The 110,905-nt window shown below is 68.2% G+C and carries 110 protein-coding genes, 3 tRNA genes and 2 pseudogenes (2 of these 115 cut by a window edge); 45 read left to right on the top strand and 70 right to left on the bottom strand.

Going from position 1 to position 110,905, the window contains the following annotated elements; all coding sequences use genetic code 11:
- On the bottom strand, positions 1-20 hold the beginning of the coding sequence (locus AC07M8_RS05590) for a PAS domain-containing protein (RefSeq protein ID WP_495173390.1). The gene continues 2,614 nt to the left of window position 1, outside the view; 20 of the gene's 2,634 nt are visible here — the first part of the coding sequence; it begins with the start codon at positions 18-20; its stop codon lies beyond the left edge, outside the window.
- A gap of 191 nt (positions 21-211) precedes the next feature.
- Here AC07M8_RS05590 and AC07M8_RS05585 point away from each other — a divergent pair, with 191 nt between their 5' ends.
- Positions 212-715 carry a DUF1440 domain-containing protein gene (locus AC07M8_RS05585; RefSeq protein WP_495173389.1) on the top strand — a complete coding sequence of 168 codons (504 nt, stop codon included), beginning with the start codon at positions 212-214 and terminating at the stop codon, positions 713-715.
- Positions 716-899: 184 nt separating this feature from the next.
- On the opposite strand, the gene AC07M8_RS05580 is transcribed toward AC07M8_RS05585, so the two are convergent.
- The 4 genes from AC07M8_RS05580 to AC07M8_RS05565 all read right to left on the bottom strand — a co-directional run bounded on the left by AC07M8_RS05580 (position 900) and on the right by AC07M8_RS05565 (position 3,769).
- Positions 900-1,481, bottom strand: coding sequence for a DUF308 domain-containing protein (locus AC07M8_RS05580; RefSeq protein ID WP_495173388.1), 582 nt, complete (start codon positions 1,479-1,481; stop codon positions 900-902).
- A gap of 119 nt (positions 1,482-1,600) precedes the next feature.
- On the bottom strand, positions 1,601-2,242 hold the full coding sequence (locus AC07M8_RS05575; protein WP_495173387.1) for an NrsF family protein: 642 nt from the start codon (positions 2,240-2,242) through the stop codon (positions 1,601-1,603).
- A complete protein-coding gene (locus AC07M8_RS05570) occupies positions 2,232-2,843 on the bottom strand; it encodes a sigma-70 family RNA polymerase sigma factor (RefSeq protein ID WP_495173386.1) in 612 nt (203 codons plus the stop codon). The genes AC07M8_RS05575 and AC07M8_RS05570 overlap by 11 nt, the downstream gene beginning before the upstream one ends.
- A gap of 389 nt (positions 2,844-3,232) precedes the next feature.
- Positions 3,233-3,769 (bottom strand): J domain-containing protein, encoded by a 537-nt coding sequence (locus AC07M8_RS05565; RefSeq protein WP_495173385.1) that lies wholly within the window; start codon positions 3,767-3,769, stop codon positions 3,233-3,235.
- An 892-nt stretch (positions 3,770-4,661) separates the two neighbouring features.
- Between AC07M8_RS05565 and AC07M8_RS05560 the strand changes: the two genes are divergently transcribed.
- Genes AC07M8_RS05560 through AC07M8_RS05550 form a run of 3 tightly spaced genes read left to right on the top strand, consistent with a single transcriptional unit; the run spans position 4,662 to position 8,586 of the window.
- On the top strand, positions 4,662-7,166 hold the full coding sequence (locus AC07M8_RS05560) for a TonB-dependent receptor (protein ID WP_495173384.1): 2,505 nt from the start codon (positions 4,662-4,664) through the stop codon (positions 7,164-7,166).
- On the top strand, positions 7,166-7,897 hold the full coding sequence (locus AC07M8_RS05555) for a tetratricopeptide repeat protein (protein WP_495173383.1): 732 nt from the start codon (positions 7,166-7,168) through the stop codon (positions 7,895-7,897). The genes AC07M8_RS05560 and AC07M8_RS05555 overlap by 1 nt, the downstream gene beginning before the upstream one ends.
- A gap of 5 nt (positions 7,898-7,902) precedes the next feature.
- Positions 7,903-8,586, top strand: a complete 684-nt coding sequence (locus tag AC07M8_RS05550; protein WP_495173772.1) for a Fe2+-dependent dioxygenase — start codon at positions 7,903-7,905, stop codon at positions 8,584-8,586.
- Between the two features lie 320 nt (positions 8,587-8,906).
- On the opposite strand, the gene AC07M8_RS05545 is transcribed toward AC07M8_RS05550, so the two are convergent.
- The 3 genes from AC07M8_RS05545 to AC07M8_RS05535 all read right to left on the bottom strand — a co-directional run bounded on the left by AC07M8_RS05545 (position 8,907) and on the right by AC07M8_RS05535 (position 10,200).
- A complete protein-coding gene (locus AC07M8_RS05545; protein ID WP_495173382.1) occupies positions 8,907-9,368 on the bottom strand; it encodes a hypothetical protein in 462 nt (153 codons plus the stop codon).
- Entirely contained in the window at positions 9,365-9,664 is a 300-nt protein-coding gene (locus tag AC07M8_RS05540; protein ID WP_495173381.1) for a hypothetical protein, read from the bottom strand. Before AC07M8_RS05540 ends, AC07M8_RS05545 begins: the two co-directional genes overlap by 4 nt.
- A gap of 443 nt (positions 9,665-10,107) precedes the next feature.
- Positions 10,108-10,200 (bottom strand) — tRNA-Ser (locus AC07M8_RS05535).
- A gap of 134 nt (positions 10,201-10,334) precedes the next feature.
- Here AC07M8_RS05535 and AC07M8_RS05530 point away from each other — a divergent pair.
- Positions 10,335-11,126, top strand: coding sequence for a DUF1134 domain-containing protein (locus AC07M8_RS05530; RefSeq protein WP_495173380.1), 792 nt, complete (start codon positions 10,335-10,337; stop codon positions 11,124-11,126).
- 7 nt (positions 11,127-11,133) lie between these two features.
- On the opposite strand, the gene pyrC is transcribed toward AC07M8_RS05530, so the two are convergent.
- On the bottom strand, positions 11,134-12,171 hold the full coding sequence (gene pyrC, locus AC07M8_RS05525; protein ID WP_495173379.1) for a dihydroorotase: 1,038 nt from the start codon (positions 12,169-12,171) through the stop codon (positions 11,134-11,136).
- Positions 12,172-12,251: 80 nt separating this feature from the next.
- Between pyrC and ygfZ the strand changes: the two genes are divergently transcribed.
- On the top strand, positions 12,252-12,980 hold the full coding sequence (gene ygfZ, locus AC07M8_RS05520; protein ID WP_495173378.1) for a CAF17-like 4Fe-4S cluster assembly/insertion protein YgfZ: 729 nt from the start codon (positions 12,252-12,254) through the stop codon (positions 12,978-12,980).
- Between the two features lie 36 nt (positions 12,981-13,016).
- Here the strand turns inward: ygfZ and AC07M8_RS05515 are convergent, their stop codons facing one another.
- The 22 genes from AC07M8_RS05515 to dapF all read right to left on the bottom strand — a co-directional run bounded on the left by AC07M8_RS05515 (position 13,017) and on the right by dapF (position 32,330).
- Entirely contained in the window at positions 13,017-14,318 is a 1,302-nt protein-coding gene (locus tag AC07M8_RS05515) for a UDP-glucose dehydrogenase family protein (RefSeq protein WP_495173377.1), read from the bottom strand.
- A 175-nt stretch (positions 14,319-14,493) separates the two neighbouring features.
- The gene (locus AC07M8_RS05510) at positions 14,494-15,603 is read right to left on the bottom strand and encodes an OmpA family protein (RefSeq protein WP_495173376.1); all 1,110 of its coding nucleotides are present in this window, start codon (positions 15,601-15,603) and stop codon (positions 14,494-14,496) included.
- A 111-nt stretch (positions 15,604-15,714) separates the two neighbouring features.
- Entirely contained in the window at positions 15,715-16,218 is a 504-nt protein-coding gene (locus tag AC07M8_RS05505; protein ID WP_495173375.1) for a DUF2793 domain-containing protein, read from the bottom strand.
- Positions 16,215-18,395 (bottom strand): GTA baseplate fiber-binding domain-containing protein, encoded by a 2,181-nt coding sequence (locus AC07M8_RS05500; RefSeq protein ID WP_495173374.1) that lies wholly within the window; start codon positions 18,393-18,395, stop codon positions 16,215-16,217. The genes AC07M8_RS05505 and AC07M8_RS05500 overlap by 4 nt, the downstream gene beginning before the upstream one ends.
- A 392-nt stretch (positions 18,396-18,787) precedes the next feature.
- Entirely contained in the window at positions 18,788-19,606 is an 819-nt protein-coding gene (locus AC07M8_RS05495) for a phage/gene transfer agent baseplate hub protein (RefSeq protein ID WP_495173373.1), read from the bottom strand.
- Positions 19,603-21,885 carry a DUF2460 domain-containing protein gene (locus tag AC07M8_RS05490; RefSeq protein ID WP_495173372.1) on the bottom strand — a complete coding sequence of 761 codons (2,283 nt, stop codon included), beginning with the start codon at positions 21,883-21,885 and terminating at the stop codon, positions 19,603-19,605. The genes AC07M8_RS05495 and AC07M8_RS05490 overlap by 4 nt, the downstream gene beginning before the upstream one ends.
- 34 nt (positions 21,886-21,919) lie before the next feature.
- Positions 21,920-22,468 carry a tail tape measure protein gene (locus AC07M8_RS05485; RefSeq protein ID WP_495173371.1) on the bottom strand — a complete coding sequence of 183 codons (549 nt, stop codon included), beginning with the start codon at positions 22,466-22,468 and terminating at the stop codon, positions 21,920-21,922.
- Positions 22,461-22,664 carry a phage tail assembly chaperone gene (locus AC07M8_RS05480; protein ID WP_495173370.1) on the bottom strand — a complete coding sequence of 68 codons (204 nt, stop codon included), beginning with the start codon at positions 22,662-22,664 and terminating at the stop codon, positions 22,461-22,463. The genes AC07M8_RS05485 and AC07M8_RS05480 overlap by 8 nt, the downstream gene beginning before the upstream one ends.
- Positions 22,661-22,972 (bottom strand): gene transfer agent family protein, encoded by a 312-nt coding sequence (locus AC07M8_RS05475; protein WP_495173369.1) that lies wholly within the window; start codon positions 22,970-22,972, stop codon positions 22,661-22,663. Before AC07M8_RS05475 ends, AC07M8_RS05480 begins: the two co-directional genes overlap by 4 nt.
- Positions 22,969-23,376 carry a phage major tail protein, TP901-1 family gene (locus AC07M8_RS05470; protein ID WP_495173368.1) on the bottom strand — a complete coding sequence of 136 codons (408 nt, stop codon included), beginning with the start codon at positions 23,374-23,376 and terminating at the stop codon, positions 22,969-22,971. Before AC07M8_RS05470 ends, AC07M8_RS05475 begins: the two co-directional genes overlap by 4 nt.
- Before the next feature lie 13 nt (positions 23,377-23,389).
- Complete coding sequence (locus AC07M8_RS05465) at positions 23,390-23,782, bottom strand: gp17 family tail completion protein (protein WP_495173367.1); 393 nt, start codon at positions 23,780-23,782, stop codon at positions 23,390-23,392.
- Positions 23,779-24,342, bottom strand: coding sequence for a head-tail connector protein (locus AC07M8_RS05460; RefSeq protein WP_495173366.1), 564 nt, complete (start codon positions 24,340-24,342; stop codon positions 23,779-23,781). The genes AC07M8_RS05465 and AC07M8_RS05460 overlap by 4 nt, the downstream gene beginning before the upstream one ends.
- Before the next feature lie 79 nt (positions 24,343-24,421).
- On the bottom strand, positions 24,422-25,435 hold the full coding sequence (locus AC07M8_RS05455) for a phage major capsid protein (RefSeq protein WP_495173365.1): 1,014 nt from the start codon (positions 25,433-25,435) through the stop codon (positions 24,422-24,424).
- A gap of 48 nt (positions 25,436-25,483) precedes the next feature.
- On the bottom strand, positions 25,484-25,846 hold the full coding sequence (locus AC07M8_RS05450; RefSeq protein WP_495173771.1) for an HK97 family phage prohead protease: 363 nt from the start codon (positions 25,844-25,846) through the stop codon (positions 25,484-25,486).
- Positions 25,843-26,160, bottom strand: a complete 318-nt coding sequence (locus AC07M8_RS05445) for a DUF6127 family protein (RefSeq protein WP_495173364.1) — start codon at positions 26,158-26,160, stop codon at positions 25,843-25,845. Before AC07M8_RS05445 ends, AC07M8_RS05450 begins: the two co-directional genes overlap by 4 nt.
- On the bottom strand, positions 26,157-27,290 hold the full coding sequence (locus AC07M8_RS05440) for a phage portal protein (protein WP_495173363.1): 1,134 nt from the start codon (positions 27,288-27,290) through the stop codon (positions 26,157-26,159). The genes AC07M8_RS05445 and AC07M8_RS05440 overlap by 4 nt, the downstream gene beginning before the upstream one ends.
- 130 nt (positions 27,291-27,420) lie before the next feature.
- Positions 27,421-28,755, bottom strand: a complete 1,335-nt coding sequence (locus tag AC07M8_RS05435) for a DNA-packaging protein (RefSeq protein ID WP_495173362.1) — start codon at positions 28,753-28,755, stop codon at positions 27,421-27,423.
- Between the two features lie 76 nt (positions 28,756-28,831).
- Positions 28,832-29,413: a hypothetical protein gene (locus AC07M8_RS05430; RefSeq protein ID WP_495173361.1), complete on the bottom strand. Its 582-nt coding sequence runs from the start codon at positions 29,411-29,413 to the stop codon at positions 28,832-28,834.
- Between the two features lie 369 nt (positions 29,414-29,782).
- The gene (locus AC07M8_RS05425; RefSeq protein WP_495173360.1) at positions 29,783-30,481 is read right to left on the bottom strand and encodes a PAS domain-containing protein; all 699 of its coding nucleotides are present in this window, start codon (positions 30,479-30,481) and stop codon (positions 29,783-29,785) included.
- 84 nt (positions 30,482-30,565) lie between these two features.
- Positions 30,566-30,841: a hypothetical protein gene (locus AC07M8_RS05420; protein WP_495173359.1), complete on the bottom strand. Its 276-nt coding sequence runs from the start codon at positions 30,839-30,841 to the stop codon at positions 30,566-30,568.
- 105 nt (positions 30,842-30,946) lie between these two features.
- Positions 30,947-31,141, bottom strand: a complete 195-nt coding sequence (locus tag AC07M8_RS05415; RefSeq protein WP_495173358.1) for a hypothetical protein — start codon at positions 31,139-31,141, stop codon at positions 30,947-30,949.
- Between the two features lie 229 nt (positions 31,142-31,370).
- Positions 31,371-32,330, bottom strand: coding sequence for a diaminopimelate epimerase (gene dapF, locus AC07M8_RS05410; RefSeq protein ID WP_495173357.1), 960 nt, complete (start codon positions 32,328-32,330; stop codon positions 31,371-31,373).
- A gap of 146 nt (positions 32,331-32,476) precedes the next feature.
- On the opposite strand from dapF, the pseudogene AC07M8_RS05405 reads away from it, so the two are divergent.
- Together AC07M8_RS05405 and AC07M8_RS05400 are read left to right on the top strand one after the other, a co-directional pair.
- Positions 32,477-34,132, top strand: a pseudogene (locus AC07M8_RS05405) (M28 family peptidase).
- Between the two features lie 357 nt (positions 34,133-34,489).
- Positions 34,490-35,497, top strand: a complete 1,008-nt coding sequence (locus tag AC07M8_RS05400) for a hypothetical protein (RefSeq protein WP_495173356.1) — start codon at positions 34,490-34,492, stop codon at positions 35,495-35,497.
- Between the two features lie 15 nt (positions 35,498-35,512).
- On the opposite strand, the gene AC07M8_RS05395 is transcribed toward AC07M8_RS05400, so the two are convergent.
- On the bottom strand, positions 35,513-35,947 hold the full coding sequence (locus AC07M8_RS05395; RefSeq protein WP_495173355.1) for a DUF6456 domain-containing protein: 435 nt from the start codon (positions 35,945-35,947) through the stop codon (positions 35,513-35,515).
- Positions 35,948-36,060: 113 nt separating this feature from the next.
- On the opposite strand from AC07M8_RS05395, the gene AC07M8_RS05390 reads away from it, so the two are divergent.
- The 3 genes from AC07M8_RS05390 (at position 36,061) to AC07M8_RS05380 (ending at position 39,093) form a co-directional block, all read left to right on the top strand.
- Positions 36,061-36,642 (top strand): helix-turn-helix domain-containing protein, encoded by a 582-nt coding sequence (locus tag AC07M8_RS05390; RefSeq protein WP_495173354.1) that lies wholly within the window; start codon positions 36,061-36,063, stop codon positions 36,640-36,642.
- Between the two features lie 45 nt (positions 36,643-36,687).
- Positions 36,688-38,556, top strand: coding sequence for an ABC-F family ATP-binding cassette domain-containing protein (locus AC07M8_RS05385; protein ID WP_495173353.1), 1,869 nt, complete (start codon positions 36,688-36,690; stop codon positions 38,554-38,556).
- 201 nt (positions 38,557-38,757) lie between these two features.
- A complete protein-coding gene (locus tag AC07M8_RS05380; RefSeq protein WP_495173352.1) occupies positions 38,758-39,093 on the top strand; it encodes an ArsR/SmtB family transcription factor in 336 nt (111 codons plus the stop codon).
- 33 nt (positions 39,094-39,126) lie between these two features.
- On the opposite strand, the gene AC07M8_RS05375 is transcribed toward AC07M8_RS05380, so the two are convergent.
- Both AC07M8_RS05375 and AC07M8_RS05370 read right to left on the bottom strand, forming a co-directional pair.
- Complete coding sequence (locus AC07M8_RS05375) at positions 39,127-39,411, bottom strand: DUF3297 family protein (protein ID WP_495173351.1); 285 nt, start codon at positions 39,409-39,411, stop codon at positions 39,127-39,129.
- 162 nt (positions 39,412-39,573) lie between these two features.
- Positions 39,574-41,859, bottom strand: a complete 2,286-nt coding sequence (locus tag AC07M8_RS05370; RefSeq protein ID WP_495173350.1) for a CDC48 family AAA ATPase — start codon at positions 41,857-41,859, stop codon at positions 39,574-39,576.
- 255 nt (positions 41,860-42,114) lie between these two features.
- Here AC07M8_RS05370 and AC07M8_RS05365 point away from each other — a divergent pair, with 255 nt between their 5' ends.
- Positions 42,115-42,999, top strand: a complete 885-nt coding sequence (locus tag AC07M8_RS05365; RefSeq protein WP_495173349.1) for a LysR substrate-binding domain-containing protein — start codon at positions 42,115-42,117, stop codon at positions 42,997-42,999.
- Positions 43,000-43,115: 116 nt separating this feature from the next.
- Here AC07M8_RS05365 and AC07M8_RS05360 read toward each other — a convergent pair whose 3' ends face one another.
- Complete coding sequence (locus AC07M8_RS05360) at positions 43,116-43,577, bottom strand: peptidylprolyl isomerase (protein ID WP_267396998.1); 462 nt, start codon at positions 43,575-43,577, stop codon at positions 43,116-43,118.
- Between the two features lie 160 nt (positions 43,578-43,737).
- On the opposite strand from AC07M8_RS05360, the gene mgtE reads away from it, so the two are divergent.
- A complete protein-coding gene (mgtE, locus tag AC07M8_RS05355; RefSeq protein WP_495173348.1) occupies positions 43,738-45,153 on the top strand; it encodes a magnesium transporter in 1,416 nt (471 codons plus the stop codon).
- Between the two features lie 17 nt (positions 45,154-45,170).
- Positions 45,171-45,614: a DUF1489 family protein gene (locus tag AC07M8_RS05350; protein ID WP_495173347.1), complete on the top strand. Its 444-nt coding sequence runs from the start codon at positions 45,171-45,173 to the stop codon at positions 45,612-45,614.
- A 3-nt stretch (positions 45,615-45,617) separates the two neighbouring features.
- On the opposite strand, the gene AC07M8_RS05345 is transcribed toward AC07M8_RS05350, so the two are convergent.
- From AC07M8_RS05345 to AC07M8_RS05320, 6 genes are all read right to left on the bottom strand, one after another.
- Positions 45,618-46,319 carry a GIN domain-containing protein gene (locus tag AC07M8_RS05345; RefSeq protein WP_495173346.1) on the bottom strand — a complete coding sequence of 234 codons (702 nt, stop codon included), beginning with the start codon at positions 46,317-46,319 and terminating at the stop codon, positions 45,618-45,620.
- Positions 46,320-46,385: 66 nt separating this feature from the next.
- Positions 46,386-47,090, bottom strand: a complete 705-nt coding sequence (locus tag AC07M8_RS05340) for a GIN domain-containing protein (RefSeq protein ID WP_495173345.1) — start codon at positions 47,088-47,090, stop codon at positions 46,386-46,388.
- A 159-nt stretch (positions 47,091-47,249) separates the two neighbouring features.
- Positions 47,250-47,783 (bottom strand): CarD family transcriptional regulator, encoded by a 534-nt coding sequence (locus tag AC07M8_RS05335; protein ID WP_267396993.1) that lies wholly within the window; start codon positions 47,781-47,783, stop codon positions 47,250-47,252.
- Between the two features lie 218 nt (positions 47,784-48,001).
- Entirely contained in the window at positions 48,002-48,343 is a 342-nt protein-coding gene (fdxA, locus tag AC07M8_RS05330) for a ferredoxin FdxA (RefSeq protein ID WP_267396992.1), read from the bottom strand.
- A gap of 106 nt (positions 48,344-48,449) precedes the next feature.
- Positions 48,450-48,743 (bottom strand): RNA-binding S4 domain-containing protein, encoded by a 294-nt coding sequence (locus tag AC07M8_RS05325; RefSeq protein ID WP_495173344.1) that lies wholly within the window; start codon positions 48,741-48,743, stop codon positions 48,450-48,452.
- A 5-nt stretch (positions 48,744-48,748) separates the two neighbouring features.
- A complete protein-coding gene (locus AC07M8_RS05320; RefSeq protein ID WP_495173343.1) occupies positions 48,749-51,244 on the bottom strand; it encodes a helicase-related protein in 2,496 nt (831 codons plus the stop codon).
- 226 nt (positions 51,245-51,470) lie between these two features.
- Here AC07M8_RS05320 and AC07M8_RS05315 point away from each other — a divergent pair, with 226 nt between their 5' ends.
- Positions 51,471-52,958, top strand: coding sequence for a M23 family metallopeptidase (locus AC07M8_RS05315; protein WP_495173342.1), 1,488 nt, complete (start codon positions 51,471-51,473; stop codon positions 52,956-52,958).
- Between the two features lie 257 nt (positions 52,959-53,215).
- Here AC07M8_RS05315 and AC07M8_RS05310 read toward each other — a convergent pair whose 3' ends face one another.
- The 7 genes from AC07M8_RS05310 to AC07M8_RS05280 form a co-directional block, all read right to left on the bottom strand.
- Positions 53,216-54,892, bottom strand: a complete 1,677-nt coding sequence (locus AC07M8_RS05310; RefSeq protein ID WP_495173341.1) for an ATP-binding protein — start codon at positions 54,890-54,892, stop codon at positions 53,216-53,218.
- Positions 54,893-54,994: 102 nt separating this feature from the next.
- A complete protein-coding gene (locus AC07M8_RS05305) occupies positions 54,995-55,729 on the bottom strand; it encodes a TIGR02186 family protein (protein WP_495173770.1) in 735 nt (244 codons plus the stop codon).
- A gap of 32 nt (positions 55,730-55,761) precedes the next feature.
- Positions 55,762-56,676: a sulfite exporter TauE/SafE family protein gene (locus AC07M8_RS05300; RefSeq protein ID WP_495173340.1), complete on the bottom strand. Its 915-nt coding sequence runs from the start codon at positions 56,674-56,676 to the stop codon at positions 55,762-55,764.
- Between the two features lie 78 nt (positions 56,677-56,754).
- Positions 56,755-56,831 (bottom strand) — tRNA-Arg (locus AC07M8_RS05295).
- A gap of 61 nt (positions 56,832-56,892) precedes the next feature.
- Positions 56,893-57,651 (bottom strand): hypothetical protein, encoded by a 759-nt coding sequence (locus tag AC07M8_RS05290; protein ID WP_495173339.1) that lies wholly within the window; start codon positions 57,649-57,651, stop codon positions 56,893-56,895.
- 242 nt (positions 57,652-57,893) lie between these two features.
- The gene (locus tag AC07M8_RS05285; RefSeq protein WP_495173338.1) at positions 57,894-59,267 is read right to left on the bottom strand and encodes a glycosyl transferase family protein; all 1,374 of its coding nucleotides are present in this window, start codon (positions 59,265-59,267) and stop codon (positions 57,894-57,896) included.
- A 449-nt stretch (positions 59,268-59,716) separates the two neighbouring features.
- On the bottom strand, positions 59,717-60,211 hold the full coding sequence (locus AC07M8_RS05280) for an outer membrane protein assembly factor BamE (protein ID WP_495173337.1): 495 nt from the start codon (positions 60,209-60,211) through the stop codon (positions 59,717-59,719).
- Between the two features lie 68 nt (positions 60,212-60,279).
- Here AC07M8_RS05280 and AC07M8_RS05275 point away from each other — a divergent pair, with 68 nt between their 5' ends.
- Positions 60,280-60,825 carry a ubiquinol-cytochrome C chaperone family protein gene (locus tag AC07M8_RS05275; RefSeq protein WP_495173336.1) on the top strand — a complete coding sequence of 182 codons (546 nt, stop codon included), beginning with the start codon at positions 60,280-60,282 and terminating at the stop codon, positions 60,823-60,825.
- Positions 60,822-61,340 (top strand): YceD family protein, encoded by a 519-nt coding sequence (locus tag AC07M8_RS05270; RefSeq protein ID WP_495173335.1) that lies wholly within the window; start codon positions 60,822-60,824, stop codon positions 61,338-61,340. Before AC07M8_RS05275 ends, AC07M8_RS05270 begins: the two co-directional genes overlap by 4 nt.
- Positions 61,341-61,343: 3 nt before the next feature.
- On the opposite strand, the gene AC07M8_RS05265 is transcribed toward AC07M8_RS05270, so the two are convergent.
- Complete coding sequence (locus AC07M8_RS05265; protein ID WP_495173334.1) at positions 61,344-61,883, bottom strand: SixA phosphatase family protein; 540 nt, start codon at positions 61,881-61,883, stop codon at positions 61,344-61,346.
- 13 nt (positions 61,884-61,896) lie between these two features.
- Complete coding sequence (locus AC07M8_RS05260; RefSeq protein WP_495173333.1) at positions 61,897-64,647, bottom strand: ATP-dependent DNA helicase; 2,751 nt, start codon at positions 64,645-64,647, stop codon at positions 61,897-61,899.
- A gap of 131 nt (positions 64,648-64,778) precedes the next feature.
- Here AC07M8_RS05260 and AC07M8_RS05255 point away from each other — a divergent pair, with 131 nt between their 5' ends.
- The 4 genes from AC07M8_RS05255 (at position 64,779) to AC07M8_RS05240 (ending at position 70,103) form a co-directional block, all read left to right on the top strand.
- Positions 64,779-66,365 carry a lysine--tRNA ligase gene (locus tag AC07M8_RS05255; RefSeq protein ID WP_495173332.1) on the top strand — a complete coding sequence of 529 codons (1,587 nt, stop codon included), beginning with the start codon at positions 64,779-64,781 and terminating at the stop codon, positions 66,363-66,365.
- A gap of 96 nt (positions 66,366-66,461) precedes the next feature.
- Entirely contained in the window at positions 66,462-67,664 is a 1,203-nt protein-coding gene (locus AC07M8_RS05250) for an MFS transporter (protein ID WP_495173331.1), read from the top strand.
- A gap of 1 nt (position 67,665) precedes the next feature.
- Positions 67,666-68,868: a Na+/H+ antiporter NhaA gene (gene nhaA, locus AC07M8_RS05245; protein WP_495173330.1), complete on the top strand. Its 1,203-nt coding sequence runs from the start codon at positions 67,666-67,668 to the stop codon at positions 68,866-68,868.
- Complete coding sequence (locus AC07M8_RS05240) at positions 68,865-70,103, top strand: MFS transporter (RefSeq protein ID WP_495173329.1); 1,239 nt, start codon at positions 68,865-68,867, stop codon at positions 70,101-70,103. Before nhaA ends, AC07M8_RS05240 begins: the two co-directional genes overlap by 4 nt.
- Before the next feature lie 67 nt (positions 70,104-70,170).
- Here AC07M8_RS05240 and AC07M8_RS05235 read toward each other — a convergent pair whose 3' ends face one another.
- The 3 genes from AC07M8_RS05235 to sucC all read right to left on the bottom strand — a co-directional run bounded on the left by AC07M8_RS05235 (position 70,171) and on the right by sucC (position 73,268).
- Positions 70,171-71,100, bottom strand: a complete 930-nt coding sequence (locus AC07M8_RS05235) for an electron transfer flavoprotein subunit alpha/FixB family protein (RefSeq protein ID WP_495173328.1) — start codon at positions 71,098-71,100, stop codon at positions 70,171-70,173.
- Entirely contained in the window at positions 71,097-71,843 is a 747-nt protein-coding gene (locus AC07M8_RS05230) for an electron transfer flavoprotein subunit beta/FixA family protein (RefSeq protein WP_495173327.1), read from the bottom strand. The genes AC07M8_RS05235 and AC07M8_RS05230 overlap by 4 nt, the downstream gene beginning before the upstream one ends.
- 225 nt (positions 71,844-72,068) lie before the next feature.
- Positions 72,069-73,268: an ADP-forming succinate--CoA ligase subunit beta gene (gene sucC, locus AC07M8_RS05225; protein WP_267396942.1), complete on the bottom strand. Its 1,200-nt coding sequence runs from the start codon at positions 73,266-73,268 to the stop codon at positions 72,069-72,071.
- Positions 73,269-73,397: 129 nt separating this feature from the next.
- On the opposite strand from sucC, the gene AC07M8_RS05220 reads away from it, so the two are divergent.
- From AC07M8_RS05220 to AC07M8_RS05210, 3 genes are all read left to right on the top strand, one after another.
- Positions 73,398-73,904, top strand: coding sequence for a sterol desaturase family protein (locus tag AC07M8_RS05220; protein ID WP_495173326.1), 507 nt, complete (start codon positions 73,398-73,400; stop codon positions 73,902-73,904).
- Positions 73,905-73,929: 25 nt separating this feature from the next.
- Positions 73,930-74,265, top strand: coding sequence for a PilZ domain-containing protein (locus tag AC07M8_RS05215; RefSeq protein WP_495173325.1), 336 nt, complete (start codon positions 73,930-73,932; stop codon positions 74,263-74,265).
- 105 nt (positions 74,266-74,370) lie between these two features.
- Positions 74,371-74,757, top strand: a complete 387-nt coding sequence (locus AC07M8_RS05210) for a PRC-barrel domain-containing protein (RefSeq protein ID WP_267396939.1) — start codon at positions 74,371-74,373, stop codon at positions 74,755-74,757.
- A 21-nt stretch (positions 74,758-74,778) separates the two neighbouring features.
- On the opposite strand, the gene AC07M8_RS05205 is transcribed toward AC07M8_RS05210, so the two are convergent.
- Entirely contained in the window at positions 74,779-75,714 is a 936-nt protein-coding gene (locus AC07M8_RS05205) for a ribose-phosphate pyrophosphokinase (RefSeq protein WP_495173324.1), read from the bottom strand.
- A 93-nt stretch (positions 75,715-75,807) separates the two neighbouring features.
- On the opposite strand from AC07M8_RS05205, the gene gltX reads away from it, so the two are divergent.
- Positions 75,808-77,136: a glutamate--tRNA ligase gene (gltX, locus tag AC07M8_RS05200; RefSeq protein ID WP_495173323.1), complete on the top strand. Its 1,329-nt coding sequence runs from the start codon at positions 75,808-75,810 to the stop codon at positions 77,134-77,136.
- Between the two features lie 149 nt (positions 77,137-77,285).
- On the opposite strand, the gene AC07M8_RS05195 is transcribed toward gltX, so the two are convergent.
- Positions 77,286-77,681, bottom strand: a complete 396-nt coding sequence (locus tag AC07M8_RS05195) for a hypothetical protein (RefSeq protein ID WP_495173322.1) — start codon at positions 77,679-77,681, stop codon at positions 77,286-77,288.
- A gap of 29 nt (positions 77,682-77,710) precedes the next feature.
- Here AC07M8_RS05195 and AC07M8_RS05190 point away from each other — a divergent pair.
- The 8 genes and pseudogenes from AC07M8_RS05190 to AC07M8_RS05155 form a co-directional block, all read left to right on the top strand.
- Positions 77,711-77,870 (top strand): annotated as a pseudogene (locus AC07M8_RS05190) (glutamate--tRNA ligase); the annotation flags it as partial.
- A gap of 288 nt (positions 77,871-78,158) precedes the next feature.
- Positions 78,159-78,827, top strand: coding sequence for an energy transducer TonB (locus tag AC07M8_RS05185; protein WP_495173321.1), 669 nt, complete (start codon positions 78,159-78,161; stop codon positions 78,825-78,827).
- A 69-nt stretch (positions 78,828-78,896) separates the two neighbouring features.
- Positions 78,897-79,244, top strand: a complete 348-nt coding sequence (locus AC07M8_RS05180; protein ID WP_267396934.1) for a hypothetical protein — start codon at positions 78,897-78,899, stop codon at positions 79,242-79,244.
- 38 nt (positions 79,245-79,282) lie between these two features.
- Positions 79,283-80,383: a bifunctional diaminohydroxyphosphoribosylaminopyrimidine deaminase/5-amino-6-(5-phosphoribosylamino)uracil reductase RibD gene (gene ribD / locus AC07M8_RS05175; protein ID WP_495173769.1), complete on the top strand. Its 1,101-nt coding sequence runs from the start codon at positions 79,283-79,285 to the stop codon at positions 80,381-80,383.
- Positions 80,368-80,994 carry a riboflavin synthase gene (locus AC07M8_RS05170; protein ID WP_495173320.1) on the top strand — a complete coding sequence of 209 codons (627 nt, stop codon included), beginning with the start codon at positions 80,368-80,370 and terminating at the stop codon, positions 80,992-80,994. The genes ribD and AC07M8_RS05170 overlap by 16 nt, the downstream gene beginning before the upstream one ends.
- Entirely contained in the window at positions 80,975-82,123 is a 1,149-nt protein-coding gene (gene ribB / locus AC07M8_RS05165) for a 3,4-dihydroxy-2-butanone-4-phosphate synthase (RefSeq protein WP_495173319.1), read from the top strand. The genes AC07M8_RS05170 and ribB overlap by 20 nt, the downstream gene beginning before the upstream one ends.
- Positions 82,123-82,542, top strand: coding sequence for a 6,7-dimethyl-8-ribityllumazine synthase (gene ribH / locus AC07M8_RS05160; RefSeq protein ID WP_495173318.1), 420 nt, complete (start codon positions 82,123-82,125; stop codon positions 82,540-82,542). The genes ribB and ribH overlap by 1 nt, the downstream gene beginning before the upstream one ends.
- A 4-nt stretch (positions 82,543-82,546) precedes the next feature.
- Positions 82,547-82,984: a hypothetical protein gene (locus AC07M8_RS05155; RefSeq protein WP_495173317.1), complete on the top strand. Its 438-nt coding sequence runs from the start codon at positions 82,547-82,549 to the stop codon at positions 82,982-82,984.
- 48 nt (positions 82,985-83,032) lie between these two features.
- Here AC07M8_RS05155 and AC07M8_RS05150 read toward each other — a convergent pair whose 3' ends face one another.
- Positions 83,033-84,106 (bottom strand): alkene reductase, encoded by a 1,074-nt coding sequence (locus tag AC07M8_RS05150; RefSeq protein ID WP_495173316.1) that lies wholly within the window; start codon positions 84,104-84,106, stop codon positions 83,033-83,035.
- A 57-nt stretch (positions 84,107-84,163) separates the two neighbouring features.
- Here AC07M8_RS05150 and AC07M8_RS05145 point away from each other — a divergent pair, with 57 nt between their 5' ends.
- From AC07M8_RS05145 to AC07M8_RS05120, 6 genes are all read left to right on the top strand, one after another.
- Entirely contained in the window at positions 84,164-85,126 is a 963-nt protein-coding gene (locus AC07M8_RS05145; protein ID WP_495173315.1) for a DMT family transporter, read from the top strand.
- Positions 85,126-85,779: a COQ9 family protein gene (locus tag AC07M8_RS05140; RefSeq protein WP_495173314.1), complete on the top strand. Its 654-nt coding sequence runs from the start codon at positions 85,126-85,128 to the stop codon at positions 85,777-85,779. The genes AC07M8_RS05145 and AC07M8_RS05140 overlap by 1 nt, the downstream gene beginning before the upstream one ends.
- A 63-nt stretch (positions 85,780-85,842) precedes the next feature.
- The gene (locus AC07M8_RS05135) at positions 85,843-86,139 is read left to right on the top strand and encodes a FeoA family protein (RefSeq protein WP_495173313.1); all 297 of its coding nucleotides are present in this window, start codon (positions 85,843-85,845) and stop codon (positions 86,137-86,139) included.
- Position 86,140: 1 nt separating this feature from the next.
- Complete coding sequence (feoB, locus tag AC07M8_RS05130; protein ID WP_495173312.1) at positions 86,141-88,003, top strand: ferrous iron transporter B; 1,863 nt, start codon at positions 86,141-86,143, stop codon at positions 88,001-88,003.
- Positions 88,004-88,016: 13 nt separating this feature from the next.
- Positions 88,017-88,604, top strand: coding sequence for a single-stranded DNA-binding protein (gene ssb / locus AC07M8_RS05125; RefSeq protein WP_495173311.1), 588 nt, complete (start codon positions 88,017-88,019; stop codon positions 88,602-88,604).
- Between the two features lie 8 nt (positions 88,605-88,612).
- Positions 88,613-90,163, top strand: a complete 1,551-nt coding sequence (locus AC07M8_RS05120; RefSeq protein WP_495173310.1) for a sensor histidine kinase — start codon at positions 88,613-88,615, stop codon at positions 90,161-90,163.
- A gap of 52 nt (positions 90,164-90,215) precedes the next feature.
- On the opposite strand, the gene AC07M8_RS05115 is transcribed toward AC07M8_RS05120, so the two are convergent.
- From AC07M8_RS05115 to metX, 3 genes are read right to left on the bottom strand one after another with little or no spacing between them, the layout of a single operon-like run.
- The gene (locus AC07M8_RS05115; RefSeq protein WP_267394894.1) at positions 90,216-90,626 is read right to left on the bottom strand and encodes a response regulator; all 411 of its coding nucleotides are present in this window, start codon (positions 90,624-90,626) and stop codon (positions 90,216-90,218) included.
- A 50-nt stretch (positions 90,627-90,676) separates the two neighbouring features.
- Positions 90,677-91,324 carry a methionine biosynthesis protein MetW gene (metW, locus tag AC07M8_RS05110; RefSeq protein ID WP_495173309.1) on the bottom strand — a complete coding sequence of 216 codons (648 nt, stop codon included), beginning with the start codon at positions 91,322-91,324 and terminating at the stop codon, positions 90,677-90,679.
- Positions 91,321-92,451 carry a homoserine O-acetyltransferase MetX gene (gene metX, locus AC07M8_RS05105; protein ID WP_495173308.1) on the bottom strand — a complete coding sequence of 377 codons (1,131 nt, stop codon included), beginning with the start codon at positions 92,449-92,451 and terminating at the stop codon, positions 91,321-91,323. Before metX ends, metW begins: the two co-directional genes overlap by 4 nt.
- A gap of 59 nt (positions 92,452-92,510) precedes the next feature.
- Between metX and hisC the strand changes: the two genes are divergently transcribed.
- A complete protein-coding gene (gene hisC / locus AC07M8_RS05100; RefSeq protein WP_495173307.1) occupies positions 92,511-93,635 on the top strand; it encodes a histidinol-phosphate transaminase in 1,125 nt (374 codons plus the stop codon).
- Positions 93,635-94,543, top strand: coding sequence for a prephenate/arogenate dehydrogenase family protein (locus AC07M8_RS05095; RefSeq protein WP_495173306.1), 909 nt, complete (start codon positions 93,635-93,637; stop codon positions 94,541-94,543). The genes hisC and AC07M8_RS05095 overlap by 1 nt, the downstream gene beginning before the upstream one ends.
- Positions 94,544-94,567: 24 nt before the next feature.
- On the opposite strand, the gene AC07M8_RS05090 is transcribed toward AC07M8_RS05095, so the two are convergent.
- Genes AC07M8_RS05090 through ftsE form a run of 4 tightly spaced genes read right to left on the bottom strand, consistent with a single transcriptional unit; the run spans position 94,568 to position 97,375 of the window.
- The gene (locus AC07M8_RS05090) at positions 94,568-95,251 is read right to left on the bottom strand and encodes a lysophospholipid acyltransferase family protein (protein ID WP_495173305.1); all 684 of its coding nucleotides are present in this window, start codon (positions 95,249-95,251) and stop codon (positions 94,568-94,570) included.
- Positions 95,248-95,784 (bottom strand): YdcF family protein, encoded by a 537-nt coding sequence (locus AC07M8_RS05085; protein ID WP_495173304.1) that lies wholly within the window; start codon positions 95,782-95,784, stop codon positions 95,248-95,250. Before AC07M8_RS05085 ends, AC07M8_RS05090 begins: the two co-directional genes overlap by 4 nt.
- Positions 95,781-96,668 (bottom strand): cell division protein FtsX, encoded by an 888-nt coding sequence (locus AC07M8_RS05080; RefSeq protein WP_495173303.1) that lies wholly within the window; start codon positions 96,666-96,668, stop codon positions 95,781-95,783. Before AC07M8_RS05080 ends, AC07M8_RS05085 begins: the two co-directional genes overlap by 4 nt.
- Positions 96,665-97,375 carry a cell division ATP-binding protein FtsE gene (ftsE, locus tag AC07M8_RS05075; RefSeq protein ID WP_267394885.1) on the bottom strand — a complete coding sequence of 237 codons (711 nt, stop codon included), beginning with the start codon at positions 97,373-97,375 and terminating at the stop codon, positions 96,665-96,667. The genes AC07M8_RS05080 and ftsE overlap by 4 nt, the downstream gene beginning before the upstream one ends.
- A 171-nt stretch (positions 97,376-97,546) precedes the next feature.
- Between ftsE and AC07M8_RS05070 the strand changes: the two genes are divergently transcribed.
- The gene (locus tag AC07M8_RS05070; protein WP_495173302.1) at positions 97,547-98,308 is read left to right on the top strand and encodes an MJ0042-type zinc finger domain-containing protein; all 762 of its coding nucleotides are present in this window, start codon (positions 97,547-97,549) and stop codon (positions 98,306-98,308) included.
- 298 nt (positions 98,309-98,606) lie between these two features.
- Positions 98,607-98,693 (top strand) — tRNA-Leu (locus AC07M8_RS05065).
- A 110-nt stretch (positions 98,694-98,803) separates the two neighbouring features.
- Here AC07M8_RS05065 and AC07M8_RS05060 read toward each other — a convergent pair.
- The 7 genes from AC07M8_RS05060 to AC07M8_RS05030 form a co-directional block, all read right to left on the bottom strand.
- The gene (locus tag AC07M8_RS05060; RefSeq protein ID WP_495173301.1) at positions 98,804-99,412 is read right to left on the bottom strand and encodes a PilZ domain-containing protein; all 609 of its coding nucleotides are present in this window, start codon (positions 99,410-99,412) and stop codon (positions 98,804-98,806) included.
- An 8-nt stretch (positions 99,413-99,420) separates the two neighbouring features.
- Positions 99,421-99,657: a hypothetical protein gene (locus AC07M8_RS05055; RefSeq protein WP_495173300.1), complete on the bottom strand. Its 237-nt coding sequence runs from the start codon at positions 99,655-99,657 to the stop codon at positions 99,421-99,423.
- Positions 99,658-99,663: 6 nt separating this feature from the next.
- Complete coding sequence (locus AC07M8_RS05050; RefSeq protein WP_495173299.1) at positions 99,664-104,652, bottom strand: hypothetical protein; 4,989 nt, start codon at positions 104,650-104,652, stop codon at positions 99,664-99,666.
- 67 nt (positions 104,653-104,719) lie between these two features.
- Positions 104,720-105,868, bottom strand: coding sequence for a hypothetical protein (locus tag AC07M8_RS05045; RefSeq protein ID WP_495173298.1), 1,149 nt, complete (start codon positions 105,866-105,868; stop codon positions 104,720-104,722).
- Positions 105,869-105,924: 56 nt separating this feature from the next.
- On the bottom strand, positions 105,925-106,395 hold the full coding sequence (locus tag AC07M8_RS05040; protein ID WP_495173297.1) for a hypothetical protein: 471 nt from the start codon (positions 106,393-106,395) through the stop codon (positions 105,925-105,927).
- Between the two features lie 11 nt (positions 106,396-106,406).
- A complete protein-coding gene (locus AC07M8_RS05035; RefSeq protein WP_495173296.1) occupies positions 106,407-107,384 on the bottom strand; it encodes a hypothetical protein in 978 nt (325 codons plus the stop codon).
- Positions 107,385-107,669: 285 nt separating this feature from the next.
- On the bottom strand, positions 107,670-108,155 hold the full coding sequence (locus AC07M8_RS05030) for a winged helix DNA-binding protein (RefSeq protein WP_267394876.1): 486 nt from the start codon (positions 108,153-108,155) through the stop codon (positions 107,670-107,672).
- A gap of 268 nt (positions 108,156-108,423) precedes the next feature.
- On the opposite strand from AC07M8_RS05030, the gene msrB reads away from it, so the two are divergent.
- Positions 108,424-108,825 carry a peptide-methionine (R)-S-oxide reductase MsrB gene (msrB, locus tag AC07M8_RS05025; protein WP_495173295.1) on the top strand — a complete coding sequence of 134 codons (402 nt, stop codon included), beginning with the start codon at positions 108,424-108,426 and terminating at the stop codon, positions 108,823-108,825.
- 57 nt (positions 108,826-108,882) lie between these two features.
- Positions 108,883-110,905, top strand: partial view of a transglycosylase domain-containing protein gene (locus AC07M8_RS05020; protein WP_495173294.1) — the 5' portion only. 155 nt of this gene lie beyond the right edge of the window; the window shows 2,023 of its 2,178 coding nt (coding positions 1-2,023); it begins with the start codon at positions 108,883-108,885; its stop codon lies off the right edge, out of view.

Here is a 110,905-nt window from a genome sequence, read left to right as displayed (position 1 = left end):
GGAATGAGCTCAGTCGCCATCACGGCAGAGCTACTCGAAACCGGCATCTGCTCAAACCCTTGTTCGACAGCTGTTCAGGTCTGACCCGTCCGGGTCATGCAAGACGGGTCCGCGAAACGACTCCGCGCTCTGATGGTTTCAGCCTGAAGGGCCGGTCGCGACATCACTCGCTGCTGCCACAGTCACGGCGAACCGTTTGTAGAGGGAATGCATGAGCAAGCAGGACAACACTATCGTTGCGCGGGTCGCGCGCGGCGTGGTCGCGGGCGTAATTGCTGGCGCCATTGCCTCATTTGCGATGGATCGCTTTCAGGCGGCCGTGTCGCCGTTGCTGCCGTCGAGCGGCGACGATGAGGAGCCGGCAACGCAGAAGGCCGCCGACGCACTGGCACGCGGGGCCACGGGTCACGACGTGGCTACGCCGGACAAGCCGCTGGCCGGCCAGGCGATCCACTACGCGCTCGGGATCGGTCTCGGAATCGCCTACGGCGTTGTCGCCGAGTTCAGGCCGGCGATTGCCGCCGGGTACGGAACCGCGTTCAGCATCGGCACGGCGACCTTGTTGGACGAAGGTGCTGTGCCGGCAGTCGGATTGGGATCACCCCCGTGGCAGGCCGACCTGCCGACAACGCTCTACTCCTATGCGTCTCACCTCGTCTTCGGCGCCACAACCGAGGTCGTCCGACGGCAGGTGACAGCCACCCTGTCGGCATAGGGCTGGGCAGGCACCCGCGGCACGATGCTCGCGACTTTCTAGAATCCGGGACAGGGTTCGTAAGCTGAGACTGCACGGGCGCGAAGACCCATAGAGTGATATCCAGGCGGTCCTATCAGCTTTTCGAAAACCGCCGCTCATTCAAGTTCCGAAATCAGCTCGGAGTCGCGGGTGATAAGTGCGCTCAGGCATCGACGGCCTTCGAGCGGCGACGCGCGTCGCTGATGGTCAGCGAGACGGCCGAGATGAGAAAGTAGAAGGCGCCGAAGGCAGCATAAGGCGCGATGTCAGCGATGCTGACGGACGTGTCTCCGGCGGCCTTATGGAGCATGTGGGCAGCGGCAAGGCCGGACTGGGCGCCGCTAAGGATCATCGCCCACTGTGCACCGTACGACTTCCAGCGTCGAACACTTGTAACGAGCTGGAACAGTCCGGCCAATGCGGCCCACACGCCGAAGATCTGGAGGACCGCGTGCATGCCGTGCGAAAGGGTCGAGGCGACGGCGACCGCGGTCAGTATACTGACGACGAAGTTCAGCATCTGGCTCTTGTTCTGAGCCAAGCCGCCGCTGCGGCTGGCATCCAAATAGTTCGCGATGGCGTCCCACGCCGGGTAGGCGACGAGCATGACTGCCGCCAGCGGTGGCACGTCCTTGCCGAGCGCGAAGGCGATTGCAACCCACGCCGTGGAGAACGCAAAGCGTCGATAGTAATAGGTCTTGAGCCAGTCGGGGTTCGGGCCCTGGGTTTCGGTGGCGGTCGTCACGGTGATTTCCTTTGCTGGTAATGAAGGCGCACGTCTCCGATCCGGGAACCAGAGGCGGCAGCGGTTGGTGAAGTTCGGCAGTGGTGCGGCTGGCTAGGACGGCCGCGGAACGGATACCGCTACAGGAGGAAGCGTCTCGGCAGGCGCCAGCGGGCCGCGCCCGCTACGGCGGCGCAACCGATGGAATACCAGACCACGACGTAAAGCGGGTCGTTGAACGGGCAGCAGAAGGCGAAGACGAGGGCACCGACAGTGCCCGCCGCGATGCCCGATGCGATCGCGCTGAGCTTGGGCTGCGTGGGCGCCGCACGCCGCATCAACACGCCCAGCATCGCCACCACAGGCAGCGACAGGACGAAGATCGAGCCCGCGCATACAAGGCCGCGGCCCGGATCGAGGCGCTCGAGCACAGTGTGGCCGCTCATACCGGTCGGCGCGACGAACATGCCGCCGATGATGGCAATGACCGCCAGGGCACAAGCGAGCATCAATCCCGTGCGAGGTCGCGCCGTGGGTGAGAAGGATCGGATCGCGACGGTGCAGGCAATCCCGGCCAGCACCGTGAGGCTCCCCAGCCTCCACGTCAGATATGGCGACGCGGCCATATGGCCCATGTCCGGGCGCATCATTCCCGATCCCAGGAAGAGCGCAAGCTCGGTCGCGCCAAGCGCAAGGACGAGCCCGGCCTCACGCAGCATGCGCCGACGCCGGACCGGCGCAAGATTGGCCGACAGATCCAGGATCAGGGAGTCACTCGACATCGGAAGTCTTTTCTATGAATGCCGTCAGGCGTTTGAGCCCGCGGTGGATGTTCATCTTGATGGCGGATGGCGACAGGCCCGTCTCTCCCGATGCATCCTCGATGCTGTAGCCTTGCACCTTGACCAGCAGGATCGACTGCGCCTCCGCCGGACGGAGCCCCTCGAGCAAGCTGGCGAGAACCGAAGCGCTGATGACCGAGATCTCGTGATCGCCGACCGAAAGGTTTTCGGACAATTGCTCGCTCGGACGACGCTCCAGGCTGCGTAGCTGATCGATCCATTTGCGCTTGGCGATCGCCGCCAGCCATGCACCCAAAGGATATTGCGGATCGTAGGTGTGACGTCGTCGGTGGATGGCAAGCAACGTCTCCTGAACAGCGTCCTCGACATCGCCAGGCGGCAGGCGGCGTCGGAAGTACCGTGCCAGCCAGACCGAGACTTCGCCGAGCAGACGACGGTAGGCACCGCCGTGTCCCTTTTGCGCGGCCACCATGAGGCCGCCCCAGTCATCTGCTGCCGTCAGCGCTGGCCGCTCGCGTGCGACCCGCGCCGCGCCGGACGATGGTTTTGAGTTCAATCTCGAGAGGAAGCCCGAACGCATGGTCTGTTATTCGCGCGACAAGGTAGACTGGTCACTCGTCAGTGGAATAATTTTCGCTCCCATCAATCTGTTCGATGACTGGCTGAGGCGGCTTCCGACACGATGCGCTGCAAGGCGGCCACTCAGAAACGTTCCCATTCACGCGCGTCGCGTGGAGGCTTACGGCAGCTTTCAGGAATGACGATTTTCTGTTGAAGGTCACGAAGTCGCGCGTGGCCGCCGACCGGCCCGATTCATGGAAACGACGCTCCGCGTCGGCTGGCTTGACCCACAAGTGGACGTTCAGCCCGCCCTTCACGCTTCCCAACTTCGGCCGCTCATTCATCTCCGCGTTATGACCGCTTTCGGCGCCTGACCTGCGACCTCGAATGTCGCGACTGGGCAATAGTTTAGGAAGCAGGCTGCCCAAGCCTGAATTTTGTGCCCGATGAGCTGCGGCCGGCTTTTGCGGGGGGCTTAGTGACGGGATGAGCGGCGACGCTACCTCGAACCGTAGATGCCGATCCGGATTCCTCATGAAACAGAACCAGGATTGTAGCGATCGGTGCGGCGGTGAGGATCAGCAGGAAAAGCCCCATCAGCCATTCGTTGGTCTCTAGTGGCTGCGAGAAGCTACCGCTGGACTGCATTGACGGACTAGGTCGCATCGGGCGCCTGCCGGCTTTCCTGGGGTGAAACGGGCGGTCCGCGGTCGCTCGGTGGGCAGACGGCCTGATCTGCGAGCGATCATAGGCAGCGCGTGCTTCCTTTTTTCCCAAAACGGCATACGCCTCGTTGATCTCTTTCGCCCGAGCAGAAACATCCACACCATGGTTAGCATCGGGGTGATATTGACGGAGCAGCGCCTTCCACGCGGCGTGGATGGCGTCGCGACTTGCCGTCGAGGGCACCCCTAGAACAGAATAATAGTCAGGTGAGAGAGCCATCTAGCCGTTACTTGCGGCTAAATTGCGGAAAAGGAAAGTCCGCCTGGCGCGTGGTTTTAACCTGGCTTTCTCGGTGATCCAAAGGGTGGGCTTTAGGCGCCGACAAGCAGATACCTACCATTCCCATCAAGCGTTGAAAGTGAGACCAGCGAGGGAAGGCGTTAACACGCTGCGTGCTCGCCTCGTTGAATACCTTCGCTGCAGAGGAACAGCCAGCATGCGCGATCTTACCGATCAAGGCGCATCGCGGCAGTACGTCATGACGCTGTGTAGACGGAGCGCGATAAAGGGAAAGCAATACTGATGGTATACCTTGTTTCCAATTAATGAGCGTAAGGGCGGCATGATGCTCAATACGCTGTCTGACAACGATTCCCACTGGCTCCACCTCGCTTCTAACACGGCAACGGCCTTAAATCTGCTGGTAGACTAAAGGTGTCGGTGGACCAGATAACCTTTATCCTATGATGAATACTTCTAAAGCTCATGCTCCCCAATCTCTCGACATAACAGATTCAGAGCGACGCCGATGGCTTTAGCAACGTTTCGATAATATCAGCGTAGGCAGAGCATCACAAGTTAGCGCACAACGCTGTTTGAGCAATCTTGTCACATAGCATGTGGCGTTGCAGTCATCGCCGCGAGGACGATCACGGGTGATTGAACTCCAACGTTAGCGGACCCTGCCTTAGCTAAGCGGCGCTGTTCCGCATCTATAGCGGCGCCCTTCTGGCCATTTGCGAACGCGTGGCGCTGTCCGTGAGCCATGGCGCCATGGCGTGAACGGCTCATCGCTACAGGAATGACATAGCGTGTCCGACCAGCGGAACCAAATTGGCATTGACTCTGCGAACGCGTCGCAATAGCGGCAGCCGCATAAGGGGGGACCATCATGGCCAACAACACCGTTTCATTCCTCGCGCTATCGTGCGTCGGCGCCTTTGGCGCATCGCCGGTCTACGCCGCGGAGCCGACTACGCCTGCCGCGCCAGTCGCTGCCGATGACCAGCGCACGCCTCGTGACGACGACATCCTCGTGTCGACCGATCGCCTGCGCCAGCAAGAGGATCCCAAGGCGGTCGCGCCGCTGATCGATACGCCACGATCGATCGTGCTGCTGTCGAGCGAAGTGATCGAGCAGACGGGCTCGACAAGCCTGCAGGACGCTTTGCGCACCGTGCCCGGCATCACCTTCGGCGCAGCCGAAGGCGGCAATCCGATCGGCGATCGCCCGTTCATCCGCGGCTTCGACAGCCAAGGCAGCATCTATGTCGATGGCGTCCGCGATCTCGCCTCGCAAAGCCGCGAAGTGTTCGCCACCGAGACCATCCAGATCGTCCGTGGTTCGGATTCGACGCTCGGCGGACGCGGGTCTGCGGGCGGCACGATCAACATCATCTCGAAGCTGCCCAAGCTCGACGATTTCGGCTCGGTCAGCGGCAGCTACGGCAACGCTGATTTCAAGCGCATTACTGGCGACCTCAATCTCAAGCTGTCGGACACGGCGGCGTTTCGCGTTCAGGGCCTGTGGCACGACCAGGACGTGGCCGGGCGCGACGCGATCTGGTCCAAGCGCTGGGGCTTCGCACCGTCGGTGACCATCGGGCTCGGCACGCCGACCCGTCTGACCGCGAGCTATTACTATCTGGAAAGCCACGAGCTCCCCGACAGCGGCCTGCCGTATCTCTACACGCTCGCCAACGCTCCCGGCACCGGCAAGATCATCAGCCAACCGGTGCTCGGTGACGTTACTCTGGCCAACGGGCAGACCGGCACTGTCGATCGGTCGACCTTCTACGGCCTGGCTGACCGCGACTTCCGCGATGCCACCACCAACCAGGCGATGATCCGCGCCGAGCATGATTTCGGCGGCGTGACGCTGCGCAATACTGCGCGCTACAACCACACCGACCAGGCGTACATCTACACTCAGCCGGACGATAGCCAGGGCAATGTCTATGGCACCACCGCGGCCAATCCGACGACCGGCGCCGGTGCCACGCGTGGCGATCAGACCTCGGGCGGCTATGTCTGGCGGCGCGGCAACACTCGCTACGGCTATACCGAGAGCATCATCGATCAGACCGACCTCTACGGCAAGTTTAACACCGGCAGCATCGAACACAGCTTCTCTATTGGCAGCGAGTTTGCCTGGGAAAAGACGCGGCGCGGCACCTTCGTACTGGCTAACGGATCGACGATAACGCCGCGCTGCAACGCCTCAACCATCTCGCGCTATTATTGCACCAGCCTGTTCAACCCCAATCCGAACGACCCATGGGTGAACTACACGTCGGACACCTCGACGGTTCAGGCGCCGATCGTCAAGGGCGCGCCGTCCACGGAAACGCAGAATAATGGCACCACCCAGGCCGTTTACGGCTTCGACTCGATCACGCTGCTGCCGCAGCTGATCCTCAACGTCGGCGCCCGCTTCGATCGCTTCAAGTCGACGACGATCCTGCCAGGGGCGACCCAGTTTCGGATCTCGCGCACCGACGAACTGTTCAACTGGCAGGCGGGCTTGGTCGCCAAGCCGACGCCGGATACCAGCATCTACGCCAGCTATGCGACCTCGGCGACGCCGCCCAACAGCCTGCTCGGTGAAGGTCGTGAGGACAATGCACTGCCGACCACCGCAGCCACCGCGTCGGTTACCGATCTGCTCAAGCCGCAGAAGACCCGCTCCTACGAGGTCGGCGCCAAGGCGGCGCTGTTCGCGCAGCGCCTGCAGCTCAGCGCCGCGGCGTTCCAGACCGAGATAAAGAACGCCCGCGTGCTCGACGACAACAACACCGCCTCGTTCATCGGCGAATCGCGTATCCGCGGCATCGAGCTGAGCGCGAGTGGCACCATCCTGCCCGGCTGGACGGTGTTCGGCGGCTATACGTATCTTGATCCCAAGATCATTGATGGCGGTTCGACCATCCTCACCGCCGCGGCAGTGACCAGGACAGTCGGTGGTGTCACTACCGTGCTGCAGCCGGCGCGTACGGTCGCGGTTGATTCGATCAACAACGGCAAGCAGATGCCGCAGACCGCCAAGAACAGCTTCACCGCGACCACCAACGTGACCTTGTTCAAGCGCCTCCAGATCGGCGGCAGCGCGATCTACATGGACAAGCAATATGGCGGCTATCAGGATAATCGCAGCGCCACCCAAGATGCTGCCGGCACGGTGACGCTCAACGCCGCGACCAAGACGATTTACCGCGAGATCCCGAGCTATTGGCGCTTCGATGCCCGGGCAAGCCTCGACCTCACTCATAATGTGGTGCTCAGCGTCAACGCGCAGAACCTCACCGACAAGGCGTACTTCAACCAGGCCTTTGCTACCCATTATGCCTCGATCGCGGCAGGGCGCACGGTGTTCGGCACGGTCGGCGTCCGCTTCTGATGGACGCAGCGGCGCTCGACAAGCTCAGCCGCGACGACATCGCCGCGCGCCTCGCCGGGTCACCGGCAGAACGCGCGGCGTTCCTGCGCCAGGCGGCCGAGGGCGGTATTGCCGAGGCGCAGGCGATCTATGCGCAGATGCTGCTCGATGGCCATGGCGTCGAAGCCGATCAGGCAGCGGCGCTCGGCTGGTTCACCAAGGCGGCAGCGCAGCACCATCTGATGGCGCTCAACATGGTCGGCCGCTGCTATGATCTCGGCTGGGGCACCCGCATAGACAAAGCTCGCGCTGCGCAATGTTATCGGATCGCGGCCGAGCGCGGGCTCGACTGGGCGATGTACAATCATGCGACGCTGCTCGCGCTCGGTGAAGGCGTCGACGAAGACAAAGCGGCGGCGCTGGCGTGGCTCGAGGAGGCTGCGGCGCTGGGCAACGCCAAGGCGATCAACTTCGTCGGCAGCTTTGCCGAGGATGGCTGGGTCAATCCTCGCGACATGACCAAGGCGGCGGCCTGCTATGCGCGCGCCGCGGCGGGCGACGATTTTCGTGGCTGCTTCAACCACGCGCGGATGCTGGGCGCGGCTGGACGGGTTGACGAGGCGCTGCACTGGCTGCGCCGTGCGCGCGAGCTTGGTCATGCCCGCTTCGTTGGCCAGATGCGGCTGTGGCTGGCGACCTGCGACATTCCGGCGTTACGGAGCCGCGGGCCGGCGGTGCTGGACGGAGAATAATGACCATGCTGATCGCGATTCCCGATGTGCTCGATGCTACCGGCGTCAAGCAGCTGCGCGCCATCATCGACGCCGCCGAGTGGGTCGACGGCAACGTTACTTCCGGCCACCAATCAGCGCTCGCCAAGCGCAACGAGCAACTGCCCGAAGACAGCGTCGCGGCACGTGACGGCGGCGCGATGGTGCTCGATGCGCTCAGTGGTTCGGCGCTGTTCATCGCCGCGGCGCTGCCGCTCAAGGTCTTCCCGCCCCTGTTCAACCGTTATGGCATCGGCGAGACCTTCGGCACCCATGTCGACAATGCGATCCGCATCCGCCGCGGCAGCGATTTCCGAATCCGGAGCGATTTGTCGGCGACGCTCTTCCTTGAAGACCCCGCTTCGTATGATGGCGGCGAGTTGATCATCGAAGGCCAGTTCGGCGAGCAGGCGATCAAGCTGCCGGCCGGGCATCTGGTTCTCTACCCCTCGTCGAGCCTCCACCGCGTCGCACCGGTGACCCGCGGCAGACGGGTGGCCTCGTTCATGTGGATGCAGTCGATGGTCCGTGACGAGGGCGAGCGGCGGACGCTGTTCGAGCTCGATCAGTCGGTGCAGAATGTCGCGGCCGAGCGCGGCCAAGGCGATCCCACCGTAGTTCAATTGACCGGCGTCTACCACAATTTGCTGCGCCGCTGGGCCGACGCCTGAACGTCGCAGAGCATGCACCAGCCGTATACGGCAGATGTCTCCTTACTGGACTTGGTCGACATCGCCTGCGCGCTCATTGCGCTATTGTCCGCGCCGGCACTGCTCCTGATCCCGCAAGTGCGGCATCACCGCCCAGTGTGCTCGCACGCATTGACGTCAACAGACGGCCTGCTTTCGAAGAGCCGAACGTGGAGTTCGACCCGCAACAAGGATCATGGTTGATGATAAACCGAGCGGCAGTAGGCGGGTGGCCGCCGTCAGAAGGCTGCAACGAAGGCCGGCGTACACGTCGATGCTTTAGGCTCATGCAAACTATATTGCTAGTTTAGCATCAGCAGGAGCGGCAGCACTGTTCCCGCGAAAAGCGCCAGGAAAGACGCGCGCCGCGTCGTCTTGTTGTTCAGCGCAATCGCGACACCAAGCGATGAGGAGATAATCAGCCCGATCGACAGCAAGACCACAAATACCCGCATCGGCAACCTGGAAGGGCTTTTATGCGTGGGTGGCGGATTGGAGCTGGCATCAGCCTTCTTGACTACGCTCGTAGCCGGGCGCCTATCCTTGTGCTCCGTTCCTCGATCCCTTGGCATCGACGAGTCCTTGTGCACACTCGCCATCCACACGATCCACGCCGGAGGGGTGCCCCCGTAACCCTTCTCTTCCTGCAACCGGAACGTCTGCAACGCTCCACTAAGCGCGAATAACAGGATCGCGGGGGTGAAGAAGACGCCGATGTAGAGGTGAATGCGACGCATCTGTTTCATCGTCTGCGCTTTGATCATGAATAAGCCATTCTGCTGGTGATTTGGAAAAGGCCAAGCTGATCGTATATCCTGCAAATGCGAATGGAAGGCCGCGGCTGTAGCACGATTGTCGAGCTCCCTGCGGCCAGCATGCTCGTCGTCACCTGCAAATCACCGCCGCAGTCACCTTTCAATGGAGGAACGCCAAGTGTCACTCCGTCCAGCAGATCGCGCCCTACGCTGCTCGCTTTGACCCAGCCACGGTGACCGGCGGCGGGGAAAAGCACGGCCAAAACCATACCCAACGATGAGCACGACGTTTGATAACCCTTCATGACGCCTGTCCGTCCCCGCGCAAATTTCTGACGGCCACAAAGCAGTCGAGCGGGGCATTGATGATAGCGAGATGCTAGGGGCGACCCTGCCGCCAAACACGAGGGTGGCAAATGCCCACGGCACCTCCACAATCGCGCCGCTCGCGGTTCCCAGTAGTGCGATACCTCAAGCGGCTTGAGCTCGGTGTACAGCACCGGAAGCAAGTGATCGCGCGCCCTGCCTCACCGCTTGGCAAAGGCGTGGCGCCCTGATGCAGGCTTGGGCCGATCACCCCTTCAGCCTGCTCTGAGCAGTGGGGTCGTTCCGCAGCGACCCTACTTCCAACCCCACTCAGGCTGCCGAAGCGCATCGAACTGACGCGAACGCCGACGGATGAGCGCAACGCTACGCCCTTGAACCCACGGTGTCTTTTGAATTGCAGCGCATGACCCTGGACGGGAAATGGCGGAGACGGAGGGATTCGAACCCTCGGTAGGAGTAATCCCCCTACGGCGGTTTAGCAAACCGCTGGTTTCAGCCACTCACCCACGTCTCCGGCTGCGGCAGGATCGCGGCTATAGCGAGGGTATTGCGATCGATCAACTGAATGGATGCAGGCGATTGGCCGCAAATTTTCATGCCCTCGGCGCGTCGTTCATTGCCGGGCAAGCCGCTTCCTGATTAACCAGGATGATCGGGGTGTGCCGATGGGGGATTGCCATGCGTGTCGTAGGATTGGGATTGGCAGCCGCCGCGGCGTTGGCGGGGAGTGCCCCGGCTCAGGTGGCGACTATCGATCCCAATCGCGCTATCGACGGCGACCTCGCCACGAATGCGCCCGCGCAACCCGCTCGGCGTGCGACCACCTCGCCGGGCTTTCAGGAGCAGGCGCCGGCCAGCGAGCCGGAGCAGGTCGATCGCGAGGACGAAGCACCGGTGGCGCGTACGGCCACCAACGGCAGCCAACAGGCGCGTGCCGACGCCACCACCCACGCCGCCGACACCTATGAGCGCGACGATCTGCTCGCGGCGGGCGAGGGCGTGTTCGGCAAGGGCGCCGCGGGTCTTGCCGGCATCCTCGAGAAGATCCTCAAGGACCAGGGACGCCCCAACGCCTATATCGCCGGGCGCGAGGCCGCCGGCGCGTTCGTGGTCGGCCTTCGCTACGGTTCCGGGATCATGACCCACAAGGTCGAGGGGCAGCAGCCGGTCTATTGGACCGGCCCGTCGGTCGGCTTCGATGTCGGTGGCGACGCCAACAAGGTGTTCGTGCTGGTCTACAACCTCTACGACACCGAGGATCTCTACCACCGCTTCCCTGCCGCCGAGGGCCGGCTGTATTTCGTCGGCGGCTTTGCGGCGACCTATTTGCGGCGCGGCAATGTCGTGCTGATCCCGATCAGGCTCGGCGTCGGCTATCGCGCCGGGGTGAACGTCGGCTACATGAAGATCACCCACAAGGCGAAGTGGCTGCCTTTCTAGCGTCCGCTTAGATTTCCAGTCGCCAGCCGATGGTCTGGCCGGCCAGGAAGGGCACCACCGCCGTATCGTCCTCGCCGATTAGATCGGAGACGGTTACCTGGTCGCGTACCAGCGTTACCGTCCCGTCGTTGAGCGGGAGCCCGTAGAAACGTGCGCCATGTTCGGCGGCAAAGCCTTCGAAGCGATCGAGCGCGTCCTCCTCGTCGAAGACCTGCACGTAGGCCTCAAGCGCATAGGGTGCGTTGTAGATACCCGCGCAACCGCAGCCCGATTCCTTGGCGCCCACCACATGCGGGGCACTGTCGGTGCCGAGGAAGAAGCGCGATGATCCAGATACCGCGGCGCGACGCACGGCCAGGCGATGCGCCTCGCGCTTGGCGACCGGCAGGCAATAGGCATGGGGGCGCAGGCCACCGTCGAAGATCGCGTTGCGGTTGATGATCAGATGCTGGGGCGTGATCGTCGCGGCGATCGGATGGTCAACCTCGGTGACGAACGCTGCCGCTTCCGCGGTGGTGATATGCTCGAGCACGATCTTGAGCGCGGGATAAGCGCGCAGCAGCGGCGTCAGCACGCGCTCAATGAACACCGCTTCGCGATCGAAGATGTCGATGGCCCGATCCGTCACCTCGCCGTGGATCAGCAGCGGCATGCCCGCGCGCTGCATCGCCTCGAGCACCGCGCCAAGCTGCATGATATCGGTGACGCCGTGCGCCGAGTTGGTGGTCGCATGCGCAGGATAAAGCTTGCAGGCGGCAAACACACCGGCCTCATAGCCACGCACGATCTCGGCCGCGTCTGCCTGATCGGTCAGATAGCAGGTCATCAGCGGGGTGAAGTTGGCGCTCTCGCCCAATGCGGCCAGAATGCGCTGCCGATAAGCCTCTGCCGCCGCAACGCTGGTGATCGGTGGCGTCAGATTGGGCATGATGATCGCGCGGGCGAACTGTCGCGCCGTCGCCGGAGCGACCGCCTGCAGCATTGCGCTATCGCGCAGGTGGACATGCCAGTCATCGGGGCGGCGGATCGTCAGGCGGTCGGTCATGCCGATCCTCTAGCCCTGCCGGCGCCGCGCCGCCAGCACGCGGCCCTTGGAAATCGCTGTCCGGTGCCTAGGTGGGACGGATGGACTCCACCACCCTCACCGATCGATCCGTGCTGCGCCTCGCCGGCGCCGACGTCCGCGGCTTTCTGCAAGGGCTGGTGACAGGCGACGTCGCCTTGCTGACCCCGCAAGCGCCATTATGGACGGCCCTACTCAGCCCGCAGGGCAAGGCATTGTTCGATTTCCTGCTATGGGCCGAAAGCGACGACGTGCTGATCGATGTCGAAGCCATGCAGGCGGATGCGCTGGCACGACGGCTGGCCATGTATCGCCTGCGCCGGGCGATCACCATCGAGCGCACCAATCTGGCGGTGCATTGGTCGCCGCACGGCGATCGTGGCGTGACCGACCCGCGCCTGCCGGCCCTCGGCCGACGCTGGCTCGGCGCAGCGACCGCGCCCGCGACCGGCTGGCTGGCCCACCGGCTGTCGCTGGGCGTGACGGAGGGCATCGGCGAACTCGGCAGTGGCGAGACGCTTTGGCTCGAGTGCAACGCCGGCGAGCTCGGCGGCGTCAGCTTCTCCAAGGGCTGCTATGTCGGCCAGGAGAATACCGCACGCATGCACTATCGCGCCAAGGTCAACCGCCGGCTCGTCGTCGCCCCGCTGACGGAGCCGGGGCCGAGGACACGCGCCACCTATCCCGAGCTCGGGCTTATGGTCGAGCACCGCCGGGTCGAGGCGCTCGGCGACGCGTTGCGGCCATCGTGGCTTGATGCAGCACTCGCAGAAGACGAGCCGGCCTCCTGAATCCTGACGCGACCCGATCCCGTCGCCCCATGGTCGTCAGCGACCAACCGCGGTATAGCTGAACCCTGCCGCTTCGACGTCGCCGCGACGATAGACGTTGCGCAGGTCGACCATCACCGGCGCCGCCATCAGACCCTTGAGCTTGCCGAGATCGAGCGCGCGGAACGCATCCCATTCGGTCACGATCACCACCGCATCGGCGCCCTGCGCCGCCTCATAGGCGTCCTTGCAGAAAGCAAGCTCCGGCATCATCGCCTTGGCCGCGCTCATCCCCTCGGGATCGTAGCTGCGTACAATCACCCCAGCATCGCCGAGTGCCTGCGCAATCGCGATCGACGGCGCGTCGCGCATGTCATCGGTGTTGGGCTTGAACGTCAGCCCGAGCAGCGCCACCGTCTTGCCGCGCGGCTCGACGCCAAGGGCGTGGAGCACCTTGCGCCCCATCGCGCGCTTGCGGCTGTCGTTCACCTTCACCACCGCCTCGACGATGTGCACCGGGCTGTCGTGATCCTCGGCGGTCTTGAGCAGCGCCAGCGTGTCCTTCGGGAAGCATGAGCCGCCATAGCCGGGTCCGGCGTGGAGGAACTTCTTGCCGATGCGATTGTCGAGGCCGATCCCGCGGCTGACGTCCTGAACATCTGCGCCGACGGCTTCGCACAGGTCGGCGATCTCGTTGATAAAGGTGATCTTGGTCGCGAGGAAGGCATTCGCCGCATATTTGATGAGCTCGGACGTCCGGCGGCTGGTGAACAGGATCGGCGACTCGTTCAGATAGAGCGGCCGGTAAACCTCGCGCATCACCTTTCGCGCGCGCTCGTCGTCGGTGCCGATCACGATCCGGTCGGGTCGCTTGAAATCACCGATTGCCGCTCCTTCGCGCAGGAACTCGGGGTTGGAGACGACCTGGACGTCCACGTCGCCACGCCGCTCGCGCAGGATCCGCTCGACCTCGTCGCCAGTGCCGACAGGCACCGTCGACTTGGTCACCACCACCGTCGGGCCGGTCACCGCGCCGGCGATCTCCTCGGTTGCTGCGAATACATAGGACAAATCGGCGTGGCCGTCGCCGCGGCGGGTCGGCGTGCCCACCGCAATAAAGATCGCGTCGGCGCCGGCGACCGACGCGGCAAGGTCGGTCGAGAAGGTCAGCCGCCCCGCGGCGACGTTGGCGGCAACAAGGGCATCGAGCCCCGGCTCGTAAATCGGCATCCGCCCGGCTTCAAGCGCCTCGATCTTGCCCGCGTCCTTGTCGACGCAGATCACGTCATGACCGAAGTCGGAAAAGCATGCGCCCGATACCAAGCCGACATAACCCGAACCGATCATCGTGATGCGCATCTACCGTCCACTTTGTTCTGGAGCCGCGAAGGCTCAACTGATCTGCCGCCTTTAACGCAGTGGCGGTCTATTAGCAGCAATCGCGCAGGGCTGAACGCCGATTAGCTGCCACGAAACAAAAAGGGAGGCCGGCATCGCCGACCTCCCCAATTGCATTCCGACGATAGGAAGGGTCTTACTGACCCGAACCCGGACCGTAGGTGACTTCCACGCGACGGTTCTGGACCTCGCGGACGCCGTCGGCAGTCTCGACGCGCGGGCGGCTCTCGCCGAACGCTTCGGTCGAGATCGAGCCATCGGGGATGGCGTGCGACGTGAGATACGCCTTCACGCTGTCCGCGCGACGCTGCGACAGACCGACGTTGTACGACGCCGAACCCGACTTGTCGGCGTGACCCGCCAGCATGACCTGCGCGTTGCCGCAGCTCTGATACTGGGTGACGGCGTTGTCGAGGATCGACGAAGCCTCGGGCGTGATGTCCGACTTGTCCCACTCGAAGAACACGATGAACGGTCCTGGCGAGCACACCGGAGCCTGCGCAACCGGCTCGGGAGCGGGCGGCGGCGGCGGCGGCGGCGGGGGAGGCGGCGGGGGCGGCGGTGCAGCCGGCTCGCCGAAGTTGTAGGTCAGACCACCGAGAATCGAGTGCGACTTGTAGTTGCCCACAAACGTGCTGTTGTTAGCATCTACTAGCGCGCTCGCAGAGGCACGGAAGTAGCGATACTTCAGCGTCGCATCGACATGGTCGGTCAGCGGCGCGCGGATACCGGCAAGGCCTTGGTAGGCGAAAACGGTATCAGAATCGTCGAGGAACGCACCGGCGTTGGTAAGCTTGTAGTTCGCTTTTACGCGCGCAACGCCGACACCGCCGCCGATAAAGCCCTGGATGCCGTCATCGTCACCGAAGTCGAGCAGGCCGTTCAGCATGAAGCTGAGGGCCGACGTCGAACCGCCGGCGCCGTTGTAGCTGCCAGCCGGTGCATTTGCACCACCGATGACTGGAGTGGTGACGGTCGAGCTGTAACCGTCCACGGTCGCGCGCTTGTAGCCAACTTCGGTCTCAACCCGGAACGGGCCAAAATCGTAACCAACGACGCCATCGACGTCATAGCCATAGTCGTGATCGACCGTGGCAGCGTTGTTGAGTGTACCGATGTCGTAATCGATGTCCTCAACGATCATGCCGCCGCCCTCGATGCCGACGTACCACGACTTGTCGCGGGCGAGGGCAGGAGTGGCGAGGGCGGTGGAGGCTAGTGCCAGAACGACGGCAAGCTTCCGCATAGAATTCCCCTTTCTTGAGTGTCACTACGGACACCGCAAACTACCTATCGGGCGGATGGTTTCCACGCAAGCGCGCAAAAGTTCCTACTGTTGCGCTATTGCCACAGTGGTTCAGCCGACAATCAGCCCGTGGTGCCGCAGCGCCGCGAGGATATCGGCCAGGGCGGCGCGGGCCTCGACGTCGATCATAGCGCCGCCTACCGGATCGGCAATCGCTGCTGCAGGGGTGCTGATCATGGGGGTGCCTCCTACCAGCAGGCGGTCCGCCCGGACCTCGCCGACACGCCACGATCCGCCTGCGTAAAGCACTGGTTTTCCGTCAGAAACACTCCAGACTTGGGTGCCTTCGACGGGGTCTGCAAAGCGCCAGCCGCCCTGTGTCCATCCGGCAATCGCCTGTGTCTTCCCGGCCCAGGCCCCCGTCGCGGCGGGGCCGACGATCCAGGCGTCGCCATCACCGGGTGCCGCCGGCGGCGTGGTGGTGCCCACCGCCACGACACTCGGCTGCACGATCAGGTCGAGCCGCGCCAGCGCTTCATTATGGGTGAGTTCTTTTTCCGCCTGCCCCGCCGCCAGCAGCGGCAGCGCCCAGCGCGGGCTCGCCGACTCGCTCATCCTTGCTCTCCCTGGTTGATTTGGCGGATCGCCGGCGGCGACAGGCCGGCGGTGCCGCGCTGGCGCACCGCGATCGTCACGGTGCCAGGATCCCACGACCCCGCAGCCAGTGCCAGTCGCGGCACCTCGGTATCGATCACGCGCAGGCTGCCGTCGGCGGACGCTAGCGTCACTTGGTAGCGTTCCTGCTCCTCGCCCAGCGGCACGTCGACGCCATCGCGCCACTGCCAGCCGATGCGGCTGCGCCGGATCCAGCCGATCGCTAGTCCGCCATCATCATTCGTCACCGCGGTGAGGTGCACCGGCGCCGGCGGCACGACGGAGATACCCGTGATCACCGCTGCGGCCGTCGCCGGCACCGCCGTGTCGCCGACCCCCGTCGCCATCACCTGCACGGTCCGCCCGATCGCGCTCACCGGCAGCGACAGCAGCTGCGCCGTGTCGGCGGTGATCAGGGCAAAGCGGTCCCCCGCACAATGACGACCGATCGCCGCCTCGGTGCCACGCCGCCCACGCCGCAGCCCGCTCAGCGCCCAACGCCCATCACCCAGCGGTTCCGCCTCGGCGAATTGAAGCAATTCATCACCAACCAGCGCAAGGTTCACCCCCCTGTCGAGCGCCGCCTCATCGGCGTCGTGCAGCTGGAGGTCGGCTCGCGCCAGCATCACCACCAGCCGATGCCGGCGATCGACCAGCGTCGCCGGTGCCCAGCCCAGCGCCTCGGCAGTGCCGATCACTGCCGGCGCCGCGGTTGCGGGCACCGGCGTCCAGCTCGCCTCATCGTCGAGGCTGTAGAGCAACGCCGCCCGCCGCCACGCCGCGCCCTCACCGCAGGCAAGGATCGTCAGGCGCGGCGCGGTCAGCGGCGCGTCGTCAAGCGCCGGCACCTCGGCGACGCACAACATCGTCCGCCCAACCTGTTGATCAGGCGCCGCCAGCACGCGGCCGCTGCTCGCAGTCACCGGCACCGCGATGTCGCTCACCGGCACCAGCTCCAGGATCGTCACCATCGCGGTCACGCTCGCCTTGGCGATCCGCCAGACCCCGATCTCGCCGATCAGGCCGACGCATGCGCCAGGCGCCAGCCCGATCGCGGCCGGCCCTGCCGACACGGATCGCCGCAGGCGCGCTGACTCGCCGCGTGCGATCAGCCCCGCCGCGACCGTCTTGGCCGCCGCCGCATCGAGTGCCGCAGGCAGTTCCACCCGCTCCTCGCGATGGCCCGCACCCGGCCGCGCGACGCGCTGCACCCCCGCCTGATAGTCGCGCGCCGGATCGTAATGCGACACCACCACCGCCCGGGGCGCGCTGTCGGGCGCGGCCATCGCCCACACCCCGGTTCCCCCCGGCGTGCCTTGCCCCTCCCCGGCGTCGACGCCGGCATCCGCCAGCCACGTCACGTCGTCAGCCCGGTCGCGCATTGCCAGCCGGCTCCCAGCGGCACCGACGCCCCACCAGCAGCCGCTGATCGTCGCCAGCGCATCGAGCACGCCACCAACGGTCTCGCCGGCAGCGGCAAAGCCGGCGACGCTGGTGGTGACCGCCGCCTCCACCTCGGGCGCGAGCGCCGCGGCAACGATGCCGCAATTCACTGCCCCTGGATCAGCCACCACCTCGAAGGTCAGCGAGGGGATGCGGTTACCGTAATCCGCCAGCGCCAGCCCTTCGAACACCGCATAGGCGCAGCCGCGATGCGCCGGCGCCGCGCCCTCGGCCGACGCGATCAGCGGATCGACCGCCTGATCCTCGTCACCCAGGTGCAACCGGAACCCCGTGCTCGCCTTCCAATCCCCCGCCGCGCCGCGCAACAGCTTGCCCTCGGCCCAAATCCGTCCGATCCGCTGGATCGGCCGCGCCGACAGCAGCACCGCGAACGACGCCGAATAGCTGTACGAGATCGTGCTCGGCTGCCCCTTGCCGCTGCTGCTGGTGTCGCGATGCTCCACCAGATCGGTCGCCCAGATCACCGTCCCCGCCACCCGGATCGTCCCGAACAGTTGCGGGATCTGCGTGCCGTAGCTCGAGGTCTGCACCGCCAGCTCGGTCAGCCGCGGGCCTTGCCGCGCCGCCGGCCGGAACAGCCGGTTGTCGACACCCTGGCCGATCAGCGCGCCGATCGCGCCCCCCACCGGGCCGCCGATCGCCGTCCCCACTGCGGTCAGCACCAGCGTCGCCATCGCGCATCTCCCCCAATCCCACCGTCCAGGCGCCGAGCAACGGCCATGGCGCCGCACCGGGGCGCGCCACCACCCGGCGCAGCGCCGCATCGGCATGCACCAGCCCACCTGCCGTCCTGATCGCCATGTGCAATTGCCCCGGCCCGGGGGCGAGCAGCATCAGATCGCCGACCCCGGCCGCCGGCACCCGCCGCAGCACCCCGTCGAGCCACGCCATCACTCGTGCGGGATCGCCCCCGCGCAGCGCGTAGCCGCGCGGTACGGCCCCTTCATAGCCGTCCGCGCGTAGCGCCAGCGCCGCGGTGCCGACACAATCGAGCCCGGTCATTGCCTCGCGCCCGTGCAGCCGGAAGCGCGCGCCCACCGCCGCCAGCGCCGCCGCCGCGCCCGCCTCACCCACCGGGATAACGGGTAAGCAGGTCGATTCCCGGCAGGAACGGCTCGCCCCGGAAGTTGGCGGCATTGCCGAACCGGCTGGTGCAGGTCGCCAGGCTCTTGTCGCAACCCTCGATCAGCTCGATCAACGTTCCAGCCGTCACCGCGAACCGCGGCGGCCCCCGCAAGGTGATCGCTTGCCCATGCGATACCGCCACCGCGCTCTCGAGCCCGCCATTGGCGCCGCTGAACCAGCGCACAAGCCCGCCGCCATAGGCGTCCGCCACCGGCTCGGCGGTGTCGATCGTCAGCACCATGTTGCTGGCTGCCGTCACCCGGGCGAAGCGCCGCCGGCCGCCGAGCGCCACGCGGCAGCGCCGGTCACCGAGCGAGGCGCGACATTCGGCGGAGGTCTCCTCCACCACCGGTCGTGCCAGCGCGGCGGTGATCCCGGCAAGCTCGGCGGTGAACCCGCCATCGCGTAACTCCACCGCGCCGATCCTGCCCTCGCCGAGATCGGCGACGCGGGCGCCGCTCGTCCAGTCGATCGCGCTTAGAAGCACCCGCGCGCCGTCCCAGCGCCCGGCGAGCAGGTCCGCCTCGTCGATCGCGGCACTGTCCAGCGCGCCGCTGACGTCCATCGTGTCCGGTTCCAGCCCGTCGCTGCGCACCACCGCCGATGGCGTGATCCCCGGTGCCGCCCGGTACAGCAGCCCGTCGAGCTCGAGCTCCCGGTCATGCGAGGTCAGCCCGATCGTCACCCCGTCGCGCCGCTCCACCCGCCAGCAGAAGACGATCGTCGACAAGGTCGGCCCCATCAAAGCGGCCGCGCTCATTCCCGCACCTCGATCAACGGCACGGCCGCGGCAGCGCTGGCGAGGAAGGTCGCCCGCGTCACGCTCAGCCGATCTTCAGCGAAGCGCACCGGCACGTCGAAGGTGAAGCTCGCAGTCACCGCCGCGCCGATCGCCGGCGCCTCGTCGAGCACCACCAGCCCCCCTGCCTCCACCGCGAAACCCTGCGTCGCAAGTCCTTCCACCGCCACGGCGACACTCGCCGCCACCGGCCGCGTGATCCGCCGCACCGCCGCACCATAATGTTTGACCAGCGAGAACCGGCGCTCGATCCCGTCGCCGGTCCCGATCAGCTGCCCCGCGCCCTCGTGATCAAAGGGATCGCGCAGTCGAAACCCACGCGCCGGCCCCAGCCGTGCCCGGAAGAACTCGAGCAGCGCAGCGATGTCCGCCTCGCTGCGTATCCCAGGCCCGACGTCATAGCTCGTCCGCGCCTCGGCCCAGGCGGCGTTGCGCTGCTCGCCGCCACCCGCCGCGGTCAGGATCGCGGTAGAGAAGCGGGGCGCCACCTCCGTCTCGCGCCCCAGCGCCAGCGGGAACAGCACGTCGTCGAACGGATCCACCTCATCCTCCCCCTCGTCGCTTGGCCGGCCGCCGCTGTGGACGAAGCCGTCGCGCATCACCTGCGGCAGCGCCCACAGGAACGTCCTCGCCACGCCCCGTGCCCGCGCCGCGAGCGCCGCCGCCTCGATCACGCGCCACTGCCGCGCTTGGTCGGGACGCAGCACGAAGCCGGACAGATAATTTTGTCGGTCCGGCGGATAGCCGAGCCGCGCCTCGGCGGCGGCGACCCCGCGTGCGGTGCCGACCACGTCGCCCGCGGTTACCCAGTCGTAATCCTCAAGCTGGAGCACGTCGAACGCGGGCGATGCCCAGCCGAGCGGCATGTTGGCGCGCTTTAGCTCGGGCGCGGCGCGATCGAGCACCGTCGGCAGATAGGTCAACAGATACGTCTCGCACCCCGGCGCGACCGCCTTGGCCGCCCCGGCGAGCGCGATGGTCGATGCCGCCAGGCACGCCCCTGCCCGATCGAGCGTGGCGATCTGCGCCGCGTCCAGCGGCCCGCGCACGCTGGGGATCGCCGCCGGCGCCAGTGCCGTCACGGCCGCCGCATCGTACAAACACGGCCGCCCATCGGCCATCGTCCACCACCACGGCTCGCCGACCTGGAACTTCGCCGCGAGCCCCGCCGCCATCGCGATGCCCATGAATGCCTGGGCGACGCTGCGCAGATAGGCCATCGCGCCGTCATGCGCGGGTGACAGCAGGGTCGAAGGCGGTGTCCAGCCGGTCAGCGCCGGCGATCCGTCGGCGGCGCGCTGCTTCCAGTCGTTCCAGCAATGCGCATCGAACAGTTCGTAGCTGAGCGACCAGATCAGCTCATAGCCGAGCAGCCTCGCGCGGGCGGCAAGGTCCCGATGCCAGGCGGCGCACGCGGTGTTGAGCACGCCACCGGCCAGACTGACGTAATAATCGCCGCCCAGCGCCTCGAGCCGGAAATAATGGCTCATCCCGACATAATGGGTGATCGCGCCACGATAGCCGAGGTGGAGCGCGTTGCGCAGCAGCCGCGCCGGCGTCAGATTGTAGCTGTCGTCATAGCCGCTGGCGATGCTGAGGCCGTGCTCGGGGAGGATCGCCTCGCCGATCGCCAGCACCGCACCCGGCCCCTCGCATTCGAGCGCGGTCACCTCCACCCAGGCTTCCTGCGCCGCCGCCAGCGGCGCATCCACCCCGTCATAGCCCGCCGGCACCAGCGACACGAACAATCGGTCGATGTCGCCAGCCCACACCGGATCGGCCTCGCCGGGCAGCATGAAGCCGCCATCGAGCGCGGCGAAGTCGATCGACACCATCGCATCGCTCGGCGTGCCCACCGCATAATTCCACAGCCGCACATACCAGGATCGCGGCTGCCCCGCGGCGTCCCGCCCCTCGATCGTCAACGTCGGGCCGTTGATTGCGTCGAGCGGGATCACCCCCGCCGATCGCCAGCGGAACCGCAGCCGGCAGCCGCGGAAATCGCGCGCCGTCTCGTAGCACAGCAGCGGATGATCGATCAGATCCTCCGCCGCCCAGATTAGCCCGGCGAGATCGTCGCGCTTGTAGAACACCGCATCGACGCGCAGCGCATCGGCGGCGGTGGAGACCACGCTTGCCATCATCGGCCGCGGGAAATTGACCGTCCAGAAGCGCGGATCGAACCGCGTGATCACGCCTTCGGCCTGCACGGTGCGTTCGGTGCACAACCAATAGGCCATGGTTCGCCCTCCTCGTTGCGCGACAGGTTGCCGCTCAGCCCTCCAGCGCCGCCTTCACCGCCCGCGCCACCTGGCGGGTCGACTGTTGCAGCGCGGCGGGTGCCGTTCCCGCGGCGGCATTCACCGTGATCGCCAGCCGCACGTCGCGAGTCGTGGCGGCAGGCGGCGACTCGACCCGGCCGGCGGCGGTGGGCACGAACAGTTCGGGTCCGCGCTCCCCCACCACATAGGCGCGGCCCGGCGCCACCGGCCCACCGGTCGCCCGCCCCGGCAGCCCGAGCAGCGCACCGAGCAGCCCGCTTAACCCCTGACCCGATCCGCCGCCGGTTACCGACTGCAACCCCGCCGACAGCGCCGAACGCGCGATCTCGGCCATGGCGGCAAGCGCCACCGCCTTCAGATCCTCGAACCCGAGCTTTCCGGTGCGCACCGCGCGCAGCAGCGATGCCTCGATCATCCGCCCGGCTCGATCGGCGCCGGCGCCGAGCGCACCTTCGAGCTCGCCGCGCATCGCCGCCACCTGCTGCGCGAAGCCAGCCGTGTCGGCGCGCACGCCAACCGTCACCTCGCCATCCTCATCCATCGGGAAACGCCTCCTTCAGCCGCGCCAGCATGGCTGCATCGAGCGGCGCCCCGCCGCCCGCCTCGCCCGCGAGCGCCGTTACCACCGCCGCCAGCTCGGCCGGCGTCGCCCGCCAGAACACGTCGGGCATCCACCCCAGCGTCGCGCCCGCCATCCCGGCGAGCCGCAGCGCCGCCGGGCCGAACGCGTCGCTCATCGTCCGGCGAGGATCTGCCGCAGCAGCATCCTCAGCACCGGCATCGCCTGGCTCAGTCCCAGCGCCGTCACCGCCTCGCCGAGCGTTTCGCGCGTCACCGCTTCCGGCGGCGCCTCCAGGCAGTGCCAGAACAACCCGACCATCTCGGCGAGCGACAATTTGCCCTCCGCCGCACGCTCGACCAGCGCGAACAGCGGGCCGAGATCTGCCTCGGCCGCCGCCAACGCGCCGAACGAGGGCCGCAGTACCAGCTCGACACCGTTGACGCGCAGCGCCGCCTCGCCGCGCAGCGGGTTCGCCGCGGTCACGACGCCACCACCGGCCCGGAACTCTCCAGCGTCAGCGTGTAGGAACGCTCGCCGTTGAAATCGCCGGCATAGTCGAGCCGCGTCACCAGAAACCGCCCAGTCATCGCATCGCCGCTCTCGAAGCTCAGCCGGTAATCGTCGAGCATGCCCGAGAGCGCGCTCGCCTTGATCCGCGCCTCGGCTGCCGAACCGGTGAACACGCCCGCGCCCGAGACGCTGACGCTCCTCACCCCCGCGCCCGACAGCAACTGCCGCCACCCGCCCGAATCCTTGTTGGTCACCACCACCGCCTCGCCGTTCACCGACAATTGCGTGGTCCGCAGCCCCGCCACCGTCGCGAACGCCGGCACCGCGGCGCCATCGCCCACCTTGAGCAGAAAGGCGCTTCCCCGTTCCACTGCCATCACCCTCTCCCCGTCAGCTGTCGGCGCGATAGACCCGCACCGCGAACTCGCTCATCGCCCACCATTCGTTGTTCTTGGCGCGCGCGATCCGGCTCCGCGTCAGCCGCAGCCCGCCGAGCCGCCATCCGCCCGTGCCGAGATCCGCCGGCAGCGCCTCCACCACATCCTCGACCAGGCCGGCGAGCAGCCGCAGCCGCACCGGCCGCTCGCCGGCGTCCCGCCCCTGCACGCTCACCGTGCCGAATCGGCCGAGCAATCCCGCCGCATCGTTCGCCGCCAGCACCGGCTCGTCGACCAGCAGATAGGGCAAGCCGCCGCGCACCGGCGGCGCGTCATAGACCGCGGCCGGCGTTGCCGCCTTGAGGTGCGCGACCAGCGCCGCCTGCAGCGCCGCGCGCGCGCTCATGCGGGCAGGCTCCGGCCCATGCTCCAGTCAAGCCGCAGCCGCCGGTATGGCCGCCACAGCGCCGCGACCGCGGTCGGCGGCGCGGCGTCACCCTCGCGATGCTCGAACAGATGCGCGATCAGCAGCACCAGCCCCTGCGCCACCGCCGCGGGCAGCGTCGCCCAGTCCACCGCCGCGCCCGCGGTGTAGCTCACCGCCACACCGGTCGCATCGCCCGCCGCGATCACCCGCACCCAGCCGGCGCCATCGGCGTCGATGTCGAGCGCATAATCCGTTGCCGCCATCACGAACGGTGCGCCGGCCGCGCACAAGCCCGTCACCCCCGCGATCCGCGCCACCGGCGCTTGGCGCAGCCGCTGCCAGCCCGGCGCCACCGCCAGCACATCCTCGAACCCGCGCGCGATCAGCGCCTGGCCGCAAAAGCTTTCGGCAAGGTCGAGCGCGGCGCGCGCCAGCGTCTCGAGCAGCGCCGCCTCCTGCCCCGTCTCCAGCCGAAGATAGCCTTGCGCCGCCGCGACCGCGCCCGCGATCGCCTCGGCCGGCACCGCCGATCCGCTCATCATCCTGTCCCCCTATCGATCCGCAAGGTGGCGACGCCCGGGGTACCCCATCCCCGGACGTCGCCGTCGCGCAGGCCCGTCAGGCCGCAGCGAACTTCATCAGCTTGATCGCTTCCGCATTGGTGACGCAGCCGCCGATCCGCTTGGTCGCGTAGAAATTGACGAACGGCTTGTTCGAATAGGGATCGCGCAGGATCGCGGTCTCGCTGCGCTCGGCGATCAGATAGCCGGCGCGGAAATTGCCGAACGCGATCGCGAGCGCATTGGCGGCGACGTCCGGCATGTCCTCGGCCTCCACCACCGGATAGCCGAGCAGCGTCGCGGGCTGGCCGGCGCTGAGGCTCGGCTGCCAGACGAACGCGCCATCGCTGGTCTTGAACTTGCGGATCCGCGACAGCGTCGCCGCATTCATCACGAAGCACGCCCCCTGGCGATATGGCGCGCGCAGCGCCTGGACGAGGTCGATCAGCCGCTCCTGCGGGTTGGCGCCGAAATCCCCCGCCGCGCCGCTGGCGAGATATTGCAGCGTGCCGAACGCCCGGGTCGCATCGCCCGCGGTGCCGGTCGGCGCCTGGAGGAAGCCCCTCGGCCGGTTGACCCCCGAGCCGTTGACGAACGCCGCCCCTTCGGCGCGCGCGAACTCCGCCGCGATCTCGCCCGCCAGCCATGCCTCGACATCGAACGCCGCATCATCGAGCATCGCCTGGCTCGCGCTCGGATTGGCGTAGAGCTCGCCCATCGGCGGCGCGATCTCGGCGAACACCGGCGTCGCCGTCTCCGGCCGCGCCGCCGTCTCCGCCGCCCAGCCCGACGGCGTGCCGCCGCTGGTGACGAGCTTGCGATAGCCCGCCGACCCGATCTTGACGACATTGGCGATTCCCCGGATCGGCGACGCCGCGATCAGCAGCCGATCGATCGTCGCGTCGATCTCGCGCGGCACCGCAAAGCCGCCGGCATCGCCGGTCACCCCGGTGAACGCCTTCATCTCCACCGTCGCCCCGCTGCGCAGGAAGCCGTCGAACGCGGCGCCCCCGGCGTCATGCTCGATTACCCGCGCGCCATCCAGCGCCGGCCGCTCGACCGTCGTGTCCATCGTCACCTCCGTTGTTGAAACCCGTCTTCGTCCATCGGTGCGCGCGCGTCAGCCGACCCGGTCGACCCGCGCCAGCGGCTGCATCGGCACCGCGACCAGGCTCACCTCGACCAGCTCCAGCGCCACCAGCTCGCGCCGCACGCCCTGGCGCACCATGCGGGGGCGATAGCCCACCGACAGCCCGGCCACCGCGCCGCCGCGCACCAGCGCCGCCAGCCGCGGCTCGGCGATCGTGCCGCTCACCCGCAGCCCGCGCGCGTCCTCGCCCAATGCCTCGATCGTGCCGACCGGGCGCCCGCGATGCTGCCACAGCAACGGCACCGGGCGAGCCCCGGCGAACGCGCCCGCGCGCACCACGTCGCCCGCCCGGTCGACCCGGTCGAACACCGCGGCATAGCCGGCGAACCTCACTTCAGCCACGCGCCAAACCCCAGCTTCACCGCCAGCCCGGCGAGCAGCACCGCCCCCACCACCCGCGTCACCCAGCCGAGCGCCGCCTTCCATGCCGAGCGCTTGGCGTCGCGCCATGCGGCAAGCAGCTCGCGCAATTCGGCGACGTCGCGCTCGGCGCGCTCGTCGTCGAGCCCCAGCCGGGTCAGCGCCCGGCTCGCGCCGAGCTGCCCTGCCTCCTCCACCAGCGCGCGCAGCGTCACCAGATCGGGATTGCCGCGCGTCCCCTCGTGCAGCAATTGCGCCATCAGCTGCGCCAGCACCTCGCCGCTCATGACGTCACCGCTCCTTCAAGCCTGTTGCCATCGATCCCCAGCATCGCGCGCTTCTCGGCCGGGGTGAGGAAATCCGCCGCGCTCACCGAACTCCACAGCCGCTCGCGGTCCTCCGCCAGCGCCGGCACCGCATCGAGCGCCACCGCGAGGCGCGCGTCGGCGAACCAGCCCGACAGGCCCTGGGCGATGCCGGCGAGGATCGTGCCGGCGAGCGGCAGCACCGTCAGCCGCCACAATGCGCGATTGGCCTCGCGATAATTGGCGTAGGTCGCATCGCCCGGCAGCCCGAGCAGCATCGGCGGCACCCCGAAGGCGAGCGCGATCTCGCGCGCCGCCGCCGCCTTGAGCCCGACGAAATCCATCTCGGCGGGGCTCAGCGACAGTGGTTGCCAGCGCAGGCCGCCCTCGAGCAGCATCGGCCGCCCGGCATTGCCGGCGCCGGCGAACCCCGCCTCCATTTCCGCCTTCAGCCGGTCGAACTGTTCCGCGCCCAGCGCCGAGCCGTCGCCCGGCTCATAGACCAGCGCCCCCGACGGCCGCGCCGCATTGTCGAGCAGCGCCTTGTTCCAGCGGGTCGCGGCATTGTGGATCGCCACCGCTCCTGCCGCCGCGCCCAGGCAGCCCAGCCCGTAATGATCGTCGACCGGGTTGAAGCTGCGCAGGTGGATGAGCGACGGCCGCACCGGATCGGCGGGTAGCCGCGTCACCCGCTCGCCCACCGCATAGCGATAGGCCGCCGGCCAGCCGATCGCGTCCGCCTCCACGCTCACCCGCTCGGGCCGCAGCGCGTACAGCTCCACCGCCGCGCCCTCGGCATCGCGCAGCACCTGGACATAGGCATTGCCGTGCAGCAGCAGCTGCGCCGCCACCGTCTCCAGCAGCGGTTGCCCGCCGCTGCGTGCAACGACGATTGCCGCGAGTGCCGGATCGCTCGCGGTCAGCGGCGCATCCGCGACGCTTTCCGCGACCAGCTTGACCGCTCGCTGCGCGACGACGTTGCCGACAAAGCCCTCGCGCACCTGTGCCTCATAGGAACGCGGCCATTCCCCGCCCCACGCCGCGCTGCCGCCCGCGCGCGACAATGCCGGCCGCGCGCCCTCGCGCGCCGCCTTCCCGCCGAACCATTTCATCCCCGAAGCTCCCGAAAAAGGTTCCTGCGCCCGTGTCGTCATCGCAGCCAGACCCGTCATCCCGGCGAAAACCGGGATCTCAAGCGATGGAGCGACCGGCCGCCAGACGCCCGCCGTCAAGCGCCCGCCGCTACAGGTTGTGCACGGCCACCTTGGCCTGCCGCCGCAGCAGCAATTCCGTCACCGCCCACACCAGCGCGTCGGCCCGATCGGGCGATCGCCCCGGACCCTCGTAGCCGCCACCCGCCATCAGCCCGCACAGCTCGTCCTCGAGCTGCGGGAAGCGATCGGCATGGCTGACCAGCCCGCGCTCGTACAAGGCCGCCACCGGCTCCGCCCGCGCCACCTTGCCGTGCGTCGCCCGCACCAGCTTCACCGGCAAGGTGACGTCCGCCGCGAGCAGCACGGTCTTGACCATGTCGCCGCCCTGGTTCGCTTCCGCCACCACGCGATCGGCGCCATGCCGCGCCGCGCAGGTCGCCACCGCCCTGGCCCAGCCGTCAGGCGACAGGCCGGCGACGCTGGCATCCTCCACCACCCGCGCCCGGCCATCGGCGGTCAGCACCACCGCGACGATCCCGCAGTCATCGCCGCCGCGCCCATCAGCGGTGCCTGCCGGCGGATCGACGCCGACCACCACCCGCTTGACCGCCGCCGCCGATGCCGGCGCCGCCAGCGCCTGTGCGATCATCGTCCGCGTCCACAAGGCACCCTCCACATCCTCGATCAGCTCGCCGTCCAGCTCCTGCCGCCCGAGCGGGGTGCCGCCATAGCTCTGCTCGACATGGTCGATGAACGCCGCTGCCAGATAGAGATTGTCGCGCGTCCGCCCGCGCGTCTCGACCAGCCCATGGGCGGCCATTACCCGCTTCATCAGCGCGGTCGGTCGCGGTGTCGTGGTCACGATCACCCGGGGATCGCTGCCGCGCCGCATTCCCATCATCAGATTGTCCCAGGTCGCCTCGCCGCGCCGCCATTTGGCGAGCTCGTCGCACCAGGCGGCGTCATGCTCGGGCCCGCGCAGCTTGTCGGGCGTCTCTGCCGCATAGACGAAGGCGCGCGCGCCGCTCGGCCAGGTTACCTCGCCAGTCGAGGCGACGAACCGCGGCACATGGCCGATCGGGGCCACCGCCACCACGCCACTCGGCCCTTCGATCATCACCTGCTGGACGTCGCGCGCGGTAGCGCCGACCAGCGCGATCTGCGCGTCGCCCCGGCGCGCGATCTGGTTGACCCATTCGGCGCCCGCCCGGGTCTTGCCGAAGCCGCGCCCGGCGCGGATCAGCCAGATCCGCCAAGCGCCCTCGGGCGGGGTCTGCCCCGGTTGTGCCCAGCCGCCCACCCAGCGATCGAGCAGCTCGCGCTTGTGCGCCGGGCTCAGCTGGCCGATCAGCCAGCGTCGCTCGTCCTCGCCCTCTGCCGCCATCAGCGCGATCACGCCGGCCGCGGTCGTCTTGCTGTTCATGCCCGGCACCCCTCGCGTCTCCCGCCATCGATCCGGCGCGGCGTGTCGCGCGCGCCCGGCGTTGGTGCTCGGCCCGTCAGGCCGCCGCGTCATCCGGCGCGGCGGCGCGTGCGGCGCGCCTCGTCGCCAGCACCGCGAGCTTGGCGAGGATCACGCGATCGGTGTCCTCGGGGCTCGCGATCCGCGGCACCGGTCGTTTGTGTCGCCCGGCCAAGGCGCCGCGGTGATAGGTCATCAGCTTAAGCGCGAGCTGCTGGTCGATCGGACCGACCCCCGCGCAGTCGCCATTCCGGCCCCCCTCGCCCCCGCCGCTCAGCGCATGGCCGACGAGCTGCAGCTCGAGCAGTTCATAACCGCTCGCCAGCGCTACCGCCCAGCCTGCCGCGAAGGCCGCGTTGCGCCGCCGCTCGTTATACGCCGCGTCGGCGGTGACATCGATCGCGGCGGCGGCGGCGCGGACGTTGCAGGTGGCCGCGAGCCGATCGAGGAAGGTGGTGCGCATGGTCTTGGTCCAGCGCACCGGGCTCCGCGCCGCGCGGGGCCTGCCGCCCCGGCCGCCACCCTGGCGATGCCCCGTTACCGCCGCCACGGTGGATGTGCTGGCGCCAGTCGCCACGCCGTCGACGCCCGGATCGGAGGTCGCATCCACCGTCATCATCGTCTCCCGCCGATGGTTGGTTCGCCGTGCCGCCAGGTCCGTATGGCCCGACTCGCAAATCTTCAGCGTTCCTGTTTTGTGCCATAACAGCGTCGCGCTGTCAAGCTTCTTTCTCCTATTTGGTTATAATGATGATTGCAGCGGATATGGCTTGGCGGTACGCTTTTGAGAACATAGGAAGAACTACTTGATAGCCGACGGGCGGACCTCATGATCGATCAACCACCGCCAGCGGATCAGGCCTCACGCGCCATGGCTGTGAAGTTGCTGCAGGCCTATCGCGACGAACGCGCGGCCGGCGAGGCGCACGCGCTGCGCGGCAAGCAATGCCCGATCCAGCGCCCGGGGCTCAAGCGCTAGCAAGCTGCCTCAGTCGTCGCGATCCGCGTCGGCAGCGCTCGCCAACCCTGTCATGATACGCTCGATCGCCGGCAGCGCACGCGGGGTCAGCCGTAACCCCGTCGGGCCGTTGCCCACCTTGGATAATTCCGTCTCGACCAATCCGGCATGGACCATCGCATCCACCCAGCGGCCGGCGAGCGGCGGCGCCAGCGTCATGTGCGCCGCCGCCGATTCCATCGTCTCGCAGCGGCCTTCCATCTCGGCCGCGTAGAGCAGCAGCAGCATCTCCGCCGGCGGGCTGGTGATCAGGCTGCCGCCGAACTCCGCCTTGCCGGCGAGAAATGCCTGGATCAGCAGCTTGGCGACGCGCCAGTGGCGCTCAACGCTGGACTGTCCCGCCGGCCGATCGAGCGGCCGGCAGGTGACAATCAGGCGGTTGATCCCGCCCTCGCTCAGCCGCGAGATATGATTGTTGACCCATTGGATCGATCCGTCGCGCCGCACATAGCGCTTGGTGATCGAGAATGGCGTGCCGTCGTGGCAGACCCGGTCGAGCAATGCGGCGTTGACGCTGCGATCGTCGGGATGGGTGAATTCCAGCGGATGGCGACCGATCAACGCGGCCGGTGCATCCCTCAGCAGGTCGGCATAATGCTGATCGACCGAAAGAAAGCGTTGGTCTGCGTCGCTGATGCACTGCGCAATCGGCCGGGAAAAGGAGGTCATCGCGCCTTCGAGAAGGTAACAGTTGGGAAAGGCGCGGTTTTTAGTTGATCGTCCGCCAAGGTCAACCGTTGTGTACCAGCTGGATCAATCAGCCCTGATGGCGGGCGGCACCGGTCGCGCACGCCATGACCGGACCCAGTCAAACAGGCCGCGGCGGGGCGGTGGGGGGGCCGCGACGGCTGACGCGGGCGGCGTCGGCACATCGGTCGGCACCCGCGCCAGATCGAGCATCAGCCCGGTGACGTCCCGCCCCAGCGAGTCGTGGTTCTCGGCATCATAGGTCGAGCGCAGCGCGCGACCCACGGTGTACAGCGTCCCGCCTTGGCGATGTTCGAGCTCAGCCTCTACCTTCTCTTCCATCACCAGCCTCCCGTCCGTGCGATCACCTATCTTGGAATACAGTGGGTCAACGTACGGGCCGGGGCGAGGTTCACTGCCGCCGATCGACGGCGGCCGGCCGGCGGCTCAGCCCGGTTCCGCCGCGGCTACCGGCGCCTGGTCGTGGTCGTCTTCCTCCGCGCCGGTGCTGCCATAGCATCGATCCAGATAGTGATTGGCGATGATGTAATGCGCCCGTACCGCCGAAGGGTGGGTCGCGCGCTGGGCCAGCTCCAGTTCCGTCTCGGCCCGCTCGTAATAATAGATGTCGTCGGTACGCATGGTACGCTCGTCATGCCTCTAAAATCTGCGACCGACTCTGGCCGCAGACGCCTCTGCCCTGTGGATGTGCACGGTAGATGACAGTGCCTGCCGATGCCTTGCCCCGCATCAATACGCACGGATCTCCCCACCCGAATCGCTGAAACGCACTATTCGCCGCGCGGTTCACACCGGATCACGCGGCTCGTCGCAAGCGGATGGCTGATCGCCGCAGCCGCCGCGGCAATGCTCAGCCGGCCGCGGCGGCCTCGGCCACGGCAGACCAGGCGGCGATCTCGGCATCATGGTGGCGCGCGATGGCGAGATCGCCCGCGCGGCCGCTGGCGAGGTCCACCTCGACGCTGCCCTCCCACTCCCAGGTGGCGTTGCCCGACAGGCTGACCATCGCCGCCTCGCTCACGCTCGCGCGCACCAGCCCGCCCTTGTTGAACACGGTGATCGGCGTGTCATAGGCCAGCCGCCCGGCGAGGCAGGCGGCATAGCTCGACGCCGCCATCGCGCTGCCGCAGCTGTCGGTCAGCCCCACCCCGCGCTCGAAGGTGCGCACGAACAGGTCGCCGCCGCGCGGCACCGCGAACGAGACGTTGGCGCGGTTGGGCAGCCACGCCGGCGCCGCCTCGCAGGCTTCGCCGACGCGGCTGAGCTCGGCCTCGTCCACCGCGTCGACGAAGCTCACCAGATGCGGGTTGGGCATCGCCACCGCGGTGAAGGTCCGGCTCGTCGGCAGCGGCGGGATCACCGCCTCGATCAGCCGCGCCGCGCCGCCGCTCCCCGCCGCGCCAATCGGCCAGGCGGCGACGTCCAGCCCCGCCGGCCCCGCGATCTCGCGCACCGTATAGACCCCCGGCGCGACATCGCCGTCGCGTCCCACCCACGCGCTCGACGTCTTCAGCCGGACGGTCGCCTCGTCGAGGCCGAGCGCCTCGAACCCCATCCGCGCGACGCAGCGCAGCCCGTTGAGGCAGGTCTCCGCCTCCGAGCCGTCCGAGTTGAGCATCGTCATCGCAAAGCTATGGCCCGCGTCGCCGTCGCGCAGCAGCAGCAGGCCATCGCCCCCCACCGGTCCGCGCCGATCGGCAAGCGCGCGCGCCACCGTCGCCCATTGGTGCTCGTCCAGCGTCATCCCCCGGGCATCGATCAGCGGGAAATCATTGCCCGACCCATGGCATTTCACGAACGCGAACCGCACGACCCATCCTTTTCTCGTCTGCACACCGGTCTACACCGCGCCGCGCCGCCATGCACCCCCGCCGATCGCCCGGCGGTCGCCCCAGCCCCTCGCCTTGCCGGCGCGTGCCCGATAAGGATCGGCTTTCCCCGGGAGAGCCTTCGCCGATGCACCGTTCCGCCGCCGCCTTGCTCGCCCCGTTGCTCGCGCTCGCCGCCCTGCCGCTCGCCGCCGCCGCCGCGCCCGCCGATCCGGTGTCGCCCGCGGCGCTGTCCGCCGATGTGAAGGTGCTCGCCGCCGACGCGTTCGGCGGCCGCGCGCCCGGCACCCCGGGCGAGGCGAAGACGGTCGAGTGGCTGATCGCGCAGTTCAAGGCGGCGGGGCTCCAGCCCGGCGGCGCGAACGGCAGCTGGACGCAGGCCGTGCCGCTGGTCCGCACCCAGCTCGGCGCCGGCACCGTCTCGGCCAACGGCACCGCCTGGACGATGGGCCGCGAGGTCTATCTCTCCACCGTCCGCCCGATCGCCCGCGCCACCATCGCCCATGCGCCGCTGGTGTTCGTCGGCTATGGCGTCACCGCCCCCGAGCGCCAGTGGGACGATGTCAAGGGCGTCGACCTCAAGGGCAAGGTCGCGGTGTTCCTGGTCAACGATCCCGATTTCGAGGCCGTGCCAGGCGACGACGCCAGCGGCCGGTTCGGCGGCCGGCGCATGACCTATTACGGCCGCTGGACCTACAAGTTCGAGGAAGCGGCCCGCCGCGGCGCGGTCGGCGCGCTGATCGTTCACGACACCGCCGGCGCCGGCTATGGCTGGCCGACCGTCACCGCCCCCGGCGGCGAAAATTACGACGTCGCCACCCCGCCGGCGTCGCGGCTGATGCTGCAGGGCTGGATCGAGGGCGACGCCGCCACCCGCCTGTTCGCCGCGTCCGGGCTCGATCTCGCGCAACTGCGCCGCGCCGCGCGCCGCGCCGATTTCCACCCGGTCGCCCTGAAGGGCCCCGGCCTCGATGCCGACTTCCCGGTCGCGGTGACCCGCGCCGAGAGCCGCAACGTCCTTGCCAAGCTCGTCGGCCGCACCCGCCCCGACGAGGTGGTGATGTACGGCGCCCATTGGGATGCCTATGGCGAGGGCAAGCCCGATGCCGACGGCCGCCGCATCCGTCCCGGCGCCAATGACGATGCGCTCGGCACCGCCGGGGTGCTCGCCATCGCCCGCGCCGCCGCCAAGGCTCCCCGCCCGGCCCGCACCCAGGTGTTCGCGCTGTGGACGGGCGAGGAACGCGGCCTGCTCGGCTCCGAAACCTACGCCACCCACCCGGTCTACCCCGTCGCCACCACCGTCGCCAACCTCACCCTCGACATCCTCCAGACCGCCGGCCCCGCGCGCGACGTGCTGCTGGTCGGCGCCGGCCAGAACGCGCTGGAGGACCGGCTGGCGACCGCGGCGCGCGCGCAGGGCCGCACCGTCACCCCCGAGGCCCTGCCCGAGCGCGGGCTGTTCTACCGCGCCGATCATTTCTCGCTCGCCCGCCGCGGCGTGCCGACGCTGCTGCTGATGGGGATCAGCGGCGCGCCCGATCTCGTCGCCGGCGGCCGCACCGCCGGCTAGGCCTGGCTCGAGGCCTATATGCGCTGCTACCACCAGACCTGCGACGCCTGGTCGCCCGACTGGGATCTGCGCGGCGCCGCCGCCGACGTCGATCTCCTCCGCCGCATCGGCACCGAGCTCGCCGCGGGCAAGGACTGGCCGGCCTGGAACCAGGGCTCCGAATTTAAGGCGACGCGCGAAGCGACCGCATCGCTGCGCGCCGCGCGCTAGCGTCAGGCCACCCAGCGGCCGTCACCTCGCACAAGCCATCTCCCGCAAGCCCGGCCCACGGGTTGTCCCCACGCAACTACTTCACAAGCCGTCCCTCCCCCCACACGCCGTCACCCCACCACACGCCGTCACCCCACCACACGCCGTCACCCCAGCGGAAGCTGGGGTCTCTGGCGGCTCCAGTCCCGCCGCCGCACAAGATCCCAGCTTTCGCTGGGATGACGTAACCGGGCGGCCGCTGCGATCTCCCCATCAACTCAGTTAATAGCAGGACGGTTGAGCAGCCGACCGCCCCGCTGCTATCATTTCGTCCACAGCCACAAGGCCCGCCAAGGCAAGCCCACAGGGAGTGTCAGCATGAACGCCCAAGCGAACCACCGCAGCATCGCCCGCCCTGCCGCCACCACGCTCGCGCCGCTGGCCCTCATCGCCCTCGCCGCGATCGCGATCCGCACCCCGCTGGCAAGCGCTCATCCCCGCGCCGCGCTGCTGCTGTTCCTGTGGATCGTCTCCGACACGCTCATGCTGTCGCTGCTCGCGCGAACCCGGCGGCCACCGCCGCAGGCGATCGTCAGCGTGCTCGCCGGCGCCTGTGTCATCGTCGGGATCGGCGCACCGGCCCCGCTCCGTACAGCCACGGCGGCGGCGCCGGCGCTCGTCAGCGGCATGGTCGCGATCGTCTTGGTCCATCTCGGCTGGGCCACGCTCCGAGCAAAGCAGATGGTCGCCGCTGCCGCCATGACGCCCGATCGCTGGATCGCAGCCGCCGGCCAGTTCCTCCCGCCGCTGCTGGTACGTCTCGCTGCCGCCGAACTGCGGGTGATCCACCTCGCGCTGTTCCGCTGGGGCGGTCCCGCCGATGTCCCCGCCGACGCCCGCGCCTTTGCCTACTACCGCCATCTGGCACCGATCTGCACCGCGCTGCTGATCCTGTCGGGAATCGAGATCGCGGTCTATCACCTGCTGGTCGTCCACTGGAACCGCACGGCGGCGCTTGTCCTGTTCGTGCTCAGCGATCTCGGCTTCGTCTATCTGGTCGGGCTGATCAAATCCTTCCGCCTGCGGCCGATCCTGATCACCCCCGAGGACGTCCGCGTCCGTGGCGGCCTGCTGATCGACCAGCCGATCGATCTCGCGAGCATCGCCGCGGTCGCCACCGAAATCGTCGGCGACGAGGTTCGCGCGCCCGCGACGCTCAACGCCGCGCTGCTCGCTTGGCCCAATGTGCTCCTCAGGCTCGATCCACCGCTCGTCCGCCGCACCGGGCTGCGCCAGCGCCGCTACAGCGCCATCGCCTTCCGGCTCGACGATCCTGCCCCCTTCGTCCGCCTGTTGCGCTGGCGCCTCGGCCATCCGGCCGCCTGATCGACCCCCACCGGATCACTGCAGCCGATAGTGATCCGCCACCCGGTCGAGCGCCAGCGTCAGCACCAGCCGCCCGGCGCGCGCCGGCCAGCCCAGCCCCTTCTCCGCCGCCGGCAGCCCCTCGCCCGCGCACACCACCCGCCACAGGATGTCCGCCAGCCCCGCCCCCGCCGCGCCGATCGCGGCATCGAACCGGCGCTTGGCCGCGATCTGCGCAGTCGACGGATCGAGCCCGCCGCCGCCGCCCTCGCCATCCACCCGCGGTGCCCAGCGCATCGTCACGCGCGGCCCCAGCGACGCCGTCTCATAATCGCCGCGCAGCCGCTCCCCGGCCTCGAACTGGCGTGCGCTCACCAGCCCGCGCGCCTTCAGCCAGCCGAGTGGCGATTCGGCGGCGTTGACCGTTACGCTCCGTCCGCTCCCGATCGATCGTTCCTCCAACTGCCGCATCGCATCGCTCCTGTCCCCGAGTTGATCCTGCCCTGAGTCGATCTTCCTTGCCACAGCGTCACGCTTGTAGGACAGAGCGTGAACCGATTTGGTTTAGATCAAGGAGCTTCGGCATGATCACCGCCATCCGCGACGTGCGCCGCGCCAAGGGGTTGACGCTCGAGGACGTCGCCCGCCGCTGCGTGCCGCCGACCACCGCGCAAACCATCGGCCGGCTCGAGACCGGCACCCGCACCGTCTCGGTCGGCTGGCTCAACCGCATCGCCGCCGCGCTCGGCGTCGAGGCGGCCGATCTCGTCACCCTGCCCGATCGCGCGACGCTGCCGGTCGCCGCGCTGCTCGATGCCGGCGGCGCTTATGCCCCCACCCAGCCGCAGGTCGCGCTGCCGCCCGCGCCGACGCCCGGCGCGGTGGCGGTCGCCGTCACCGGCAGCGTCGGCGATTATCGCGCCGGCGACGTGATCTGGTGCGACATGGTCGATCCCACGGGCTTCGCCGGTGCGCTCAACCGCGACGTGCTGGTGCCGCGCCCGGCCGGCCGCTTCCTGTTCGCGCGGCTGATCGGCCGCGATGCGGGCGCGGCAGGGGCGGCGGGCAAGCTCCATCTGCTCCCGCTCGGCCCCGGCCAGCGCCAGCAGGTGCTCGCCGATCCGCCCTGGCTCGCCCGCGCCACGCGCCTGATCCGCGACCTGTAAGCCACACCCTCGCGCGACGGTGCTGCATCTGCTAACGGCGCGCGCATGCTCAATCTCAACGGCATCACCGTGCGCCTTGGCGGCCGCACGATCCTGGACGGCGCCAGCGCCGCGCTTCCCCCCGGCAGCCGGGTCGGGCTGATCGGCCGCAACGGCGCCGGCAAGTCGACGCTGGTGCGCGTCATCGCCGGCCTGCTCGAGCCGGACGACGGCAGCGCCGACATGCCGCGCGGTGCCCGGCTCGGCTATATCGCCCAGGAAGCGCCGTCGGGTGACGTCACGCCATTCGATACCGTGCTTGCCGCCGACGTCGAGCGCGCCGCGCTGATGATCGAGAGCGAGACCTGCGAGGATCCCGATCGCCTCGGCGACGTCTATGAGCGGCTGATCGCGATCGACGCCTATACCGCGCCGGCGCGCGCCGCGCAGATCCTGCTCGGGCTCGGCTTCGACGAGGACATGCAGCAGCGACCGCTCGACAGCTTCTCGGGCGGCTGGAAGATGCGCGTCGCGCTCGCCGCCCTGCTGTTCTCGCAGCCCGACCTGCTGCTGCTCGACGAGCCTTCGAACCACCTCGATCTCGAGGCGGTGATGTGGCTCGAGGATTTCCTCAAGGGTTACAAGGCGACGATCGTCGTCGTCAGCCACGAGCGCGATTTCCTCAACAACGTCGTCGATCACATCCTGCATCTGCAGGGCGGCAAGATCACGCTCTATCCCGGCGGCTATGACGCGTTCGAGCGCCAGCGTGCCGAGCGGCTCGCCCAATTGGAGGCCGCGCGCACCAACCAGGCGACCCAGCGCGCCAAGCTCCAGGAATATATCGCCAAGAATTCGGCGCGCGCCTCGACCGCCAAACAGGCCCAGTCGCGCCAGAAGATGCTCGCCAAGATGCAGCCGATAGCCGACGCCTATAACGATCCGTCGCTGAGCTTCGACTTTCCCGATCCGAGCGAGCTCCGCCCGCCGCTGATCACCCTGGACATGGCCTCGGTGGGCTATGCCGAGACGCCGATCCTCAAGCGCCTCAACCTCCGGCTCGATCCAGACGATCGCCTGGCGCTGCTCGGCCGCAACGGCAACGGCAAGACCACGCTCGCCCGGCTGCTCGCCGCGCAGCTCGCGCCGATGGAAGGCGACATGGCCTCGTCGGGCAAGATGAAGGTCGGCTATTTCACCCAGTATCAGGTGGAGGAGCTCGATACCGACGATACCCCGCTCGAGCACATGACCCGGATCATGAAGGGCGCCAGCCCCGCCGCGGTCCGCGGCCAGCTCGGCCGGTTCGGCTTCTCGGGCGACAAGGCGACTACCAAGGTCGGCAAATTGTCGGGCGGCGAGCGCGCGCGGCTCGCGCTGGCGCTGATCACCCGCGAGGCGCCGCACCTGCTGATCCTCGACGAGCCGACCAACCATCTTGACGTCGACGCGCGCGAAGCGCTGGTTCAGGCGCTCAATGCCTATACCGGCGCCGTCGTGCTGGTCAGCCACGATCGCCACATGCTCGAGATGACCGCCGATCGGCTGGTGCTGGTCGACCAGGGCACCGCTAAGGAATTCGACGGCGCGCTTGACGATTATATCGCGATGATCCTCGCCGGCGACGGCGCGAGCAACCGTCCCAAGGAGAGCAAGGCGGACCGCAAGGCCGGCAAGAAGGCGGCGGCCGAGGCGCGCGAGAAGGAAACCGCGCTGCGCAAGACGGTGCGCGACCTCGAGGCCGATACCGCGCGCTTCACCAAGGAACGCAACGCGCTCGACCATGCGATGTTCGATCCCACCGGCGCCGAGCCGCGCTTCAAGGCGATGTCGATGAGCGATCTCTCGCGCCGCCGCGCCGAGGTCCAGGCCAAGCTCGAGGCGGTCGAGGCCAAATGGCTCGAGGCATGCGAGGCACTGGAAAGCGCGGGCTGACGACCAGACGGCAAACCACCCCGTTCGTGCTGAGCCTGTCGAAGCACGGTGAGACCCATGCCCCCACGACACCGTCTACGGCGTCGCTCAGGACGGGCTTTGCCAAACGCAGCGCGAACGGGCGGGAGTTGGCTGAACCTGACGTCATGGCGCCCTCGCCAACCATTGCCCGCGCCACCCGCCGCGGATAGCGTCGCGCCGATGCCGCCAGCCCCCACCAAGCCCCAGGACGCCGCCCGTATCTTCGCGGCGCTCGGCGATCCCACCCGCCTGTCGCTGCTGGTGGCGCTGCGCAGCGGCGGCACCCGCTCGATCGCGCGTCTATCGGCCAACAGCGGCATGACCCGCCAGGCGGTCGCCAAGCATCTGCGCGTGCTCGAAGACGCCGGGCTGGTGATCGCCGAGCGGACCGGCCGCGAGACCCATTACATCTATCAGCCCCAGGCACTCGCCGAGGCGCGCAGCTATCTCGATGCCGTCTCGGGCGACTGGCAGGAGGCGCTCGCCCGCCTGCGCCGCGCCGGCGAGGACGGCTGACGGATCAGTCGGCCGCTCCGCTCAGGCCGATGCTCAGGCTTCGTCGGTCGTCCCGGCGTCGTCGGCCTCGGCGCCCGCCGCCGGCCGTTCGAACCAGGCTTCCACCTCGCCGTTGAGCTTCAGCGTCAGCGGCCTTCCGTGGCGGTCCATCTTCTTGCCGAGCGCGACCCGGATCCAGCCTTCCGACCGGCAATATTCCTCGACGTCGCGCCGCTCGGAGCCCTTGAACCGGATCCCGATCCCGCGCTCGAGCAGCGGCTGGTCGAAATACGGGCTGTCGGGGTTGGTGGACAGGCGATCGGGAGGGGTATCGGTCATCGCTGCCGCTTAGCCGCTGGAGCCGGGACAAGGCCACAAAAAATCACCAGTCGGAGAAGCAGTGGGCACCATCGCGCCCCTCCGTTCGTGCTGAGCCTGTCGAAGCACCTGAGACTCAGGCCTTCGACAAGCGCAGCAGCGCGAACGGCATGGGCCCGCCGCCTACCCCCGCGGCGTCAGCTGCCCCGGGCTGATGAACCCGATCGGCTGGATCGAGGTCGCATCCTGCTTCAGCCGCGCCGCCATCTGCTCATAGTCGCGCTCGGTCTCGGGGGTCACGCTCGCGCGCGATTCGCCGAGCGCCGCGATGAAGTCGGCCATCGTCACCGCGGTCGACTGCAGCGAGCGGCGCAGCGCCACCAGCCCGGCGCGGCGCACCACATCCTCGAGATCGGCGCCGGTGAACCGCTCGGTCCGCCGCACCACCTCGTCGAGGTCGACATCGCCGTCGAGCGGCATCTTCTCGGTCTGGATCGCGAGGATCCGCCGCCGCCCTTCGGGGTTGGGCACGCCGACATAGATCAGCTCGTCGAACCGCCCCGGCCGCAGCAGCGCCGGGTCGATCAGATTGGGCCGGTTGGTCGCGCCGATCACCACCACCGATTGCAGCTCTTCCAGCCCGTCCATCTCGGCGAGGATGGTGTTGACCACCCGCTCGGTCACCTGCGGCTCGCCGGCGCCGCTGCCGCGCGCGGGCACCAGGCTGTCGAGCTCGTCGATGAAGATCACGCACGGCGCCACCTGCCGCGCGCGGCTGAACAATTTGGCGATCTGCTGCTCGCTCTCGCCATACCATTTCGACAACAGGTCGCTCGACTTGGTGGCGATGAAGTTCGCCTCCGCCTCGCGCGCCACCGCCTTGGCGAGCAGCGTCTTGCCGGTGCCCGGCGGTCCGTAAAGCAGGAAGCCCTTGGCGGGGCGGATGCCCAGTCGCCGGAAGGCGTCGGGATCCTTGAGCGGCAGCTCGACGCCTTCCTTCAGCCGCATCTGCGCGGCATCCAGTCCGCCGACATCCTCCCACCGCACCCGCGGCGCCTCCACCATCACCTCCCGCATCGCGCTCGGCTGGACGCGCTTCAGCGCGCCGAGGAAGTCCTCGCGGGTAACGGACAGCGTATCGAGCACCTCGGGCGGGATCGTCCGCTCCTCGAGGTTCAAGCGCGGCATGATCCGCCGCACCGCCTCGATCGCCGCCTCGCGGGTCAGCGCGGCGAGATCGGCGCCGACGAAGCCATAGGTGGTCCGCGCCAGCTCGCCGAGATCGACCTTGTCGCCCAGCGGCATGCCACGGGTGTGGATGCCGAGGATCTCGCGGCGCCCGCGCTCGTCGGGCACGCCGACCACGATCTCGCGATCGAACCGGCCCGGCCGGCGCAGCGCCTCGTCGATCGCCTCTGGCCGGTTGGTCGCCGCGATCACCACCAGATTGGCGCGCGCTTCCAGCCCGTCCATCAGCGTCAGCAGCTGCGCGACGACGCGCTTCTCCGCCTCGCCCTGGACGTTGCCGCGCTTGGGCGCGATCGAGTCGATCTCGTCGATGAACACGATCGACGGCGCATTCTTGGCCGCCTCCTCGAAGATTTCGCGCAGCCGCCCTTCCGATTCGCCATAGGCCGAGCCCATGATCTCGGGCCCGTTGATCAGGAAGAATTGCGCATCCGATTCATTGGCGACCGCACGCGCCAGTCGCGTCTTGCCGGTACCGGGCGGCCCGTGGAGCAGCACGCCCTTGGGCGGTTCGACGCCCAGGCGCTGGAACAACTCGGGATAGCGCAGCGGCAGCTCGACCATCTCGCGCAGCTGGTCGATCGTCTCCGCCATGCCGCCGATATCGTCATAGGTGACGTCGGCGCGGCGCTGGGTCGGCTCCTCATATTCGGGGCGCAGCTCGATCTCGGTATTCTCGTCGATGTGGACGATGCCCTTGGGCGTCGCCGCAATCACCGCGAGGCGTATCTCCTGCAGCGCATAGGCCGGCGCATTCATGTACTGCTGCACACCCGGCGGCATGTTGCCGACCCGCTGGTGGCCGGCGGTGGCGACCACGTCTCCCTGGCACAACGGCCGCCCGAAGAACGTCCGCTTGAGCGCGTTGGTCGATCCCTGCAGCCTGAGATTCTGCTGCGCCGGCGCGAACACCACGCGGGTAGCAGGCTTCGATTCGACCTTGCGGACCTCGACGAAATCACCGGCGCCGACGCCGGCGTTGGCGCGCTGCAGGCCGTCGATGCGCAGCACCTCGATGCCTTCGTCCTCGGGATAAGGCCCCACCGCACGCGCCGGGGTCGACTGTTTGCCGACGATCTCGATCACGTCGCCCTCGCCGACGCCGATCGCCGCCATCAACGTACGCGGCAGATGGGCAAGGCCGCGGCCCGAATCCTCGGGGCGGCTGTTCGCCACCTGGATCTTGCGGGTGCCCGTGTCGGTGATCTCGCTGTCGGCCATGGTTTCCCTTTCGCGGGCTTCGAAGCGCCTCAGATAGGATGCCGGTTCCGCGTTTCGAGCCGCGATCGATTCACGCGAGACAAAAAAAGGGCCGATCCCTGAAGGACCAGCCCATGAAAGTTTTAGGAGAGGATGCCTGAAAGGCCCGATCCTTGTGACCGCTGCGGGCCTATGGTGCAATTGCGAATAGCGCTATCACGATTGCATAAACTGCATGTGCAAGCTACAAGCGTGACGAGAATAGGAGAGGGGATCATGCGCAGGCTGCCGCCGCTGGGCGCGATCGAGGCGTTCATTCAGGTGGCGCGGCTTGGCTCGGTCAAGGCCGCGGCGACCGAACTTGCCCTGTCGGCGCCGGCGCTCAGCCGCCGCGTCCAGGCGCTGGAGCGCTTCATCGATCGCCCTTTGTTCGAGCGGCGCCACCAGGCGATCGTGCTCAACGCCGATGGCGAGCGCCTGCTCGCGCAGATCGCGCCGGTGCTCGATTCGCTGTCCGACGCGGTCGAGGCGATGACCAGCACCACCGAGGTGCTGCGCCTGCGGCTCGGCATCCTGCCGCTCTACGCCTCGCAGCAGCTGTTTCCCCGCCTCGGCGAGTTGCGCGCCGCGCATCCCGAGCTTCACCTCGACATCGACACCGGCGGTCATGGCGTGGCGCGGCTCGGCGAAGGCCTCGATGCAGTGATCGCGCTCGCCCGCGAGGTCGATCCGCAGCTCTACGCCCGCCGGCTCGCCCGCGACAAAGTCTATGTGATCGCCGCACGGCGCTTCCTTGAAGGCCCCGACCCGATCACTGAGCCGCACCAGATCCGCCAGCTCACCGCACTGATCCACCGCGAGATGCCGGAGAACTTCACCGCCTGGCGGGTGGCGGCGGGTGTTGAAGATATCGAGCCGGCGGCGATCGACTATTTCGATTCGGGGGCACTGCTGCTCGAGGCGGCGGCGCAAGGGCTCGGCGTCGCCTTCATGCACGAAAGCCAGTTCCAGCAGGCCCGCGACCCGCGGCTGGTCCACCTCTTCGACATCAACGTCGAGAGTCCGTACAGCTACTATTTCCTGTGCCGCCCCCGCGCGCTGCATCAGCGCGCGGTGCGGATCTTCCATGATTGGCTGATCAAGACCCTCGGCGAGGGCTGATCGGTCGCCGCCACCCCGCGCCACCGGTCGCCTCAATCAATCGCCCGCCCCACCCGTCACCCCAGCTTTCGCTGGGAGTGACGGATGGCGAAGGTTGGGCGACTGCCGACGCGTGATTACGATGCGCGCATCGACACGATCTTGCCCGGCTCGCGCGGCGGCTCGCCCTTGGGCAGCGCGTCGATCAGTTCCATGCCGTCGGTCACCTGGCCCCACACGGTGTACTGCTTGTCGAGGAAGCGGGCATCGTCGAACACGATGAAGAACTGAGAATTCGCGGTGTCGGGCTGGTTGGTGCGGGCCATCGAGCACACGCCGCGGACGTGCGGCTCGGCCGAGAACTCCGCCTTCAGGTTGGGCTTGTCCGAGCCGTGCATGCCGGTGCCGGTGGGATCGCCGCCCTGCGCCATGAAGCCCGGGATCACGCGGTGGAAGACGACGCCGTCGTAGAAGCCGTCATTGGCGAGCTCGGCGATCCGCTTGACGTGCTCGGGCGCGAGATCGGGGCGCAGCTTGATCGTCACATCGCCATCGGCGAGGGTCATGGTCAGGGTCTCGAAGGTCGTATCGTCGGCCATGGTGCTATCCTTGTTCCTGCCTGTCGGCACAGATCCCAATTAGGAACCCGTCCGCTCAAGTTGAAGCGGCCCGTAAAGATGCGCGCCGCGGCTGGCAAATCATGGGGTTGCACGATAGGGCACCGCCAGGCGCAATCCACATGACCCCCGGGAGGCGGCGATGAGCAACCCCGAGCTTCCCGACGACGTGATCGAGCATGAGGCCGAGGCCGAGAATCAGCTCGACCGCGACGATCGGCTGCGCCCCGACTTCGTCGATGCGGTGCTCGACGCGGTGCGCGACGGCCATCCCGAACAGGCGCGCGCGCTGGTCGAGCCGCTCCACCCGGCTGACATCGCCGATCTGTTCGAGCTGACCCCGCACGAGGAACGCGGTCACCTCGCCAAGGCGATCACCGACCTGCTCGACGCCGACGTGTTCGCCGAGATGAACGATTATGTCCGCGAGGACCTGATCGATGCGCTCGAGCCGCACGAAGTCGCCGACATCGCTTCCGAGCTCGATACCGACGACGCGGTCGCGATTATCGAGGACATGGACGAGGACGAGCAGCGCGCGGTGCTACGCGCGCTCGACCCCGACGATCGCGCCGCGATCGAGGAAGCCTTGTCCTTCCCCGAGGAATCCGCCGGCCGCCTGATGCAGCGCGAGCTGATCGCGGTGCCCGAGCATTGGACGGTCGGCGACGCGATCGATTTTCTCCGCGGCCACGAGGAACTCACCACCGATTTCTGGGAAATCTTCGTGGTCGATGGCCGCCACCACCCGGTCGGCACCTGCCAATTGTCGTGGATCCTGCGCACCCCGCGCAGCATCGCGATCAGCGATGTGATGAAGCGCGAGCAGACGCTGATCCCGGTCGACATGGACCAGGAAGAGGTCGCGCTGCGCTTCCAGAAATATGCGCTGATCTCGGCGGCGGTGGTCGACGGCAGCGGGCGCCTGGTCGGCATGATCACCGTCGACGACGTCGTCCACATCATCCAGCAGGAAGCAGGCGAAGACGTGCTGCGGCTATCGGGCGCGGGCGAAGGCGACATCAACGAGCCGCTCCGCCTTACCGTCCGTACCCGGCTGTCCTGGCTGGTGGTCAACCTCGGCACCGCGATCCTCGCCGCTTCGGTGGTCGGGCTGTTCCAGGGCACCATTGCCAAGTTCGCGCTGCTTGCGGTGCTGATGCCGATTGTCTCGGGGATGGGCGGCAACGCCGGCACCCAGACGCTCGCCGTGGTGGTGCGCGCGCTCGCCACCAACCAGCTCACCAGCTCCAACACCTGGCGGATGATCGTGCGCGAATTCCGCATCGCGCTCGCCAACGGCCTGTCGCTCGGCGTGCTGATCGGGCTCGGCACCTTCATCGTCTACCACAATACCGATCTGTCGCTGGTGATCGGCCTCGCCATGATCACCAACAATCTCGTCGCCGGGCTCGGCGGCGTGCTGGTGCCGCTGACGCTCGACCGGTTCAACGTCGATCCCGCCGTCTCTTCCGCCGTGTTCGTCACCACCATGACCGATGTGATGGGCTTCTTCAGCTTCCTCGGCCTCGCCACCTTGTGGGGGCTGGGCGGCTGACCCACATCGGCGAGCCCATGCCAGACCCTGACGACACCGACCGGCCCCGCCTCCATCTCACCAAGGTCGCGTTCGGCGCCACCAGCGTCGATCATCTTGCCGAGCGGCTGCTGCTGCGCGCGGCCGACGGGCCGGTGTTCCTCACCACCCGCTATCTGCCCAAGCGCCACGAGGAGATCGCGGGCGAGAAAGCGGGTGGTGGCTCGCTGTTCTGGATTCTCAAGCACCAGCTGATCGCGCGCTCGCCGATCCTCGGCTTCGGCGAGGCCGAGGGCGGCCGCGTCGCCATCCACATCGATCCCGCGCTGGTGCTGGTCCACGCCCGCCCCAAGCGCGCCCACCAGGGCTGGCGCTACCTCGAAGCCACCGATGCGCCGCTCGATCTCGGCGGCGACGCGAGCGGGCTGGAGGCGATGCCGCCGGCGCTGATCGGCGCGCTCGCCGAGCTCGGCCTGATCTGATCGTTACGACCCGGTGCCACAGCTCACCGGCCCGCCCGCGGTCGCCCGCACCGTGCATTTGGGCCGGCCCGCGACCGTCACCGTGCCGAGCCCGCTGTTGCTGATCTGCGCCGCATAGCGCGCCCGCGCGGTGATCGCGCCCAGGCCGTCGAGCACCGCGAGCAATTCGCCCGTATCCACCGCGCTGGTGTCGATCGCGCCGGCGCCATTGGCGGTGAGCCGCGCCGTCGTCACCTTGCCGCCGCCGACCGTGACCGTGCCCGGGCCGATCAGCTGGGTGGCGAGCGAATCGCCCTGCACGCCATCCACCACGATCGCACCGGGGCCGCTCAGCGCCAGGCTCATCCGCGCGCCGGTTAATCGGGTGACGCGCAGCCGCCCCGCCCCGGTCACGCTCGCACCCGTCAGCGCCGGGGTGGTCAGCGTCACCACCACCGGCCGGGTCGCCAGCGCCGCGCCCTGCTCGCTCCACTGGTTGCTGCTGTTGCGCCGCACCACCAGCGTGTCGCCGTTGCTCTGCAGCTCGACCGCCTCGGCCACCGCGCGGTCGCCGCTAACGGTCGCGCCGGGCGAGGCGCCGGTTGTTACCCTCACCTCCAGCGGTCCTTCGACGCGCAACCGGCTGAAGCTGCCGATGCCGATGTGGCGATCGTCGGCCATGGCGGCGCCGGGGATCAGCAGCAGGGCGAGGAGAAGGTGCTTCATGCCGCGCATCGTGGCACCGATCGCGCCCATCCGGCAAGCCGCCTCGCCGTCTTCAGTGGCCGGCCGTCAGCCCCCGCAGCGCACCGAGCCCGAGCCGAGCTTCGACGTCTTGCACCGTGCGGTCGCGCCGAGATCGATGTCGCCCGAGCCGAGCACGCTCACCTTTGCTTCGCCGTTCACCGCCGCGCGCACGTCGCCCGAGCCGGCGACCGACACCGCCGCGCCCGCCGCGCGCAGCCCGGCGGCATCGAGGCTGCCCGAGCCGGCGACGCTCACCGTCAGATGCTTGACCGCACCCGCGACATGCGCGTTGCCCGATCCCGCGATCGACAGGTCCGCGTCGTCCACCGCCAGCGCCGCGATGTTGAGGTCGCCCGATCCTGCAACGCTGCCCGAGAAGGCCGCGCCGCCGATTCGATCGACCTTTATCGTGCCCGATCCGGCCACTGCCGCCGATGCGAGTCGCGGCAGCGTCACGAACACGGTGACCTTCTCGCCATGGCTCCACCCCATGGTCTTGCGGCGGCCGATATTGAGCATGTCGCCGTTGCGGGTGAGCTGCAACCGATCCAGATCCTCGCTGCGGCCTTCGGCCCGCACGGCAAAGGCCGGGCCTACCCGCACGTCCACGTCATCGGCGCCCTTCAGCCCGACACCGGTGAAGCCGCTGGTCGCGAAGCTGCGCGAGGTGCCAGAGCCGGTCGCCGCGATGCTTGGCTCGTCCTTAGCGTCGCTTCCCACCGAACAGGCCGCCAGGGAGGCAACCAGCATCGTAACTGCAACCGCGCGCATAAGAGACCCTTTCATCGTGTATTGTCTCTATAACACACGTGATTGGCACCGGCAAGATCACGGCCACCGGTCGCCGCGCACGAAAAAGGGCGGCCCCGGAAGGGACCGCCCTGTTTCACTCGAAGCAGGCGCTGCGGGTTACGCGGGCACCTTGTCCTTGTTGTAGATCGCCGCGGCGGCGCGGAGGATCTCGAGGATCTTCTCCTGGGCCTTGGGCTCGTCCACCTCTTCCATCGCCGCGAGCTCGCGGGCGAGGCGGCTGCAGGCGGCCTCGAAGATCTGGCGCTCCGAATAGCTCTGCTCGGGCTGGTCGTCGGCGCGGAACAGGTCGCGGACCACCTCGGCGATCGAGGCGAGATCGCCGGAGTTGATCTTCGCCTCATATTCCTGCGCGCGGCGCGACCACATGGTGCGCTTGACCTTGGGCTTGCCCTTCAGCGTCTCCATCGCCTCGCGCATCGTCTTGTCCGACGACAGCTTGCGCATCCCCACCGATTCAGCCTTGTTGGTCGGCACCCGGAGCGTCATCCGCTCCTTCTCGAAGCGCAGCACATACAGCTCGAGCGACGTGCCCGCGATTTCCTGCTTCTGTAATTCGATCACCCGGCCCACGCCGTGCTTGGGGTAAACAACGTAATCACCGACATCGAAGGACAATGCCTTGGCAGCCATGTACGGGCCTTTCTGGGTCGCATCCTGCGCTACGGACGATCCTTGAAGCGGCATGGCGCCGATCCGGACCTGCGAGGACGATTGGTACGAGTATCTCCCGGCGGGCACGCGTCTCATCGCGCCCGTCGCGGACCCATTTAACACAGTCGCAACAAAATTACCAGCCCGATCAGTCAGTCAACCTGCCTGAACTCTCGCTGATCGAGATCAGTCGGGGCTCAGTCGCCCGGACCGGGCTCGGGCGAGAAGTACTTGTCGAACTTGCCGGTTTCGCCCTTGTGCTCGTCGGCGTCCGCGGGCGTCTGGTCTTCCTTGCGGGTGACGTTGGGCCATTGCGCCGAGAAGGTGTTGTTGAGCTCGAGCCACTGTTCCAACCCGCTCTCGGTATCGGGCAGGATCGCCTCGGCGGGGCATTCGGGCTCGCACACGCCGCAGTCGATGCACTCGCTGGGGTTGATGACGAGCATGTTGTCGCCCTCGTAGAAGCAATCCACCGGACAGACCTCGACGCAGTCCATGTACTTGCAGCGGATGCAGGCATCGGTGACGACGTAGGTCATTCAAGGTCCCCAGGGGCAATTCGACGCCGGCAAGTCCGGCAACAGGCAGCAACGGCCGGCGGTCCGGCAGTGAACGCGACGCTGCTATGCCGCGTTCCCTGGCACGTCAATCGATCCGGTCATCCTGCGAGACGTTTGCAAGCCCCAGTTCCTGATAGCAGGCCTGCGCCTCAGGCGCCGGCCCGCGCCGCGGCGGCAGCGCCTCTACCCTCACCACCCGCACCCGGCCGTGGTGGGCGAAGGTGAGGATGTTGCCGATCCGCACCGGCGCATGTGCCTTGTCGATCACCCGGCCGTCGATCCGCATCCGGCCGTCGGCGGCGAGCGCCTGCGCCGTCACCCGGGTCTTGGCGAATCGCACGAACCACAGGAAGCGGTCGAGCCGCATCGAATCAGCCATGCGCGTCAGCCATGGCCGACCAGCGCCGCCAGCCCCGCAAAGGCGCCGGTGGCCGAGCTCGCTGGCGCCGGCCGCGCCGCGGGCGGCCGCCGGCCATGCCACACCCAATGCGGTCCCGCGTCGCCGCTCCCCGCGCGAAACCCCAATTCGGTCATCAGCCGATCGAGGCTCGCCGCCTCCAGCCCGATCGAGGTGGCGAGCGCCGGATCGGGCACGAACGGCGTGCGCCCCTGGCGCGCATCATGCGCAGCGCGCGCGATCCGCTCGACGAGGTCGAGCCGCACCGCCTGATGCGCGAGCGGGCGAAAGCCCATCGCCAGCGTCGCCCCCGCTGCCCCGCGGGGCAGCACGGTGGCGCCGTCGCGCGGCAGTGCCAGCTGCGGCTCGCGCGTGCCGCCCCGCACCCGCAGCAGCGCCTGCCGCCAGCGCGCCGCCGCAGGCTTGATCAACCGCGGGTCGAACAGGTCGAGCGCGCCGATGGTGATGCCGATGCCGCGCAGCCGCTTGCGCTCCTCAGGCGCCAGCGCCTCGAGCGACGCGCGCAGCGGCAGCCGTGGCAGCAACCCGCCCGCGGCTTCGAGCTCGCTGGCAACCACCCGCAGCGCCGCGCTCGCGGCCGGATCGCGCGCCGCCTCGGCGAGCCTCACCAGCGCCGGCACCTGCCGCGCCATGCTCGCCGCCACCCATCTCGTCAGCCGCTGCTGCGCCGCCTCGCGCTGCGCCTTGGTCAGGCAGTCGAGCGAGCGATCGAGCGCCACCGTCGGCCGCGCCACCGTCGCGCCCGGCGCCAGCCGTGCCACCTCATGCCCGTTCCACACGATCGCCGGCGCCGCCGCCACGTCCAGCGTGATCGCCGCATCCTCGGCCGCGGCCAGCGCCGCGCCGCGCCGCGTCCGCTCGCCCGCCAGCCGCTTTTCCGCCGCCGCGAGCAGCAACCGCCGGTCGCTCGCCCGCGCCGCCGGGTCGACGGTGAAGCGGAAGCCGTCGAGCCGGCCGATCGGATGGTCCTCCACCAGTACCTCGCCCTCGGGACCGATCACCACCGGCAGCAGGCTCGAATCGGCGCCGATCTGGCGGATCAGCGCGGTGGTGCGCTTGTCGACGAAGCGCTGGGTCAGGCTGGCGTGAAGCCCGTCGGACAGCCGCTCCTCGATGAGCCGGGTGCGCTCGGCGCCTTGCGCGGGATCGGCCAGCCAGTCAACACGCTGCGCGATATAGGCCCAGGTGCGGATCGCCGCGATCCGCCCGGCAAGCGTCTCGACGTCGCCGTTGATCGATTCCAGCCGCGCCACCTCGTCGGCGAACCACTGGTTGGGGATCACCCCCTTGCCCTCGCTGAGATAGCCGAACACGCGCGACACGAAGCGCGCATGCGGATCGAGCCCGAGCTTGCGGAAATCGGGGATGCCGCACGCCGCCCACAATCGCTTGACCATCGACGGCTGCCGCGTGCGATCGCGCACCCATTGTTCGTCAGCCAGCCGCTTGAGCACGGCAAGATCCATCGATTGCGGCGCCGCCAGCAGCACGCCGGGCGCCGGGCGCTGCTCGAGGCTCGCGATCAGCGCGTCGACGCTCGAGAAATCGGGCTCGCCGTTGCGCCAGTAGAGCTGCTCGATGCGCGGAAAACGATGCTCCTCGATGTTGAGCACCTCCTCGGGCAGAAAGGCGCCCGGCCCCTCCTCGACGATGCCGCCGAACGTGCCGTCACGCTGGTGGCGACCGGCGCGGCCGGCGATCTGCGCCATCTCCGCCACCGTCAGCCGGCGGTTGCGCCGCCCGTCGAACTTGTGCAGCCCGGCGAAGGCGACATGCGCGACATCCATGTTGAGCCCCATGCCTATCGCGTCGGTGGCGACGAGATAATCGACCTCGCCGGCTTGGAACATCGCGACCTGCGCGTTGCGGGTACGCGGCGAGAGCGCCCCCATCACCACCGCGGCGCCGCCGCGCAGCCGCCGCAGCATCTCGGCGACGGCATAGACCTCCTCGGCGGAGAAGGCGACGATCGCCGAGCGCTTGGGCAGCCGGCTGATCTTCTTGGCACCCGCATAGGTGAGCCGCGAGAAGCGCGGCCGGCCGATGATATCGGCATCGGGCACCAGCGCGCTGATCATCGGCCGCAGCGCCTCGGACCCGAGGATCATCGTCTCCTCGCGCCCGCGCCGGCGCAACAGCCGGTCGGTAAACACATGGCCGCGCTCGGCGTCGGTGCCGAGCTGTGCCTCGTCTAGCCCGACGAAGGCGGCGTCATGCTCGGGCATGCTCTCGGCGGTGCACAGGAACCAGCGTGCGTTGGGCGGCGTGATCTTCTCCTCGCCGGTGACCAGCGCGACCTGGTCGGCGCCCTTCATCCGCACCACGCGGTCATACACCTCGCGCGCGAGCAGCCGCAGCGGAAAGCCCATGATGCCGCTCGAATGGCCGCACATGCGCTCCACCGCGAGATGGGTCTTGCCGGTGTTGGTGGGCCCGAGGACCGCAGTGACGGCGGCTTTCATCGTGCCAACATCGGATGTCGGGCCCGCCGGCGCAATGCCGATCGGCAGCGGCGTCGATCGATTGGCCGCGATCCTCGCGCGGCAAACCGCTGAGCGCATCGGCAAACCGTCTCGCCGCAGCCCCGGCCGGCGGGCTCGGCGGTTAATTTGACATTAGGGCGGATGCTTCACAACGCTACCTTTCTCGCCGGGGGGTATGCGGCGGCACGACACGAGGCGTCTTCGCTTGTTCTTGCGCAACGATCATGAATTCGAGTTCGCGGGCGGCACCGCCGCACGGCCGTTCGCGCGCGCCCTCGCGGCCGCGCCGGCCGCCGTGCCGCTCGACGGCCTGCGCCAGCGCCTCGGCGACATGGAATGGGTGCCCGATCTCGGCGCGAACATCGGCAGCCGCGGCTGGTGGCGCGGCGTGGCCACCTTCGCCGGCCTGTGCGGCGTTGCCTGGATGCTGGCGCCGGGTCTTCACCCGATCGTCGGCGCGGCGCCGGCGGCGCTCGCCGGCAGCGCTCGCGACGAGACCCGCGCCCAGTCGATCGCGCCGCTCGCTTGGGGCGCCGACACCGGCCGGCGGATGGCCGCCAACGATCTGGTCGCGCCGCTTGCTGAAGCGCCCGAACGCCCGGCGATCGAACTGTCCGCCACCTTGGGCGAAGGCGACCGGCTCGGCGCCGTGCTTGAGCGCGCCGGCGTCGGCCGCAGCGATGCCGAGGCCGCGCAGCGCCTGGTCGGCAGCGCCGCCCCGATCGACGAGATTAAACCCGGCACCCGGATCACCCTCACCCTCGGCCGCCGCGCGGTGAAGACGGTGCCACGTCCGCTCGAGCAGCTGGCGCTGCGCGCGCGGTTCGATCTCGCGGTGACGCTCAACCGCGCCGGCAGCGGGCTGGTGATGACCCGCCAGCCGATCGCGATCGACGCCACGCCGCTGCGCATCCAGGGGCTGGTCGGCTCGAGCCTCTATCGCTCCGCGCGGGCCGCGGGCGCGCCCGCCAGGGCGGTGGAAAGCTACATCAAGGCGCTCGCCACCCGCCTCGCGATCGGCCGCGACATCGGCGCCGCCGACAGCTTCGATCTGATCGTCGAGCGTGAGCGCGCCGCGACCGGCGAGGTCAAGCTCGGGCAATTGCTGTTCGCGGGGATCGACCAGGGCGCCAAGAAGGTGGAGCTCGTCCGCTGGGACGGTGGCGATCAGGCCGATTCCGATAACGGCGGCTGGTTCGATGCCAAGGGGCAGACCGAACGCCGCGGCTTCATGGGCATGCCCGTCGCCGGCCACATCACCTCGAGCTTCGGCATGCGCATGCATCCCCTGCTCGGCTTCATGCGCATGCACAAAGGCCTGGATATCGGCGCGCGTTACGGGTCTCCGATCTATGCGGTGCTCGACGGCGTCGTGCAGATGGCGGGGCGGTCGGGCGGCTATGGCAATTTCGTCAAGCTCGGTCACGGCGGCGGCCTCGCCAGCGGCTATGGCCACATGAGCCGGATCGCGGTGTCACCCGGCGAGCGCGTCCACCAGGGCGAGGTGATCGGCTATGTCGGCTCCACCGGCATGTCGACCGGTCCGCATCTGCACTGGGAAGTGTGGCGCAACGGCCAGACGGTCGATCCGCGCTCGATCACCTTCGCCAGCGTCGCCACCCTGTCCGGCGAGAAGCTCCGCCAGTTCAAGGCGCGGGTGGCGAGCCTGCTCGCGGTGAAGCCGGGCGCCTGATCGTTCCAGCGCTGTCATCCTGAACTCGTTTCAGGATCCATGGCCCTCGATAGCGGCGGGCCTGCGGGTCCTTGAGGCCATGGATGCTGAAACGAGTTCAGCATAACAATGAAGGTTGGGGGCGACGGCTATGGAACCGATTCAACTAATTCCGTCATCCCGGCGAAAGCCGGGATCTCCCGGTTGCTAGGGCATACCCCTCCCCGAAAGCCCCGGCTTTCGCCGGGATGACGGCGGTACAATGGCGCCGGATGCGTTTACTTCCCCTGGGCGCGCCAGCGCTGGATCGTGCGCTGGATGATCCCCTCCTCGCCGCCGGCATCGCGCCACAGCTGCGAAAACAACGGATCGCCCGAGGCCGGCCGCTTGCTTTCCTCGAGCGCGTCAAAGCTCACCCGGATCGGCACCGCCACGCCCTCGCCGCACACCACGCATTCGCGGTTGCGCAGCGCGGGGATCGCATCGAGGAAACCGCGCGCGCCTTCCGGCATCGCGGCACGGACAAAGGCCTGGTCGCGCTCGTTGTTGAGCCGCATTGCGATGATGGTGCCGCACTGCGAGAGCACGCCCTCTTCGAGGTCGGACGGTCGCTGCGTGATCAGCCCCAGCGACACGCCATATTTGCGGCCTTCCTTGGCGATCCGGCTGAGGATCTTGCCCACCGACGAGCTGTCGCCCGTCCGGCCGCTTGGAATGTAGCGATGCGCCTCCTCGCAGACGAGCAGGATCGGCCGCTGCGGCTCGTTGCGGCTCCAGATCGCGAAGTCGAAGGTCATTCGGCTCAGCACCGCGACCACCACCGAGGTGATTTCCGATGGCACGCCCGAGACATCGACGATCGAGATCGGCTTGCCGTCGCCCGGCATGCGGAACACGCGGGCGAGGAAGCTGGCCATCGTATCCGCCACCAGCATGCCTGAGAACATAAAGCCGTAGCGCGGATCGGCCTTGATCTCATCAATCTTGGTCTTGAGCCGTAGATAGGGTGCGGTGTCGCCGGCGCGATCCATCTTGCCCATCTCGAGCTGGATCAGGCTGGTGAGGTCGCTGAGCAGATAGGGCGTCGGCGCATCGACGGTGAGCTTGGCGATCTCCTGCCCCAGCCGGTTCTTGGCGCGGGCCATCAGCAGGCATTTGGCGAGGATGTCGGCATCCACCTGGCGCTCGCTGCCGCTGGTGGTGAGGAACACCTCGCAATGTTCCTCGAAGTTCATCAGCCAATAGGGCATCTGCAGGTTGGTGACATCGTAGATCGCGCCATTGCCGCGGAACGCGGCGGCATATTCGCCATGCGGGTCGATCATCACGACATGGCCCTGCGGCGCGAGCTCGCAGATGCGGTGGAGGATCAGCGCGGCGCTGGTCGACTTGCCGGTGCCGGTCGACCCCACCAGCGCGAAATGCTTGCCGAGCATCGCATCCACATACAGCGCGGCGCGCACGTCCTTGGTCGGATAGACGGTGCCGATCTGGATATGCGGCTGGTCGGCCGCCGAATAGATCTGGCGCAGATCCGCGGTGGCGATCGGGAACACCTCGCAGCCGGGGATCGGATAGCGCGTCACGCCGCGGCGGAATTTGTAGAGCTTGCCGGTCAGCCGCTCCTCGTCGCCCTCGCCGAGGAAATCGATCTCGGCGGCGACCCAATCGTTGCCGACATCCTCCAGCATCAGGCTGCGGATGTTGGCGATCAGCCACGATCCACCGACGCGCATCTTGAGCTGCCCGCCGACCTGCCCGGCCGAGGCGACCACGGGGTCGGCATTCTGGCCGACCAGTTCGAGTGCGGCGCGATCAAGCAGCACCCGGCTGCCGGCGCCGCCGATCGACAGCACGCAACCGATCGGCAGCAGCCCGGCCGCATTGCCTATGATCGGCGCCGCCGCCAGCGGCGTCGCCCCTGCGAAAGCGTGCGCGCCCGGCATGTCGTTCATGAAGCTCGGTCCCTGGCCATTTGAACCGGGGCTATGCGGAAGAGGGGGTTAACATCGGGTGTGATGGTGATGCGTGCGCTGCCACACCCTGCCACGGCAATGCTACAGCCGGCGGGCGATCTGCCCCGCCGCCCAGCCGAGCATCACCGAGAGCGCGACCGCGGCAAGGCCATACCAGATCGCCGACCGGTCCGCCGCGCGCGCCACAAAGCGCTCGAACCCCGATTTGCGGATCTCGATGTCGCGCACCGCCGCCGCCAGCACCCGGCCGTCGCGGATCAGGAAGGTCTCGGCGGTGAACCGTCCGACCGGCACGCGCGCCGGGATGGTGACGCGGGCGCGGTAGAGCACGCCATCGGTGATCTCCACCGCGCGCGGTGCCTCGAAATAGAGCCCGCTGCGCCGCTTGAGATCGACCAGTCCCCGCTGGAACCGGTCCTGGACCTCGGCGGGGGCGTTCGAGCCGGGCGACAGCTGCAGCGAATCGAGGCCGAGTTCGTAGATGGCGCGGGTCCGGGCATCGACGATCCGCCCGATCGGTCGCGACGACGCCACCGCGTAGAAGGACGGCGCCGAGCTGTAGCGCAGCCGCGCCGCGTTCACCCAGATGCCGCCGATCTTCTCCTTCTCGCGAACCAGGATCGGCTGGGTCGGGCCCTTCACCACCACGACGATGTCGGTCCGCGCCTCGCCGCGCGGCAGGCGCCCACCGGGGTAGAGAATCGCACCGAACAGCAGCAGCTCGGCGCCGGTGAAGCTGTATGCGATCTCGATATTGCGCTGGGAAACATCCGGAACGAGCACCGGCTTGCTCGTGTCCGGCATCGCCTGCCCCATCAGCAACGGCGCAACAATCAAGCTCCAGCGCTTCACAGGAGTTCCACCGAGAAGATCTCCTCGGGCCGCCACACCAGCCCGAGCAGGATCCGCACACCGACCAGCAGCACCATGATCGCCAGCGCCAGCCGCAAATATTCGGGGCGCACCTTGGTGGCAAACCGCGCGCCGACCTGCGCGCCCACGACCGAGCCGAGCAGCAACAGCCCTGCCAGCACGATATCCACCGCCTTGGTGGTCGTGGCATGGACCATGGTCGCCACAGCGGTGACGAACAGCGTCTGGAACAAGGAGGTGCCCACCACCACGCTGGTCGCCATGCCGAGCAGGTAGATCATCGCCGGCACCAGGATGAAGCCGCCGCCAATGCCCAGCAGGATCGTCAGGATACCGGTAAAGAAACCGAGGAACAGCGGCGCCAGCGGCGAGATATACAGGCCGGACGCATAGAAGCGCGTGCGCAGCGGCAGCGCTGCGACCAGCGGGTGGTGGCGGCGCTTGCGTGGCGGTGGCGGCCGCCCGCTACGCGACAGGCCGATCGTGACCAGCGATTCGCGCGCCATCAGCAAACCGATCGAGCCGAGCATCAGCACGTAGACAATGCCGATCACCGTATCGATCTGGCCGCTCTCTTGGAGCAGCCGGAAGATCCACGCGCCGGCGAAACTGCCGACGATCCCTCCTGCGACCAGCACGCCGCCCATCTTCACGTCCACGCCTTTGCGATGAAAATGTGCGAAGACACCGGAGACGCTGGCGCCGGTTACCTGACTGGCGGAGGAGGCGGCGGCGACAGTAGGGGGAATGCCGTAAATAATCAGCAGTGGCGTGGTGAGAAAGCCGCCGCCGACGCCGAACATGCCCGATAACAAGCCAACGCCGCCACCCAGCAGGATGATGACCAGCGCGTTGACCGACAGATTGGCGATGGGAAGGTAGAGATCCACGGCCCGGGGTTATAGCCATGGTGACGGCCGCGGCTAGCGCGTGCGACGCCGATCATGCTCGAAGTCGTGAAAGGAAAGTGGTGCGCCCGGAACGATTCGAACGTCCGACCCTCAGATTCGTAGTCTGATGCTCTATCCAGCTGAGCTACGGGCGCTTGGGAGGTGGGCCCCTAGCCGCTGTGCTAGCCGGGTGCAACCCGCAGAGGCCGACGCGCGCTAGAAATCGCTGCCGATCGACAAGGCTGGCCCCGACCCCGGGCTGGCGGCGCCAGCGACCCGCTCGCGCCAGTCGAGCGTCAGCCTGATTGCCTTGCCGGCGACCGGCACGCTTACCGCCAGCGACGGGCCGACGTCGAGCCGCGCGACGCCTGGCTGCGCGCCACCCCAGGCGCCGAGGCCAAGATCGATCCGCAGGCGGCCGCGCGTGAGCGGGTGGAACACGCGCACCGCCCCATCGGCGAATGCCTGGACGCCGTCGCGCGCGATCGCGCCCGCCTGGCCATAGCCTTCGCCGCGGAAGCCGAGGGCCAGATCGGTAGGCCCAAAGCCGCCGATCACCTCCACCGTCGGGCCGCCGCGCCCGCCATCGAGCGATAGCCGTTGCTCGGCGACCAAATGGATCGGTGCGCGGGTCGGCTGCCAGTCGATCCCGACCGCGGTTTCCGCCCCGCGCCCACGCAAGGGCGTGGCGACCCGCACCGCCGCGGCGATCCGTCGCCCACGGTCCAGCAAATAGGTGACACGCGCGCCCGCTTGCGACGCCCCCAACTGGCCGCCAAGCAGTGTTTGCCGCGGGCCGCCGCGTGCGATCAGCCAGGCGCTGGCCGCCCAGCGATCGGCCGGGGTGTCCTGCCCGGCAGTGGCCTGCCGGCGCTGCAGGAGGGGCGTGGGCACGATAATGGTTTGCGGCGTCTGCTCGGTCGACGATGCTACCGACAGCGGAGTGGCGACGGCAAGGCGAGGCGGCACAATCATCGGTGGTGGCTTGGGCATCAGTGATGGACCGGCCAGGGGCGCCAGCTCGCGGCGGAACGGCATTGCCCCGCCCATGGCTACGACATCGTGGATCGAACAAGGCAGGGTGGCTGCCGCGGCGGGCAGGCCCGCTATTTTGCCGAGCGCAGCGACGGAATCTGGTGATGGCCAGAGCAGGACGATCCGCGCCGCCGTCCAGCTCCCGAGCAACATGAACAGGAAGCGAAGCGGTCTGCCGCCGGTCAACGTCCCTGCTCGAGCACGGGAAAGTCGTGCCGCGTCTTGTCCCACACCAGGGCTTCGCCCCGCAGCATGGCAAGGTACCGTGCCAGCGCGCGCGGCGCGGCGATCAGCGCGATGAGGTTGCCGACGAAGAAACGCGGCACCGACCACATCGCCTCGCGCACGCCATAGCAGCGCCAGGTGCAGATCATCCGCATCGCCAATCGCCAGCCGAGCAGCAGGGTCGTTGCCGGCACCACCCAGAGTGCAAGGCCATCAGGTGGCGGCAGTGCCCCGTGCATCAGGTGCAAGCCCAGCCGCAGCCCCCACAGGATCACCGCGGCATAAGCGACCGCCAGCACCAGCACCGCCAGCGGCGCACGCCGGTCGCGCATCCGCATCCAGTGATCGGTAAAGGCGAGATGCTGCCCCCAGCCGGTGCGATCCCACCCCGCCAGCGCAATCCCCGTCATCCAGCGCGCCTTCTGCCGGGTCGCGGCCGGCACGCTGTCTGGAAAATAGGCGCGAACCGCGACCACCCCGCCGTCGCTGCCATCGCCGACCCGCGCGAACAGGCTGCGGCCGCCGAGTTCGGCGATGCGCAGGCCGAGCTCGTAATCCTCGGTTAGGCTGGTCGCGTCGAACGGAGACCCACCGCGCTCGGCGGCAATGGTCGCGAGCATCTCGGTGGCGATCGCACAGCCGGTACCCGCCAGTGGCATCGCCGCGCCGAGCGAGCGCCGCACCACCATCTGGACGGTGTGGGCCTCGGCGAACTCGTCCGCATAATGGCCGGAGACAAGGTAGCCCGGCCGGATCAACGGCAGCACCGGCAGTTGCACCACTGCCCGCCCCTCGATCAGGGCATCGAACACCCGCAACTCGCCTGGATGGACGACGTCCTCGGCATCATGCAGCACCACTGCCTTGGTCGACTTTAGGTCGTGTCGGTCAGAATCGACCAGCGCGCGCCAGAGATTGTTGAGGCAATCGGCCTTGGTGGTGGGGCCGTCCTTGCTGCCGATGACCATGACGATCCGCGGGTCGGCCGCCGCGACGTGCGCCACCGCGGCGATCGTGCCCGGATCATTGGGGTAGAGCCCAACATAAATCCGGTAATTCGGATGATCGAACCGATCGAGTGCGGTGGTGAGCATGCCCCCGATCACGGCCACTTCGTCCCAGGCAGCGACGAACACCGCGAGCCGGCCCGGGTCCACGGGCTGTCGCAGCCCTGCCAGCGAATAACGACGCCTTCCATGCCACGTCAGCCGCCGCACGATGAAGAACAGATCGACCAGCAGATCATCCACCCCACCGACAATCAGGCCGGCGGCGGCAAACATCATCGATTCGCGCGCCAGCGCGTCAATGCCCCACAATATCGGTTCCACATCGACCCCCCCGTCGTGTGGGTGACATCATTGGTCAAGCTACCGATTCGCACAAGAGGACTCTCGCGGGTTTACATTACCTGAGCTGAAACAAGTAACTACCTGCGTCACATAAATAAGTATTTGCGCGACGAGCAATTCACCGAACATCCAATGACATGACAATGCAGCGTCACGGCAACGTGATACGGATGAAGACTCACCCGATCAGCGCTCCGCGCAGGCGACCAGGCAAGCAACCAGTTCAAAGATTCGCAAGATTTAGCGGATCATGCAAAGAACTGATCCGGCACGCGAATGTGATCCTGCAATCCGCTACGAGGGGAGCAGTTGCGGTGCAGGCACGGCACGACCGCGTCGCAGCGTAGCAGAGGACGCCGCCGGCAACCGTTTGAATACAAGCAACCAGCGCACGCCGAGGAAAGGTGGCCGGAAACCGAGTGCCCGTATTACGGCGTGTCGCGACCGGCACCGCCGCCGCCGGGCCCGCCAGCGCCGCCACCCATCGCACCGACGGTGCCGATGTTGCCGAACAGATCCTGGAAGAAGCCGCGCTTCCTGCCCAGTGTCGGCGTGGTCTTGCCGTACATGTTGACGCTCGCGACCTGGTCGAGCCCGGTACGCGTGATGCCGGTCACCGTGCCAGCGGCATCGAAGCTGATCTTCAGCGTGATCTGGTCCTTGGCCCGCGGCTTCTGGAAGTTGAGGTTGCGGCTGTCGCGCGCCAGATAATACCAGTCCGCCTGGCCGAACTGGCTGGCAATGGTAGGCCGCCCGAGCACCTGCGCTACCGACTGGCGATTATCCACCCCCGGCTGCACCGAATTCACCAGATCCGCGTCGATGATATAGCCCTGGTGCGAGCGCAGCGGGGCACAGCCCCCAACGAGGACGGCAAGCCCGAGGCCTGCAACGAGGCTGACACGGGCAATGGATACGCTCATCACTATCTCCGAAGGCGCGCGCGGGATCGGCCGATTGCATCGCTCGCCGATCGCCTCGATATGCGAGGATGCGCGGTGCATCAAGCCGCGTGGGGAGATGGACGGGCGTGAGCTGGTGGGAAAGGCTGTTCGGCGGCGGCGATGATCGAGCGTTGCCGCTCTACACCGCGGTGGTCGCGCATGGCCGGGCCGAGCATTGGTATCTGGCCGGCGCGGTGCCGGACACCGTCGATGGGCGGTTCGACATGATCGCAGCGGTGCTGGCGATGGTGCTGCTGCGGCTGGAAGCGGAACGCGCCGGCGCCATGCTCGCGGCCCAGCTGACCGAACGGTTCGTCGACGACATGGACGGCCAGCTTCGCCAGCTCGGGATCGGCGATGTCGTCGTTGGCAAGCATATCGGGCAGATGATGAGCATGCTCGGCGGCCGCCTGGGTGCCTATCGCGATGGGCTCGCCGCCGATGATCTCGCACCTGCCTTGCTCCGCAATCTCTACCGCGGTGCTTCGCCTTCGCCCGCCGCTATATCCCACGTCGCGGCGGCACTGACCGCGTTCAGCACCGCGCTTGGCCACCTTACCCTCGACCAGCTTACCGCAGGAGAGCTGCCATGACCCCCGAGTTCAGCCGCCCCGAACGCATCGACGCCATCGGCGACGGTGAACGCCGGATCACGATCGCCGCCGACGCCGCAGAGCGAGCCGCGGTCGCCAAGCGCTTCGGGCTGCTCGCCATCGACCGGCTGGAGGCGACACTGACGGCGCGGCGCGAAAACGGCGGCGTCGAGGTGCGCGGCACGGTGAGCGCGGCGGTGACCCAGGCCTGCTCGATCACCGGCGACCCGCTGCCGGTGTCGATCGACGAACCGGTGGCGCTCCAGTATGTCGAGTCGCTCGATGGCGGCGAGGAGGTCGAGCTCGGCGAGGATGCGCTCGACACCATCGAGATCGAGGGCGGCGCGATCGATCTCGGTGAAGCCGCCGCGGAAACCATGGCGCTGGCGCTTGATCCGTTTCCGAGAAGCCCGCGTGCCGCGGCCGTGCTCAAGGAAGCCGGCGTGATCGACGAGCAGGAATTCAAGCCGGTGACCGCCCTGTCGGGCCTTAAGGCGCTGCTCGAGAAGAAGTAAGGCTCAGCGCTCGTCCGGGCCGAGGGTGGGGTCAAGGTCGCGGGGTCGGATGAAGCGATTGAGCGTGGCCGTGCCCGCGCGGACCTCGTCCCAGGCGTCGACGCCGAGATCCATTTCGGCGACGGTGGCGGTGGGGTATTTCTGCTCGACCAGCCCGCGCAGGCCATCGGCGTCTTCGGGGACGAGCATCAGCAGCAGGTCCTCGAGCCCGGGATTGTGGCCGACCAGCAGCACCCGCTCCACCGTCGCGGGCAGATCATGGACGACATCCAGCAGCGTCGCCGACGAGGCGAGGTAGACTCGCCGGTCCCAGCTTGGTGCCAGCGTGCGCCCATAACCCGATTCGAAGCCGTCGAGGGTTTCCTCCACTCGCACCGCGGGCGAGGCGACGACATGATCGAAGTCGACGCCGAGGCTGCGCAGGTGACGACCCATCAAGGTCGCGGCGCGCCGACCCTTGGGGTTGAGCGGCCGATCGAAATCGCGCGACACCGGATCATCCCAGCCGGACTTGGCGTGGCGCAGCAGCGTCAACGTCTTCACTCGGGGCGCTCCCTCAGGCTTCGGAGGGCGCCTCATGCCCCAACGCCACCGGCAAGGAAAGCGGCGCCGCTCCGGTCCGCCCCGGCGCGAGTCGTGCCGCGACTCGCGCCACGGCTTCGTCGAGCGTCACCCGCACGATCGGCACGCCGGGCGGAAAGGCGGTGAGCAGCCGCGACGGCATCGCTGCCGACAGCATCACGAACGCACCGCGATCGTCGGCGCGACGGATCAGCCGGCCGAACGCCTGCGCCAGCCGGGCGCGGATCAGCCGATCGTCATAGGCGGGGCCGCCGCCCGCCAGGCGCCGCGCCGCGTGCAGCACGGTCGGCTTGGTCCAGGGCACGCCCTCCATCACCACCAGCCGCAGCGATTCGCCCGGCACGTCGACGCCGTCGCGCAGCGCATCGGTGCCGAGCAGCGAGGCGGCCGGATCGTCGCGGAAGATGTCGACCAGCGTGCCGGTGTCGATCGGGTCGACATGCTGGGCGTGGAGCGGCAGCCCCTCGCGCGCCAGCCGGTCGGCGATGCGGCCATGCACCCCGCGCAGCCGGCGGATGGCCGTGAACAGCCCCAGCGTGCCGCCGCCCGCGGCGACGATCAGCCGGGCATAGGCGTTGGCGAGGGCCGGCACGTCGCCGCGCTTGACGTCGGTGACGATCAGCACTTCCGATTGCGCCGGGTAATCGAACGGGCTCGCTGCCTCGAACCGGGTCGGACTGCGGCCGAGATGCGGCGCGCCGACCCGGGCCTCGGCGGTGTCCCAGCCCTCGTCGCGATTGGCGCCGCCGCCGGTCAGGGTCGCCGACGTCACCAGCGCGCCATGGGCGGGCTTGAGCACGATCTCGGCGAAGGGACGGGTGGGATCGAGCCAATGGCGATGCAACCCGATGTCATATTCACGGCCCTCGGCGCGATCGACCGCGAGCCAGTCGACGAATGATGGATCGATCGGGCCGCCGACGCGCGCGAGTAGCGCCAGCCAGGCCGCGACAGTCTCGGCGCGCCAGCCGATCGAGGCGATCGCGCCTTCCACCCGCGCCCGCGCGGCTGCGTCCATCCAGTCGGGCGCCTCGGCGAGCACTGCTTCGAGCCGGCGGCCGAGCGTGACCAGCGGCCGCACCAAAGCATCAAGCGCCGCCGCCGCCGGCGCCGCCGCCTCGATCAGCTCGGGGGTGGGCTCGGCGAGCTCGGTCTCCAGCCCATAGCCTGCGTCGCCGGGCTGTTCGGCGCGCGCATAGGTGAGCCCGCGCACCGCCGCGAGCAGATGCTCGATCGGCCCAAATGGCGCGCCCTCGGCGAGCCGGCCGAGCCAGCCATCGCTGGCGAGATGGCGCGCCGCCTCGACGGCGTCCTGAATGGCGATGCCGCCCTGTTCGTCATAGCTGGCGACATCGGACAAGCGTGCCTGCAGGCCGCGGCGGCGCCCGCGGCCGCCGCTTTCGGGGCCGAGGATCCAGCGGCGCAGTTCGATCGTCTCGCCGCCGGTGAGCGCGGTGGCGAACATCGAATCCGCCGCCTCGAACAGGTGATGGCCCTCGTCGAACACATAACGGGTGGGGCGCGTCGCCAACTCGCGACCACGCGCGGCGTTGACCATTACCAAAGCATGGTTGGCGATCACCACATCGGCCTCGGCGCTCGCCCGCGCCGCGCGTTCGAGGAAGCATTTGCGGTAATGCGGGCAGCCGGCATAGACGCATTCGCCGCGGCGATCGGTCAGCGCCGCAGGGCCGTTGCGGCGGAACAGGGTCGGCAGCCAGCCGGGCAGATCGCCGCCGACCATGTCACCATCGGCGCTATATGCCGCCCAGCGCGCGACGAGATGCGCGAGGATCGCGGCGCGCCCGGCAAAGCCGCCCTGCAGCGCGTCCTCGAGGTTGAGCAGGCACAGGTAATTTTCGCGGCCCTTGCGGGTCACCACCTTCTGCTTGCGGATCGCCGCATCGGGAAACACCCGTTCGGTTTCCTTGCCGAGCTGGCGCTGCAAGGCCTTGGTATAGGTGGAGATCCATACCGCGCCACCGGCGCGCTCCGCCCACAGCGAGGCGGGCGCGAGATAGCCCAGCGTCTTGCCGATGCCGGTGCCGGCCTCGGCGAGCACCAGATTGGGCGCGTCGCGCATCGCCCGCGGACTGAACGCGGCGGTTGCCGCAGCGGCGAAGGCCCGCTGGCCGAGCCGCTCCTCGGCGCCATGGCCGGTGAGATCGACCAGGCGCGCCTCGGCCTCGCCCGGCTCCAGCGTGATCGTGCGCGGCGCGGGGCGGGGCGGCTGCTCTTCCCACTCCGGCAGGGTGCTGAACAGCCAGCGCTCGTTGACGGCGGGCTTGGCGAGCCGCTCGTCGATCACCGGACCCCAAGGCCAGCGCAGCCGCAACAGTGATTGCGCCGCGGTCCAGGCGCCCTCGCGCTCGGGCCAGTCCCCCGCCGGCACCGCGAGCAGCGCGGCGGTCGAGGCGAGCAGGAAGGCGGCGACGTCTTCGTCGCGCGCAGGCGGCGCCACGCCGATCGCGCGTGCCAGTCCCTTGGGGGTGGGCACCGCGAACCGCGCCGGATGCAGGAACGCGAATAATTCGAGCAGATCGAGCCCCGACAGCTCCGCATAGCCCAGCCGCTGGCCGATCAGGGCTGCGTTGAGCATGATCACCGGCGTATCGGCCGCGATCCGGATCGCCTCGCCGCGTCCCACCCCGCGGGTGCCCGCCGCGGTGGCGATCCAGATGCCGCCGTGGCTGGCGTGGAGCGCAGGATAAGGGAGCGGGGCCATCGGCCTGACTTAATGGCGCGGAACAGAATGGCAACTGCATCCGGCTCCTGCCAGGATGACCGGCTATCGCTCACCCCGTCCTTGCGCCGAATTTGTCTCTGTCGCCCCCGATGCGCTAGGGCGCAGCGATCATGACCACCGAACTTCGCACCGCAGCGCTCGAATCCAAGGCCTGGCCCTATGAGGAAGCCCGCAAGCTCCTCAAGCGTTACCCCAACGGCAAGCCCGCCACGGACGGCCAGCCTGCGCCGATCCTGTTCGAGACCGGCTATGGCCCGTCGGGGCTGCCGCACATCGGCACCTTCAACGAGGTGCTGCGCACCACCATGGTGCGCAACGCCTTTCATGCGCTGAGCGACCAGCCGACCCGGCTGATCGCCTTTTCCGACGACATGGACGGCCTGCGCAAGGTGCCCGACAACGTCCCCAATGGCGACATGCTGCGCGCCCATCTCGGCAAGCCGCTGACCCGCATCCCCGATCCGTTCGGCACCCACGACAGCTTCGCCGCGCACAATAACGCGCTGCTGCGCGAGTTTCTCGACCGCTACGGCTTCGACTATGACTTCGCGTCGTCCACCGATTATTATACCTCGGGCCGCTTCGACGACGCGCTCCGTGGCGTGCTGCGCCACTATCAAGGCATCATGGACGTGATGCTGCCGACACTGCGCGCCGAGCGCCGCGCCACGTATTCGCCGGTGCTGCCAATCAGCCCGACCAGCGGCATCGTCCTGCAGGTGCCCGTCGAGGTGATCGATGCCGAGGCCGGCCTGATCGCCTTCGACGATGAGGGCCAGCGCGTGGTCCAGTCCGCGCTCGGCGGCCTGTCGAAGCTGCAGTGGAAGGTCGATTGGGCGATGCGCTGGGTCGCGCTGGGCGTCGATTACGAGATGGCAGGCAAGGATCTGATCGATTCAGTGACGCAGTCGGGCAAGATCGCTCGGGTGCTCGGCGGCCGCCCGCCCGAGGGCTTCAACTATGAGATGTTTCTCGACGAAAAGGGCGAGAAGATCTCCAAGTCCAAGGGCAACGGCCTGACCATGGACCAGTGGCTGACCTACGGCCCCGACGAGAGCCTCGCCTTCTACGCCTATCGCGAGCCCAAGAAGGCCAAGCAGCTGCACATGGGCGTAATCCCGCGCGCGGTGGACGACTATTGGCAGTTTCGCGGCAACTATCCCGGCCAGGCGCTGCCGCAGCAGCTCGGCAACCCCGTGCACCACATCCACGACGGCAAGGTGCCGACGGAGACACTGCCGGTCACCTTCGGCCTGCTGCTCAACCTCGTCGGCGTGATGGGCGAGGCGACCAAGGAGCAGGTGTGGGGCTATCTCGGCAATTACGTGCCAAATGCGACCCCCGACACCTATCCCGAGCTTGACCGGCTGATCGGCTATGCGCTCGCTTATGCCCGTGACTTCGTCGCGCCGACGCTGCAGCGCCGCGCGCCCCAGGGGGTCGAGATCGCCGCGCTCGAGGGGCTCGACACCGATCTGGCCGCCTTGCCAGCCGACGCCAGTGCCGAGGACATCCAGAACATTGTCTACGAGATCGGCAAGAGCGGCGGCTTCGCCGAGCTGCGCGACTGGTTCAAGGCGCTGTACGAGACGCTGCTCGGTTCCAGCCAGGGGCCGCGGATGGGCAGCTTCATCGCGCTTTACGGGATCGCCAACAGCCGCAAGCTGATCGCGGAGGCGCTCGCCAAGGTCGGTTGATCACGGCCGGCAGGCCATGGATCCGACGAGTTGCTCTTGCCGCGGCTGAAGTCATCGCGCCTTGTTGCGTCGCAACATAATGCGTACCCGAGTTCGATGAGCTTGAGAGAAATCGCCGCCGCTCACCCCGGCCTGGTCCACCTTGGGCTGGCGGTGGGTGGCTTCGCCATCGGCACCACTGAATTCGCGGCCATGAGCCTCGAGCCGGATCTTGCCCGCAGTCTCGGCGTCGATGCGCCAGCGATCGGCCACATCATCAGCGCCTATGCGCTGGGCGTGGTGATCGGCGCACCGACCATCGCGGTGCTGTCGGCCAAGATGTCGCGGCGGACGCTGCTCATGGTGCTGATGACGCTGTTCGCGGTCGGCAACGGCCTGTCGGCGCTGGCGCCATCTTACGGCTGGATGATCGCCTTCCGCTTCCTCGCCGGCCTGCCGCACGGCGCCTATTTCGGCATCGCCTCACTGGTCGCGGCGTCGCTGGTACCCGCCGACAAGCGCACCACCGCGGTCGGACGGGTGATGCTCGGGCTCACCGTGGCGACGATCGTCGGCGTGCCGCTGGCAACGCTGCTCGGCCAGATCGCGAGTTGGCGGCTGGTGTTCGGCGTCGTCGCGCTGCTGGCGCTGCTGACCGCCGTGCTGGTCGCGCTGCTGGTCCCGATCGACCAGCCCGACGGCAACGCCAGCCCGTTGCGCGAACTCGGTGCACTGCGGCGCAGTCAAGTGTGGCTGACGCTGGCGACCGGCGCGGTCGGCTTCGGCGGGCTGTTCGCGGTCTACACCTATCTCGCCGTCACGCTCCACGACGTGACGGGGATCGGTCCCAAGGCAATCCCGCTGGTGTTCGCCGCCTTCGGCATCGGCATGACGCTCGGCAATTTGCTGGTGCCGCGCTTTGCCGATCGTGCGCTGATGCCCACCGCCGGCGCGCTGCTGGTGTGGGCTGCGGTGGCGCTGGCGCTGTTCCCGCTCGCCGCCGGCAACATCTGGACAGTCGCCGTCGACGTGCTCGCGATCGGTTTCGGCGGTGCGCTGGCAACGGTGCTGCAAACCCGGCTGATGGACGTCGCCGGCGACGCCCAGGCGCTCGCCGCGGCGCTCAACCATTCGGCATTCAACGTCGCCAATGCGATCGGGCCCTGGTTCGGTGGCCTGGCGATCAGCGCCGGCTACGGCTGGACCTCCACCGGCTATGTCGGCTGCGCGCTCGCGCTCGGCGGCCTGCTGATCTGGGCAATCTCGCTGGTCGCGGCACGAGGACGCTTGCCCCGCTCGTCCGAACCTTTAGTCGGTTAGCATGACCGGCGCGCATCCGCGACGCGGCGGGTGGTCTGCGCTCCGCGACTTCCTGACCAGCGAGGCCTTCGGCGGGATCGTGCTGATCGTCGCTGCCGTGCTGGCGATGATCGCCGCGAACCTGCCGGCGACCGCCAGGCTGTACGTCGCGCTGCTCGATTTCCATACCGGCCCCACCCTGTCGCCGACGCTCGGGCCGATGAGTGTGCACCTGTGGATCAATGACGGGTTGATGGCGCTGTTCTTCCTGCTGGTCGGGCTGGAGATCAAGCGCGAGCTGCGCGACGGCAGCCTGGCAAGCGCCGAACGCCGCCGCCTGCCGATCATCGCGGCGATCGCGGGGATGGCGATGCCGGCGCTGGTGTTCCTGCTGATCGCGGGCGGTGACGCCGATCTGCGGCCGGGCTGGGCGATCCCCGCCGCCACCGACATCGCCTTTGCGATTGGCGTGCTCGCCTTGCTGGGCTCGCGCGTCCCCTCGTCGCTCAAGCTACTGCTCACCACGGTGGCGATCGTCGACGACATGGGCGCGGTGGCGATCATCGCGGTCGCCTATACCCAGGCCATCGACTGGCTCGCGCTCGCCGGCGCGGCGCTGGTGCTGGCAGGCATGTACGCGCTCAACCGCCGTGGCGTGATGAGGCTGTGGCCATATCTCGCCGGCTTCGCCTTGCTGTGGCTGCTGGTGCTGGTCTCGGGAGTTCATGCCACCATTGCCGGCGTGCTCACCGCCACGCTGATCCCGCTCAAGCGCTCGCCCGGGACGCCCGACGATGCGGCATCGCCGCTTCACCGCCTCGAGCATGCGCTCAGCCCCTGGGTGGCGTTCGTGATCGTGCCGCTGTTCGGCTTCGTCAATGCGGGTGTGTCGCTGCGCGGCGCAAGCCTGGCGACGCTTGCCGAGCCGCTGGTGCTGGGCGTCGCGCTCGGGCTGTTCCTCGGCAAGCAGCTCGGCATTTTCGGCGCAATCTGGGCGGCGGACCGGCTCGGCATGGCGCGGCGGCCGGGCGGGGTGAGCTGGGCGCAGCTCTATGGCATGGCGCTGATCGCCGGGATCGGCTTCACCATGAGCCTGTTCATCGGCGGCCTTGCCTTTGCCGATCCGCAGCGGCTGGAGGCGGTCAAGATCGCGGTGCTGGCGGGATCGATCCTGTCGGCGCTGGCCGGCGCGACGGTGCTGACGCTGGCGAGGAGACGAGCATGACATCGCCGCAGGACGAGGCGCCGCTGCGCCAGGGCAGCGCGGCCTATCGCCGGCTGACGCTGGCGATGCTGTTCGCCGGTTTCTCGACCTTTTCGCTGCTCTATTCGGTGCAGCCGCTGCTGCCGCTGTTCGCGGTCGACTTTGGCCTCAGCGCCGAGGCGGCGTCGCTCGCGGTGTCGCTGGCAACCGGGCCGCTGGCGATCGGGATCCTGTTTGCCGGGATGCTCAGCGACCGAGTCGGGCGGCGGCCGCTGATGGTGGCAGCGATGTTCGCCGCGGGCGTGCTGACGCTGGCCGCGGCGGTGGTGCCCGGGTGGAGCGGACTGCTGGCGTTGCGGCTGCTAACCGGCATCGCGCTAGCCGGCGTCCCCGCGGTAGCGATGGCCTATGTCGCCGAAGAGGTGGATGTCGCCTCGGTCGGCGCCGCAATGGGGCTGTACATCGCCGGCAGCGCGATCGGCGGCATGGGCGGGCGGCTGGTCGCGAGCCTGGTCGCAGATGTCGCCGGCTGGCGCTGGGCGCTCGGCAGCGTCGGCCTGGCGGGGATCGCGATGGCCGAGGCGTTTCGCCAGCTGGCCCCGCCGTCTCGCTTCTTCATCGGCCAGCCTGGTGCCGGCGATGCGCTGAGCGGGATCAAGGCGCTGTTCGCTGATCGGGCATTGCCCTTGCTCTATGCCGAAGGCTTCCTGCTGATGGGAGTCTTCGTCACCGTCTACAATTATGCCGGCTTTCGGCTGCTGGCGCCGCCCTACAGCCTCAGCCAGGCGGCAGTGGGCGGCGTGTTCCTGCTCTACATCCTCGGCTCGGTGAGTTCGGCGCGATTTGGCGCGCTGGCCGGGCGCCTCGGGCGGCGAAACGTCTTCTGGTGGCCGATCATGCTGCTGATTGTCGGCGTCGCGGCGACCGCCGCGCAGCCCTTATGGCTGGTGATCGGCGGCATCGCCATCGTCACGGTCGGCTTCTTCGGCGCTCATTCGATCGCCAGCGCCTGGGTGGGGCGGCGCGCGCTCGCCAACCGCGGCCAGGGATCCGCCTTCTACCTGTTCTTCTATTATCTGGGTTCGAGCGTGCTCGGCTCGGCGGGCGGTGTCGCCTGGAGCCGGGCGGGGTGGAACGGCGTCGCGCTCTTCTGCTTCGTACTCGGCGCGCTAGCGCTGGCCATCGGCTTGGTGCTGCGCATGATCCCGCCGCTGCCATTGCCGGAAACACCGGCGACGGCGCCGGTGGAGCCCTGACGACCGGACGAGCAGGTCACGTCGCCGGGTGGGCTGCGGTGCCGTACGAGACGACACCGCGATCGCCTTACAGCTTCTCGGTCAGTTCCGGCAGCAGCGTGAACAGGTCGCCGACCAGGCCGATGTCCGCGACCTGGAAGATCGGCGCATCCTCATCCTTGTTGATGGCAATGATGACCTTCGAATCCTTCATGCCGGCAAGATGCTGAATCGCACCGGAGATACCGACAGCGATATAGACTTCGGGCGCGACGATCTTGCCGGTCTGCCCGACCTGATAGTCGTTAGGCACATAGCCGGCATCGACCGCGGCGCGGCTGGCGCCGACCCCGGCACCGAGCTTGTCGGCGAGCGGCTCGATCAGCTTGGTGAAGTTTTCGCCATTCTGCAGCGCGCGACCGCCGGAGACGATGATCTTCGCCGAGGTGAGCTCGGGTCGCGCGTTCTCGGCGATTTCGGACCCCGAGAAGCTCGACAGGCCCTTGTCACCGGTGGAGGCGACGGCTTCCACCGTGCCGCTGCCGCCCTCGATCGCCGCCTTATCGAAGGCGGTGCCGCGAACGGTGATCACCTTCTTGGCGTCCGACGACTGAACGGTCGCGATCGCGTTGCCGGCGTAGATCGGCCGGGTGAAGGTGTCCTCGCTCTCGACCGACAGGATGTCGGAGATCTGCATGACGTCGAGCAGCGCAGCGACGCGCGGCGCGATGTTCTTGCCGTGGGTAGTGGACGGCGCGACGAAGGCGTCGTGATGGCCCATCAGCTCGACGATCAGCGGCGCGACATTCTCGGCAAGCGCATGCGCATAGGCCGCATCGTCGGCGACATGGACCTTGCCGACGCCGGCGATCTTGGCGGCCGCCTCGGCCACCGCGCCGACGCCCTGCCCGGCGACGACGAGATGGACCTCGCCCAGCTTGGACGCGGCGGTAACCGCCGACAGCGTGGCATCCTTGACGGCCTGGCCGTCATGCTCGACCCAGACGAGAGTCTTCACTTGGCAATCCCCATGGCATGCAGCTTCATCACGAGTTCGTCGACATCGGCGACCTTGATGCCGGCCGAGCGCTTGCCGGGCTCGACGACCTTGAGCGTCGTGATCCGCGGCGTGACGTCGACGCCGTAATCGGCGGGAGTCTTGTTCGCGAGCGGCTTGGACTTGGCTTTCATGATGTTGGGCAACGACGCATAGCGCGGCTCGTTGAGGCGCAGATCGGTGGTGACGATCGCGGGGAGCTTGAACGAATCGGTCTCAAGACCGCCATCTACCTCGCGGGTCACCGTCACCGTGTCCGCGGTCAGCTCGACCTTGGAGGCGAAGGTGCCCTGGCCCCAGCCGAGCAGGCCGGCGAGCATCTGGCCGGTCTGGTTGTTGTCGTCGTCGATCGCCTGCTTGCCGAGGATGACAAGCGCGGGCTGCTCCTCCTCGACGATCTTGGCGAGGATCTTGGCGACGCCCAGCGGCTCGACCTTCTGGTCGGCGGTGACGAGGATCGCGCGATCGGCGCCCATCGCCAGCGCGGTGCGCAGCGTCTCCTGCGCCTTGGGCTCGCCGATCGACACGACGACGATCTCGGTGACGCCCTTGTCCTTGAGGCGGATCGCCTCTTCGACGGCGATCTCGTCGAACGGGTTCATGCTCATCTTGACGTTGGCGAGGTCGACCCCCGTCCCGTCTGCCTTCACGCGGGGCTTCACATTGTAATCAAGCACACGCTTGACCGGCACCAGCACCTTCATCAGCGTCCTTCCAAATCTGTCTCTCGACACCTTTTGAGGTGTCTCGTCGGCGGCTCACATGGCTGTTCCGCGGCGTGTTCGCAAGTCGGGTACGGAAACTCGCGCTTGCCGTAACGGCGACGCGGCGCCGCCATCCCCCAGCCAACGCGCCACAAACGAATCGGGCCCAGGCTTTCGCCCGGGCCCGATCCTTTTTTCAGCCGCGTGGCCCGGCGAACGTCGCGATCAGGCGACCTTCTTGACCTCGGCAACGATCTTCTGCGCGGCGTCGCCCAGGTCGTTGGCGGGGACGATCGCCAGGCCGGAATTGGCGAGGATGTCCTTGCCCTGCTGGACGTTGGTGCCTTCGAGGCGGACGACCAGCGGCACCTGGAGGTTAACCTCCTTGGCCGCGGCGACGATGCCCTCGGCGATGATGTCGCAGCGCATGATGCCACCGAAGATGTTGACGAGGATGCCCTTCACGTTCGGATCACCGAGGATGATCTTGAACGCCGCGGTCACCTTCTCGGTGGTGGCGCCACCGCCGACATCGAGAAAGTTGGCGGGGAACATGCCGTTGAGCTTGATGATGTCCATCGTCGCCATGGCAAGGCCGGCGCCGTTGACCATGCAGCCGATGTCGCCGTCGAGCTTGATGTAGGCGAGGTCATACTTCGACGCCTCGAGCTCGGCCGGATCCTCCTCGGATTCGTCGCGCAGCTCCATCAGATCCTTGTGGCGGAACATCGCGTTGCCGTCGAAGCCGACCTTGGCGTCGAGCACCATCAGCTTGCCGTCCTCGGTGACGGCAAGCGGGTTGATCTCGATCTGCTCGGCGTCGGTGCCGAGGAAAGCGTCATACAGCTTCGAAGCGACGTTGGCGGCCTGCTTGGCGAGGTCGCCGGTCAGCTCGAGCGCCGCGGCGACGGCGCGGCCGTGATGCGGCATGAAGCCGGTCGCGGTGTCGATGTCGATCGCGTGGATCTTCTCGGGCGTGTCATGCGCGACGGTCTCGATATCCATGCCGCCCTCGGTGGAGGCGACCATCGAGACGCGGCCGGTGGCGCGGTTGACGAGCAGCGCCAGGTAGAATTCCTTGGCGATGTCGACGCCGTCAGTGACGTAGAGGCGGTTAACCTGCTTGCCGGCATCGCCGGTCTGGATCGTCACCAGCGTGTTGCCGAGCATGTCCTGCGCCGCGGCGCGGACCTCGTCGGCCGACTTGGCGAGGCGGACGCCGCCCTTAGCCTCGGGGCTGAGTTCCTTGAACTTGCCCTTGCCGCGCCCGCCGGCATGGATCTGCGCCTTGACGACGTAAAGCGGCCCGGGGAGCTTCTTGGAGACCTCGACCGCCTCGTCGACGGAGAGCGCGGCATAGCCCGCGGGAACGGGCACGCCGAACTTCGCCAGCAATTCCTTGGCTTGATATTCGTGGATGTTCATGGCCGTCCTCGCCTTTTGATACTAAGGGGATTTGCACGGCCTAAAGCACAGGCTGGCTGACGAATCCACCCCTCACGAAAAACGGGTGGCCGTGTTTATTGCAAACGCATCGCATTATCTGGAGCGATCATGTCCTGGCCGATCGGCATTCTTCTGTTTCTGGCGACGGTGATCGGCATGGAGGCGTTCGCCTACGCCGCACACCGCTGGATTATGCATGGGCCGGGCTGGTTCCTTCATGCCAGTCATCACCGTCGGCGCGACGGCGCGTGGGAGCTGAACGACCTCTATGCGGCGATCTTCGCGGTGCCGTCGTTCGTGCTGCTGCTCGGCGGGGTGCAGCTCGGCTGGTGGCCGGGCTGGGCCTGGATCGGTGCCGGCATCGCCGCTTATGGCGCGATCTACTTCGGCTTCCACGACATCATCGTCCACCAGCGGATCCCGACGCGCTACCTGCCCAAGTCTCGCTACATGAAGCGGATCGTCCAGGCGCATCGGCTGCATCACGTGGTCGAAACCCGCGAAGGCAATGTCTCGTTCGGTTTCCTGGTCGCGCCCAGGCCCGAGGCGCTCAAGGCCGAACTGAAGCGTCGCGGGCGGGCGGGGGTGCGGCGCGCGTCGTTGGCAGAAAAGTAACCATTGCGTGGCAGGACTCGGCGCCATGGAACAGCCATCCTTCACGCCCCCGTTCGAGCCGCTGACCGCGGGCGACGACCATCGCCAGGCATTGCGCAAGGCCGTGAAGATGCGCGCGCATTTGCGCGATCGCGGCCAGACCCGGTTCGAGATCGAGGTCACCGACCTGTCGATGTCGGGATTCCGCGCCGAAACCAGCTTCACCTTGTGGCCGGGCACGGTGGTGTGGCTGACGCTGCCGGGGCTTGCGGGCCTCGAGGCGGTGGTCGCCTGGCGCGACAAGTTCAAATATGGCTGCGCCTTCGCCAAGCCGCTCCATCCTGCCGTGTTCGACCATATCGTCGCGCTCAGCCAGCGCTGACGGGCTGGCGAATCCGCCTGAAAAGGCGCATAACGACGAGCGGGAACGGGCCTGCGGGACCACCGCATGCCGGGGCAAGTCGTGGGGGGCAGATGGAGGCCTACCATGTTAGAAGCCGTTGCTGCCGCCAGCGCGCCTGACGAGGATGTCAGCGACGCCGCGCACCGCCTGATTTCATCCAATCGGATCGAGGGCACGCCGGTATTCGACCGATGCGGCGACAAGATCGGATCGATCCACGCGGTGATGATCGAGAAGCGCAGCGGCCAGGCAACGTATGCCGTGCTGACCTTCGGCGGGATCTTCGGCTTCGGCTCGCGGGCCTATCCGCTGCCTTGGTCGATGCTGACCTATGACCAGGCGCAGCGCGGCTATTGCCTGGCGGTGAAACGCGAGGACATCGAGGCGGCACCGTACATGACCCTCGACCAGGCCGACCGGCCGCGGCTGGCGCAGGAGCCGGTGTACCACCATTGGGACGAGTATCTCTGATCCCGCTGGCGACGCGGCGACTCAGTCGAACAGGCTCGACACGCTGGTTTCGTCGGCGATGCGCTTGATCGCCTCGCCGAGCAGCGGGGCGATCGGCAGGTGGCGGATCTTGGCGGCGGCGCCGATAGACTCGTGATTGCCGATGGTGTCGGTGATCACCAGCTCGCGCAGCGCCGAGCCCTCGACCCGGGCCACCGCGCCGCCCGACAGCACGCCATGGGTGACATAGGCGACGACGTCCTCGGCGCCCGCCTCGCGCAGCGCCGCGGCGGCGTTGCACAGGGTGCCGGCCGAATCGACGATGTCGTCGATCAGCACGCAGAAGCGGCCCTCGACATCACCGATGATGTTCATCACTTCGGATTCGCCGGCACGCTCGCGGCGCTTGTCGACGATCGCGAGGGGCGCATTGTCGAGTCGCTTGGCGAGCTGGCGGGCACGGACCACGCCGCCGACGTCGGGCGACACCACCATCAGATTCTTAGCCCGGAACCGCGCCTGGATGTCGGCGCTCATCACCGGGGCGGCATAGAGATTGTCGGTGGGGATATCGAAGAAGCCCTGGATCTGGCCGGCGTGGAGATCGACCGAGAGGACGCGGTCGGCCCCGGCGACGGTGATCAGATTGGCGACCAGCTTGGCCGAAATCGGGGTACGCGGTCCCGGCTTCCGGTCTTGCCGGGCATAGCCCATGTACGGGACCACCGCAGTGATCCGCCGTGCCGACGAGCGCTTGAGCGCGTCGATGATGATCAGCAGCTCCATAAGATTGTCGTTCGCCGGAAAGCCGGTCGACTGGAGCACGAACACGTCCTCGCCGCGGACATTCTCCTGGATCTCGACGAAGATCTCCTCGTCGGCAAAGCGGCGCACCAGGGCATCGGTGAGGGGAATCTCGAGATAGTCGGCGATCTCGCGTGCGAGCGGGAGATTGGAATTGCCGGTCAACAGTTTCATCGCGAAGCCCCTTCGAATCCGGCTGCCTTAGTCGCGGCACCCCGCCAGCGGAAGGGGTTTGCCCGTCCCAGCCCCGGCTCGTAAGGCCTGGGGATGACCGTCGTCACCCGCTTCGCCCCCTCGCCCACCGGCCGGCTCCATGTCGGCAACATCCGCGCCGCGCTGCATAACTGGCTGTTCGCGCGGCAGCAGGGCGGGCGGTTCGTGCTGCGGATCGACGACACCGATGCCGAGCGCAGCGAGGAGCGGTTCGTCGACGCGATCCGCGCCGATCTCGCCTGGCTCGGGCTCACCCCCGACGGCGAGGAGCGGCAATCCGCGCGGTTCGCGCTGTACCAGGCGCGGTTCGACGCGCTGGTCGCGGCGGGGCGGATCTACCCGGCCTATGAGAGCGCACAGGAACTCGACCTCAAGCGCAAGATCGCCGCCGGACGCGGGCTGCCGCCGGTGTACGACCGCGCCGCGCTGGCGCTGAGCGATGCGCAGCGCACCAGCCTGGAGGCCGAGGGCATCGCCCCGCACTGGCGCTTCAAGCTCGATCATGACGCGCCGATAGAGTGGGACGATCTGATCCGCGGCCACCAGAAATTCGACGCGGCGACGATGAGCGATCCCGTGGTACGCCGCGCCGACGGCTCGTGGCTCTACATGCTGCCCTCGGCGATTGACGATGCCGACATGGCGATCAGCCATGTGGTGCGCGGCGAGGACCATGTCTCGAACACTGCGCTGCAGCTGCAGATGTTCGCGGCGATGGGGGCGACGCCGCCGCGCTTTGCGCATGAGGCGCTGCTGACCGGGGCGGAGGGCAAGCTGTCCAAGCGGCTGGGGTCGCTCGGCGTCGATCACTTCCGCGAGGAAGGCCTCGAGCCGCAGGCGGTGATCGCGCTGTTGGCGCGGATCGGGACCAGCGATCCGGTGGAGCCGGTGGCGACACCCGCGCCGCTGATCGCCGGCTTCGACTTCGCGCGGTTCGGCCGGGCGCCGGCGCGGTTCGACGAGGCCGAGCTGGCGCAGCTCAACGCGCGGATCGTCCACCAATTGCCCTATGCGGCGGTGGCCGAGCGGCTGCCGAGCGGGATGGCCGCGGCGGAATGGGGTGCGGTGCGCCCCAATCTGACGCGAGTCGCCGAGGCTGCCAATTGGTGGCGGGTGATCGAGGGCCCGATCGAGGCACCCGCCGCCGACGACGAGACGCGGGCTTATCTGGCCCAGGCGGCCGCGGCGGCGGCGGCGATCGACTGGTCGGCAGATCCCTGGCACGCGCTGACCAGCCGGCTGAGGGAGCAGACCGGTCGCAAAGGCAAGGCGTTGTTCCTGCCGCTGCGCCAGGCGCTGACCGGGCTCGACCATGGCCCCGACATGGCGGCGCTGCTGCCGCTGATCGGCGAGACGCGGGCGGTGGCCCGGCTGCGCGGCTAGCCGAGTCGCGCCGCGAACCTGCGGCGAATACGGTAGAATTGGGCACAAGTTGAGTGAAGTTGTCATGCACAATGCACCTCTCAACTTCGAACGTTTTCATTACTTGGCCGATGTGACCGCGTCGGCGGGCCGGCGGGTCTTCACGCTGGTCAGTCACCGTTGACTTCGCCCTCTTCATCGGGAAGCTTGGCCTCGAGGCGGCGTCTGCGCACGTCGTTCAGCAGATCCTCGATCTCGAACAACAGCGCGCGCCCCTGGTCGGTCTTGCCGTTGGTGTCGTCCTGGTCCTCCGCGAACAGCAGTTTGGCGCGTGCCGCGAGATCGAGCAGCGCTGTGTAGCGCTCTTCGCCGAGCTTCTTGCGAACGACGGCGAAGCCTTCGGTTAGTGCAAAAAACTCCGTATCGATGTTCCTGCCAGGAAAATTACCCAAAGGATCAATGAAGGTCGGCGCACCCAAGATCATCGAACCCAACATGTCATAGATCTCGCTGAGTGATGCGGGCACGTAAGGCTTTGCATTGAAATAGGAACTAGGCTGGCTCATTTTGTTCTCTCCGAGCGTGAAATGGCATAAGCGTGACCAGCCGCCTGAAGGAACTGACCGGGCGCAAGGGCAAGGCGCTGTTCCTGCCGCTGCGCCGGGCGCTGACGGGGCTCGACCATGACCCCCGACATGGCGGCGCTGCTGCCGGAGATCGGCGAGGTGCGCGCGGTGACCCGGCTGCGCGGCTAGCCGAGTCGCACCGTGAACCTGCGGCGATTCCGTTATAATAGGGCACAAGTTGAGTGAAGTTGCCACTCGGGACGACACCGTCATGCGTGTATCGTTTCCGTGAATGCGGTGATGAGAAAAAGCGTCGCCCAAAGCTAGCAGAGTGGTGACGTGTAGGACAGCCGCTGTCGCTGGTCGGTGGCAGCGACCGCATCTATCGTACCCATCTTGCGCCTAATTCGTAATGATGTAACATCGTGCTTCCTGCAGGAGACACGATTTTACCCACCACGAGCGAGGAGACGGTTCATGTACGCCGATCGATATGTTCAGCCGACCCGGTTCAACCCTGGCGGATTGACCGCCGCGGTGCTGATCAACGCCGCGGTGATTGCCGCGCTGCTGTTCTCCGCGCCGCACATCGCCTCCCGCATCGCCGACAAGCCGATCACCATCTATGCTGTGCCGGTCGAGCCGCCACCGCCGCCCCAGCCGCAGCCGTTCACACCGCAGCACCAGCAACAGGCGGCGCGGCCCAACGAGCAGATCGACCTGCCGGTGCCGCTAATGCCGATGCCGAGCACCGACTTCTCGCTGCCGCTGTCGCCGCCGCTGCCGCCCGCGGGACCGGTAATCGGCACCGACACCGGACCGGCGGTGGATGCCGCGCCCGCCACGCCGACCCCGCTGCCGCTCGTCGATCCGGCGATCGATGCGCGCTACGCCAGCCAGTTCCAGCCGGTCTATCCCGCCGCCGAGCGCAGGGCCGGGCGCGAAGGCAAGGTGATGGTCCGGGTACTGGTGGGCATGGACGGCCGGGTGAAGCAGGCCGAACGGGTCAGCGCGACCAGCGACGCCTTCTGGCAGGCGACGCTGGAGCGGGCGATGGGCAAGTGGCGGTTCAAGCCGGGCACGCGCGGCGGGGTGCCGGTGGAGGCGTGGCGAACGCTGACGCTGACCTTCGTGCTGGAGGATTGAAGCCGGGCGCGGTTCGCCGAGTCTGCGGCGGGGCTGGCTTCGGCCGCCCCGCTTCCCTATCTTGGCGCCATGCAGTTCTTCGCCCGCCTGTCACCGGTTCGCGCTTATAAGGATCTGCGCTTCTTCCTTGCGCAGCGGCACCCTTATGAGCTCGGCTTCCTGGCCGCCGCGCTCGCGGTCACCGGCTTCTTTCTCTACGCGTTCATGCGCAGCGACTATGTGCCGCCGGTCTATCAGCCGCACATCATCTATGTGCAGCAATGGCGCGCCGACCGCACCGACGCCGAGATCAAGGCGCAGCAGGCGATCGACAAGGTGGACCAGGACAAACGGATCGCCGACCAGAAGGCGGCGGAGGCCAAGGTCAAGGCGGACTATCGCAAGCTCGACCAATCGTTGTCGAAGTGGGGGCTCTGAGCAGTCCCCACGCCGTCGTGACCGACGACGGTCGCCGGATGGACACGGCGCTGGCGCTGGCGTCACGCGGCCGCGGGCGCACTGCGCCCAACCCCACTGTCGGCTGTGTGATCGTGCGCGACGGCCGGGTGATCGGTCGCGGCTGGACCCAGCCCGGCGGGCGGCCGCATGCCGAAGCGATGGCGCTCGCCGAGGCCGGTGACGGTGCGCGCGGTGCGACCGCTTATGTGACGCTGGAGCCGTGCGCGCATCGCTCGCCGCGCGGGTCGGCGTGCTCGACGCTGCTGGTCGCGGCCGGGGTGGCGCGGGTGGTGGTGGCGATGGGCGATCCCGATCCGCGCACCGATGGCACGGGGCTCGCACGGCTGCGCGACGCCGGGATCGCGGTGACCACCGGCGTGCGCGCGGCCGAGGCGGCGGCATCGATGGCGGGGTTCCTGACCCGGCGGCGCCTGGGGCGGCCGTTCGTCACCCTCAAGCTCGCCACGTCGCTCGACGGCTGCATCGCGCTGGCGGATGGCACGAGTCGCTGGATCACCGGACCCGAGGCGCGCGCGCATGCGCATCTCGAGCGTAGCCGGCATGAGGCGATCCTGGTCGGGCGCGGCACGGTCGATGCGGATGCGCCGCGGCTGGATGTACGGTTGGCGGGCCTCGAGGCGCGCAGCCCGATCCGCGTGATGCTGACGCGCGGCGGGGATGGAGCGGACGTGGCGCAGGAGGACCTGATTGCCTCAACTCGTCATCCCAGCGGAAGCTGGGATCTTGTCGAGGCGCGCACGGATGGAGCCGCGAAAGACCCCAGCGTGCGCTGGGGTGACGGCCATGGCGGGTATGATCGAGTTGGCGACTGGCTGACCATCGCCGCGCCTGAAGCGATCGCCGAACTCCCCACCGTCGACCACCTGCTGGTGGAAGGCGGCGCCCAGACGGCGGCGGCGTTCCTGCGGGCGGGACTGGTCGATCGGCTCTTATTGTATCGCGCGCCGATCCTGATCGGGGTGGGGATGCCGGCGCTCGGCGACATCGGGCTCGGCGATCTCGCCCTGGCCCATGGCCGCTGGCAGTTGGCGGATGCGCGCCAACTTGGCAGCGACCGGCTGGAGGTCTACGGGCACGGGCCATGTTCACCGGCATAATCTCCGATATCGGCACCATCACCTCGGTGGAGGCGCGCGGCGACACGCGGATGGTCGTCAGCACCGCCTATGACACCAGCGGAATCGAGCTCGGCGCGTCGATCGCCTGTTCGGGCGTGTGCCTGACCGTGGTCGACAAGGCCGCGGCCGGCGAGCCGGGCTGGTTTGCGGTCGACGTCAGCCACGAGACGCTGAGCCGCACCGCGCCCGGTCAATGGCACCAGGGCCAGCGATTGAATCTCGAGCGCGCGATGAAGCTCGGCGACGAACTCGGCGGCCATATCGTCACCGGCCATGTCGACGGTGTCGCTACCGTCACCGAGCTGGTGGCGGACGGCGACTCGCGGCGGATCGGCTTCCGCGTTCCCGCGGCATTGGCGCCGTTCCTCGCCACCAAGGGCTCGATCACGGTCGACGGCGTGTCGCTCACCGTCAATGCGGTGACCGATCATGCCGAGGGCACCGATTTCGCGGTCAACATCATCCCCCATACGCAGGCGATGACCACGCTTGGCGCCATCGAGCCCGGCCAAGCGGTCAACATCGAGATCGACGTGCTCGCCCGCTACCTCCAACGCATGGAGCATTATCGTGCCCACCCAGCCGCTTAAGCCCGAGCTGTCGCGCCTGCGCCACGCCTTCCTGTCGAGCCCCGAAGAGATCATCGACGAGGCCAAGAACGGCCGGATGTTCATCCTGGTCGACGACGAGGACCGCGAGAACGAGGGCGATCTGGTGATTCCGGCGCAAATGGCGACGCCCGAGAAGATCAACTTCATGGCCAAGCACGGCCGCGGGCTGATCTGCCTGGCGCTGACCAAAAAGCGTGTCGAGGAGCTCGGCCTCGGGCTGATGAGCCGCAACAACGGCACCCGCTACGAGACCGCCTTCACCACCTCGATCGAGGCGCGCGACGGCGTGACCACCGGCATCTCGGCGGCGGACCGCGCGCGGACGGTGGCGGTGGCGATCGATTCGTCCAAGGGCAAGGACGAGATCGTGACGCCGGGCCACGTCTTTCCGCTGGTCGCGCGCGATGGCGGGGTGCTGGTACGCACCGGCCATACCGAGGCGGCGGTGGACGTGTCGCGGCTCGCCGGCTTGAACCCCTCGGGCGTGATCTGCGAGATCATGAACGAGGATGGGACGATGGCGCGGCTCGACGACCTCGTCACCTTCGCGCAGTTCCACAACCTCAAGATCGGCACGATCCGCGATCTGATCGCCTATCGCCGCCGCTACGACCATCTCGTCGAGAAGCGCGCCGAGGCCAAGTTCACCAGCGACTGGGGCGGCGAATGGACTGCGCTGACCTATTGGAACAAGGCCACCGGCACCGAGCAGATCGCCTTGGTCAAGGGCAAGGTGGATCCGACCAAGCCGACGCTGGTGCGGATGCATGCGCTGTCGCCGTTCGCCGACATCTTCGGCGAGGACGGCTGCCGCGGCGGGCTGCTGCGCCGCTCGATGGAGATGATCGCCGCCGAGGGCGCGGGGGTGATCGTGGTGATCAACAAGCCGCGCGCCGACCAGTTCACCCTGGCGCTGCAATCGCGCGCCGGCACCCTCGCCGAGACCGACATGGAGGAGTTGCGCGACTATGGCGTCGGCGCGATGATCCTCACCGAACTCGGCGTCGAGGAAATGGTGCTGCTCACCAACACCCACCACACGCTCATCGGGCTCGACGGCTATGGCCTGTCGATCGTCGGCGAGCGTCGCATCGAAACGGAAAACTGATGGCCCACGTCCTCATCGTCGAAGCGCGCTTCTACGACCATCTGAACGACCTGCTGGTCGCCGGCGCGCGTGCCGCGATCGAGGCCGCCGGGCACAGCCACGAGACGATCACCGTGCCGGGCGCGCTTGAGGTGCCGGGCACGATCGCGATGGCGGCGGAGAGCGGCCAGTATGACGCCTTCGTCGCACTTGGCGTGGTGATCCGCGGCGAGACCTACCATTTCGAGATCGTCGCGAACGAGAGCGCGCGCGGGATCATGGCGCTGACCATGGACGGCCTCGCGATCGGCAACGGCATCCTCACCACCGAGGACGAGGCGCAGGCGCTGGTCCGCGCGCGGCCGACCGAGCTCGACAAGGGCGGCGGCGCGGCCAAGGCGGCGCTGGCGATGATGGCCTTGGCGACGCGGTTCGGCTGATCCGGTGATCGACGTCCCGCCCTCGCGCTGGAAGGTGGTCGAGCGCGGGCGGCGGCTGGAGGTGATCGACCGGCTGAATGGCAAGGCGGTAGCGCAGCATGGCCGGCCGGCGAACGCCGCTCCGGGGCTCGGGCGGCTGGCCGGGGCGCTGCAATCGCTGCGGCCGCGGCAGACCCGGTTCGATGGCGGCGGCACGCTCACCACCCATCCCTTCTACGACGCCAAGGGCCCGCGGACGCTGCAGCTGGATGGCGGCAGCGCGGCACTGATCGCGCGGGTGCGGATCGGCGCGGCGGTGCTGGCCGTGGCGCTCGCGGTTGCGGCGCTTGCCTGGCCGTGGGCGCTGCTGGTGCTGGCGCCGCTGTTCGGGGGCAAGCCGCGCCGCCAGGCACGGGCCGCGGTGACCCGGTGGCTGGACCGGGTCGATCGGGAAAACGCCTAGCGGCTTTCACCCGTACCGCCGGCAGGGTGAGGGCCGCTGCTCGCGGCGTCACGCCGCCGCGGTCTCGAGCGCCGGATAGTCGGTGTAGCCCTCAGGGCCCTTGCTGTACCAGGTCGGCTGATCGTCCTTGGCGAGCGGTGCGCCGGTGCGCAGGCGCTCGACCAGATCAGGGTTGGCGATGAACGGGCGGCCGAAGGCGATGCCGTCGGCGAGGCCCGAGTCGAGATCCGCCTGCGCCTCGGCCAGCGTATAATCCTGGTTGAGGATCAGCGGGCCGCTGAACACCTTGCGGATCTCGGGCGACAACTTCGGTACGTCGGTGCTGCCGAAGGTGCCGTCGGGACCGAGCTCGCGCAGCTCGAGGAAGGCGATGCCGAGATCGTCGAGCGCCTGGGCGGCGGGGATGAACACGGACAAGGGATTGCTGTCGTCAGCACCCTGGGTCTCGCCATTGGGCGAGAGGCGGATGCTGGTGCGCCCGGCGCCGATCGCATCGACCACCCGCGCGACCGATTCGCGCATGAAGCGGACGCGGTTCTCCGGGCTGCCGCCGTAATCGTCGTCGCGCAGATTGGTGCCGTCGCGCAGGAACTGGTCGATCAGATAACCATTGGCGCCATGGAGCTGGACACCGTCGAACCCGGCACGCAGCGCGGCGCGGGCGGCCTCGGCATAATCGTCCTGCGCGCGCGCGATGTCATCGAGCGTCGCCGCCTGGGCCTCGACATAGGGGTTCTCGGGCTTGTGATAGGGCGCGCGGGTCGCCGACGACGACAGCGGGGTGACGCCGGTGACGTCGGGGCGCGCGAGCCGGCCCATGTGCCAGATCTGCGCGACGATATGCCCGCCCGCCTCGTGCACCGCGGCGGTGATCGGCTTCCACGCCTCGATCTGCTCCTCGGTCCACAGCCCCGGCGCGTTGGGCCAGCCCAAGCCCTGGCGGCTGACGCCGGTGCCCTCGGTGATGATCAGCCCGGCGCCGGCGCGCTGGCGATAGTAATCGATCATGATCTCGGTGGGGACATGGTCGTCGGTGGCGCGACCGCGGGTGAGCGGCGCCATCAGCACCCGATTGGCGGCGGGGATATCGCCCAGCGTGATGGGATCGAACAGGCTCGGCATGCAGGGCTCCAACTTTTGTTTCACTGACGGATTGCAGATAGGAAGCTACACCGCGGCATGCACGCCGCGACGCCCCCAATAAATTCTGTCCCGCCGCCAACCGCCACCGTGCCGGTCGCGACCCCGGCGAGCGCCTTCGTCGCCCTGCTGATAGGCAATGTCGCGCTCGCCTTCGGCGGCTGGTTCGTGCGCCTTGCCGATACCGGGCCGGTGGCCGCGGCCTTCTGGCGGATGGCGATCGCCCTGCCCTTCCTGGTGGTGCTGGCGCTGGCGAGCGGGGCACGGCCGCGGCGGATGGACCGGTGGATGTGGGTGATGCTGGCCGCCGGCGGGGTCGCCTTCGCGCTCGACCTTGGCACCTGGCACCTCGGCATCCTGCGCACCACGCTCGCCAATGCGACGCTGTTCGGCAATTCGGCGACGCTGATCTTCCCGATCTACGGCTTCCTGATCGCCCGGGCCTGGCCCAACCGCACCCAGGCGGTCGCGCTCGGGCTTGCCTTTGCCGGCGCGGCGCTGCTGATGGGGCGCTCGTACCAGCTCGACCCGCGCAACCTCGCCGGTGACCTGCTCTGCGTGCTCGCCGGGCTGCTCTACACGCTCTATTTCGTGCTGATGGCGCGGGTACGCACGACGATGGCGCCGCTGCCGGCGCTGGCGCTGTCGACGATGGCCAGCGTCGCGCCGTTGCTGGTGTTCGCGCTGATCCTCGGCGAGCGGGTGATGCCCGGCGACTGGACGCCACTCATCGGCCTGGCGGTGGTCAGCCAGCTGATCGGCCAGGGCTGCATGATCTATGCGCTCGGCAAGACATCGCCGCTGGTGGTGGGGATCGCGCTGCTGGTGCAACCGGTGGTGGCGGGCGCGATCGGCTGGATCGACTATGGCGAGCGGCTGCACGGCCCCGATTTCATCGGTGTCGCTCTCGTCTGCCTGGCGCTGGTGCTGGTGCGGCGGGGCGACACGGCGACGCCGCCGGTGGTTGCACCCGCGGCGCGAGAAGCGCAGGAGCATTTGTGATGACCGAGGATCTGACGCTCGACGAAATCCGCGTGGCGCTCGCGCCGGGAATCGCCGCCAATGCCGCCTTCGACGGCTGGAGCGACGCCGCGCGCGACATGGCCGCCGATGCAAAAGGAATCGACCGCGGCATCGCGGCACTCGCGTTTCCGGGCGGCGCGGTGGACATGATCGACGCCTGGTTCGCCAGCATCGACACGGCGATGGCGGCGGCGCTCTCGCCCGAGCAACTGGCGGCAATGAAGATCCGCGGTCGCATCGCCGCGCTGGTGGAAGCCCGCCTCGCCGCGGTCGCGACCTCGCGCGAATCGCTGCGCCGCGCGCTGACCATCCTCGCCATGCCGCAGCACCTCGCGCGCGGCGCGCGGCTCGGCTGGCGGACGGTGGACGAGATCTGGGCGCGCGCCGGCGATACCGCGACCGACTATAACCATTATACCAAGCGCACCATCCTGCTCGGCGTCTATGCCGCGACGGTGACGGTGTTCCTCGACGACGACAGCGACGACTGGGCCGAAACCCGCGCCTTTCTCGCGCGGCGGATCGACGGGATCATGCGCTTCGAAAAGGCCAAGGCCGGGTTCGTGCGGCGAACCGAGCACATGCCGAGCCTGTCGCGGTTCGTCGGACGATTGCGCTACCCGGTGGTCTAACGACCCAGCAAATGCGGCAGAATGCATTTACTCCTCCATCAGTAAATGATAATCAGTCGCATCATGGATATGTCCCGCCACGTCGTCCCCGAACTCAGCCTGGTTTCGCTGCCCCGCCGACAGCAGGCGACCGTCGCCACGATCGACTGGACAATGCTGGCGGTGCCCGAGGCGCGACGGCTGCGCGAGTTCGGCTTCGACGAGGGTGTCGCGGTGGAGGTGCTGCATCGCGCCTCGCTCGGCAACGGGCCGATCGCCTGCCGGATCGGGCGGATGACGGTGGCGCTGCGCCGCGCGGTCGCCAGCGCGATCCACGTCGATCCTGCCGCCCCCGCTGCTACCGTCGCTTTCGCCGGATAGAATGAACGCAGCACCGCTGGTGGCGCTGGTCGGCAATCCCAATGCCGGCAAGAGCGCGCTGTTCAATGCCCTGACCGGCGCCCGCCAGAAGGTCGGCAATTATCCCGGGGTCACCGTCGAGCGGCATTCGGGCCGGCTCGTGCTCGACGACGGTCGCCCGGTCGAGCTGATCGACCTGCCCGGCGCCTACAGCCTCGATCCGTCCAGTCCCGACGAGCGCGTCACCCGCGACGTCGTCACCGGCACCAGCAGCCTCGAGCGGCGGCCGGATGCGCTGCTGGTGGTGGTGGATGCCGCCAACCTCGACAATCACCTGCGCTTCACCCTCCAGCTGATCGCGCTCGAGATACCGGTGGTGGTCGCGCTCAACATGGTCGACCTCGCCGAGCGCGACGGGCTGGTGCTCGATCCCGCGGTGCTCGAACGCGAGCTCGGCGTCACGGTGGTCCCGACCGTCGCGGTGCGCAAGCGCGGGCTCGATGCGCTGCGCGGCGCGGTGGCGGACGCGGTCGGCGGTGGCGGCGTGGTACGCACCCCAACGCGGCCGATCGAGGCGGGTGCCGACATGGCCGGATTGCAGCGTCGCGCCCGCCAGATCGCCGCGGCCGCGACCGTGTCCGAAACCGCGGGACGCCGCTGGGCCAATCTGCTCGACGCGGTCGCGCTGCACCCGCTGGCCGGACCGGTGGTGTTGGTCGCGATCCTGTTCCTGATGTTCCAGGCGGTGTTCAGCTGGGCGACGGTGCCCGCCGACCTGATCGACGCCGGCTTTGCCGACCTGCAAGGGCTGATCAAGGCGGCAATGCCCGACAGCTTCGTGCGCTCGCTGATCACCGACGGCCTGATCGCCGGCGTTGGCGCGGTGGTGGTGTTCCTGCCGCAGATTCTGATCCTGTTCCTCTTCATCCTGGTGCTCGAATCGTCGGGCTACATGGTCCGTGCCGCGTTCCTGATGGACCGGCTGATGGCCACCGTCGGCCTGTCGGGCCGCGCCTTCATCCCCTTGCTCTCGAGCTTCGCCTGCGCGGTGCCCGGGATCATGGCGACGCGGACGATCGAGGACGAGAAGGATCGGCTGACCACCATCCTGATCGCGCCGCTGATGACGTGCAGCGCGCGCTGGCCCGTGTACACGCTGATCATCGGCGCGATGATCCCCAATACCAGGGTACTGCCGGGTGTCGGCCTGCAGGGGTTGGTGATGTTCGGGCTGCTGATCATCGGCATCGCCGGCGCCTATGTGGCGGCGCTGGTGCTGCGGCGGACGGTGACCAAGGGCGTGTCGTCGGGCTTCATGATGGAAATGCCGAAATACCAGTGGCCGCGGGCGGGCGACGTGCTGATCGGCCTGTGGCAGCGCGCGATCGTGTTCCTCAAGCGCGCCGGCACCACCATCGCCATGACCACGGTGGTGCTGTGGCTGCTGTTGAGCTTCCCCAAGCCGCCGGAAGGATCGGGCATCTCGCCGGTGAGCTATTCGATCGCCGGGCGGATCGGCAGCGGCATCGAGGTGCTGGTGAAGCCGATCGGCTTCAACCGCGACATCGCGCTGGCGCTGCTGCCGGCGATGGCGGCGCGCGAGGTGGCGGTGTCTGCGATCGGCACCGTCTATGCGATCGACGACACCAACGATGCCGGCACGAGCAAGATCACCGACCAGATCCGCGGCCGCTGGACGCTGCCGACCTCGCTTGCCTTCCTGATGTGGTTCGTGTTCGCGCCGCAGTGCATTTCCACGATCGCGGTGACCCGCCGCGAGACCAACGGCTGGAAGTGGCCGCTGTTCATGGTTGGCTATTTGTTCGCCGCCGCCTACATCATGGCCGGCATAACCTACTGGCTGGCGGTGTTCGCCGGCCTCTGATTTCGAGGCATTCATGGCGGGCAGCGTCAACAAGGTCATTCTCGTCGGCAACCTGGGGCGCGACCCCGAAAGCCGCAGTTTCCAGAATGGCGGCAAGGTCGTCGAACTGCGGATCGCGACCAGCGAATCGTGGAAGGACAAGAGCAGCGGCGAGCGCAAGGAAAAGACCGAGTGGCACACCGTGAAGGTGTTCAACGAGGGCCTCGCCAACGTCGCCGAGCGGTTCCTGCGCAAGGGATCGAAGGTTTACATCGAGGGCGCGCTGACCACCCGCAAGTGGCAGGACCAGCAGGGGCAGGACCGCTATTCGACCGAGATCACGCTGCAGGGCTTCAATTCGGTGCTGACCATGCTCGATGGCCCGAACGGCGGCCAGGGTGGCGGCGCCGGCGGCGGTAATCGCGGCGGCGGTGGCGGCGACGACTGGGCCGGCGGCAATGACGATTTCGGCGGCAGCGGCGGCGGCTTTGGCGGCAGCGGCGGCGGTCGCGGCGCACCGTCGGGTGGTGCGACGGGCGGGGCGTCGTCGGGCGGCGGCCGCGGCGGCTTCGGCCAGGGCGGCGGCTTCTCCGACGATCTCGACGACGACGTGCCGTTCTGAGCACCGACATGCCTGAGACAAGGCCGACGCCGCCGGTGGCGCGCGGCTGGCAGGTCGACGAATCGCGCCGCATGGCCGCGCTCGACAGCTATGACCTCGAATCGCTGCGCAACAGCGCGGGCCTGAAGCAGATCACCGACTTTGCGGCGGCGTTGTGCGGCGCCCCGGTGGCACTGGTCAGCCTGGTGGAGGAAACTCGCCAGGTGTTCCTGTCGCGCACCGGGGTCGATGTGACGGAGACTCCACGCCACACGTCGTTCTGCGCGCACGCGATGCTGGGCGACCAAGTGATGGTGGTGCCCGATGCCACGCTCGACCCGCGTTTCGCCGACAATGAGCTCGTCACCGGGGCGATGCACATCCGCTTCTATGCGGGCGCACCGTTGGTCTCCGACGACGGCGTGCCGCTGGGCTCGCTGTGCGTTATCGATTCAGTGCCACGCGATGGCCTGACGCCGCTCCAGGAACAGGGGCTGCGGACGCTCGCCGAGAACATCATGGTGCGGCTGCGCGACAGCCGCGATGCCGCCGCGTGGCGTGCCGCCGAGAACAACACCCGCCGCGCGCTGGTCGACAGCGAGGACCGGTTTCGCACCCTCGCCGACACCATGCCGCAGATGGTGTGGTCGACGCTGCCCGACGGCTATCACGATTATTACAACGCCCGCTGGTACGAGTTCACCGGCACGCCCGAGGGCTCGACCGACGGCGAGGGGTGGAACGGCATGTTCCACCCCGACGACCAGGACCGCGCCTGGGCGGTGTGGCGGCACTCGCTGACCACAGGCGAACCCTATAATATCGAATATCGCCTGCGCCATTTCGACGGCACTTACCGCTGGGTGCTCGGCCGCGCGCTGCCGATCCGCGACGACAATGGCACGATCACCCGGTGGTTCGGCACCTGCACCGATATCCAGGAACAGAAGATGGCGCTCGAGGAGCGCGAGGTGATCAGCCACGAGCTGTCGCACCGGATCAAGAACATCTTCGCGGTGATCTCGGGGCTGATCTCGTTCGCGGCACGCAGCACGCCCGGCTTCGCGCCGATCGCCACCGACCTGCGCGAGCGGATTACCGCGCTCGGGCGCGCGCATGATTTCGTGCGGCCGCACAGCCCGGCGTCGCGGCCATCGGCGCAGCAGGACAGCCTGCACGGGCTGCTCGGCGAGCTGTTCGCACCCTATCACCGCGGCAACGCGACCACGGTGCGGATCACGGGTGATGACATCGCCATCGACGATCGCTCGGCGACGCCGCTGGCGCTGCTGTTCCACGAGCTCGCGACCAACGCGACCAAATATGGCGCGCTATCGACCGAGGGTGGCATCGTCGAACTAACGGTGACGCGCGGCGAGGACTGGGCGCAACTGCATTGGCTGGAGCGCCACGGGCCCGCGGTCGTCGCACCGACGAGTGGCGGCGGCTTTGGCAGCCAATTGATTGAATTGTCCGCGGTACGCCAGCTCGGCGGCACGGTAGCGCGCGATTGGCGGCCGGAAGGGCTGGTGGTGACGATCGAGGTGCCGATGGCCGCCTTCAGCCGCGAGCGGGGCTGAAGGAGCGCCGTTGCGGTGCAGTTACTGTGGGATAGCTAGAGGTCAGGCAGGCTTAGCCCGCGCTGGGGCGGAGCATCACCAGATCGTCGTTGGCCGGCGCGAGCGGCTCGTCCGCGCCCTTGCTCGCCATCGCCGCAGCGGCGAGGATCGCGGCCTCGCTGAACGGCTTGCGGATATAGCCCAGCGCGCCGTCGCCGCAGGGATCGATCTGCGCCGGATTGGCGGTCACAAACACCACCTTGATGCCGAAGTCGTCGGCCATCCGCCGCGCGATGCTCGGGCCCGTCGGGCCGTCGCGCAGGTTGACGTCGACGAAGGCGAAGGCGCAATCGGGCGCGGCCTTGATCGCGCTGGCGCTGTCGGCGGCGATGGCGGCTACCGTGTAGCCCGCATCGATGAGGATCCGCTCGAGGTCGAGCGCAACGAATATCTCATCTTCGACAATCAGGGCAGTCTTGGTCATTGATGGTTCCGATTTGGAATGCGCAAACCCTCGCCCGGCCATTTTGTTCCCTAACGCCGCAGTAAGAACACCGCATGCTCGGCGCGGAAGTTGGCCGCCGCCGAGCTGGTGCGGCGGTCGCCGGACAGGAACCAGGCCTCTTCGACGACCACGCCGCGTGCCTTGAGGAAGGCACGGAAATCGTCAACGGTAACATGGTGGATGTTGGGGGTGTCGAACCATTGTTCGGGCAGCAGCCGCGTCACCGGCATCCGCCCGCCCCACAGCAGCGACACGCGCACCCGCCAATGCGCGAAATTGGGGAAGCTGACAAAGGCGCGCCGGCCGATCCTGAGCAAGTGATCGAGCACCACGTCTGGCGCGCGCGCGGTCTGCAGCGTCTGGCTGAGGATCGCGTAATCGAAGCTTGCATCAGGATATCCGGCGAGATCGACATCGGCATCGCCCTGGATCACCGACAGGCCGCGCGCGACCGCGGCGGCGACGTTGCCGGCGTCGATCTCCAGCCCGCGCGCGTCCGCCGCCTTGGTGTCGCGCAGCGCCGCCATCAGCGCGCCGTCGCCGCAGCCGACATCGAGCACGCGTGCGTGCGGGGCGACGTGATCGGCGATGATCGCGAGATCTGGGCGCAGCGTCGGGGTGGTGTCGGGCGCGAACCGCTCGACGAAGCGATCAGGCCGGATCGCACCCTTGGTCATCGGCTCGCCTTGAGGAAGCCGTCGACCACCCGGTTCATCTCGGGCGCCTCGAGCAGGAAGGCGTCATGGCCATAGGGGCTGGAGAGCTCGACGAAGCTGACCGCGGCGCCCGCGGCGTTGAGGGCGTGGACGATCGTGCGCGATTCGGCGGTGGGATAGAGCCAGTCGGTATCGAAGCTGACCAGGCAGAAACGCGCCGGGCTAGCGCGGAAGGCATTGGCGAGCAGGCCGCCATGCTCCTCGGCGAGATCAAAATAATCCATCGCCCGGGTGATATAGAGATAGGAATTGGCGTCGAACCGGTCGACGAAGCTCAGGCCCTGGTGGCGAAGATAGCTTTCGACCTGGAAGTCGGCGTCGAAGCCAAAGCTCTTCGCCCCGTCCAATCTGCCCGGGCGCGCCTGGAGCCGGCGGCCGAATTTCTCGGTAAGGCCCGCCTCGGACAGGTAGGTGATGTGCGCAGCCATGCGCGCGACCGCGAGGCCGGCGGCGGGGGGATCGCCATCATAGTAATCGCCGCCGGCCCAGGTGGGATCGGCCATGATCGCCTGGCGGCCGACCTCGTGGAAGGCGATGTTCTGCGCGGTGTGGCGCGCGGTGGAGGCGATCACCACCACCGCGCCGACCCGGGCGGGGAAGGTCGCCGGCCAGGACAGGGCCTGCATGCCGCCCATCGAGCCGCCCACCACCGCCTTCAGCTGCGCGACGCCGAGATGATCGAGCAGCATCGCTTGCGCTTTCACCATGTCGCGGATCGTGATCACCGGGAAGGTCATCGCATAGGGACGGCCTGTCGCGGGATCGATGCTCGCCGGGCCCGACGACCCCATGCAGCTGCCGAGCACGTTGGCGCAGATCACGAAGTCGCGTGCCGGATCGATCGGCTTGCCGGGCCCCACCAGCCGCGTCCACCAGCCGGGCTTGCCGGTGCGCGGATGCGCCGAGGCGACATGCTGGTCGCCGGTCAGCGCATGACAGATCAGGATCGCGTTGCCGCCGTCCGCGCTGAGCGTGCCATAGGTTTCATAGGCGATCTCGACCGGCGACAGCAGCATGCCGCCATCGAGGCGGAGCGGCCCCGGCAGCGTCACGTGGCGCGACAGGCCGAAGCGCTGGTCGTCAGTCATATCTGCCCGCTAGGACCCTCGCCTTGTCAACGCAAGCGCGCGGAGCGTAAGGCCCCGCCATGACCGCACATGCCGACGCGCCCGCCCCCAAACCCTGGATCCTCGGGATCGCGCCCTACGTGCCCGGGCGGGCGACCAGCGAGGACGGCCGCAAGGTCGTCAAGCTCTCGTCCAACGAGAATCCGTTTGGCACCCCCGAGGCCGCGCGCGACGCCTATCGCTCCGCCGCCACCGAACTCGAACGCTACCCCGATGCCGCGGCGACCGAGCTGCGCGCACGCCTCGCCGGTCACTACGGGATCGAGGCGGAACGGATCGTCTATGGCACCGGATCCGACGAGGTACTGCACCTTGCCGCCGGCACCTTCGCCGGCCCCGGCGACGAGATCATCTTCGTCCGCTACGGTTTCGCCGTGTACGAGATCGCAACCCGACGGGTAGGCGCGACCCCGGTGATCGCCGCCGACCGCGACTATGCGACCGATGTCGACGCCATCCTCGCCGCCGTGACCGACAAGACGCGGGTGGTGTTCCTCGCCAACCCCAACAACCCGACCGGCACCTATACGCCCCGCGACGAGATCGCGCGGCTCCACGCCGGGCTGCCGCGCGACGTGCTGCTGGTGCTCGACCAGGCCTATACCGAATATCTCGATCCCGCGGACGACGATGGCGGGCTGGAGCTCGCGCGCAGCCAGCCTAACGTGCTGGTGACGCGGACCTTCTCCAAGATCTTCGGCCTTGCCTCGGAGCGGATCGGCTGGGGCTATGGCGCACCCGCGATCATCGATGCGATGCACCGGATCCGCGCACCGTTCGCATTCGGCATCGGCGCGCAGCGTGCCGCGGTCGCCGCGCTGGCGGCAGCCGAGTTCGTCACCCACAGCCGCGATCACAACCGCCGATGGCGCGGTTGGTTCGCCGACCAGATCGCCAGCATGGCCAATGCCGGGCTGCGCGCGGTACCGAGCAAGGCCAATTTCGTGCTGGTGCTGTTCGAAGGCCCGCTGACCGGCGAGACCGCCTACCAGGCGCTGATGGCGGCGGGCTTTGCGACCCGCTGGCTGCCGGGCCAGGGCCTGCCCCACGGATTGCGCATCACCATCGGCACCGAGAACGAGCTGCGCGCGGTGATCGAGGTGCTGCGCACCGAGGTGGCGAAGGCGGAAGCGGGCCGAGCCTGATGCTGCCGTTCGCGCGAGTCACCATCATCGGGCTGGGGCTGATCGGCTCGTCGGTGGCGCGCGCGGTGCGCAGCGCGATGCCGACGGTGCGGCTGACCGGCTATGACGCCGATCCCGCGGTGCGCGCGACCGCAGTCAGGATCGAGCTTGCGGATGACGTCGCCGACAGCGCCGGCGCGGCGGTGATCGATGCCGATCTCGTCATCCTGTGCGTCCCGGTCGGCGCCATGGGCGCGGTGGCGGCGGAGTTCGCCGAAGACCTGCCGACCGAGGCGATCATCAGCGATGTAGGCAGCTGCAAAGCGGAGGTGGCAAGGATGCTGGCTGAGGCGTTGCCGGGCGCGACGGTAATTCCGGCGCATCCGGTGGCCGGAACCGAGCAGAGCGGGCCCGAGGCCGGCTTTGCGACGCTGTTTCATCACCGCTGGTGCATCGTCACCCCGCCCGAGGGCGCACCGCCCGCCGCGGTGGAGCGGGTTGCCGAATTCTGGCGGCGGCTGGGCGCGCAGGTGGAGCTGATGGCGCCCGAGCATCACGACCGCGTGCTCGCGATCACCAGCCATCTGCCGCATCTGATCGCCTATACGATCGTCGGCACCGCCAGCGACCTCGAGGAGGTCACCCAATCGGAGGTGATCAAATATTCGGCCGGCGGATTCCGGGACTTCACCCGCATCGCCGCCTCCGACCCGACGATGTGGCGCGACGTGTTCCTCACCAATCGCGAGGCGGTGCTCGAGATGCTGCAGCGCTTTTCCGAGGACCTCAGCCAGCTGCAGCGGGCGATCCGCTGGGGCAAGGGCGATGAACTGTTCGAGCTGTTCACCCGCACCCGCGCGGTGCGGCGCTCGATCGTCGAACAGGGCCAGGACGACCCCGCGGCCGATTTCGGGCGCGCGCACGACTGACCGCGCGTGCGATCTCAGCGACGATCAATCGAGCGCGTTGATCGCCGCATGAACCCGGGTCTCGATCTCGTCGCGTGCCAGCCTGGCGGGGATCTCGTCGCCGATCCGGATCGTCACCACGCCCGGCCGCTTGGCCCCCGAGCGAGGCCATACCTCCCCCGTGTCGAGCGCGATCGGCACCACCGGCAGCCCAAGCGTGCGATAGAGGCCCGCAAACCCCGCCTGGAGCGGCGGCCGTTCGCCGGGGCGGACGCGGGTACCCTCGGGATAGATCAGGATCGAGCGGCCCTCCCCGGCCAGCGCCTTGGCCTCGCGCATCATGCTGCGCAGCGCCGCCGCCGACGCCTCGCGATCGGCGACGATCGAGCCGTAGCGATAGGCCGCCCAGCCCCACATCGGCAGCTTCGACAGCTCGCGCTTGATCACCATCGCCGGGCCATGAAGCAGCAGTTGCAGCTCGAGCGTCTCGAACATCGCCTGATGCTTGGCGGCATAGAAGACCGGGTGATCGGCGGCGATCCCCTCGACGCGGACGGTGATGCCGAGGATCACGCGATTGAGGAAGCGGTGAAGCCGTGCCCAGACATGGGCGTGGCGGATCACCGCGGCGCGACCGAACAGCGCCGATACCGGCACGCTGGCGACGATCGGCACCGACAGGCCGTAGAAAATGAGGTTGAACACCCACGTCCGCATCCAGGCGATCATGCGCCCACTCCGATCCATAAGGCGATCCGGCGCAGGATCAGCTTGTTATATTCATTGACGAGGGTGCCGAGCCGCGGGGTGCCGGGCACGCCATCGCCAAGGATGACGACGCGCTTGCCGAGCGCGGCGGCCAGCTCCATCCGCGCCCGCGGCACGTGCCAATCCGAGGTGACCAGCCGCACCGTGCGATAATCGTGCGCCTTGACCCAGGCGGCGGTCTCCTCGGCGTTGGAGCGGGTATCGACCGCATCGGCACCGAGATCGATGCAACAGGCGAACAGCGCAGGCGCGGTGCGATATTCGCGGGCGAGATCGATCGGCGTGACGCCCGGCGCCACGCCGGTGACGAGCATCCGCCGCGCCTGGTGCGCGCGCAGCAGGGCGATGCCACGATCGATCCGCCCGGGGCCGCCGGTGGGAACGACGATCGCATCGCTGGTCGATCCCTCCAGCGGCTGTGGCAGCAGCAGCATGAACAAGGCGAAGCCTAGGCACCAGAGCAGCGCGAGCAGGCCGAACAGCCGCGCGATCACAGCGTCCGCCTCAATGCCGCGAGCACCGCAACCCGCGCCGCGAGCGTCGCCATGACGACGAACAGCACCGGGATCAGCGCTAGCGCGATCCAGTCCGCCGGGGCGAGCGCGATGTTGCCGAGCAGCTGCGAGCCCAGCTGTGACAATTTGTCGCCGATGAAGGCGAGCACGCCGAGGCCGCCGAGCCCGCCGACCGCGCCGCCGACGGTGGCGTCGAGCGCGATCCGGCGCTGGAACAATCGCGCGACCTGGACATCGGTGGAGCCGAGCATGTGCATCACCTCGATCGTCGCGCGATGCGATTCAAGCCCGGCGCGCGCGGCGAGCACCACCACCGCCGAGGTGGCGGCGAGCATCAGCGCGACCAAGCCGGCGGCAAGCCAGGTGAGCGAGGTCATCAAGCCCGACACCGGCGACATCCAGCTGCCGTGGCGATCGACCCGCGCGGTGGCGCTGGTGGCGTGGACGCGCGCGGCGACCCGGTCGACCGCGCCGGCATCCGCGAGATCGACGTCGATCATCGCCGGCACCGGCAGCTCGGGATCGTCGCCGGCGTCCCCCAGCCACGGGCGCAGCAGACGGGCGAGGTCGGCACGCGGCACGGGCGTCGCGCGGGTCACCTCGGGCATGGCGCGCAACCGGGCGACGACCTGGGTGGCGAGCGCCTCGCGCCGGGCAGGATCGCCCTCCACCAGCTGCACCGTCAGTCGCCCGGCGAGCTGACGCTCGAGCGTGCGCGCCGATTGCCGGGTGCCGAGGCCGAGCGCGGCCGCGAGCACGGTGAGGAACAGCATGATCGCCATCACCCAGGTCATCGCCCGCAGCCCGCCGGCCTCGTCGAGCACCCGGCGTTCGGCGGTGCTGCGTTCGCGATGGCGGCTCATGCGACGCCGCGGGGCGGCGGCGGGTAGCGCAGCGAGCCGGTGGGATCGAGCAGATGGCCCTTGTCGAGCCGCATCATCTGCGCGCCCGGCACGCGATTGAGCAGATGGAAATCGTGGGTGGCGACAACCACGGTGGTGCCGAGCTTGTTGAGGGAATCGAACAGGTGGAGGAGGCGATCCGCCATCTCCGGATCGACGTTGCCGGTGGGCTCGTCGGCGACCAGCAGTTCGGGGCGGGCGATCACCGCGCGGGCGATGGCGACACGCTGCTGCTCGCCGCCGGACAGCGTCGCCGGCCGCGCCTGGGCGCGCTCGGCAAGCCCGACCCAAGCGAGCATCTCGCGCACCGGCTGCTCGATATCCTCCTCGGGCATACCGGCGACGCGCAGCGGCAGCGCGATATTGTCCCAGGCGGACAGGTGCGGCACCAGCCGGAAATCCTGGAAGACGACGCCGATACGGCGGCGGAACCCCGGCAGGCGGGTGCGCGGCATGGTGACGGCATCCTCGCCGAACAGGCGGATGATGCCGCGGCTCGGCCGCTGGGCGAGATAGAGCAATTTGAGCAAGGAGGTCTTGCCGGCGCCGCTTGCGCCGGTGAGAAAATAGAAGGCGCCGCTACCGAGCGTGAAGCTGATATCCGACAGGGTTTCCTGGCCGGTGCCATAGCGCAGCCCAACATTTTCGAACTGCACGATATTCGCCATGCGCGTCGACGCCGCCGCTCTTTGTTAGCCGTTGCCCCGCGATCAGCCTTCGCATGCACGGCGCGGCGCTTCAAGCGCGTCACGCGACGCTTGCCACGGACCGGGGCTACGTGCTTAGAATTGTGTTAAGATGGCCGCAGCTCCCGCCGGCCCGTTCCGTGAAGCGCCCGCATGATCCTCGAATGCCCAGAATGCAGCACTCGATATCTGGTGCCCGACAGCGCGATCGGGATCGAGGGCCGTACCGTGCGCTGCGCCAATTGCCGGCATAGCTGGTTCCAGGATCCGGCGCCGCTGCCGCCCCCGCCACCAGCCCCTGTGGCGCCGCTGCCCATGCCCGCCAACGCCAATGCCGACGAGATTGCCGGCGATCTGGACGGCGAGGCGCCGTGGCAGCAGCCGGCAATGATGTCGCGGCCCGCCGCGGTATCGCCAGTGGCTGCGGGGCCGATCATCACCCCCGATTACGAGGCGTTCTCGCAGCGCCCGGTGACGCGGCCACGCCGCAATACCCAGCGGCGGTCGACGATCATCGCGGTGGTTGCCGGGCTGCTGATGCTGGCGGGCGTCGCCGCGATCCTGTGGGTCGGCGCGCCGGGGCTGCTGGCGCGGGTCGGCCTGCCGGTGGGCGCCGCCGAATCACCGCTGAGGATCAAGGACAATCCGATCGAGCGGCGCGAGCTGGAGAATGGCTCGGAGCTGTTTGCGGTGAGCGGCCAGGTGACCAACCCCTCGGGCGAACGCCAGCGGGTGCCGGACATTCGCGCCGAGCTGCGCGATGGCCAGGGGCGGATGGTGTATAGCTGGACGATCAACCCGCAGCAGCGCACGCTGCCACCGGGCGGATCGATGCTGTTCAACTCCGCCAAACTCGACGTGCCGGCGAATTCCAAGCGGCTCGAGCTGAGCTTTGCCGGCGAAGACGCACACTAAGAACGTTTGCGGCAGGTGATTGGCTACCGGTTGGTTGCTGATATTTGTCAGGCAACCTCATGGTTGCGAACCGTCCGATGTTCGCCGTCGGGGCTAATCCGCAGCCACGAGGCCGCGTTCGCGTCGCATGGCTGTTCGATAAACATCGCGATGGCGTCGGCTATGCGGACGCAAGCACCGGTTTGTCGCTGATTCGCTGCCGTTCTTCTTTCTTGTCGAAAGGCGTTGCAGTGCCCGACCCGCTTTGCTAGTGGCCTGCGCCTGCCAGATACCGGGCTGCCCGGTGTTCTTATCACGTGCGGTCGTGGCGGAACTGGTAGACGCGCAACGTTGAGGTCGTTGTGGCCGAAAGGCCGTGGAAGTTCGAGTCTTCTCGACCGCACCAGATGATCCGGCAGGGGCTGATGCCCCTGCCCAGTTCCTTGCAGATCCCGATCGTCGATTACACCGTCACCAGCGGTGCTGACACGCGCCTGGCACGTTCGTTAGCGGCTGTCAGCAGCCGAGCACGCTCGCAAGGCTGGTGAGCGGCAGCGGGCTCGAAAAGCGGAAGCCGCAGCGATCGTCGCTAACCCAGCAGATCGCGCCATAGATCGGACTGCCGACGGCCGCGAGCAGGATGCTGCCGGCCTGACCGGCCTGGAGCGGACGATCGGTGCGCAGCTTGACGCCGCCCGGCGAGATATCGAGCAGATCGACCGCCCATCGTTCGGCGCCGAGCCGCATCACCGCGCTGGCGGCGATGGCGAAGCGCGGCGCGCGCGCGACCAGGCCCTGCTCGTCGCGCAGGCAGAACACCCGCTCCACCTCCTGCGGCTCGGCGAACTCAACGCCGGCCTTGTAGCCGTCCACCCAACGCACCGTCGCCGCCACCTCGGGCAAGCCGCGCATCTCGATCAGCAGCCGATCGCCGACCAGCGGCGCGGCGGTGAATCGCGCCATCAGCCCGTGGGCGGAGATGTCATGGACCAGGCAGGCCGAATCGCCCGCGGCCTGACGCACCTTGCCGATCAGCAGCACGGTGGTGTGACGGCGATTGCCGCGACGATCCTCGACACCGTGCTCGGCGGGCTGCTGCGGCGGCGTGGGCGGCGTGTAGCGCATCAGCATGATCAGGCGTGCCCGACCGGGAGATGGTATTGCCCGGCGGCGCGCAGCATCCGGGCGCGGAACTTGACCCGCTGCCAGAAGGTGGCGTCTTCGACCCGCCATTGCGCAATCGCTTCGTCGACATAGGAATCGATCAACGTCTCGGCGGCCTGGGCACCGAGCCTGGCGAAACGCGGCGCGAGCGCGTCCACCGTGGCGGTGGTGGCGGCGATGATCGGCGTGAGATTACCCAGCGGCATCGAGGGTCACTTTCCAAACAGGGCGCGGGTGGCGCCGCGCAGCGAGAGTTGATCGAACTTCATGCGCATCGTCACATACGGCCCCTGGCGGGTGTAACGGTCGTCCTCGAAGTCGCGGTCGCGGTAGCCGGCGATGTTGTAGCCGGCGCTGAGCCACATGTTCGGCGCCGGGGACACACCCACCGACGGGCCGCCGCTCCACGACCAGACGGCGCGATCCCAGGCGTGCTGGACCGAGCCGGCGATGCCGACATCGATGCGGCTGCCAAGATCGTGGCGCAGCTCGAAGCCGGTGACGTCGATGAAGCCGTCATAGATGTCGTCGGAGAAGCGGCCCTTCACGTACTTGCTGCCGTAATAGATCGTCGCCTCGAGGCCGTGGCCGAGGCCCTCGGCGCCGGTGCGATAGTTGACCGCGAGGTTGTTGATGATGCGGCTGGTGACCTGGTCGCCGAGCCCGCTGGCAGGAACGCCGAGCACGTTGCCGTCGGTGATGCCGGCGTCCGCGCTCTCCTGCCGGAACTCGAGCCGCTCGAGTACCGACCAGTGGCTGTCGAGCGGACGCCAGGCCAGCGCCAGATCGGCCGAGGCGGAGAGCGCCGCTGCGCCGCTGGCCTGCTGGACGCGATAGGCCTTGATGCTCGAGGCGAGCGTCTTGCCCTCGCCGAGCGTCCGCAGGAAGCTGGTGGTGATGCCCCAGCGGTTCTGGGTGTTGCCGTCGCGATATTCGAGGCGGCCGTTCCACGACCAGCGGTTGGCGCGATAGGTGGCGCCGACCGTTGCCGCGGTATAATCGCCGCCGCTGGTATCGCCGTTGCCGGTGCTGCCGATGAAGCCGCCCGAGGCGACCGGCTGGAAGGCGTTGATCACCGCGCCCTTGGGGACGCTGCCGCGCACCGTGCTGCTGGCGTCGAGCGTGCCGTCCACCGTCCAATGCTTGCCGAGCGGCAGCGACTGGCTGAGGCCATATTGCGCGTAGGTGCGGCCGCCATTCTCGCCGATCGCCTGCTGGTTGAGCGTGCTCATCAGCTTGGCGCCGCGCCAGGGGGCGACATCGAAGCCCAGTTGCGTGGTGTGGGCGGTGTAATCCTGGCCGTCGGCGATCTCATAGCCGGCGAGCAGGCGGATGCCGGGCTTGACCCGCCAGGCGGCGTTGATCTGGTGGCGGACCGGGAAGTCGACCGAGCCCTTGTCGCCACCGGGGGCGAACTGGGTCTGGCCGGTGAGCGTGACGCCGCCACCGAACAGGCTCTTGCTGCCGCCGAGCGTGAGCAGGCGCGAATCGCGGTCGCCGCTGTCGAGCCCGCGATCGGCGGCGAACTGCGCGCCGGCGAACAGCGTCGCGCCCTGGCGGCGATATTCGATCCGCGCCTCGCCGGCGGTGCGGGTGGCGTCGCTTGCCAGCATGTCCTGATACCAGGCGGTGCCGGTGAGGCTGAGCGTGCCGGTGAGCGCGACGCGGCCGTCCAGGCCGAACTTGCGGGTGCCCGCCTCGACCAGATTCTGCTGGCCGACGCCGAAGATCGCGTCCTGCTGGCGGGCATAGACCAGCAGGTCGACGCCGCCGCCGTGATGCTGGGCCTCGGCGAGATAGGCGATGCCGTTGCCGATGCCCTGCTTGCCGCCGGTGGCGAACTCGCCGCGCAGCTGGGTCTCGCGGCCGAGCTGCACCTTGACGTCGCCGCCGACCACGGTGGCGTTGCCGGCGGTCTCGTCGCGGATCACCGAGGCGCCGACCTCGACCTTGCCGAGCTTGGCGGCGACCCGGCCGGCGGCGGCGAGTTTCTCGCTGCGGCCGCCCTCGACCTCGTAATCGGCGACGATGAAGATCGGGTTCTGGTTGGCGTCGCGGCTCAGCACCGGCTCGCGGAAGCGCACAGTGCCGAGGTCGGTGTCGATGTCGTAATCGATGTGGCGGGTGAGCTGGGTCGAGGAGACGATCAGCTCCGAACGGAAGCGGTTGCGGATCTCGACGCGCAGCTTGTCGCTGTTGGGGACGATGCCGCGCGACGCCAGCCGGTACGGGCCGGACAGACCGTTGCCCTGGATCTCGTCGCGCGCATAAAGCGTGTCGGTCTTGGCGGCGAAGCCGTTGGCGCGCAGCTTGCGGCCTTCATAGGCGGCCTTCACGCCGTTGAGGGTGCGGCTGTAGCGGGTCAGCTGGGTGTCGGTGAAGCCGGTCTCGAAATCGCCGAACAGCGCGTAGAACTCGCGCCGCTCGAGACGCAGGTAGAGCTTGCGGCGGGTGGGCGCGTCATAGCCCTGGGCGCTGCCGTCGCCGTAGACGGTATAATAGCGATCGGGATCGATCGTGCCGAGCAGGCCGCGATCGGGATCATAAGCGCGATCGCTGTCATAGGCGATCGTCATCAGCCACGAGCCCTTGACCCGGCCCTTGGCGTAGAAGGCGAGCTGGCCATCGGTGACGAGCTTGTTGCGCTGCGTCTTGGGCAGGGTGCGGCCGTGCTTCGAGAGCATGTCATAGCCCGCGGTGCCGGCGCCGAAGCCGACCACGACCCAGTCCTTCTGCGACGCCGCGAGCCAGGCGCGGATGTCGCTGGTGCGGACCTGCTGGTCTTCCTGCAGCGTCACCACCGCATGGACGGCGCCGGCCTGGGTGGTCGGCTGCAGCGCGAGGAAGGCATAGCCCTCATCGCCGACGACCCGGGTGGTGACCTCGGTCTTCTCGCGGCCGGCGAGCTGGCGGCCCTGCTGGAGTTCGGCCTCGATCGCGGCGGTATAGGGCTGATCGACCTTGAACGGGATCTGGGTGCCGGCGCGCACCGGCCGGCCGGCGGCATCGGTGATGCGCACCGCGACCAGCGGCCGGGTGAGGCCATCGGCGACCAGCCTGCTCTTGGCGAGATCCACCGTCGCCCGCACCGGCGCGCCGGCATAGTGAACAACGCGATCGAGCGTGGTGACCACCGCCCCCTTGACGTCGAGCACACGGGCCTGGAGGCGGTTGTCGCCCGCGACCAGCGGCAGGCCGGTCCATTTGGACACGAGCACGCCGGTCTGGTCGCTGCCGTCGGTGCCGTCGAAGGTGAGCGCCTCGGTCTGCTGCCCGTTGAGCGTCAGCGCGATGCGGGTGCCGGGCAGATGCTTGATCGCGACGCGCAGCACCGGCGCGCGGGGGTTATAATCGGTGCCGGGGAACAGCCAGTCGGTGCCGGGGGTGGCGCCAGCGAGCCAGTCGCGGTTGCCCGCGGCGACCGCATCGTCGAGCGCGACGATCGGCAACGCATCGGTTGCCACTGCCGTCTTGCCGGTGGGACGGAGCTGGAAATCGACCCGCTTGAGCAGGCCGCCCTCGCCCTCAACAAAGCGCGAGATCGGGCTGCGCGCCTGGCGGGTATCGACGTCGCACGCGATCGGCTCGTAACTCGTCGGTACGCTGGCGGTGTCGAGCTGGATGACGTGGCGGCCGGTGCGGACGCCTTCGATGTGGTAGAGGCCGTCGCGATCAGTGACGACGAAGGTACCGTCTTCGAGCATCAGGCGGATACCGGCGATGCCCTTGCGCTTCTCGGCCGGATCGTTGCAATTGCCTTCCGAGACGCGGCCGATGATCGTCATCGCATCGGTGAACAGCAGCGGCCGCAGCCGCACCGAGGCCGCGGCCTCGTTGCTGGTGACGCCACCGTCGCCGAGCATCTGCGCGCGGTTGAGCGCCTCGCCGGTCGGCGCGCCGGGTGCGATCGTCACCACGTAGCTCACCTCGACCGATCCGTTGGCGGGGATGGTGCCGACCGGAAAATCGAGATTGCGCGCATCGGCCGATATGACCGGCTCGCCCGCGCCGCGGGTGGAACCGCGCTCGAAGCGCAGACCGGTGGGCAGATAATCGGTGAGGTGCAGCCCGGTCGCGGCAACGCTGTCGCGGTTGCTGACCTGGATGCGATACTGGATGAAGTCGCCCGGCGACGCCTCGCGCACCGATGCCGTCTTGGTCAGCAGCAGCGTGTTGTTGCCGGGGCGATCGAGCGGCACGTCGACATAGACGGGATCGTTGACCACGGTCAGATAGCCGCGGCCGTAGCTCGCGTCTTCGATCATGTAGTTGCTGCCGTCGGGCGCCTTGAACGCGCGCAGCGTCGCCGCATCGACGATCGATGGTGCGGTATAGCCGCCCGGCGGCACGATCTTGAGCGAATAGCGACCCGGTACCGTGAACGGGAAACGGTAGCGGCCTGGGATAACGTCATAGGCCCGCCCGCTCGCGTCGCTGACAGGCTGACCGGTGATCACCGTCGAGGGATAGCGGCTGACGCCATCGTCGCCATAGACGATGGCCGGCTGGCCATTCTCATCGAGCAGCGTGACCTCGGTGCCGTCGACCACCTGGCCGGTGCGCGAGTCGAACACGAAGCCGGCCGGATCGATCAGCAGATCGGTAGAGGAGCCGAAGCTGTCCTCATCCTCGGTGAAGCTAAGGCGCAGATGGTCGCCACGGGTGAGCTTCAAGGAACAGGGAGCCAGCGAGGCATCGCTGCTGTCATTGGCGGCAGGCACCGCACCGGCAAACACGCCGGTATCCGGACCGGTTTCGAGCAGCGGCAGCTTGCCGGACACGTCGCCGGTGTCGACGTTGACCATAACAGTCTCGCGCGCAGTGGAATCGTGGTTCTCTGCTTCCGCATCGATGACCATGATCAGCGGCGAGGTAATGTCGATCGATTCGAGCTTGGGACTGGCAGCCAGCAGCGCCTCGCTGACGGGCGCAGGCGTGAACATCCGCGTTGCGGCGTCGCACTTGGCGCCTTGGGGCTCCATGCCGTTGGGAAGCAACCGGAAGGTGAAACTGGTCGGGCGCTTGGTGCGGGTGACATCGAGCGCCACCGTGTTCGAGCGCACGCTCTGGTCGGCCCCGCCCGACGCATAGGTCAGGCTGGCGGTATTCTCCACGCGCGTCGTCTGGGCGGCCGCGGCGGCAAGGCCACCGATACCGAGCAGGAGCGCGCCGAGACGCAGGAAGGGCCGGGGAAAAGGCATAAGGGTGGCCTGTCCCGACGCGGGGGTACCCGCGCCGGGATCGGTTTTTTCCTGTTCTGCTAGACGGTTAGTTGATGGTGACGCGGAACGCGGCCGCCACGGCGGAGCCACCGGCGAGCGTCGGGATCCTCGCCGTGACCGTCTTGGTCACTGCGTTGAACGCGCCCTGATAGGGCCCGGTCGCCTGGGTGCCGTCGTCGTTCTGCTGGAAGCCGTTGAGCACGCAGGCGCCGCCCACCGCCAGGCCGCCGATCGTCAGCGATCCGGGCACATAGGTGGTGTTGGTCGGGATGACGTCGGTCAGCGCGACATCGGTGGCCGCGGTGCCCGCGGTGCTGTTGTTGGCGACCAGGCAATATTGCACCGTCGCGCCGGGCAGCGCCTTGGGGTTGGCGGCCAGGTTGACGGGATCGGTCAGCACCGTCGCCGTCTTGCTGACGGTCAGCGCGACGTTGGTGACGGTGACCTGATAGGCGCCATAGGCCCAGGCCTGGCCATTGCGCGCGATATCGAAGCCCAGTGTGCCATCGTTGTCGTTGTCGGCGAACACCACGTCGACTTCGGCATCCTGGTTGATGGTGTTGAGCGGCGTCGGGATCAGCGCGGCGCCCTGCGTGCCCGCGGCACCGCCCGCGGCGACCGTGGCGTCGAGGCCCACCGTCGCCATCGTCGGGGTCGGCGTGCCGCTGGCCGGGATGTCACCGACGACGAACACCAGCCGGGACTGGTCGGCCGGCAGCTCGTCGATGAAGGTCGCGGTGTCGGTGGCGGGATTGTAGACGCCGTCACCATTGTCGACCACGATCTTGAGATTGGCGAGATCGAAGTTGTCGGTACCGGTGAGCAGCCCGAGCGGCACCAGCTGGCTGGTCGAGAGCAGGAAATCCTGCGTGCCGTTGGTGTTGTTGGTGACCTGGAAGGTCGTCACCACACCGGCCTGGCCGAGATTGACCGAGGTGTTCGCCGACGAGGTGTTGATCACCGTCAGGTTGACCTTGCGATCGACCACGAACGTCGCGGTGTTGGACTGCGCCGTCTGGGCATTGCCGTTGACGGTGTAGCTCGCCTGCGCGGTGTTGGTGATGGTGGTGCCGGCGGCGGTGCCGGCAGGCCCGGGCGTGGTGGTCTGCGCCTGCGCAACCCCCGTGCCCGATCCGACGATTGCCGCCGTGGCCGCCCCGGCCATCAGCAGGCGACGAACCCCTGTTGAAAACATCGAAAATTACTCCTTGGACTATCAGTGTGTGCGTGACGAAGAGGGGGTGGAGAGGGTCATCTCAGGACGGCCTGGAACGCGAGTTCGCCTTTCGAACCGGCCGCTAACGGGCTGGAAAGGCGCCACCGGACGTGGGTGACATCGTCGAGTGTGGCGGGTCGCATGGCGCCGGCGGGCGTCTTCACGCTGAGACTGTTGAGGGTCGCGAAATGGCTGCCGTCGACGGACAGCTCGGGACTCGCCGAGCCTGCCGCGGCGCCGCGATAGACCATGTTGCGAGGCACCGGATTGGCCAGCACCACACCGCCGAGCGGCTGCGCGCCGGTGTTGCGATAATCGAGCACGACGACGACGCGGTCGCCCGGCGTGACGTTGGCGGCATTCACCGCCTGGGTCTTGGTGGTACCGTCGGCGGCGGCAACGCGCTTTTCGACCAGCATTTTGGTGGTGAGCTGGAGCGGGCCGGCGGCGAGTGCGGGCACGGCGACCGCCGCGAGCAGCGCAGCGACGAGACAGCGGGCGATCATGGTGACACTCCTCATTGGATTCGAACCTGGAACTGGATGGTGCGGGTGCCGGCGGCGGCGATGTCGCCGAGCGTGACGACGACGCCGGCGGCACCGACGGTGCCGGAATCGGCATCGGCGGCATCGGTGAGCGCGGCGCCGTCGAGGCGCAGGCTGCCAGCGACATAGGCCGTGCCGGCGGGGATGGGATCGGCGACGCGGACGTTGGCCGTCGGGCCGACCAGCCGCGCCTCGAGCGTGTAGGTGATGATCGCATCGGCGATCGCCCGGGCCGAGCCGTCCGGCGCCGTCACGACCTGCGACTTGACCAGGCTCGGCGCCGCGCCGGTGGCGGTGAGCGGCACCGACACGGTGGCGCGCGCGCTGGTGGCGCCGGTGACCGCGTCGCCGCCGCTGTCGCCCTGCCCGGCAAACTGGGTGCCCTGGGCGCCGCTGCCGGTGACCGCCTGAGCGGTGACCGTAACCGCGTTGGCGGTCACCGTCCCCTGCCCCGCGTCGACGACGACGAGCAGCGACAGCGAGGCGCCGGGTGCGAGTGAAGGGGTGACCCCGCCCGCCAGCACGGTATCGCGGGTGGCATCGAAGCGGCCGTCGCCATCGACGTCGATCGCGATCAGGCGAACGGTGGCGGAGGCATCCGATACGGTGGCGGCGACGGTGAACGCCTCCTGGCCGTTACCGGCGTTGGTGAGCAGCACGGGCAGCGCGTTGCCGGCGCCGGTGATGGCGACGCTGCCGCTGCCGACGCGGGCGAGCGTGACGTCGAGCCGCTCGGCGGTGATCAACGACACGGTGTTGGAGCGCACCGCATTGCTGCCATCGAGGCGCAGTTCGGCAGTATTGTCGATCCGGGTACCGGCGCTGGTCTCGGCCCGGGCAATGCTCGCGCCGCTCACCAGCACCAGCAGGACCAGCACGCAGCAGCAGGCACGCACCAGCGCCGACCACTGCTTGCTCTGTACACTGCCGATGATGCGCGAATAGGCCAAAACATTCCCCGAGTTCGTGTCTCGAGGCTAAAATCGGCGCTTGTGCTTAAGTAAAAACTACGGAACCGTAATGACTTAAAAGATCAACTTGCACCCGTTTCGGTGACAAGATCCCGTCATTGCCGCAGTGGTGATCGAGGGCTGATGACGAGGTCAGGGACGGCAAACGGCCATCTCGGCAGACGCGGATTGCCCGGGGTTCGATGATAATGCTGTAAGGCTGACCCATCCGCGCCACCGCCCGAATAGAGCCCAATTCCGTTTGATCGGGAACCGAACCGCGAATCAGGCGTTGCTCGGCGCGCGCTCCTGAGCGCCCAAGCGCCGCAAATACTGGATGACCGCGGTCTGCCCGGTGTCGCTGAGCGAAATCTCCATGCGGCGGCGGTCGATCGGATCAATCACGCGATCGATCAGCTTGAGCTTGTGGAGATGGTCAATCCAGCGTTGCGAGGTGGTGACGGGCGCATTGGCGCTGCCGACCAGCGTCTTCACGCTCATCGTCCGCCGCTCTTCGTTGGCGACGAAGAGCGCCAGCAGCATGTCCCACGCCGGTTCATGGAACAGTTCAGCGGGGAAATGGTCAAAACGCGCCAGCCGTTGCGCCAGCAACTGCTTGGCCATCTGGCAGGGATCGCGGACCTCCCCGGTGACCGCGACACTCTGTGTCTCACTCGACAGTTGATCGGCTCTGTTGCCGAATTCAACGGCAATCGCCGACAACTGCGTGGTCAGATCCTTCACCAATCCGACGATCGTCTCTTCTGCCACCGCTTACTCCCAAAAGCGTTGCGTCAGGACTATTGTCGTGACACCGCTCCAGACATAAAACAAGCACATCATTAGCTATTCTCAACAAGATGGGCACATCGTGGGATTATCGCCACGTAACTTGTCCAAAACGAACCAAGTTAGCATCGAAAACGGGTGCCGGCGGCGGAGGGCGGCCGGAACCGGCGCTGCGCTCATCCCGCCTGATTTGATGTTCAGCCCGTCGCGCCGCCTTGACGCTTGGTGGCGGCAAACCGACATAGCGTGGATGGATCAGCTCACCCTTTCCGAAGCCGAATGGCGCAAGCGGCTCACCCCCGCGCAATATCACGTGCTCCGCGAGGCGGGCACCGAGCGTGCCTTTGCCGGCGCGCTGACCGACAACAAGGCCGACGGCCTCTATGCCTGCGCGGCCTGCCATCTCGACCTGTTCGACAGCGCCGACAAATATGATTCCGGCTCGGGCTGGCCGAGCTTCACGCGGCCGCTTGATCCCGAGGTGGTCAGCGACCATAGCGATACCAGCCACGGCATGACCCGCACCGAGACCCGCTGCGCGCGCTGCGACAGCCATCTTGGCCATGTCTTCCCGGATGGTCCGCCGCCAACCGGCCAGCGTTATTGCATGAACTCGATCTCGCTCGAGTTCCACGCGCGCAAGGCAGGCTGACGGTCGCGCCGGGCCGCTTGTGGCCCGGCCGGTTAGCGCGTATTCGCCGCCCTGTTCATGGCCCGCGCGCGCACCCCAGCTTCACCCCAGCGTTCCTCCCGCCCAGCTTCGCGCTGGCGCCGTCGGCTGATCGTCACCCTCCAGGTCCTGATCGGGCTTGGCGTGCTGGCGCTGGGCGCGCTGGTGATCGCCGTCTACATCGCCAAGGCGCAGCTGCCGAGCTACGACCAGCTCAAATCCTCGCCCAACGGCCAGATGATCCGCGTCCACGCCGCCGACGGCACGGTGATCGTGTCGATGGGGCCGAGCTACGGCGAATGGCTGGCGGGCGAACAGATCCCGACGGTGATGCGCGAGGCTACCGTCTCGGTGGAGGATCGCCGCTTCTACAGCCACCTCGGCGTCGACCCGATCGGCATCGCGCGGTCGGTGATGATCCGCTACGAGCGCGGCCGCTGGATCCAGGGCGGCTCGACCATCACCCAGCAGCTCGCCCGCACCGTCTTCCTCAACAACCAGAAGAAGTTCGGCCGCAAGTTCCGCGAATGGATCCTCAGCCTCGCGCTCGAGCGCAAGTTCAGCAAGGATCAGATCCTCGAGCTCTACCTCAACAAGGTCTATTACGGCGGCGGCGCCTATGGCATCGATGCCGCCAGCCGCAAGTTCTTCGGCCATGGCGCCGATCACCTCAGCCTGTCTGAGGCGGCGGTGATCGCGGGGCTGGTGAAGGCACCGTCCAATTACTCGCCGACCGCCGATGCCCAGGCCGCGGTCGGCCGCGCCGGCGTGGTGCTCGACACGATGGTGGAGAATGGCGTGATCAGCCGCGCCGAGGCCGATGCGGCCAATCCGCAGGCGCTGAAATTGGCGCCCGAGCCGCAGCAGAACAGCGTCCGCTATTTCACCGATTGGGCGCTGCCCCAGCTCGATACGCTGATCGACGAGACCCAGGCGCCGCTCGAGGTGTGGACCACGCTCGATCTCGGCATGCAGCGCCAGGCCGATGCCGCGGTGCGCGCCAATGCGCCGGCCGGCGCGCAGGGCGCATTGGTGTCGCTGGACCGCGACGGCGCGGTCAAGGCAATGGTCGGCGGCAAGGACTATGTGTCGTCGATCTACAATCGCGCCACCCAGGCGGTCCGCCAGCCGGGGTCGTCATTCAAGCTGTTCGTCTATCTCGCCGCGCTCGAGGCGGGCCACAAGCCCGAGGACAGCATCGTCGACGAGCCGGTGACGATCGACGGCTGGAGCCCGCGCAACGACTCGCGGCACAACAGCGGACCCGTCTCGCTGCGCACCGCCTTTGCCTATTCGCTCAACACCGTCGCCGCCAAGCTCGGTCAGGAAGTGGGCTTCACCACCGTTGCCGACATGGCGCGCCGCTTCGGCATCACCACGCCGGTCAACACCCACCCGTCGATGGTGCTCGGCACCTCCGAGGTGCGGCTGATCGACATGACCCGCGCATTCGCCAGCGTCGCGCAAAAGGGCGTCGCGGTGACGCCATACGGGATCACCCGGGTGACCGCCAACGGCCAGACCATCTACACCCATGAGGTGGATCGCAGCCATGTGCTGGTCGCCCCCTATGTCGCCGCCGAGATGACCGATCTGCTGCAGACCGCGGTCAACACCGGTACCGGCCGCGAGGCGCAGATCGGCCGGCCGGTCGCGGGCAAGACCGGTACCACGACCTCATCAAAGGACGGCTGGTTCCTCGGCTTCTCGAGCGGACTTACCACCGGCGTGTGGATGGGCCGCGACGACGCCCGGCCGATCGCGGGGCTGCACGGCGGCACCGCCCCTGCCCGCGCCTTTGCCGCGTTCATGAAGCCCGCCACCGCCAACCGCCCGATCGAGCAGTTCGAGACGCAGGTGACGCTGCCCGAGTGGCAGCTCGAGCCCGACGAGCAGAGCTATTTCGGCGCGCCCGACAATGGCAGCAGCATGGTCGACGAGGATGGCAATCCGATCGAGCAGGCGACGCCGACGCTGCAGCGGCCCGATGGCGCCGATGGTGAGCAGCCGGCGCAGGGCAACACCCCGCCGCAGCAGCAGCTCGATGACCTGATCGATCGCG

The organism is Sphingomonas sp. GW821-FHT09E03 (genome assembly GCF_059416225.1).
The sequence above is the reverse complement of the archived record's forward strand: the minus strand, read 5'-3'. Positions and strand labels throughout refer to the sequence as shown.

What these genes read in the sequence shown, in the direction of transcription:
- AC07M8_RS05585 (WP_495173389.1), top strand. Translation starts at nt 212, where the DNA reads ATGAGCAAGCAGGACAACACTATCGTTGCGCGGGTCGCGCGCGGCGTG.
- AC07M8_RS05575 (WP_495173387.1), bottom strand. Translation starts at nt 2,242, where the DNA reads ATGTCGAGTGACTCCCTGATCCTGGATCTGTCGGCCAATCTTGCGCCG.
- AC07M8_RS05570 (WP_495173386.1), bottom strand. Translation starts at nt 2,843, where the DNA reads ATGCGTTCGGGCTTCCTCTCGAGATTGAACTCAAAACCATCGTCCGGC.
- AC07M8_RS05565 (WP_495173385.1), bottom strand. Translation starts at nt 3,769, where the DNA reads ATGGCTCTCTCACCTGACTATTATTCTGTTCTAGGGGTGCCCTCGACG.
- AC07M8_RS05560 (WP_495173384.1), top strand. Translation starts at nt 4,662, where the DNA reads ATGGCCAACAACACCGTTTCATTCCTCGCGCTATCGTGCGTCGGCGCC.
- AC07M8_RS05555 (WP_495173383.1), top strand. Translation starts at nt 7,166, where the DNA reads ATGGACGCAGCGGCGCTCGACAAGCTCAGCCGCGACGACATCGCCGCG.
- AC07M8_RS05550 (WP_495173772.1), top strand. Translation starts at nt 7,903, where the DNA reads ATGCTGATCGCGATTCCCGATGTGCTCGATGCTACCGGCGTCAAGCAG.
- AC07M8_RS05545 (WP_495173382.1), bottom strand. Translation starts at nt 9,368, where the DNA reads ATGATCAAAGCGCAGACGATGAAACAGATGCGTCGCATTCACCTCTAC.
- AC07M8_RS05540 (WP_495173381.1), bottom strand. Translation starts at nt 9,664, where the DNA reads ATGAAGGGTTATCAAACGTCGTGCTCATCGTTGGGTATGGTTTTGGCC.
- AC07M8_RS05530 (WP_495173380.1), top strand. Translation starts at nt 10,335, where the DNA reads ATGATCGGGGTGTGCCGATGGGGGATTGCCATGCGTGTCGTAGGATTG.
- pyrC (WP_495173379.1), bottom strand. Translation starts at nt 12,171, where the DNA reads ATGACCGACCGCCTGACGATCCGCCGCCCCGATGACTGGCATGTCCAC.
- ygfZ (WP_495173378.1), top strand. Translation starts at nt 12,252, where the DNA reads ATGGACTCCACCACCCTCACCGATCGATCCGTGCTGCGCCTCGCCGGC.
- AC07M8_RS05515 (WP_495173377.1), bottom strand. Translation starts at nt 14,318, where the DNA reads ATGCGCATCACGATGATCGGTTCGGGTTATGTCGGCTTGGTATCGGGC.
- AC07M8_RS05510 (WP_495173376.1), bottom strand. Translation starts at nt 15,603, where the DNA reads ATGCGGAAGCTTGCCGTCGTTCTGGCACTAGCCTCCACCGCCCTCGCC.
- AC07M8_RS05505 (WP_495173375.1), bottom strand. Translation starts at nt 16,218, where the DNA reads ATGAGCGAGTCGGCGAGCCCGCGCTGGGCGCTGCCGCTGCTGGCGGCG.
- AC07M8_RS05500 (WP_495173374.1), bottom strand. Translation starts at nt 18,395, where the DNA reads ATGGCGACGCTGGTGCTGACCGCAGTGGGGACGGCGATCGGCGGCCCG.
- AC07M8_RS05495 (WP_495173373.1), bottom strand. Translation starts at nt 19,606, where the DNA reads ATGAGCGCGGCCGCTTTGATGGGGCCGACCTTGTCGACGATCGTCTTC.
- AC07M8_RS05490 (WP_495173372.1), bottom strand. Translation starts at nt 21,885, where the DNA reads ATGGCCTATTGGTTGTGCACCGAACGCACCGTGCAGGCCGAAGGCGTG.
- AC07M8_RS05485 (WP_495173371.1), bottom strand. Translation starts at nt 22,468, where the DNA reads ATGGATGAGGATGGCGAGGTGACGGTTGGCGTGCGCGCCGACACGGCT.
- AC07M8_RS05480 (WP_495173370.1), bottom strand. Translation starts at nt 22,664, where the DNA reads ATGAGCGACGCGTTCGGCCCGGCGGCGCTGCGGCTCGCCGGGATGGCG.
- AC07M8_RS05470 (WP_495173368.1), bottom strand. Translation starts at nt 23,376, where the DNA reads ATGGCAGTGGAACGGGGAAGCGCCTTTCTGCTCAAGGTGGGCGATGGC.
- AC07M8_RS05465 (WP_495173367.1), bottom strand. Translation starts at nt 23,782, where the DNA reads ATGAGCGCGCGCGCGGCGCTGCAGGCGGCGCTGGTCGCGCACCTCAAG.
- AC07M8_RS05460 (WP_495173366.1), bottom strand. Translation starts at nt 24,342, where the DNA reads ATGAGCGGATCGGCGGTGCCGGCCGAGGCGATCGCGGGCGCGGTCGCG.
- AC07M8_RS05455 (WP_495173365.1), bottom strand. Translation starts at nt 25,435, where the DNA reads ATGGACACGACGGTCGAGCGGCCGGCGCTGGATGGCGCGCGGGTAATC.
- AC07M8_RS05445 (WP_495173364.1), bottom strand. Translation starts at nt 26,160, where the DNA reads ATGAGCGGCGAGGTGCTGGCGCAGCTGATGGCGCAATTGCTGCACGAG.
- AC07M8_RS05440 (WP_495173363.1), bottom strand. Translation starts at nt 27,290, where the DNA reads ATGAAATGGTTCGGCGGGAAGGCGGCGCGCGAGGGCGCGCGGCCGGCA.
- AC07M8_RS05435 (WP_495173362.1), bottom strand. Translation starts at nt 28,755, where the DNA reads ATGAACAGCAAGACGACCGCGGCCGGCGTGATCGCGCTGATGGCGGCA.
- AC07M8_RS05430 (WP_495173361.1), bottom strand. Translation starts at nt 29,413, where the DNA reads ATGATGACGGTGGATGCGACCTCCGATCCGGGCGTCGACGGCGTGGCG.
- AC07M8_RS05425 (WP_495173360.1), bottom strand. Translation starts at nt 30,481, where the DNA reads ATGACCTCCTTTTCCCGGCCGATTGCGCAGTGCATCAGCGACGCAGAC.
- AC07M8_RS05420 (WP_495173359.1), bottom strand. Translation starts at nt 30,841, where the DNA reads ATGGAAGAGAAGGTAGAGGCTGAGCTCGAACATCGCCAAGGCGGGACG.
- AC07M8_RS05415 (WP_495173358.1), bottom strand. Translation starts at nt 31,141, where the DNA reads ATGCGTACCGACGACATCTATTATTACGAGCGGGCCGAGACGGAACTG.
- AC07M8_RS05400 (WP_495173356.1), top strand. Translation starts at nt 34,490, where the DNA reads ATGAACGCCCAAGCGAACCACCGCAGCATCGCCCGCCCTGCCGCCACC.
- AC07M8_RS05395 (WP_495173355.1), bottom strand. Translation starts at nt 35,947, where the DNA reads ATGCGGCAGTTGGAGGAACGATCGATCGGGAGCGGACGGAGCGTAACG.
- AC07M8_RS05390 (WP_495173354.1), top strand. Translation starts at nt 36,061, where the DNA reads ATGATCACCGCCATCCGCGACGTGCGCCGCGCCAAGGGGTTGACGCTC.
- AC07M8_RS05385 (WP_495173353.1), top strand. Translation starts at nt 36,688, where the DNA reads ATGCTCAATCTCAACGGCATCACCGTGCGCCTTGGCGGCCGCACGATC.
- AC07M8_RS05380 (WP_495173352.1), top strand. Translation starts at nt 38,758, where the DNA reads ATGCCGCCAGCCCCCACCAAGCCCCAGGACGCCGCCCGTATCTTCGCG.
- AC07M8_RS05375 (WP_495173351.1), bottom strand. Translation starts at nt 39,411, where the DNA reads ATGACCGATACCCCTCCCGATCGCCTGTCCACCAACCCCGACAGCCCG.
- AC07M8_RS05370 (WP_495173350.1), bottom strand. Translation starts at nt 41,859, where the DNA reads ATGGCCGACAGCGAGATCACCGACACGGGCACCCGCAAGATCCAGGTG.
- AC07M8_RS05365 (WP_495173349.1), top strand. Translation starts at nt 42,115, where the DNA reads ATGCGCAGGCTGCCGCCGCTGGGCGCGATCGAGGCGTTCATTCAGGTG.
- AC07M8_RS05360 (WP_267396998.1), bottom strand. Translation starts at nt 43,577, where the DNA reads ATGGCCGACGATACGACCTTCGAGACCCTGACCATGACCCTCGCCGAT.
- mgtE (WP_495173348.1), top strand. Translation starts at nt 43,738, where the DNA reads ATGAGCAACCCCGAGCTTCCCGACGACGTGATCGAGCATGAGGCCGAG.
- AC07M8_RS05350 (WP_495173347.1), top strand. Translation starts at nt 45,171, where the DNA reads ATGCCAGACCCTGACGACACCGACCGGCCCCGCCTCCATCTCACCAAG.
- AC07M8_RS05345 (WP_495173346.1), bottom strand. Translation starts at nt 46,319, where the DNA reads ATGAAGCACCTTCTCCTCGCCCTGCTGCTGATCCCCGGCGCCGCCATG.
- AC07M8_RS05340 (WP_495173345.1), bottom strand. Translation starts at nt 47,090, where the DNA reads ATGCTGGTTGCCTCCCTGGCGGCCTGTTCGGTGGGAAGCGACGCTAAG.
- AC07M8_RS05335 (WP_267396993.1), bottom strand. Translation starts at nt 47,783, where the DNA reads ATGGCTGCCAAGGCATTGTCCTTCGATGTCGGTGATTACGTTGTTTAC.
- fdxA (WP_267396992.1), bottom strand. Translation starts at nt 48,343, where the DNA reads ATGACCTACGTCGTCACCGATGCCTGCATCCGCTGCAAGTACATGGAC.
- AC07M8_RS05325 (WP_495173344.1), bottom strand. Translation starts at nt 48,743, where the DNA reads ATGGCTGATTCGATGCGGCTCGACCGCTTCCTGTGGTTCGTGCGATTC.
- AC07M8_RS05320 (WP_495173343.1), bottom strand. Translation starts at nt 51,244, where the DNA reads ATGAAAGCCGCCGTCACTGCGGTCCTCGGGCCCACCAACACCGGCAAG.
- AC07M8_RS05310 (WP_495173341.1), bottom strand. Translation starts at nt 54,892, where the DNA reads ATGAACGACATGCCGGGCGCGCACGCTTTCGCAGGGGCGACGCCGCTG.
- AC07M8_RS05305 (WP_495173770.1), bottom strand. Translation starts at nt 55,729, where the DNA reads ATGGGGCAGGCGATGCCGGACACGAGCAAGCCGGTGCTCGTTCCGGAT.
- AC07M8_RS05290 (WP_495173339.1), bottom strand. Translation starts at nt 57,651, where the DNA reads ATGATTGTGCCGCCTCGCCTTGCCGTCGCCACTCCGCTGTCGGTAGCA.
- AC07M8_RS05280 (WP_495173337.1), bottom strand. Translation starts at nt 60,211, where the DNA reads ATGAGCGTATCCATTGCCCGTGTCAGCCTCGTTGCAGGCCTCGGGCTT.
- AC07M8_RS05275 (WP_495173336.1), top strand. Translation starts at nt 60,280, where the DNA reads ATGCGCGGTGCATCAAGCCGCGTGGGGAGATGGACGGGCGTGAGCTGG.
- AC07M8_RS05270 (WP_495173335.1), top strand. Translation starts at nt 60,822, where the DNA reads ATGACCCCCGAGTTCAGCCGCCCCGAACGCATCGACGCCATCGGCGAC.
- AC07M8_RS05260 (WP_495173333.1), bottom strand. Translation starts at nt 64,647, where the DNA reads ATGGCCCCGCTCCCTTATCCTGCGCTCCACGCCAGCCACGGCGGCATC.
- AC07M8_RS05255 (WP_495173332.1), top strand. Translation starts at nt 64,779, where the DNA reads ATGACCACCGAACTTCGCACCGCAGCGCTCGAATCCAAGGCCTGGCCC.
- AC07M8_RS05250 (WP_495173331.1), top strand. Translation starts at nt 66,462, where the DNA reads ATGAGCTTGAGAGAAATCGCCGCCGCTCACCCCGGCCTGGTCCACCTT.
- nhaA (WP_495173330.1), top strand. Translation starts at nt 67,666, where the DNA reads ATGACCGGCGCGCATCCGCGACGCGGCGGGTGGTCTGCGCTCCGCGAC.
- AC07M8_RS05240 (WP_495173329.1), top strand. Translation starts at nt 68,865, where the DNA reads ATGACATCGCCGCAGGACGAGGCGCCGCTGCGCCAGGGCAGCGCGGCC.
- AC07M8_RS05230 (WP_495173327.1), bottom strand. Translation starts at nt 71,843, where the DNA reads ATGAAGGTGCTGGTGCCGGTCAAGCGTGTGCTTGATTACAATGTGAAG.
- sucC (WP_267396942.1), bottom strand. Translation starts at nt 73,268, where the DNA reads ATGAACATCCACGAATATCAAGCCAAGGAATTGCTGGCGAAGTTCGGC.
- AC07M8_RS05220 (WP_495173326.1), top strand. Translation starts at nt 73,398, where the DNA reads ATGTCCTGGCCGATCGGCATTCTTCTGTTTCTGGCGACGGTGATCGGC.
- AC07M8_RS05215 (WP_495173325.1), top strand. Translation starts at nt 73,930, where the DNA reads ATGGAACAGCCATCCTTCACGCCCCCGTTCGAGCCGCTGACCGCGGGC.
- AC07M8_RS05210 (WP_267396939.1), top strand. Translation starts at nt 74,371, where the DNA reads ATGTTAGAAGCCGTTGCTGCCGCCAGCGCGCCTGACGAGGATGTCAGC.
- AC07M8_RS05205 (WP_495173324.1), bottom strand. Translation starts at nt 75,714, where the DNA reads ATGAAACTGTTGACCGGCAATTCCAATCTCCCGCTCGCACGCGAGATC.
- gltX (WP_495173323.1), top strand. Translation starts at nt 75,808, where the DNA reads ATGACCGTCGTCACCCGCTTCGCCCCCTCGCCCACCGGCCGGCTCCAT.
- AC07M8_RS05195 (WP_495173322.1), bottom strand. Translation starts at nt 77,681, where the DNA reads ATGAGCCAGCCTAGTTCCTATTTCAATGCAAAGCCTTACGTGCCCGCA.
- AC07M8_RS05185 (WP_495173321.1), top strand. Translation starts at nt 78,159, where the DNA reads ATGTACGCCGATCGATATGTTCAGCCGACCCGGTTCAACCCTGGCGGA.
- AC07M8_RS05180 (WP_267396934.1), top strand. Translation starts at nt 78,897, where the DNA reads ATGCAGTTCTTCGCCCGCCTGTCACCGGTTCGCGCTTATAAGGATCTG.
- ribD (WP_495173769.1), top strand. Translation starts at nt 79,283, where the DNA reads ATGGACACGGCGCTGGCGCTGGCGTCACGCGGCCGCGGGCGCACTGCG.
- AC07M8_RS05170 (WP_495173320.1), top strand. Translation starts at nt 80,368, where the DNA reads ATGTTCACCGGCATAATCTCCGATATCGGCACCATCACCTCGGTGGAG.
- ribH (WP_495173318.1), top strand. Translation starts at nt 82,123, where the DNA reads ATGGCCCACGTCCTCATCGTCGAAGCGCGCTTCTACGACCATCTGAAC.
- AC07M8_RS05150 (WP_495173316.1), bottom strand. Translation starts at nt 84,106, where the DNA reads ATGCCGAGCCTGTTCGATCCCATCACGCTGGGCGATATCCCCGCCGCC.
- AC07M8_RS05145 (WP_495173315.1), top strand. Translation starts at nt 84,164, where the DNA reads ATGCACGCCGCGACGCCCCCAATAAATTCTGTCCCGCCGCCAACCGCC.
- AC07M8_RS05140 (WP_495173314.1), top strand. Translation starts at nt 85,126, where the DNA reads ATGACCGAGGATCTGACGCTCGACGAAATCCGCGTGGCGCTCGCGCCG.
- AC07M8_RS05135 (WP_495173313.1), top strand. Translation starts at nt 85,843, where the DNA reads ATGGATATGTCCCGCCACGTCGTCCCCGAACTCAGCCTGGTTTCGCTG.
- feoB (WP_495173312.1), top strand. Translation starts at nt 86,141, where the DNA reads ATGAACGCAGCACCGCTGGTGGCGCTGGTCGGCAATCCCAATGCCGGC.
- ssb (WP_495173311.1), top strand. Translation starts at nt 88,017, where the DNA reads ATGGCGGGCAGCGTCAACAAGGTCATTCTCGTCGGCAACCTGGGGCGC.
- AC07M8_RS05120 (WP_495173310.1), top strand. Translation starts at nt 88,613, where the DNA reads ATGCCTGAGACAAGGCCGACGCCGCCGGTGGCGCGCGGCTGGCAGGTC.
- AC07M8_RS05115 (WP_267394894.1), bottom strand. Translation starts at nt 90,626, where the DNA reads ATGACCAAGACTGCCCTGATTGTCGAAGATGAGATATTCGTTGCGCTC.
- metW (WP_495173309.1), bottom strand. Translation starts at nt 91,324, where the DNA reads ATGACCAAGGGTGCGATCCGGCCTGATCGCTTCGTCGAGCGGTTCGCG.
- metX (WP_495173308.1), bottom strand. Translation starts at nt 92,451, where the DNA reads ATGACTGACGACCAGCGCTTCGGCCTGTCGCGCCACGTGACGCTGCCG.
- hisC (WP_495173307.1), top strand. Translation starts at nt 92,511, where the DNA reads ATGACCGCACATGCCGACGCGCCCGCCCCCAAACCCTGGATCCTCGGG.
- AC07M8_RS05095 (WP_495173306.1), top strand. Translation starts at nt 93,635, where the DNA reads ATGCTGCCGTTCGCGCGAGTCACCATCATCGGGCTGGGGCTGATCGGC.
- AC07M8_RS05090 (WP_495173305.1), bottom strand. Translation starts at nt 95,251, where the DNA reads ATGATCGCCTGGATGCGGACGTGGGTGTTCAACCTCATTTTCTACGGC.
- AC07M8_RS05080 (WP_495173303.1), bottom strand. Translation starts at nt 96,668, where the DNA reads ATGAGCCGCCATCGCGAACGCAGCACCGCCGAACGCCGGGTGCTCGAC.
- ftsE (WP_267394885.1), bottom strand. Translation starts at nt 97,375, where the DNA reads ATGGCGAATATCGTGCAGTTCGAAAATGTTGGGCTGCGCTATGGCACC.
- AC07M8_RS05070 (WP_495173302.1), top strand. Translation starts at nt 97,547, where the DNA reads ATGATCCTCGAATGCCCAGAATGCAGCACTCGATATCTGGTGCCCGAC.
- AC07M8_RS05060 (WP_495173301.1), bottom strand. Translation starts at nt 99,412, where the DNA reads ATGCGCTACACGCCGCCCACGCCGCCGCAGCAGCCCGCCGAGCACGGT.
- AC07M8_RS05055 (WP_495173300.1), bottom strand. Translation starts at nt 99,657, where the DNA reads ATGCCGCTGGGTAATCTCACGCCGATCATCGCCGCCACCACCGCCACG.
- AC07M8_RS05050 (WP_495173299.1), bottom strand. Translation starts at nt 104,652, where the DNA reads ATGCCTTTTCCCCGGCCCTTCCTGCGTCTCGGCGCGCTCCTGCTCGGT.
- AC07M8_RS05045 (WP_495173298.1), bottom strand. Translation starts at nt 105,868, where the DNA reads ATGTTTTCAACAGGGGTTCGTCGCCTGCTGATGGCCGGGGCGGCCACG.
- AC07M8_RS05040 (WP_495173297.1), bottom strand. Translation starts at nt 106,395, where the DNA reads ATGATCGCCCGCTGTCTCGTCGCTGCGCTGCTCGCGGCGGTCGCCGTG.
- msrB (WP_495173295.1), top strand. Translation starts at nt 108,424, where the DNA reads ATGGATCAGCTCACCCTTTCCGAAGCCGAATGGCGCAAGCGGCTCACC.